We start from the raw sequence: 109,837 nt of genomic DNA on the forward strand, positions 1-109,837 counted from the left end.
TTGTTTGGCCTGATGACTAATACGTCAATCCCGGGTGTCACGCTAGACCCCCATGCGTGTTCGTCCGGGCACGCAGCGAAGTGGCACTCGGTAACTTGATCAAGAAAGCGCAGGTCAAAGCGGTGATAGCCGCGCGAAGCAGGCTTGACAACGATTTCTTCTGTGTACGATCAACCCGCCGGGCGACAGCCTCCGCCGTCCCCGCCGAACAGCCCCGCTCCCCCGAGGAAGACCATGAAGTTCACCAACGGGTTCTGGCGCATCCGCGACGGTGTCCAGGTCGCGTACGCCACCGAGGCGCGCGACGTGCGCGTCGAATCGAAGCGCTTCACCGCCTATGCCTCCGTGCAGAAGGTGACGCGCAGAGGGGACACGCTCAACGCGCCGCTCCTCACCGTCGACTGCTTCTCACCCGCCGAGGGCGTCATCGGCGTGCGGGTCACCCACCACGCCGGCAAGCGCCGTCCCGGGCCGGACTTCGCCCTCGCGGCCGAGCCCGGCGGGGCGGGCGGGGTCCGCCGGGACGGCACCGTCACCGAGCTGACCAGCGGCCCGCTGACCCTGCGCCTGGACCGGGCCGCCCCGTGGTCGCTGACCTTCCACGACGAGCAGGGGCGGGAGCTGACCCGGGCGGGCCGCAAGGGCACCGCCTTCGCCACCACCGACGACGGCGCCCACCACGTCCTCACCCAGCTCGCGCTCGGCGTCGGCGAGCAGGTCTACGGCCTCGGCGAGCGCTTCACCCCGTTCGTCAAGAACGGCCAGGTGGTCGACATCTGGCAGGCCGACGGCGGCACCAGCAGCGAACAGGCCTACAAGAACATCCCCTTCTACCTGTCCTCACGCGGCTACGGCGTCTTCGTCAACCACCCCGGCGCGGTCTCCTTCGAGGTCGGCTCCGAGGCCGTCGGGCAGGTGCAGTTCAGCGTCGAGGACCAGACGCTGGAGTACTACGTCGTCGCCGGCCCCACCCCGAAGGACGTCCTCACCCGCTACACCGCCCTCACCGGCCGCCCGGCCCTGCCGCCCGCCTGGTCCTTCGGCCTGTGGCTGACCACGTCCTTCACCACGGACTACGACGAGCGGACGGTGACGTCGTTCGTGGACGGCATGGCCGAGCGCGGCATCCCGCTGTCCGTCTTCCACTTCGACTGCTTCTGGATGCGCGAGTACCAGTGGTGCGACTTCGAGTGGGACCCCGAGGTCTTCCCCGACCCCGAGGGCATGCTCGCCCGGCTGAAGGCCAAGGGGCTGAAGATCAGCGCCTGGATCAACCCGTACATCGCGCAGAAGTCCCCGCTGTTCGAGGAGGCCGCCGCGCTCGGGCACCTGGTGCGCCGGCCGGACGGTGACGTGTGGCAGTGGGACCTGTGGCAGGCCGGCATGGGACTGGTCGACTTCACCAGCCCCGACGCGCGCGCCTGGTTCCAGTCCAAGCTGAAGCCGCTGCTGGACCAGGGCGTGGACTGCTTCAAGACGGACTTCGGCGAGCGCATCCCCACCGACGTCGTCTGGCACGACGGCTCCGACCCGGAGCGGATGCACAACTACTACACCCACCTGTACAACCAGACCGTGTTCGAGCTCCTCGAAAAGGAGCGGGGACAGGGCGAGGCGGTGCTCTTCGCCCGCTCGGCGACGGCGGGCGGTCAGCAGTACCCCGTGCACTGGGGCGGCGACTGCTGGTCGTCCTTCGAGGCCATGTCCGAGTCGCTCCGGGGCGGCCTGTCCCTGTCGCTGAGCGGCTTCGGGTTCTGGAGCCACGACATCGGGGGCTTCGAGGGCACGCCCGACCCGGCGGTCTTCAAGCGCTGGCTGGCCTTCGGACTGCTCTCCTCCCACAGCCGGCTGCACGGATCGTCGTCCTACCGGGTGCCGTGGGCGTTCGGCGACGAGGCCGTCGACGTCGCCCGGCGGTTCACCCTGCTCAAGCACCGCCTCATGCCGTACCTGTACGGCGCCTCCGTCGAGGCCCACCGCACCGGCGTCCCGGTGATGCGGCCCATGGTCCTGGAGTTCCCGCACGACCCGGCCTGCCGCCCGCTGGACCGCCAGTACATGCTGGGCGCCGACCTCCTGGTCGCCCCGGTGTTCAGTGAGGACGGCGAGGTGGAGTTCTACCTCCCCGAGGGCACCTGGACCCACCTCCTCAGCGGCGAGCAGGTCACCGGCCCGGTGTGGCGCACCGAACGGCACGGCTACGACAGCCTCCCGCTCTACGTCCGCGAGGGCGCCGTACTGCCGCTGGCCACCGACGACCAGCGCCCCGACGGCGACTGGCTCGACGACCTGGTCCTGCTGGTCCACCCGCCGGCCTCGGCGACGTACACCCGTCAGGTCGCCGTCCCCGACCTGACGGGTGCGCCGGCCGCGGCGTTCCACGTCCGCCGTGACGGCGACCTGCTGCGCATCACCGCGGACGGCACCGACCGCCCCTTCACCGTGCGCGTCGCCGGGGGAGCGAGCGCCGGGGGCAGGGGCGAGGTGACGGTCCCGCTGCGCTGACCGACGAGCCGCACGGAGATCGGCGGCGGTGACCGGAGCTCCGGCGACCGCCGCCGACCGGGGGGTCGGTGGCTGCGGCTACAGTCCGGGCATGGTTCAAGAGAGGGTCCTGCGGGGCTACTTACTGGAAGAGGTCGTCGCCTGGCTTCTGCGGTCGAGCGGGTACGAGTTGCTCTCCGCGGCGGACGACACGGAGACGAACCCCGCACACCGCGTCCTCGCACAGCGGCCCAGCGGGCTCGCCGTGCGCGGCAGGGGCGCCTGGCACCAGGCGGACGCGCTCGGGGAGTTCCGGTACGTACCGCCGTTCTCGCTACCGGTCCGGCTCTTCGTGGAGGCCAAGTTCACCGGCAGGAACGTCAAGCTGCCGACGGTGCGCAACGGCCACGGAGTGGTGCACGACGTCAACGAGAACGTGGTCACCTCGGTCCACGGCACCGACCCGAGCCGGCCCCGGCCGCGCTACCACTACAGCTACGCCGTCTTCTCCACCGCCGGCTTCAGCCGGGACGCCCAGGAGTACGCGCTCGCCCACCAGATCTCGCTGGTCGACCTGTCCATGCCCGACTTCGCGGAGCTGCGGGACCTGGTGGCGACGCAGGCCCAGCGCGTCCACCAGGCGCTCGACGCGCTCCCCCCGGCGACCCGGCCACGGGTGCACGGAGTGCGCAGCCACCTGCGCCGACGGCTCCTCGAATTCGTCGGCGACAACGGTTACTTCCGCCACGGCGACGAGACGCCCGCCCTGCCCCCTGACGTCGCCCAGCCACTGGACGAGATCGCCGCGCACTTGACGAGCCGGCGGACGCCGGGGCTGGTGCTCGCCTTTCCCTCGGCTCCCTTCGTCCTCGGCCTGGCCTCCGAGAACCTCCACGCCTTCGTCGATCACGCCCGTCGGCAGCCGACCCACACCGTGCACCTGCGCAGGCTCCCGCGGACCGCGTCCCATCCGGTGTGGCAGATCCGCCCCGCCGGGGACCCCGGTGCCTACGCCATGACGTTCAGCCTGCCCGAGCAGGTCGAAGCCTGGATCCGGGCGCAGGAGGAGACCGTCAACGACCGCGCCCGCTGGATCAAACGCCATGTGCTGTCGACCATGACGGTCTACTGGCTGGACGGCGATCACACCCTCACCTTCCAACTGCGCTACACCCCGGTCGAACTGCGCGGCTGACCGGCGGACGGGCGGGGCGACCGGCTCACTCCCGGCGTCCGGGAATGTTCTGCTCGACCCAGACGGTCTTGCCGTCCTCGGTGTAGCGGGTGCCCCACCGTTCGGAGCACCGGGCGACGAGCAGCAGCCCCCGGCCGCCCTCGTCGGTGGTGCGGGCGTGCCGCAGCCGTGGCGAGGTGCTGCTGCCGTCGGAGACCTCGCAGGTCAGTACGTGGCCGCGGATCAGGCGCAGCCGTACCGGAGGGCTGGCGTAGCGGATGGCGTTGGTGACGAGTTCACTGGCTATCAGCTCGGTGGTGAACGCCGCTTCGTCCATGCCCCACGCCGTGAGCTGCCGGGCGACGAGCGACCGGGCCTCGGAGACCACGGCCGGATCGCTCGGCAGGTCCCACGACACGACCCGGTCCGGCCCCAGCGTGTGCGTGCGGGCGATCTTGACCGCGGCGTCTTCCCGGACGGGCCGCGGGATCAGTGCGTCGGTCACCATGCGGCATGCCTGGCGCGCGGAGCCGGAGAACCCGGCGAGAAGGCCGGCCAGGCGTTCGCGGCCACGGTCCTCGGACTGCTGCTGGAAGAGGCCTGGCGTGAACACGGCGAGCAGCGAACCCTCGGGAAGGTCGATGTCGACCTTCTCGAACGGCTCACCGGAGCGGGCCAGGGCGGCACCGACCGGCGGTTCCAGCGGCGCCGGCGTGCCGTCGGGGCGCACGATCACGGGCCCGGGGTGGCCCGCACAGGAGACGGAGCAGCGCCCCGACACGGGGTCGTGGATCAGGTAGAGGCACGTCGCGCCGGCCTCGCTTCCGCCCGCGGAGCCCAGCACGTCGCGCGCCGGCCCTTGCCGGCGGTCCCCGGCCACCTGCCCGTTGCCGCTGTTGAGCCGGCGCACCAGATCGTCGAGCCGGGCGAGCAGCTCGTCCGGCTCCAGGTCCAGGTCCGACAGGGTGTGCACCGCTGCGCGCAGCCGTCCCGCGGCCGCCGCGGTCTGCACACCGTGGCCGGGGACACGGCCCGCGACGAGGGCCACCCGCGCTCCGGAGAGCGGTATCGCGTCGACCCAGTCGCCGCCGGAGCCCGCGTGCACGTACTCGTGCGCCACATCGAGAGCATGGTCAGGGGGGAGCCGGCCCGGACGCAGGGCGTGCCGCAGAGCGGTCAGGGAATGACGCTCCCGCAGGTACCGGCGGCTGTTGTCGAGGCACGCCGCCGTGCGCAGCGCGAGTTCCCCGGCCAGGGTCAGATCGTCGGGTTCAAAAGCCCTGCGCCGCCCCCAGCGGCAGAACGTGGCGAGCCCGAGGGCGCGGTGCTGGGAGAGCAGCGGGACGAGCATCAGCGAGTGGACCCGCTCCGTGGGCGCCCGCAGGCTGCGCAACGCCCGCTGTCCGAGGGAGCTCAGCGGATCGACCATGCGCGGTTCAAGATCGGCCAGGGCCTCGGCGGCGGCCACCGGCGGCAGGACGCCGTCCTCGTCACAGGCCGTCCAGGGTTCCGCGTCGTCCCGGGACCGGCATGCCGCGCGGCGCAGCACGGTGTCGCCTCGTACGGGTCCGGGTTCGAGTTCCTCTCCCGCCAGTACCGGCTCGACCACCTCCACGGCCATGCCGTCGGCCAGCCCTGGCACGGACACCTCCGCGAGACCCCGGACGGTGTCGAGCACATCGAGGGCGGAACCGATCCGGGTGCCGGCGCGCGCGAGCACCTTCAGCCGCTGCTGCGCCAGGTGGCGGTCGGTGACGTCGACAGTGGCGTCGGCGACGCCCAGGAGCCGTCCCTGGCAGTCCTGCAAGGGGAAGACGGAAGCCGAATAGACGTGCTCGTGTTCGGGATCTCCCGGCGGGCGCAGGTGCTTCTCCACGCCGATGACCGGCTGCCGCGTGGCGACCACCTCTTCCATGACGCGCTCCACCGATTCCGTGGGGAAACCGGGCCACACGTCCGTGGGACGTCTGCCGACGGCCTGCGCGACCGAGACGCCCTGCATGCCTTCGGCGGCGGGGTTGAACCGGACGATCCGCAGATCGGGATCGAGGAGGTACAGACCCGCGGGTGAGACGGTGAAGAGCGTCTCCAGGAGGGCCTGGTCGAGTGCGGCGGTCGGGCTCGCCTGTTCCACGGGGGTGAGGGTCACCGTCCACCCCTCCCCGTCTCGTCCTCGCGCTCGGCGCGGACGGCCAGCCGGCAGGGCAGGAAGGCACCGTCCTGACGGCGCAGTGGTACGGCGATGTCGCCGATGGCGGCGAGCGGGTGCGCGGTGGTGCCGGCGCCGGTGAGCAGGTCGGCCACCGGCCGGCCCACCATGGCACGGGCAGGATGGCCCAGCAGCTCTTCGGCCGCCGGACTCCACTCGACCACCGTGCCCCTCCGGTCTATGACCAGGTGGGCCTGGCTCTCCGCGGGGACGCCGTCGTGGGGGGCGCTGCGGTTGGTGGCATGAGATGCACCCATGGTGATCAGCTCTCACTTGCCTCAGAGCTCGGTACGCCCCTCAGTGTCCTCCAGGACGGGCGTCCGCGACATCGGAGCCGCCCGCCGGTCCGGAAGCGACTGTCAGGCGATCTGCTGCCCGTCGGGGTAGTCGGTGGACCGGGACAGCTCGCTCCAGGCGGCCGTCTCCGCGTCGAAGGCGGAGCGGGCCTCGGCGACCAGCCGGAGCGCGTCGCTGCCGAGGATGAGGTGGGTCGGCGGGTTCTCGGCCTCGACGACCGTGAGCAGGGCACGGCCGGCCTGGGCGGGATCGCCGAGCTGCTGACCGCTCATGTCGAGGCGGCGTTCGCGGACCGGGGCGAAGAACGGTTCGTAGTCGGCGATGGTGCTCTCGACCCGGTTCATGGAGCGGCCGGCCCAGTCGGTGCGGAAGCTGCCGGGCTCGATCGCCGTGACGTGGATGCCCAGCGGTGCGACCTCCTGGGCCAGCGTGGCGGCGATGCCCTCGACGGCGAACTTGGAGCCGTGATAGGCGGCCAGACCGGGGAAGGCACGCAGTCCGCCCATGGAGGTCACGAACAGGATGTGACCGGCACGGCGCTCGCGCATCCGGGGCAGGACGGCCTGGGTGACGGCGACGGCGCCGAAGACGTTGACGTCGAACTGCCGGCGGAAGGTGCTGAGCGGGGTCTCCTCGAAGGTGCCCTCGACACCGTAACCGGCGTTGTTGACGAGCACGTCTATGGGGCCCGTCTCGTTCTCGATCGCGGCGACGGCCGGCTCGACGGCGTCGGTGTCGGTGACGTCGAGCACGCGGGCGTGGGCGCGGTCCGGGGCGAGCTGCTCGAAGGCGGCGACCTGGTCCGGATTGCGGACGGTGCCGACGACGGTGTGGCCCGCGTCGAGGGCGGCGGTGGCGAAGGCGCGGCCGAGACCGCTGCTCACGCCGGTGATGAGGAAGGTGCGGGACATGTGTCTCTCCGTTCGGTTCATGGGGGGCTCATGGGGCGGCCGTACGGCAGCCATGACGGCGGGCACGTCCAGCCGGCGCGACGGATCACCGGCACGCGGACCGGGCCGGCGGCCGTGCCGGGCCCGTCCACGGGGGGCCGGACATCACGGCGCCGCTCGATCGAGCACGGGGCACGGCTCTCGCCGCGGAGCCGGTCTCTCAGAGCATGAGCTGGTCGATGGTGAACGGAAGCGAGCGGAGGCGGCGTCCGGTGGCGTGGAAGACGGCATTGCCGATGGCCGCCGCCAGACCCACCAGGCCGACCTCGCCGACTCCCTTGGTGCCCACGGCGGTTGCCCGGTCGGGGCCGCCGACGAACAGCACCTCCATGTCGGGGATGTCGGCGTTCACCGGCATCAGGTAGTCGCCGAACGTGGCGTTGGCGATCCGCCCGGTGCCCCGGTCGGTGGCGGTCTCCTCGAACATGGCCTGGCTGATGCCGCCCACCGTGCCGCCGACGATCTGGCTGGTGGCCGTCTTCTCGTTGAGGATGCGGCCGCCGTCGATGGCGGAGACCACGCGTGCCACGCGCAGCAGACCCAGTTCCCGGTCGACGCGCACTTCGACGAACTTCGCCCCGAAGGCGCCCGCCATGGCCATCCCCAGCTCCTCGCTGCCAGGGGGCGTGCTTCTGCCGTCGGCGCTGAGTTCCTCCAGGCCGTGACGGGCGAGGATGTCCACGTAGGACTCGCCCTGCCCGGGATCCGCGAGGCGGTGGATACGCCCGTCGGTGACCGTCACCCCGTCCACGGCCGCCGCGCGCAAGGGGGATTCGGGGTCGTCGCGGACCACGTCGAGGAATTCCCGCACCAGGCGCCGGCAGGCGGCGTGGACCGCGTTGCCGAGGGCGCCCGTGAGACCGGAGCCTCCGGCCTGGGGCGAATAGGGCATGTCGGAGTCGCCGAGGTCGAAACGCACCCGGGTGACGTCCAGGCCCAGGAGTTCGGCGGCCAGTTGGGTCATGACCGTGTACGTGCCCGTTCCGATGTCGGTGGCGGCGCTGCGCACATAGGCCGAGCCGTCGCGGCGCACGGAGGCCCGGGCCTGGCACGGCACCTGGTAGAAGGGGTAGGAGACACCGGCCATCCCGTAGCCGACGAGCCAGCGGCCGTCCCGCATGGAGCCCGGCTCCGGTGTGCGCCGCGACCAGCCGAACCGCTCCGCACCCTCCAGACAGCACTCCCGCAGCGCCTTGCTCGACCAGGGAAGGCCCAGCAGCGGGTTCTCCTCCGCGTAGTTGCGCAGACGGAACCGAAGGGGGTCCATGCCCAGGGCGTGGGCGACTTCGTCGATCGCGGACTCCAGAGCGAAGTTGCCCTGCCCCTCGGCCGGCGCGCGCATGGAGCCCGGGCAGGGGATGTTCAGCCGCGCCTGCCGGTCGCGGGTCAGCACGTTGGGGCAGGCGTAGGCGACCGCGGAGCCGAAGGAGACGGGTTCGTAGTCGTCGTCCTCCATCGCGACGGACGAGATGCCGCGGTGCTCGATGGCGACGAGGGCCCCGTCACGGGTGGCGCCGATCCTGATCTGCTGGACGCTGTTGGGCCGGTGTCCGACGGAGGTGAACATCTCGGGCCGGGTGAGGACCAGCTTGACCGGGCGGTTGACCTCGCGGGCCGCCAGCACGGTGAGGATCACGTGGGGCCACACCCGCAGTCCGGCCCCGAAGCCGCCCCCGACGAACGGGGCCAGGACCCTGATCCCGCTCTCGGGGACCTGGAAGACCGCGGCGAGCGAGGTCCGCACGTTGTGCGGCCACTGCGTGGAGTCGTGCACCGTCAGCGCGTCGCCGTGCCACGACGCGACGGTCGTCATCAGGCCGAGCGGGTTGTTGGTGTTGTCGGGGGTGGTGTACGTCCCCTCCACCACCACATCCGCCCGGGCGAATCCGGTGTTCACGTCTCCGCGTTCGGTGTCCAGCCCCCACGGGTTCTCGACGATCTCGGCCCGGGGGTCGTCGACGTCGAGCAGGGCCTCGGTCGTCTCGTACTCGACGCGCACCAGCCGGGCGGCGTACCGGGCCTCCTCCGGGCTCTCGGCCACCACGACCGCGATGTGCTGCCCGTAGTGGAGGACGCGGTCGTCCTGGAGCGGAGCCGGGGGTGATCCGCCCAGCAGGGTCATCGGGCCGCGCTCCAGCTTCGGCGCGTTCAGGTGCGTCAGGACGGTCAGCACCCCCGGTGCCGCCAGGGCACCGGTCACGTCGATGCCGCGGATGCGCCCCGCGGCGATGGTGCTGCCCACCAGGGCCGCGTGTGCCATGCCGGGAAAGGAGAAGTCGTTGGGGTACCGGGCCGCTCCGGCCACCTTCAGCGGGGCGTCCACGCGGTCGATGCCCGCGCCGACGGTCCTGCCCGTTTCGAGAGTCGTCATGACAGCGCTCCTGCGACGGTCTCCAGCGTGCGCACGAGCGTGCGCTTGGCCAGCTCCACCTTGAACGCGGTACCGGGCAGGGGCCTGGCCCCGGCGAGGGCCGCCTCCGCCGCGCCCCGGAAGGAGTCGGTGCCCGCGCGGGCCCCCCGCAGGACGTCCTCCGCGTCCCGGGCGCGCCACGGGACGGTGCCCACCCCGCCCAGCGCCACGCGGGCCTCCCGGACGAGGCCGTCCTCGATGACCAGAGCGACGCCGGCCGAGACCAGGGCGAACTCGTAGGAGACGCGGTCACGGACCTTGAGGTAGTGCGAGCGCGTGCCTTCGGGCGGCAGCGGGACCTCGACCGCGGTGATCAGCTCGCCGTGCCGCAGTACGTTCTCGATGTGGGGTGTGTCGCCCGGTGGCAGGTAGAACCGGGTGAGCGGGACCGACCGGGATCCGTCCGCGCCCTGGATGTGGACGATCGCGTCGAGCGCGGTCAGCGGTACCGCGACGTCCGAGGCGTGCAGGGCGATGCAGTGGTCGCTGGTGCCCAGGATCGCGTGCATCCGCTGGATCCCGGCGATGGCGGCGCACCCTGAACCGGGGGCGCGCTTGTTGCAGGCGGCGACGGTGGGGTCCCTGAAGTAGCGGCACCGGGCTCGCTGGAGCAGGTTGCCGCCGATGGTGGCCATGTTGCGCAGTTGTGTCGAGGCGCCGAGCAGAAGGGCTTCCCGTACGCAGGGCACTCGCTCGCTCACGACGGGATCGGCGGCCAGTTCCTCCATCGTCGTCAGCGCGCCGACCCGGATCGACGAGGTGGTGTGCGTGATGCCGCCGAGCGGGAGACGGGTGATGTCGACGAGCCGGTCGGGGTGCAGGACCCCGTCCTTCATGAGGTCGAGTTGTGTGGTCCCGCCGGCGAGGAACGAGGCGTCGGGATCGGCGGTGACCACGGCCACGGCCTGGTCGGCGTCGGTGGCCCGGTCGTACTCGAAGGGATGCATGGTCAGCCCTCCGCCGTCACGTCGCGGATCGCCGCGCGAATGTTCGGATAGGCGCCGCAGCGGCAGATGTTGCCGCTCATGAACTCGCGGATGTCGTCCTCCGAGTTCGCGCGTCCCTCGGCGATGAGGCAGATCGCGGACATGATCTGCCCCGGCGTGCAGTAACCGCACTGGAAGGCGTCGTGCCGGGCGAAGGCCGCCTGCATGGGATGCAACTCGCCGTCGACCGACAGGGCCTCGACGGTGGTGATCTCGCGCCCCTCGTACTGGGCGGCCAGCGCCAGACACGACACGATGCGCCTGCCGTCGACCATGACCGTGCAGGCCCCGCACGCGCCCTGGTCGCACCCCTTCTTCGCGCCGGTCAGGCCCATGTGATCACGCAGTGCGTCGAGCAGCGTGACCCGCGCGTCGAGGCTGAGCCGGTGGGGTGTGCCGTTGACGTCGAGGGTGACGTCGACCCGGGGCACTGGCGGCGGTGGCTGGGGAGCCGGGAGGGCATCGGATTCCAGATGCTTCATGGTGCCTCAATTCTGATCTTCCCGGTGGGATCGCTGCCGGAAGGGAGGTTCCGTGAGGGGGGAAGACGCGGCTGCACACCTGCGGGAGGTTGTCGCTGGTGCGAAACTAGTCCGGGTCAGTAGATTTGTAAACTTGAAGAAGAATGTCGCTTTATGTCGGAATTGACGAGATGCGGGACGCTCACATCCGGGTCACCGACTCGGTGACTGCTCGTCCTCGGACCGGGCCGCCGCGTCCGCCGCCCCTGCGGGGAGCTCGGTGGCGGCCCATCCCGTCAGGAAGGTCATGGCCTGCGCGGTCGGCGAGTGCGGTTCCGCGGTGTAGACGAGCAGACTCTGGTCCGTGGAGCCCCGCACGTCGAGCACCTGGAAGTCCAGGCTGAGCTCCCCGGCGACCGGGTGGACGAACTCCTTGCGGCCCTGACGCTGGGACCGGACCCTGTGGTCGGACCACCATCGGCGGAAGTCCGGGTCCTTCAGGGAGAGTTCCCCGACGAGCCGGGCGAGTTCGGGATCGTTCGGGTAGCGGCCGGCGTCCATGCGGAGATAGGCCACACACTCCTGGGCGACTCGCTCCCAGTCCGCGTACAGCCCGCGGACCTCGGGGTCGAGGAAGGTGAGCCAGATGTGGTTGCGGCGCTTGGCCGGCAGCCGGGAGTAGTCGGTGAAGAGCGCCGCGCCCAGGCTGTTCCACGCCAGGACGTCCATACGGCGGCCGAGCACGAGCGCCGGGACGTTCACCATGCTGTCCAGGAGGACCTGGGTCGCCCGCGACACCTGCCGGCTTCTCGGTGCGGCCGGCTTCGCCCCACCCGCCATACCGGCTTCGGCGGCGCACCTCAGCAGGTACTCCTCCTCGTCGGGACGGAGCTCCAGTGCCCGGGCCAGGGCCGTGAGGACGGCCGGCGAGGCCGACTTCGCACGGCCCTGTTCCAGCCTCACGATGTAGTCCACGCTGACGCCCGCCAGCGAGGCGAGTTCCTCGCGCCGCAGCCCCGGCACCCGGCGGTGCCCGGACGTGGGCAGCCCCATCTGCTCCGCACTGACCCGGGCGCGGCAAGCGCGCAGGTATACACCGAGCTCTGTCACGGCGGCCTCCTTCTCGTACGAGCCGTGCCGGGTCGTGCGACCGGTCAGACGGCGGCCTTCGCGTCGTCATGGTCGGTGGACAGGGCCAGCTCCCGCCAGGTGTCCGTCTCCTCGCGCAGCTGAGCGATCTTGAGGTCCATGGCCGCCGCGCAGTCGCTTCCGAGCTGGGCGCGCAGCGGTGGGCGGGCGGCGTCGGCGAGGGTGAGGACGGCGGCGGCGCCCTTGACGGGGTCACCGGGCTGGGCGTGGTTGAGCCCGGGCACGGCCCGCCGCACGGCGCCGGCGGTCCCGGCGTAGTCGGAGATGACCTGGCCCTCCGTGAGCAGGCTGGTGGCGTCGAGGAAGTCGGTGCGGAAATATCCCGGCTCGACGATCGTGACCTGGATCCCCAGCGGCGCCAGTTCGGCGCGCATCGCCTCGGACAGGCCCTCCACCGCGAACTTGGTGGAGCAGTAGACGCCGAAACCCGCCACGCTCTCGAAGCCGCCGACGGAACTCAGGTTGAGGATGCGGCCCGACCTCTGCCGGCGCATGACCGGCAGCACGGCACGGGTGACGTTGGCCAGACCGAAGACGTTGGTGTCGTAGACCGAGCGGAACGCGGCGTCGGAGGTCTCCTCCACCGCGCCCAGCACGCCGCGTCCGGCGTTGTTGACCAGGACGTCGATGGTCCCGAACCTCTCGACGGCTGCCCCGACGGCCTCGCGGGCCTGTGCCTCGTCGGTGACGTCCAGGGCGACGGCGAGCAGGCTGTCCCCGTACCGGGAGAGGGCGTCCCGGACGCCCTGGGGCCTGCGGGCCGTCGCCACGACCTTGTCACCCCGCTCAAGTGCCTGACGTGCGATCTCCAGGCCGAAACCGCGGGACGCGCCAGTGATGAACCAAGTGGTCATGCCACTGCCTTTCATTCGTTCGATGGTAGGAAAAACGGTCAGAAGGGGCGACCTGCCGAGGGGGATCCCGGCCGGTCCCTGCGGGCGTCGAGGGCGCCCGCAGGCACGGCGAGCAGGGCCACCAGCAGCCCGGACCAGGCGGGCACGGTGCTGGTGGATCCCACCGGCGAGGAGGAGGGGCAGGACCGCACCGGGGGCGGAGCAGGCGTACACGACCGTCGAGGTGCGAGGTGGTCGTGCCGAAGCCATCGCCGCTGGTACAGCCCGTACAGCGGAGACGGCGCGCTGCCGGCGGCCATGACGGCGAACACCACGCCGACCACGGTGCGGAAGTGCCGGGGACGGTACCTCCGGCTGTGGTGAGCGGTGCGGTGCCGGGCCGCCCGTCCTGGGCTGGAGCAGGGCCGGCTTGTCGGTGGCGTTCATGGGGCTTGCCATCTCCGTGGGACGCGCGGTTCGCCGCCGCGTGGGCAGGTGGGTGGCGGGGCGCCTGCACGTGCCGGAGCCGCCTCGCGGAATCCATCGTCGCGACCGAGGGCCTTCGCATACAGGGAGGCATTTTCCTGGGCACGGCTCCCTGGGAAAGCCAGTACCAGGCACGCGGCGGGGCTTCATGCCGGAGGAACGAGTGCGCCGTAGGCGAAGACCGGCCTGGGCGGGGTCGCGCGCATCGATCCTGGTGAGGACGTGGGCGACGGCGACTCGACGGTGGGATCGGCGGCGTGGAGCTGTGCGGCGATCCCGGCCTGCGTCCAGCCGGCGGCGACACGAGTTCCTCCCGCTGGGCGTCCCTGCGGAGGAAGCCGCCGGCTCCGGCCGCGCAGGGCTTCGTGGGCGTACTCGCCGACGTCGAAGGCGGTCGGGACCAGGACGCAGGGTCGGCCGGCGGACTCGACGACGCGGCGGGCGGCCCCGATACCGGCCACGCCTCCGGACGTCCATCAGGCCGACGTCAGGGAGCAGTTCGCCGATGGCGCGCGTCGCTTCGCCACCGCTCGCCGCCTCGCCGCCTCGCCGACGACGATCCTGTCGGGCTGCGCCTCCGGGAGCATGCTCAAGGCCGTGCGCCGCGGGACCTGGTCGGGGAGCGGGCTTGCACCATCTCCGCACAGGCCTGCCCCGCTGAACGTGGTCGCCGCCATGCCTCGCCGGCAGTCCCACAGCAGCCGGATCACCTCGGCGCACGTACCGCGGAGTGGTGATGCGCCGCAGGCGCCTGCCGATGGGTCCAGCGTTCCACGCCGAACGGATCCCCCGGCGTGTGCGCCGCTGATGGTATGTCAGTGAACTCGCCCAGCGAATTCCGCTGACATAGTTCACGATTCAGTCAACTTTGCGGTCCTCACCCGCATACGTATCGTGCGCGTGCCCCCGCAGCTGTCGCACCGCAGGGCTGTCGGGATGCCGGGGACGGGCGGGCGGAAATAGGATGGCAGTAGCGACGGCGCACGGAGACACGTGCCCGCGGCAGTGGGCTCATGGAGGTGCACGATGAGCCATGCCACCGACCTCGGCGCGGACCGGCTGCCGGGCATGTCGCGGCCCGAGCCCGACCGGTTGTTCCGTCACTCCCCGCACGGGGAGACACCCCCGGGAAAGGGGCCTGGGGACGGTGTTCCTGGGACTCGCCTCGAAGACGAACGCCGGGCCGGCTCGCCGTCTCGTGTGGCAGGGCGACGTCCTCGACCCCGGCGGCCGTGGACTGCGCGAACTCGTCTCGCCGTCGGTGAAGTCCTGAATTCCAGCCCGGCGTTCGGGGACGCGCGGACCTGAGGTCCTGAGCGGAGGCGGAGGTGTTCGAAGATGCCGTACCAGACGGCGGTCACCGTCCAGGCCGCCCTGCCGCCGGACCGGGTCGCCGAGGTGCGGGAGCTGCTGCACGAGGCCGGCCGGAAGAGCACGGCCGGTGAGTTGTTCCCCTTCGCCGAGATACCGGGCATCCACTTCGCACGCGTGGTCCTCGTTCCCGAGGGACCCGGCGGCGTCGCGGCGGACATGCCGCCCAGCGTCGTGTACATGAGCGAGGTGGACGGGTCCGTCGAAGCGCACCTCGCCGATCTCGTCCGCAAGGCGAGAGACGGCCTGGACCGGGTGTTCGGGCACTGCGCCGGATATCCGGCGGGCGGCTCCCCGGACGCCGCGCGGATCGACTGGCTGCGTGCCCATGCGGTGCCCTGCGCCGCCTTCTACGTCAACACCGTCGGCAGGGGGCGGCAGCAGATCGAGGAGGAGGCCCTGCTGCGCGAGGTGATCGAGGAATTCCTCGACCGGAACGGACCGGACCTGGCCGCCAGGAGCCCGGTGGAGATCAGGGCCGCCGTCCAGGAATACGTCGGCGGCCGCGAGGACCTCGCCTGGGCCCGCACCGGCCCCGCGCCACCCCCGCTCGGCCGGCGGATCCGCCGGGCCGCCCACCTGGTCGGGGTTCCGCTGGCCGCCGTAGGGCTGCTGCCGCTTCTCCTGACCGCCCTGCCGGCCTGGGTCGTCCTGCTCCGGCTGCACGAACGCCGCGATGTCCCCGACCGTGCCCGTCCGAGCCACGACCGCATACGCGAACTCGCGGGCTGCGAGGACTTCGTGGCGCAGAACCCGTTCACCGCCGTCGGCCTGGTCAAGGCCGGCCCGTTCCGGCGGATCACGCTCACCACCGTCCTGTTCGTCGTGGACTACGGGGTCCGCCACGTCTTCGACCGCGGGAACCTCGCCGGGGTCAAGACGATCCACTTCGCGCGCTGGCTGTTCATCGACGGGAAACGGCGGGTGATCTTCGCCAGCAACTACGACGGCAGCCTGGAAAGCTACATGGACGACTTCATCGACAAGGTCGCCTGGGGGCTCAACGCCGTGTTCAGCAACGGCCTGGGCTATCCGCGGGTGCGGTGGCTCGTGCTGGACGGTGCCAGGGACGAGCAGGCCTTCAAGAACTACCTGCGGTGCCACCAGGTGCCGACGCAGGTCTGGTACTCCGCGTACGACACCTCGACCGCGCACGACCTCGACATCAACGCCCGCATCCGGGCAGGCCTCTTCGGGCACCTCGGCCCCGCCGAGACGGAGGCCTGGCTCGCCCTGTTCTGAAGGGCCGGAAGGAAGGGTGACACCATGACGACGCCGCTGGAACTCGACGACATCCAGGGCCTGGTCACCCGCGGCTACCGCACCCTGACGTCGGCCTGCTTCCTGCTGCTCGCCACGGCCGGGCCGGCGGCCACCGCCCGTGCCGCGCTGGGGCGACTGGCGCCCCGCGTGACGAACGGCCTCTCCGAGCCCGCGGACACCGCCGTCAACGTGGCCCTCACCTCGGACGGCCTGCGGCACCTGGGACTGGAGACACCCGAACCGGACGGATTCCCGTACGAGTTCGTCGTAGGCATGACCGCCCCGGATCGCAGCCGCTTCCTCGGGGACGTCGGGGAGAACGCCCCGGGGCACTGGCGGTGGGGCGGCCCGGCGGGCCGGCCGGTGCACGTCCTGGTCATGCTCTACGCGCGCGACGGGCAGCGGCTGCGACAACTGGAGGCCGAGACGCGCCGAGCGGTCCTGGTCCCCGGCGCCTTCACCGAGACCGTACGGCTGGCCACCGCCGAGCTGACCGACCGTGAGCCCTTCGGCTTCCGCGACGGCATCTCCCAGCCCCTCGTCGAGGGGCTGCGCAAGGCCGCACTGGTGGCCGGCGACGGGGGCACGGTCGGTGAACAGGTGGTCAGGGCCGGCGAGTTCGTTCTCGGCTACCCCAACGAGTACGGGCTGCTGACGGACCGCCCGCTGCTGCCGCCCAGCGACGACCCCCTCGGCGTGCTGCCCCGCGCCCCCGAGGGCGGCGCGGACTTCGGACGCAACGGCAGCTACCTGGTCCTCCGGCAGCTCCGCCAGGACGTCGAGGCCTTCCGGGACTACCTCGACGCGGAGACACGCCGCCCCGACGGCAGCAGCGACCCCGCCGCACAGGAGGCGCTCGCCGCGCACATGGTGGGACGCTGGCCCGGCGGCGCACCCCTGGTCCGGGCGCCCGAGCACGACGACCCCGCCCTGGCGACGGACAACGGCTTCGGCTACCACGCCACGGATCCGGCCGGTCTGCGCTGCCCGCTCGGCGCCCACGTCCGCCGGGCCAACCCCCGCGACTCCCTGGACCCCCGCCCCGGCTCCGCCGATTCGGTCGCCGTCGGACGCCGCCACCGGCTGCTCCGCCGCGGCCGGCCCTACGGTCCCGACGGCACGGAGGACGGCCCGGACGCACAGGGACTGCACTTCCTCGCACTGAACGCCAACATCTCCCGCCAGTTCGAGTTCATCCAGCACACCTGGCTCGACAACCCGAACTTCAACGGACTCCATGACGGCCCCGACCCCCTCGTCGCGCCGCGCCAGGAACGCCGTATGACCTTCACCGAGCAGGGCAGGCCCTTCCGCACCCGCCACCTCGGCCTTCCGCAGTTCGTCACCGTGCGGGGCGGCGCCTACTTCTTCCTGCCGGGCCTGAAGGCACTGCACTACCTCTGCACGGCCGTACCCGAGGGCGGGCGGCAGTGAACGCCGGGCGGCGACTCAACGACGCGATCCTGGGAGGCGTCCTGCTGGAGCGGCGCATCGACCCCTACGTGCGCCCGCTGTTCGACCGGACCCTGCTGCGTCCCCTCCAGGCCGCCGTGCAGTGGTGCGTCAACGTACGCCGCCGGGACGAGCACCTGGGCCTCGCCGAAGAGCGGGCCGTGCCGGGCGAGGCGGCGGTCGCCGAGGCCATCGCGGAGCAGATGGCCCGCTTCGTCCGGCGCCAGTACCGGCCGGGGGAGGCCCAACGGGCCGGCAACACCAAGACCTACGGGGTCGTCCACGCGGACTTCACCGTCCGCGACGACCTGCCCGCACGGCTGCGGCACGGTGTGTTCCGAACCCCCGCCACCTACCGCGCCTGGGTCCGCTTCGCGGGACCCGGCCCCCTCGCGCCGCCCGACATCAAGGACAACGGCGTCCTCAGCATCGGCGTCAAACTCCTCGGCGTCGGCGGTGAGAAGCTGCTCGACGACGAGCGGTGGACCCAGGACTTCACCGGCATCAGCGCGCCGACCTTCACCACGCCCGACGTCGTGGAGAACCTCAGGCTCCAACGGCACGTCTTCGCCGGGACCCCGGTCCTGTACTTCCTCGACCCCGCTCACCCGCACCTCTGCGACATGATCATGCAGGGGCTGTACGCGAAGACCCAGACCAGCCCGCTGGAGGCCCGCTACTGGAGCTGCGCGCCCTACCTCCTCGGGGCGGGTCAGGCCATGCAGTACTCCCTCGTGCCCCGCGAGGCGACCCGCAGCAAGGTGCCCCTGCACCCGCCCGACGACTACCTGCGGCAGGCCCTGGCCGCCGCACTGCGGGACCGCGACGCCTGCTTCGACTTCCTCGTCCAGGTGCAGACGGACGCCCACCGGATGCCGGTCGAGAACGCGTCGGTGGTGTGGCCCGAACGCCTCTCGCCGTTCGTGCCGGTGGCCACCCTGCGCCTGCTCCGGCAGGAGTGCGATCCGGCGGACCAGTTCGCCCGTGCCGACCGGCTGTCGTTCAACCCTTGGCACGCCCTGCCCGAACACCGGCCGCTGGGCAACCAGAACCGTGCCCGCCGCACGATCTATCTGCGGCTCGCGCGGCTCAGACAGGCCATGAACGGCACGCCGCACCAGGAGCCGGGAGAGGAGGAATGACGGTCGGCGGCCGTCCCGGCCCCGACGCGCGCATCAGGACCGCCTCCCATATCGTAAGAAAGAGGGCGTGAACATCCTCCGGATGCACGCCTGGAAGGGACGCTGGGATGGACGTGCGGACAGCCGCGCGCCGTTCTCTGGCCGTCATCCGACTGGTGAACGGCGCGGCGGCGCTGCTGACCCCGCGAGTGATGGCCCGCCGTCTGGGCGCGGACCCCGGACAGCCCGCCCTGGTCTACGTGCTCCGCATGTTCGGAGTGCGCACCGTGGTCATCGGCGCCCAACTGCTCTGCCCTGCGGACGCGGACGCACGCGACCGGGAGCTGCGCACCGGCACGCTCATCCACACGAGCGACGCCCTCGCCGCCGCCTGCGCCGGCCGCGAGGGCCTGCTTCCGCGCCGCATGGCCGCCGCGGCCACGGCGATCTCGACGGTCAACGTCGCCCTGACACTCGTCGCCCGGGGGTGGCCGTGCCGGCTGCCGGACGTCCGCTGACGCCGCAGCCGCCGCGCCGGGCCTCCCGGGATGGGACGCCGGAAGGAATCCCCTCATGAGCACAGCACCACAAGGCCGGGCCCCGTGGTTCGTGCAGCTGCACGACCGGCTGGCGGTCGCCGTCGACCGGAAGGTCGGCTGGTACCGCCTGCCCAAGCCCCTCGGTCTGCTGACCCTCGTCGGCCTGCGGGACAACCTGCGCCGCAAGAACCTCTTCGACACCGGCTCCTACCCGTCGTGCGACCTGCCGGAGATCGGTGCCCCGAACGTGCAGAACCTCACGGAGCGCACGGCCGACGGGACCTACAACGACCTGGCCGACCCCCGCATGGGCATGGCCCGTTCGCGCTTCGGCCGCAACGTGCCGCCGGACCGGGCCTTCCCCGAACCCGAGCCACGCCTGCTCTCCCCGAGCCCCCGCGAGGTGAGCCGGGCCCTGCTGACCCGGGACGCGTTCGTTCCGGCAGAGTCCGTCAACGCCCTGGTCGCCGCCTGGCTCCAGTTCATGGTCAGGGACTGGGTCAGTCACGGGCAGGGCACCATGGACCGCCCCTGGCACATCGATCTGTCCGACGACGACCCGTGGCCCGCACCACCGATGCTCATCCCGCGGACCATCCCGGACCCCACCCGCCCCGACGGGCACGACGGTCTGCCGCCGACCTTCCTCAACGAGAACTCGCCCTGGTGGGACGCGTCCCAGCTGTACGGGAACAACCTGGAAGAGCAGCGTTCGCTGCGCACCGGCGAAGGCGGCAGGCTCCGGGTTCCCAACGGCCCGCTGTTCCCGGACGATCCGGACAAGGACCCGGCGGCGATTCCCGGCTTCTGGGTGGGACTGGCCATGATGCACCTGGTCTTCCTGCTCGAACACAACGCGATCTGCGACGCGTTGCACGACGCCTGCCCCACGTGGTCCGACGAGGAGCTCTTCCAACGGGCACGGCTGGTCAACGCGGCGCTCATCGCCAAGATCCACACCGTGGAATGGACCCCCGCCGTCATCAGCCACCCGACAACCGTCACCGCCCTGCGCACCAACTGGTACGGCCTGATGGGCGAGCGCCTGCACAGGCTGCTCGGCCGCCTCGGCGACAGCGAGGTGCTCAGCGGCATCGTGGGCGGACGCACGGACCACTTCGGCGTCCCGTACTCGCTCACGGAGGAGTTCGTCGCCGTCTACCGCATGCACCCCCTCATCCCGGACGACTGGAGCTTCCGGTCGGCCGCCGACGACTCGCTCCTCCAGGAGGCCACCTTCCGGGAACTGACGGGGTGGCACGCCTACGACATCCTCGGCAAACACACCCTGAGCGACCTGCTCTACTCCTTCGGCACCTCCCACCCGGGCCTGGTCACCCTGCACAACTACCCGAGGTTCCTCCAGGAGTTCCAACGGCCCGACGGCAAGCTCATGGACCTCGGGGCCGTCGACATCCTGCGGTCGCGCGAGGTGGGTGTGCCCCGCTACAACGAGTTCCGGCGCCAGCTCCACCTCCGCCCCGCCGAGGACTTCGACACCCTCACGGACAACCCCGTCTGGGCCGAGGAACTGCGCCGGGTCTACGACGGCGACATCGAGCGCGTCGACCTCTCGGTGGGCCTGTTCGCCGAACCCCGCCCCAAGGGCTTCGCGTTCAGCGACACGGCCTTCCGTGTCTTCGTCCTGATGGCCTCCCGCCGCCTCAACAGCGACCGGTTCCTCACCAGGGACTACACACCTCAGGTGTACACCCCGACCGGCCTTGACTGGATCGAGAACAACACCATGACCAGCGTGCTGCTACGGCACTTCCCGGGGCTGCGGGCGGCTCTGCGCTCGGTGGACAACGCCTTCGCCCCGTGGGCCGCGGCCGGGGGCCCGCAGTGAGACACGAGGCGGATGACGGAGCGCGCGGCCTGCCGGCCCCGCCGGCAGACGCACGCCCCGCCACGCTGTCCCGCCTGCCCGGCTGCGTCCTGGCCGTCGTGGCCCTCGCCGTCTTCGGCGCGGGGCTCTGGATCCGCCTCCGGGCCCCCGCCGTCGACGACGTGGGGCTGCAACTGGCCGGCGACGCGCGTGCGGCGCAAACCCTCGTCGGCGACCGGACGGCCGACTTCCGTACGGCACTGACGGCCGACTTCGTCCTCATAGGGACGTACACCGTCAGCACGGTGCTCGCGTTCTGGCTGAGCGACCGCACCATAGCGGTGCGCATGAGGCACCGCATCCTGATCGCGTACGGGATCGGCGCGGCCGTCGCGGCGTGCGTGTGCGCCGTGACCGAGAAGCTGCTGCTTCTCCATGGCCTGAGCGGCGCCGACTGGGCGTTCGCGTGGGCGGCGGGCTTCGCGACGGTCAAGTGGCTGCTGCTCGTCCTCACCGTACCGGTCGCCGCGGTCCTCATCGGGATCGTCCTCAAGCGGGCCGCGTTCCACGGCTGCGCCCGGCGCCGGTACGAAAGAGAGCGCGCACGCCACGAGACGTGCGTGTGCGAGAACGGGCACAGGGGCGGCACGACCGACCCCCGGCCCGAGGGGCCCGACGTCGTCGCGCCCTGGCCCGTGATGGCGTGGGGCCGGACACGCTGGCCTGGTACAAGACGCGGTGACCCGCCCCGTACCAGGGAGGCGCGCTGGGAGAACGGCAGCCGGGTGCCACCCGGCCGGGAACAGGGCGGGCTCGGCTTCTGCGTCTCGGGCGGCGGCATCCGCTCGGCCTGCGTCACCCTGGGCGCGCTCCAGGCCCTGCGCCCCCAACTGCTCCGGGCACGCTACCTGGTGTCGGTCTCCGGCGGCGGCTACACCACGGGTGCCCTGCAACTGGCGCTGGCCGCGACGGGCGGCCGCCGTGGGGAAGACCACACCAGGGTTCGTACCCGCGAGGTCTTCATGCCCGGCACGCCGGAAGAGGACCACACCCGCCGGCACTCCAAGTACGTCGCGGAGGGCACCGGCCAGTGGCTGGCCGCCATCGGGGCGGTTCTGCGGGGCCTGCTGGCCTCTCTGGGACTGCTCACCGCGACCGTGCTGGTCCTGGGGCTCGCCCTGAGCTGGGGCTACCACCTCGTTCCGCTGGCGGACCCGACCCGGCTCCCGGGCTTCCGGGGACCCGCGCTGTGGGCCGTTCTCGCCCTGCTGTGCTGCGCGGCCGTCTTCTGGTTCCTCTGGCTGGTGTCCCTGTGCCTCGCCAGGCGGTTCCTGTCGGGCGTGCTGAAGAAGACCTTCCTCACGTTCGTGGTGGCGGGCCTGCTGCTGGCCGTCGTGGTGGTCGTCCTCCCCGCCCTGGAGTGGGTGACGGCACGCCTGTGGACGCTGCACGCCCCGGCGACCGCGTTGAGCGGCGGAGTCGTGGCGCTGCTCACCTATGTGACCGTGCTGGCCGGCACCACGTGGCGACGCATCGAGTCCACCGAGCGCGCCGTCGAGTCCGCCAAGCGCACGCGGCTGGTGCGCGCCATGCCTGTCGTCGGCAAGTACCTGCTGGTGTGGGTGGTTCTCGTCGTGGTGGCGGTGGCCTCCCTGCTCGTTCTGGGCGGGGCGATCCACGTCGGGCGGACATGGCCCGTGGCCGTCCAGATCGGTCTTCCGGTCGTCCTCTGCGCGGTCGCGCTGAGCCTCGACCAGACGTGGACGAGTCTCCACCCCTTCTACCGCGCCCGGCTGGCCACCGCGTTCGCCGTCCGCCGCCGGACCGAGCCGGACGGTGAACAGCTCGCGGTCCCCTACGACTTCGACGAGCCGACACCGCTCTGCTGCTACGCCAGGCGGCACCCCGGCTTCCCCCAGCTCGTCTTCGCGGCGGCGGCCAACCTGTCCGGCGACGACCGCACACCGCCGGGGCGGCACGCGGTGTCGTTCACCCTGTCCTACGACTACGTCGGCGGCCCGGACGTCGGGTACGCCCGGACGGACGTCCTGTGGGAGCGCACCAGGCCGGTCATCCGCAAGGACCTGACCGTCGAGTCGGCCGTCGCCGTCTCCGGCGCGGCGTTCGCCTCGGCCATGGGACGCCAGGCGCGGGCGTTCCAGACGCTGTTCGCGCTCTCCAACGCCCGGCTCGGCACCTGGCTCCCCAACCCCGGCGTCCTCGGACCCCTTTGGCACGAACCCGCCGACTGGGCGCTGCCTCCGATGCCCGGCATCCGCCGCCTGCCCTACCTGCTGCGGGAAGTGTCCGGCCGCTACCCGTTGGACGACCGGATGCTGCTGGTCACGGACGGCGGGCACTACGAGAACCTCGGCCTGGTCGAACTGCTCCGGCACGGCGTCACCACCGCCGTGTGCGTGGACGCCAGCGGGGGCTCCGGGGCCTTCGCCCCCGCTCTGGGCGAGGCCATCGCCCTGGCCCGGGAGGAACTAGGGGTCGAGATCAGGATCGCCCGCGAGGACTGGCAGAAGCTCGTCCCGGGCAGCGCGCCTCCCCTCACGGCACAGCCGACCCAGCCCACCCGGCCGGGCCAGCCGCCCCCGCCCGCCCAGCCGCCGCCGAACCCACTGGCCGCCCTCGACCTCCGGCTCTCGGCCGACTCGGTGGTCGTGGGCGAGATCGTCTACCCGCGGCCACTGGTGGACGACCACGGTCGAAGGCTCGGGACGCGGGGACGTCTGATCGTCGCCCGGGCCACGCTGACCCCCGACATGCCCTACGCGCTCCTCGCGTACGCCCAGGCCAACCCGGCATTTCCCCACGACGGGACCAGCGACCAGTGGTTCGACAGCCGGCGCTTCGACGCCTACCAGGCACTCGGCCACTGGATCGGCGAGCGGGTGGCGAAACTGCTCCCGGCGGAGAGTTGCGCGCCCCGGACCGGATACCGGGGTGACGGAAGTCCGTCCGCCGCACAGCAGCGACCGGTACATGAGGGCAGGGCGGGCGGAAGGGTGCTCTGAGAGCAGAGCGGTTCCTCGATCTCCCGCGAAGCCTGGTGGCTGGCGGGAGGCGGGCGGTGGGGGCTGGCTGCAATGACGTCGCCGTGGTCGTGTTCCTAGCGTGGACGCGTCGGCTGATCCGGCCGGACTTGGGCTCGCCTCGCCGAGCCGAGACCTGGGGAACGCCTCTGAGAACGGGACACGCACGTGAAAGCTGTCTGCACCGTCTTCGTCGGAACCCGGCCCACAGTGGTGAACGTGGCCGGTGAACTGGACATCGCCACCGCCGCCCACACTGACGCCATATTCACCGCCGCGACCAGGGGCAGGCACCCTGACGTCGTCATAGACCTGAGACAGGTGACCTTCCTGGACTGTGCGGGAGTGCGCCCTCTGGCAGCCACCGCGCGCCGAGTCCATGAGGCAGGGGGCTCACTGACGCTGCTGGCCGGTCATCCCATGGTCGTCAAGGTCCTGCGCTTCAACAATCTGATCCCTGACGGAGCGGCGCCGGCCGACAGTGCCGTCCCGGCCCGGCACCTCCCCGCGTACCCGCTCGCGGTGCATCGCTGCGACGACCGCTGCCGTGCGCTGGTGGAGGAACGTTGACGGAGTGCCTCGTTCCCCTGACCCGGCACGAGAGGGGAAGGCGCGGCGTCACGAGAGGGGAAGGCGCGCCTGCACTGTCGTTCCGTGTCCGCTGGGGCTGTGGAGGGTGAGCGTTCCGTCCAGGGCTCCCACACGGTCGGCGAGGCCCACGAGACCCGAGCCCTGCCCCAGAACGGCTCCTCCGACGCCGTCGTCGTGAACGGACAGGCACAGGACGTCGTCGCGGGCATGCACGGAGACGCGGACGTAGGACGCGAGGGCGTGCTTGGCGGTGTTGGCCAGTGCCTCCGAGACCACGTAGTAGGCCGCCACCTCGACCGGCTCGGGCAGTCTCCGGGGGACATGGACGTCGAGTTCGACCGGAACCAGTGAGCGACGGGCCAGGGCACGGAGCGCGGGGGGCAGCCCGCCCTCCGAGAGGACCGCTGGATGGATGCCGCGGGAGAGCTCGCGCAATTCGTCGAGCGCCGCCAGCAGCGTTGTGCTGACCCGGGCCACCCTGGCCCTCAGCTCCGGTTGATCCACGGGTACGGCGCCTTGGGCGGACCGCAGTTCCAGCACCAGGGACACCAGCCGCTGCTGGGTCCCGTCATGCAGGTCGCGTTCGATGCGTCGCCGGGCCTGGTCGGCGGCTGCGAGGATCCTGGACCGCGAGGTGGACAGTTCGGCATGGCTTTCCTCCAGCGAGTCGGCCATCCGGTTGAAGCTGCGCTCCAGCACGCCGATCTCACCGACCCCTGTCTCCGATGTGCGCGCGGTCAGGTCGCCGTCGGCGAGCCGGCCGGCCATGGCGGCGGCTCGTCGCACGGGATGCACGACCGCTCGGGTGACGTAGCCCGCGTATCCGATGACGAGCACGCCCGAACCCGTCAGACCTCCGGTGGTCGCGATGACCGCCTGGTCGGCGACCGAGGCGGCGCGTTCCTCCCGGGCCGCCGCGAGCTTCCGTTCGGTGAGCACGATGCGGTGGCACTCGCCTCGGATCGCCTCGACGCGTCGGTCGTTCTCGATGGCCGAGGCCCGCATCGCCGGGAGGTCCTGCTTCGCGACGTTCATCAGTGGCATGGAGTATTCCTTGACGACGTCCGCGAAACCCGCTCGCTGGACCTGCTCCGTTCTGATCCGCTGGGCGGAGTTGGCCAGGCGTGTCAGCGTTCCGGCCTCCTTGGGCAAGGCGGCCTGAGCAACCTGCCAGCGCTTGATGAACTGCTCGCGGCCGGTGAGTTCGTAGCCGCGCAGGTCCGCCTGGAGACTGACGACGCTGTGCCGCACCTGGTCGGCCGCCAGCAGCAGCTCTTCGGATTGCTGCGCGAGCCGTTGGGAGGCGCGCAGATCGACACTGCAGCGGAACAGGACGGCGAAGGCCGAGCTGATCAGGAGCACGAGGAAGCCACTGGCGACGATCACGCGGCGCACGAGATCACCGTTGGCGCCGGTTCCCCGGGCACGGGAGGCGAGCGGACGCACGTTTCCTCCCTGTTGGTGCAACAGGTTCTGCGCGGGTCCCCGGCAGGTGCCCACCGGACGGGACCCAGGGACAATGGTAGGTATGACGCCAGGACGCCCGACGTCCCGTGCCGGGGACGAGCCGAGCCGGAACGGCCCGGCCAGGACGATCCTGCGGGTCGTCCTGGCCGAGGACGACGTCCTGTTCCGTGAGGGGCTGGCCAGCCTGCTCCAGGGCGCGGATTGTGCGGTGGTGGGGCAGACCGCCGATGCCGTCCAACTGCTCGACGTGGTCAGGGCGGCGAGGCCGGATCTGGTCGTGACCGACATCCGGATGCCGCCCGGGCAGGCCACCGACGGGCTGGATGCGGCCCGCACCATCCGGCAGGAGTTCCCCGGCATCGGAATCCTGGTCCTGTCGGCGTACGCCGAGGTCGACCGGGCGCTGGAACTCCTGGAGAGCGGCCACGGCGTCGGTTACCTGCTCAAGAGCCGGGTGAGTGACGTGCGGGACTTCCTTGAGGCGATGCACCGGATCGCGAGGGGCGGGTCGGTGGTGGATCCCGCACTGGTGCGGGAACTGGTCTCCGCCCGTCGCAGGGAGGATCCACTGGCACTACTCAGCGCGCGGGAGCGCGAAGTGCTGGAACTGATGGCCGAGGGCCGTTCCAATGCCGGCATCGCCCGTCGTCTGTGGGTCACTGAAGGAACGGTGGAGAAACATGTGCGCAGTATCCTCGCGAAGCTGAACCTGCCGGAGACCGACGACGATCACCGTCGCGTCCGGGCCGTCATCACCTTTCTTGAGGCTCGATGACCGAGCCGTCCTGGTGACTGTCCTCGGTGAGCAGCGTCCGAATGGCGTCGCCTGACAGAGCGGACTTCGCCAGGAATCCGACCGCGGTGCTCTCCTCGACCAAATCACCATAGTCCTCCTCCGCATGGTTGGAAACCAGAATGACCGGGGGAGGGGAGGGACCCGTCTCGTCCTGCAGTCGACGGGTCAACTCGAAGCCGCTTTCGGCACCGAGATCAATGTCCACCAGCACCACCTCCGGTCGGAGCCGCTCCACCTGCCGCATCGCTCGCGCGCCGTCGGGTGCCACGCCCACGACTGCGATGCCTTGCCCCTCCAGCAGGCAGCGAGCGGCTTCGAGGAAGTGCGGGCTGTCATCGACCATCAAGCAACGCAGCATCCATCCAGCATCCAGGACGCGTTTTTGTCCGGCATTACCGCTAGCTGTATTTCTCCCGAGGGTGGGGGGCGGGCCTCGGTGGCTGGATGTTCGAATTTCGTACGGCAAGAAATTGACAAGAATGCGGTAAGGGCGGATATGGGTGCCCCCATTCTCGGCCGCAGTCCGCCGGCCCTCTTCCGCCGCCCGGCCCGGGCCCGAAACGCACACCCCCCCGGAACGGGAAGAAGCTGCTCCGGGGGGCGGGGATGCGGAGTGGGCCGCGGGCGTCAGCCCTTCGGCGTGTACGCCTTCGGCAGGCGCATGCCACGCTCGGCCATGATGTCCCGGACGCGGTTCGGGTAGTTGGTGATGATGCCGTCGATGCCCATGTCCATGAGCGCCTCGACGGTGGCGGGGTCGTCACAGGTCCACGGGACGACCTTCAGGCCGCGCTTGTGGGCTTCGGAGACCATCTTGTCGTCGACGTAGAACTCGAAGTCCGGGTCCGAGACGACGCCGTCCTGCGGGAAGCCGTACACCGGTGACAGTGCGGTCACGCCGGGGACGGCGGCTGCGGCCTTGACGAAGTCGCCGTCGTAGTCGTCGGCGTCGATGCCGCCGAGCCACGGTGAGGCGCCGGGCTTGCCGACCTGGAGGAAGTCGTAGTTGGTCAGCGCCACCAGGGGGTACTTCGGCGCGAGCTTGTGCATCTCCTTCAGGGCGCCCCAGTCGAACGACTGGATGGTGACCTGGTCCTCGATGCCGGAGGCGTGGATCTCCTCGTACACACGACGCACGAACAGCTCGCGCGGCGCGGTCTGCTCGGGGGCGCCGGCCTCGACCTTGGTCTCGATGTTGAGCTTGACCTGCCGGGCGTTGTAACTCTTGACCAGGTTCAGGACGTCCTTGAGCTCCACCATGCGGTGGCCCTTGATCTGTTCCTGCTCGGGGAAGCCGGGGAGCTGCTGGTAGCCGCAGTCCATGGTCTTGATCTGCGCCAGCGTCAGGTCCTTGATGTACTTGCCGACGTACGGGTACATCGGGTCGCCCGGGGTGACCGGCGCGGTGTCCTTGCACTTCTGGGCGCTGATCTGGCGGTCGTGGTTGACGACGACCTTCCGGTCCTTGGTGACGTGGGTGTCCAGCTCCAGGGTGGTCACACCGAGGCGCATGGCCTTGCCGAAGCCTTCCAGGGACTCTTCGGTGGTCATGCCGATGCCACCGCGGTGGGCCTGCAGGTCGAAGTGGGTCTTCTGGGGGAGCACCGTGGGCTGGGGGTCGGCGGGGGCCGCCTGGGCGGCGGTCGCCGGGAGGGCGAGCACGGGCACGACGGCCAGTGCTGCGAAAGCATGCCGGAGGGACACTTCAAGCCTCGTATTACGTGGGATTGGCCGGTCAGCCGGTCAGTGGCGGGGGGCCAGGACCTGGGACAGGACGTCGTGGACGTAGGTGTTGGCGTGCTTGCCGGTGAACCGGCTCGCGAGCGGGCCGGCGGCCGTGACGGGAACGTCGACACTGGTGTGGCCGGAAGTCGTCCAGTCGATCGTGAACGTCCGGTCACTGCCGTGGATCGTGAACGGGCCGTCCTCGACGGAGACACCAGTGCCGGACTCGTCCGCGGTGTCGTTCTCCTCGACCGCCAGGCCGCCGGTCTCGTGGTCGCCGGTGATGACCAGGAGGGTGTCCGGGTGGGTCGCCTGGTAGGCGCGGGCGACGGCGACGGCCTTCTCCAGCTGCTGCATCGACTGCAGGACCCGCGTGCCGTTGTTGCTGTGCGCGAACTCGTCGACGCCTTCCTCCTCGACCATGAGGAAGAAGCCCTTCTTGTTCTTGTCCAGCGTCTTCAGCGCCTTGCTGGTCATCGTGGCGAGGTCGACGGCCGGGTCGTACACGTCGCCCTGGCCCTCGGGGCGCTGCTGGAACATCTCCTCGTTGCCGAAGAGGCCGAGCAACTTGCCCGCGGGGGCCTTGTTCAGGTCCTTCGCGCTGGTGACGTACCTGTAGCCGGAGCGCTGGGCCTTGGCGATCAGGTTGCCCTTCGTGCCGCGGCTGCCCTCGCTGGTGTCCTCGGCGGGCTTGTCGGGGAAGGCACCGGGGGTGCCGGCCGGCAGCCACCAGTCCTCGCCGCCGCCCAGGATCACGTCCGGCTTGCTGACGTCGAGGTACTGGCGGGCGATCTCGTCCTGCTTGCCGCGGTCGGCGGTGTTGGCGAAGAAGGCCGCGGGCGAGGCGTCGGTGACCTGTGCGGTCGTCACCAGGCCGGTGGACTTGCCCGCCGCCTTGGCCTGCGCCCCGAGCGTGGGGAGCGGGTTGCCGTCGGTGTCGACGCTGATCGCGCCGTTGTACGTCTTCTCGCCCGTGGCCCACGCGGTGGCGGCCGCCGCGGAGTCCGTGACCACCGCCTTGGGGTCGTCCGGGGTGGTCGTCAGCTGACCGGAGACGGGCAGGCGATCCATCGTCAGCTGGCCCTGCAGGCCCGCGAGATGCAGCCGTGCCGCCTCACGTGCGGCGGCACCCATGCCGTCGCCGTTGATGAAGATGACGTTCTTCGCGGTGGGGGCCTTGGCCTTCGCCGTGCTCTGCGGAGCACTGGCGGAGGCGCCCGGCGTGGGGTTGAGCACCATGGTCGCCACCACGGCCGCCGACGCCGCCGCGACAGGCGCTCCCCATCGCAGACCACGCACGTTTCTGTTCACAAACTCTCCCATGGGCATCGCAAAGTTCTTCCTTTGCAATTGAATGGGGTGGTGATCGATCACGGCCGAACCGCAAGTGACGTCTGTGCCAACACTCCGCGTCCGACCTACCCCGAGTCGAGGAACAGCAACTCCATGAGCCTGGTTACGTCCAGGCACGCTACCCGGCTGCGATCAGCGAGCTGCACCGGCTGACCCGGAACCACGTGATGGTGCGGCCCTTCCAAGGCGACGAGGACGACGTCCTCTACTGGCTGGAGCACCTGCTGGCTTTCGAGGGGTGCCGGTGTGGAGGCACAGTCTGCGCCGCAGGAAGCATCCGCCGACAAGGTACCCGTACTCACCGGGATTCGCCCGGCAGCCCCCGAGGGCCTGCCGTCGCCGGCGTCCCGGCTGCACGGTCTGGCCGTCAGGGCGGGGCAGTCAGCGGCCGCGGATCGCGTGACCCGTCTGTTCGGCCGCACGACATGCCCGGACTGTGCTTCGGAGGTCTCGGTCCCGGATCAGATCGCGTGAAGTGACGGGTCAGCCCACGGAGCGGGCCGCGGTGGTGATGACCTTGGCCACCGCGTCCGGGTGTGAGATGAGGGTGAGGTGTGACCCGCCCCTGAAGACGGTCGTCTTCGCGTGGGCGCGACGAGCCATGCGCTGTTCCGACTGCGGGGTGATGATCCGGTCGCCCGTACTGATGAAGTACCAGGACGGGATCGTCTTCCAGGCGGCGTGCTTCGACGGCGTGTCGAACGCGGCCGTCGAGGCGGCTCGCTGTGTCGCCCACAGGCTCTCGGCCTGGTTGGGGGGCAGGTCACTGGCGAAGTCCTTGACGAATATGTTCTTCTTCAGATAGAGGTTCTTCGCCCCGGACGGAGCCTGAGGGTATGCCACGGTGTCGAACAGTGTGCTGGGTGGCGCGTTCAGCGCCGACGTGGAACCGCTCAGCGATCCGTTGGTCTCACCGACGGCGGGCGCGGCGGCGTCCACGTACACCAACGCCTTGACGTTCTTGGTCTCCGCGGCGGCGTTGGTGATGACACTGCCCCCGTAGGAGTGTCCGACCAGCACCACCGGACCCCGCACCGTCTTGAGGAAGTCGGCAATCGTCTGCGAGTCGGTGGTCAGGTTCTGCAGGGGATTGGCGATGGCGCGTACCTGGTACCCCTCACCACGGAGGATCTTGACCTCGCCGTTCCAGCTGGAGGCGTCGGCCCAGGCGCCGTGAACCAGCACGATGGTGGGTTTGGCGGCGGCCGGGGAGGCCGTTGCCGGCAGGCCCGCGGCGGAGGCGGGCGCCGGGAGGAGCGCGGAGACGGCGAACGAGATGCCGGCCGCGGCGGCCGCGTAACGGAACGAGTGCGTTCGGTGCATACCCATACCCACAGTTCTTCAGCCGGGAGGTGACCGCGACACTGGTTACGGGGGAGCGACGACCTGCTGTGCGGTGTCATCCGAGATCCCCGGGCACCGGCGGCCACGGGCCTGGCACTGCACGGCCCACACGCCCAATGTGCCATGCGCCGCACCGCCTCGCACTCGGAGCGGCAGGCCGTGACGGCCGGGTCTGCCGGAAGACCGGCGCGGACGGTGGCGGCAATCCCAACGCCTCTCTCCGCCAACCGCGTTGAGTGCCGCGGCCGTGTCACCGCGGGGCGGGCTCACGGTTGCCGGGCGCTCGGGGACGGTTCGGGCGTGGACGGGGCCACCGGACTCGGGACGGGGGCCGGCGTGCCGATCGGTGGATGCGGGGAGCGGGCCGGCTCGGCCGGGCGGGCCGGTTCGTGGCGCACCGAGAGGAAGACCAGCGCGGCCACGGCGGCCAGGACCAGCACGCCCGCCACCGCCCGGCGCACCAGCACCCGCCGGAACAACGCCGGGCCGGTCGGCGGGGGCAGGGGCCGCAGGTCGGCCGGGCCGACGGAGAGCGCCCGCGCGGCCAGCGCGGCCCGCAGCCGCTCCTCCACCTGCGTCGCCGTGGTCCCCGTACCGGACTCGTTCATCGCAGCCCCTCCAGACGCCGGCCGAGGGCGTCCAGCGCCCTGCTGGCCGTGGACTTGACGGCACCCCGCGACAGACCGAGCGTCGTCGCGATCTCGGCCTCGGTCAGATGCGACCAGTAGCGCAGCACCAGCACCTCCCGCTGCCGCCGGGTCAGCGTGCCCAGCGCCGCCAGCACCTCCCGGTGGTCCTCGTGCAGCAGCACGTCCTCCTCGGGGGCGGGCGCGTGTCCCTCCGGGACGGGGGTGTGCGCCCGTGCGGTCCTGCGTCGGCGCAGCACCGAGCGGGCCGCGTTGACGACACTGGTCCGCAGATACGCCTCCGGGTCGTCCAGCCGCGCGAGCCGGTGGCCGTGCCGCCGGAACAGCGCGGTGAACGCGTCCTGGACGACGTCCTCGGCCGTGGGCAGGTCGTCCACCAGCAGCACCGCCAGGCGCACCAGGGACAGCCGGCGGTGGTGGTACAGCTCCTCGAAGCCCGGTGGCCGCCCGGCTTCCACGGTGGTCCGGGTGCCGGCACGGGGTCCGGTGCCGGGCGCGGCCGGTGTCGTACCGGCGTGGGTGCGGGCGAGGACGCGGGTCCGCAGCGCCGCTGTCAGGCGCCGCCAGGACGCGGGCCGCTCCCAGGGCACGGCCGTCGCCGGTGGTGTCGCTGTCGTCATGGATCTCCCGGAGCCGGGTGCGGGGGAGCCGCCACGCGACGGCTCCCCCGCACCGGCCCTGCTTCAGTGCTGCTGCGGAACCGGTGCCGGCGTGGCGTGACGGTGGTGCGGTACGGGCGCCGGACGCGGGTGGCCCGGAGCGGGCGCCGGGTGCCCGGGCGCGGGAGCGGCGGTGGACGGCACCGGGCTCGGGGCGGCCGGTCCGGGGGTGGCGGGCACCGGGGAAGGCGTGGCCGTCGCGGGTGCCGGGGCGGGGCTCGTCGTGCGTACGGGGGAGGGGACGGGGGACGGGGTTCCCGTGCGCACCGGCGACGGGACCGGGGACGGGGCCGCCTGGTCACGCGCCGGGGCCGGGGCGGCGGCACTCCGGGAGTGGGCCGCGGGGTGGGCGGCGCCGCTCTCGGCGGTGGCCGGGCTGTCGTCCTGGGCCGCCTGGGCGGTCAGGGTGCCGGCGACGGCCAGGGCCGCGCCTACGGCGGAGACCCCCAGGACGGCGCGCAGCCGGTGGGTGCGGTTCGGGCGCGGGGCACGGTGTACGGACATGTGATCCTTCGGTCGCTCAGGGTCGGACAACTGGACGAGGTGGAGGCCTCCACCCCGACAGACGTCCGACCCCGGGCGAGGTTGCGGGTGAGGCCCGGCGAATTTTCCGGCACCCGCTCCGGCACCCCGTGTTCCGGCACCCGATCCGCCACCTTGCGCTTCGGCACCCCGCGCTCCGGCACCTCGTGTTCCGCCACCCGTTCCCCGTCACCTGCCATGCGCCGAACGACCGCCGGCGCCCGGCCTCCGGCCCCCGGCCCGAGGTGCCTCAGCCCAGCTGCTTCAGCAGTTCCTCGGCGACCGGGGCCGAGGAGGCCGGGTTCTGGCCGGTGATCAGGTTGCGGTCCACCACGACGTGCGGCGCCCACGGCTCACCCGCCCGCACCTCGACGCCCGCCTCGGTCAGCCGGTCCTGGAGCAGCCACTTGGCCTGTCCGGCGAGGCCGCCCTGGGTCTCCTCCTCATTGGTGAAGGCCGCCGCGCGGTATCCGGCGAAGGCGTTGCCGCCGTCGGAGCGGACCGCGGCGAGCAGGGCGGCCGGACCGTGGCAGACCACGGCCAGCGGCTTGCCCGAGTCCAGGGCCGCCACCAGCAGCCGGCCCGACTCGGCGTCCACGGCCAGGTCCTCCATGGGGCCGTGCCCGCCCGGGTAGAACACGGCGGCGAAGTCGGCGAGGTCCACCTCCGCGAGCTTCACCGGCGTCCGCAGCTCCGTCATCTCCTCCAGCGCGCGGGCGATCTCGTCGGCGTTCTCCTGACCGCCGTTGACCTCGGCGGCCAGGCTCGCCCGGTCGACCGGTGGCACCACACCGCCCGGCGTGGCGACGACGACCTCGTGACCGGCGGCCTTGACGGCCCGGTAAGGGACCACGGCCTCCTCGGCCCAGAAGCCGGTCGGGTGCGCGGTGCCGTCGGCGAGCGTCCAGTGATCGGCGCCGGTCATCACGAACAGGATCTTCGACATGGGGTTCTCTCTCCAGAAGGCTTGCGTCCACAGGCGGATCGGGGCCGCGGATGCGGGGGTTCGCGCCTGCGCAAAACAACGTAGGCGAGACGACCCATAGGCAGCCAATGAAGCACCGAATGACTGACATTGGGTTTCCTATGGCTGCCGGGGAATACGCGGCGGCCATACTCGGACCCGTGGAGACCGCATCCCTCGCTTCCCTCGACCTGAACCTGCTGCGCACCTTCCTCGCGGTGTACCGCTCCGGTTCCTTCACCGGCGCCGCCCGGCTGCTCGGACTGTCACAGCCCACGGTGACGACGCAGATGCGCGCACTGGAACGGCAGACCGGCCGGGAGCTGTTCGAACGGCTGCCGCGCGGGGTCAGGCCGACCCCGGTGGCCGACGAGCTCGCGGCGCGGATCGCCGCGCCCCTGGACGAGCTGGCCGCCGTCGCCAGCCCCACCCCGCCGGCCGGGGCCCGGGCCGAGCCCGTCCATCTGGCCGGACCGGCGGAACTCCTGTGCAGCAGGGCGCTGCCGGCCCTGGCGCCGCTGATCGCCGAGGGCGTACGGCTGCGGGTGGCGACCGGGCTGACCGATCCGCTGCTGGACGAACTGCGGGCCGGCCGCCACGACCTGGTGATCGCCACCACCCGCCCACGCGGCCGTACGTTGCACGCCGTCCCCCTCACCGACGAGGAGTTCGTGCTGGTCGCGGCCCCGATCTGGGCAGAGCGACTGACGGGGCGACTGACGGGGCGAGGGCCCGCGCGCGCGGCTGAGGACGAGGTCCACGGACAGGCCCCCGGCGTGCGGGGCGCCGAGCGCCAAGGCTCCATCGGGCAGGGCAGCGAGCCTCAAGGGTCCAACGAGCAGGGCGCCGAGCGTCCAGCGTCCGCCGGCCGGAACGCCGAGAAGCAAGCGCCCGCCGTGCCGGACTCCTTCGACCCCGCCGTCCTGCACGAGGTTCCGCTCATCACCTACGCCGAGGATCTGCCGATCGCCCGCCGTTACTGGCGGCACGTCTTCGGCCGGCGTCTGTCGCGCACCGCCGCCGTGACCGTCCCCGATCTGCGCGGGGTGCTCGCGGCCGTGGCCGCCGGCGCCGGGTTCAGCGTGCTGCCCCGCTATCTGTGCCAGGACCTCCTGGCGTCCGGCGCGCTCGTCGCGCTGCTGGAACCGGAGGACCCGCCGATCAACACCGGCTTCCTCGTCCAGCGCCCCGGTGCCTCCGACAACCCCGACGTGGCCCGAGTCCGCGCCCTCCTGCTGCGGGCGGCGCGCAGTTGGTAGGCGGGTGGGCGGTGTCGTTCAGGACGAGGCGGTGGAGGACACGGCTCGGCACCGTCGGCACCGAGAGAGGGCGCGAACACGGTCACTTCCGGCCGAGAGGGTGGGACATCTGGTACGCCAGCCTGCGGTCCGCGCCCTCCCCGACGGCGGTCAGGGCTTCGTCCAGTTCCATGAACCACTGCCAGGCGGGCCGTCCGTCGGCCTCGGCCAGCCGCGCCACCACCAGGTCCTCCAGCTCCGGGACGCGCTTGTTCTTCCAGATCTTGTCTGCCAGGCTCACCAGCAGGTCCTCCACGCCGGTCCCGGGAGCCGTCCAGGACGCGTGGGTGCCGGCGAACCGGGCGAGGCCGGCCGGCACACCGTGCTCCAGCAGCAACTCCCGTCCCGCCGCCTCGTGCCGGGCGCCGGGACCGGACAGCTCGGCCGGGTGCCGGGTCTTGCCGATGTCGTGCGTGGCGGCACCGAACAGCACCGCGTCCGCGTCCAACTCCAGCCGTGGACAGTGCAGTCGTACCCACGTCAGGAGCTGTGCCGCGACATCGTGCACCGCGCGCAGGTGGGCCACCAGCCGTGGGGGTGCGTCGACTTGCTCCAGCAGTAGGGCGACCCGCCCGGGCAGGGGGCGCAGGGGCGGGTCGTCGAGGTCGTCCGTCGCGATCGACGGTGTGTCGCCGGCTGTCACCGTGCCAGGGTAATGAGGGATGTGCGTCCACGGTCTGCCGGCCGGCGCTCCTGACATCGTTGTCCCGTCCTCCCTGGATGGCGGTGCCTGGTTGCGGGGCCGACGATGGTCCCGTGGGGTACGGCCGCCGCAGCGCCGGTGCCGTCCGAGGCCGCCGGGGGACGCAGGCCGGCCCCGGCCGCGGTGAGCGGCCGGAAGGGAGGACACCGTCATGCTGGAAGTGAAGACGGTCGAGAAGCCGGACGAACGGCGCGACTTCCCCCGCGGCCACCTCGAAGCCCTCCACCTGAGCGGGCTCGACTTCGCCGTGGGCACGTTCGAACCCGGGTGGCGCTGGTCGGAGTCCGTGGCGCCGATCGCGGGCACCGAGAGCTGCATGGTCCACCACAACGGGTACGTGGTGCAGGGCCGGATGCACATCCGTATGGACGACGGCGGCGAGAGCGAGGTCGGCCCCGGCGACGTCTTCGTCTGCTCGCCCGGCCACGACGCCTGGGTGGTCGGCGACGAGCAGGTCGTGCTCCACGACTTCGCCGGGACGATGGCGAACGAGTACGCGAAGGGCTAGTCGGCCACTGGATCCGTCCGCCGGTCCCCTTGCCCCGCCGGGCCGCCCTGGGAGCGGCCCGGCGGAGTCGGTCTACACGCCGAAGACCCGCGCCTCCTCCTCCGCGAAGGCGATCGTGTCCGGGTGGCCGAACAGGCCCGGGAGACCGCCCGTGTGCAGGAAGACCGTCCGCTCGCCCGGGCGGACGGTGCCGTCGCGGACCGCGGCGTACAGGCCGGCCAGGGCGCGGCCGGTGTAGATGGGGTCGAGGACCAGGCCCTCGGTGCGGGCGGCGAGACGGAGTGCTTCCCGTACCGGGGCGGTGAGGGTCGCGTAGCCGGCGCCCACCTGGTCCCGGCGGATCCGCAGCGTGTCCGGCGTGACACCCTCCGCCGTGAGCGGTGCGGTGAACTCCGCGACCGCCGCGGCCGGATCGGCCAGCGCGCCCACGTCGACGCCGAGCACCGAACCGCCGCCCAGGGCCGCGACCAGCCCGGCCATCGTGCCGCCCGAGCCCAGGGCCACGACCGCCGTACGCAGGTCGGGCAGTTGCTCGCGCAGCTCGGTGCCGCAGCGTACGTAGCCCCTGGCTCCCAGCGTGCTGGACCCGCCGAACGGGATCAGTGCCGGGCGGGCGCCCGCGGACCGCAGGCGCGCGCAGACCTCGGCCGCCGCCGCGTCCAGCCCGTTTTGGTCCACCTCGCCGGCCCAGGCGAGCCGCGCCCCGAACAGGCCGTCCAGGGCGAGGTTCCCGGAGCGGGAGGCGCCCGGGGTGCCGCGCAGGACGAGGACGACGTCCAGCCCGAGCCGGGCGCCCGCGGCGGCGGTCAGCCGGGCGTGGTTGCTCTGCGGGGCACCGGTGGTCACGAGCGTGTCCGCGCCCTCGGCGAGGGCCGCGCCCACCGTCCACTCCAGCTTGCGGATCTTGTTGCCGCCGCCGCCCAGGCCGGTCAGGTCGTCCCGCTTCACCCACAGGTCCTCCGGCCCGAGCCCGAGCGCGGCGGCGAGCCGGGGCGCCGGTTCCAGGGGGGTGGGGAAGCTGCCCAGGGGCACGGGCGGGTGGGTCATGGTGACGTCCTTGGGTCGGTGTCGGCGTTGGGGCCAGTCGATCACGGCCGGGCGCCCGGCGTCATACCGGCGGCAAGACCGCTGCTCACCGCGCGGAGCGGATCAGCCGATCCAGGTCACAGGCCCGGCCTCACACCGGGAGCAGGCCCGCGATCAGCGCGCTGAGCTGCGCGGCCGTGCGGCACTCGTGCATCTGCACCAGCTCGGCGTACGCGGGCGCGGCCGAGTCACCGGTGCCCCAGCGGTCGCGTGGCTCGGGGTTGAGCCAGTAGACGCGCCGGGCGCGCCGGGCCAGTTCGCGTACGGCGGGGAGGTTCGGGTCGCTCATGTTCGTGCGGGCGTCACCGAGGACGAACACCGTCGTGCGCGGCCCCACCGCACCGCCGTACCGCTCGGCGAACTCGCCCAGCGCCACGCCGTAGTCACTGCTGCCGTGCCAGCCGGTGAGCGTGGCCTCGGCGCGGATGCGGGCGCCGAGCCCGTCGGGGTCGGCGCGGCCGTGGTCGAGCAGGCCGGTGACCTCGTCGAGCCGGTTGACGAACGCGAACACGCGCACCTTGCTGAACTGGTCGTGCAGGGCCTGCACGAGGAGCATGGTGAAGTCCGAGAAGCCGGACACCGAGCCCGACACATCGCAGAGCAGGACCAGTTCGGGCCGGACCGGACGGCGCCGCCGCAGCACCGGCCGCATCGGCACGCCCCCCGTGGACAGCGAGGAGCGCAGGGTGCGGCGCAGGTCGATCGTGCCGCGTGCGGCCCGGCGGCGGCGCGCGGCGAGCCGGGTGGCCAGCTTCCGCGCCAACGGCTGGACCGCCCGGCGGAGTTCGGTCAGCTGGTCCCGGTTCGCGATCAGGAAGTCGACCCGGTCGGCGGTCGGCCGCACACCCCGCCGCGCGATCTCGTCCCGCCCCCGCCGCTCGGCCACCCGGCGCCGGGCCTCCGCCCCCACCAGCCGCCGGAACTCCTCGATGCGGCGCCGGATCTCGTCGTCCAGCAGCCGGTCCGCGAACCCGGCGCCGCCGTCGCCGTCCCGGCCCCGGACGTCGGCCCGCACCCGGGCCAGCAGGGTCTGGGGGCGCAGCCGGTCCAGGGTCTGGTACGCCGACCAGCCGTCCGAGCCCGGTGAACTCCCGTACCCGCCCAGGCCGTCGACCGCCTCCGCCGCCAACCGGGCCATCATCGCCCGGTCGTCCGCCGCCAGCGCCTCGGCGAGCCGGTCGCGCAGGGTCTCCCGGTCCCGGGGAGCGCCCTTGGGACCGCCGACTCCGCTCGGGAAGTAGAGGTCGAAGACCGAGTCGAACAGGGCACGTTGGCCCGGTCCGTGCAGCAGCGTAGCCGCCAGCCCCTCGCGCAGGCGCTCCCGGTCCGCGAGTCCCAGCACCTCCACCGCCCGGGCCGCGTCCACGGTCTCCCCGGTGCCGATCCGCACCCCGTGCGCGCGCAGCGCCGCGGCCAGGCCGGTGATCCGGTCGGCGACGGCGGTCACAGCGCTTCCAGGTCGAGCTTGGCCGCCGCCTTCTGGATGTCGTCCTGGTGCTTGAGGATCACCCCGAGGGTGTCCCGTACGACGGTCTCGTCCAGTGTGCCGGCGCCCAGGGCGAGCAGGGTGCGGGCCCAGTCGATGGTCTCGGCGACGGACGGCACCTTGCGCAGGTCCATCGCGCGCAGCGCGCCGACCACCCGGACCACCGACTCCGTCAGCGCCGCGCCGAGGCCGGGCACCTTCAGCCGTACGATCCGCCGCTCCAGTTCCTCCTCGGGGAAGCCGATGTGCAGGAACAGGCAGCGGCGGCGCAGCGCCTCGGACAGCTCGCGGCCGGCGTTGGAGGTGAGGACGACGAACGGGCGGCGGGTCGCGGTGACCGTGCCCAGCTCCGGGACCGTGACCTGGAAGTCGCTGAGCACCTCCAGCAGCAGCCCTTCCATCTCGACGTCGGCCTTGTCGGTCTCGTCGATGAGCAGCACGGTCGGCTCGTCACCGCGGATGGCGGTCAGCAGCGGGCGGGGGAGCAGGAACTCCTCGGTGAAGATGTCGGTACGGGTCTCGTCCCAGCTCTCGCCGTGGCCCGCGCTGATGCGCAGCAGCTGCTTGGCGTGGTTCCACTCGTACAGCGCCCGGGACTCGTCCACGCCCTCGTAGCACTGGAGCCGGACCAGCCGGGCCCCGCCGACCTGGGCGACGGCCTTGGCCAGCTCGGTCTTGCCGACCCCGGCGGGGCCCTCCACCAGCAGCGGCTTGCCCAGCCGGGCGGCGAGGAACACGGTCGTGGCGACGGCGGGGGAGGCGAGGTAGCCGGTCTCGGCGAGGCGGGCGGAGACGTCGTCGACGGACGTGAACAACGGGGCCTCCGGCGAGGTCGGGGACAGGGTCCGGGAGGAGCGGTTTCCGATCTCCTATCTAAGCGCTTGTTCAGCTTGGGCGCCATGGTATACACCGATCGGTCTCCTTCGGGCCGGTGTCGCGATAACCTCGCGGTATGACCAGCAGAGAGAAGGTGTCCCCCCGCGACCGGCTGCTCGACGCCGCCGCACGGCTCTCCTACAGCGACGGCGTCTCCATCGGCATCGAGGCGCTGTGCCGGGAGGCGGGCGTTTCCAAGCGGTCGATGTACCAGCTCTTCGACAGCAAGGACGAGATGCTGGCCGCCAGCCTGGAGCGGCGGATGCCGGCGTACCAGGCCCGGCTGACCCACCCCGATCCGGCGGCCGCGACCCCGCGCGAGAGCATCCTGTACGTCTTCGGACAACTGGAGAAGGGCTCCGTGGAACCCGAGTACCACGGCTGCCCCTACCTGGCCGTGCTGGTCGAGGTGAAGGATCCCGAGCATCCGGCGAGCGCGGTCGCCCGCGAGGCCAAGGACATCCTGCTGGGCGTCTTCCGCGAGGAGGCGGAGCGGGGCGGCGCGCGGGATCCCGAGCTGCTCGCCCGCCAGCTCCTGCTCGTCTTCGACGGCGCCAGCGCCCGGGCCGGCGCCCGGGTGGAACACCTGGACGACGGACTCGCCACGACCACGGTGACGGCCCTGCTGGACGCGGCGGGGGTCCGCTAGCCCCCGGCCCGCGGCGCGAGCCGTCACGGCAGGCCCCCGTGCTTGCCGCCACGGCATGCCCCCATGCCTGCGGCCACGACACGTCCCGTGCGAGCCACCACGACACCCGCCCCCCCGTCCGGGCCACCACAACGCGCCACCGTCCTCGGCCGCCCGGTGCAATGGACCCGTGACCGCGCCCCCGGACGACTGCCTCGCGCGTAACGAGTGGATCTGCGGTGCCTATCTCAGCACCCGCCGGCAGATCCTGCTCGACGCGGTCGTCCAGCATCTCCAGCTGACCTTCCTGTCGGTCCTGACCGGCCTGGTGATCGCGCTGCCGCTGGCGGTGCTGGCCCGTCGCTGGGGCTGGGCGGCCGGTCCGGTCCTCGCCCTGACGACGATCCTCTACACCATTCCGTCGCTGGCCATGTTCTCCCTGCTGCTGCCCCTCTACGGCCTCTCGGCCACCCTGGTCGTCGCCGGGCTGGTGCTGTACTCGCTCACCCTCCTCGTCCGGAACATCCTCGCCGGCCTGCGCGCGGTCCCGGAGGAGACCCGGCAGGCCGCACGGGGGCTCGGCTACGGGCCCGTCCGCCTGTTGCTCACCGTGGAGCTGCCCCTGGCCCTGCCCGCCGCGATGGCCGGCCTGCGCATCGCCACCGTCTCAGCGGTCTCCCTGCTCACGGTCGGCGCGATCGTCGGCTTCGGCGGTCTCGGCAACCTCATCTACGCCGGCATGAACACCTACTTCAAGGCCCAGGTGCTCACCGCCTCCGTGCTGTGCGTGCTGATCGCCGTAGCCGCCGACCTGCTCCTGCTGGGCGTGCAGCGGCTGATCACCCCCTGGACGCGGGCGGCCCGTCCATGAGCACCCTCACCGCCGCCTGGGACTGGCTCACCGACCCCGCCCACTGGTCGGGCGACGACGGCATCCGGCACCGGCTGCTCCAGCACCTCTCGCTCACCGTCGTCTGCCTGGCCCTCAGCTGTCTGATCGCGCTGCCCGTCGCACTCGTCCTCGGCCACCTCGGCAAGGGCGGCGCGCTCGCCGTCAACATCTCCAACGTCGGCCGGGCCGTGCCCACCTTCGCCGTGCTGGTCCTGCTCCTGCTGACCCCGGTCGGGAGGTGGGGGGACGGCCCCACGGTGGTCGCCCTCGTGCTGTTCGCCGTACCGCCGCTGCTCACCAACGCCTACGTCGGCATGCGGGAGGTCGACCGGAGTGTCGTCCAGGCTGCCCGAGGCATGGGCATGACCGGCCGACAGCTGTTGTTCCACGTGGAACTGCCCCTTTCGCTCCCCCTCCTGCTGAACGGCGTGCGGATCGCCGCAGTCCAGCTCGTCGCCACCGCCACGATCGCCGCGCTCGCGGGCGGCGGCGGCCTCGGCCGGATCATCACGGCGGGCTTCAACCTGGCCAGCACGCCCCAGGTGGTCGCGGGCGCGCTGCTCGTCGCGGTGTTCGCCCTGCTCGTCGAAGGTGTCTTCGAGATCGCCGAGCGAGTGGCACCCGCCTGGGTCCGGGGCGGCCGATGAGAGGCCGCACGGCACCTGCCGCCTGCACCCTCCTCGGCCGCCGTACGGCACGCGTCAGGGCCGCCCTCCTCAGCCGCCGTACCGCACTCGCCACGGCCGGCCTCCTCGCCCTGGGCGCCTGTGCCACCGGTCCGTCCCTGGAGGACCGCGGCCAGGTCACCGCCCCGCCCGGGGACAGCCGTCATCTGACCATCGGCTCGGCCGGCTTCACCGAGAGCGATCTGCTCGCCCAGATGTACGCCCAGCTGCTCGACCAGGCCGGCTACAAGACGTCCCTGCTCACGGTCGCCAACCGGGAACTGTACGAACCCGCCCTGGAGTCCGGCCAGATCGACGTCGTACCCGAGTACGCGGCGACCCTGGCCGACTGGCTGAGCGCCAAGACCCACGGCGCCGACGCGCCCCCGGTCGGCTCGCCCGACCTCGGCACCACGATGAAGGCCCTGCGCGCCCTCGCCGCACCCCGCGGTCTCACCGTCCTGCCGCCCGGCCGCGCCGTCGACCAGAACGCCTTCGCGGTGACCGCCGCCTACGCCCGCCGACACCACCTCAGGACCCTCAGCGACCTCGGCGCCTCCGGACTGAAGGTACGGCTCGCGGCGGGCGACGAATGCGTGCGACGGCCGTACTGCGCACCCGGACTGAAGAAGGTGTACGGCATCGACATCACCGGCGTCGATCCCAAGGGTGTCGGCACGACCCAGGCCAAACGGGCCGTGCAGGAGGGCCGCGACCAGATGGTGCTGACCACCACGACCGACGCCACCCTCGACTCCTTCGGCCTGGTCCTGCTCGCCGACGACAAGCGACTGCAGAACGCCGACTACGTCGTCCCGGTCGTCAACCGCTCCCGCGCGGGCGGTGCCGGCGTGGCGAAGGCGCTCGGCCGGCTCAACGACGTGCTCACCACCGGGGACCTGGCCGCCATGAACCGGCAGGTCGACAGCTGGCGGCGGCTGCCCGCCGACGTGGCCCGCGCCTACCTCAAGGAGAAGGGCCTGCTCAACTGACCCGGCTCAGGCGTCCGCCACCGAGTCGAACGGCACCTGCCCCCGCGCCACCCCGCGCGCGTCGGCGTCCACCGAGCGGCGCAGCGCCTCGTGCAGCTTCGCCGGGGTCAGCACGCCGAGGAACCGCGCCCCGTCCAGCACGGCGACCCACCCGGCGTCGTGCTGGAGCATCACCCCGAACGCCTGCTTCAGCGGCGCGCCGACCGGCACCCAGGCGGTCATGCGGTGGGCGAGGTCCCCCACCGTGCCGCCCGCCGGCAGTTCCTCCACACCGACCCAGCCGTGCAGGTCACCGCCCGCGTCCAGGACCACCGCCCACCGGGCGCCCGTGGACCGCAGCCGCTCCAGCGCCCGCGCGGCCGGCTCGTCAGGGCGGGCCACGGGCGGCTGCTCCAGGTCGTCCGGCTCGATCGCGGTGACCGACAGCCGCTTCAGCCCGCGGTCGGCGCCCACGAAGGAGGCGACGTATTGGGTCGCGGGCGACCCGAGCACCGCGCCGGGCGTGTCGAACTGCTCGATGCGGCCCTGCCCGTACACGGCGATCCGGTCGCCGAGCCGGACGGCCTCCTCGATGTCGTGCGTGACCAGCAGCACCGTCTTGCGCACCGCCGCCTGCATCCGCAGGAACTCGTCCTGCAACTGCTCGCGCACCACCGGGTCGACCGCGCCGAACGGCTCGTCCATCAGCAGCACCGGCGGATCCGCGGCCAGCGCCCGCGCCACGCCGACCCGCTGCCGCTGCCCGCCGGACAGCTGCTCCGGATAGCGCGGTCCGTAGGTCTTCGGATCGAGCCCCACCAGGTCCAGCAGCTCGGCCGCCCGGGCCCGTGCCTTCGCCCGCTTCCAGCCGAGCAGCGCGGGCACGGTCGCGGTGTTGTCCAGGACGGTGCGGTGCGGGAAGAGGCCCACCTGCTGGATGACGTACCCGATCCGGCGGCGCAGCCGGACCGGGTCGACGGTCGCGATGTCCTCGCCGCCGACGAGGATCCGGCCGGAGGTCGGCTCGATGAGCCGGTTCACCATCATCATGGTCGTCGTCTTGCCGCAGCCCGAGGGCCCGACGAGCGTGACCAGTTCCCCCTCGGCCACCTCGAAGGAGAGGTCGTCCACGGCCGTCGTACCGTCCGGAAACCGCTTGGTGACCTGCTCGAACCGGATCATTCCCTCAACGTACGGCAGGACGCCGCCCGCCTCACTCCGTCGTGCCCCGACCGGCGGACGCCCGGGCAGTGCGGTCAGCCGAGCAGGATCACCTCCAGGGTGCGCGGGCCGTGCACGCCCTCCACCCGGTCCAGCTCGATGTCGCTGGTGGCCGACGGGCCGGAGATCCAGGTCAACGGGCGGGTGGGGTCGAGGCGTTCGAGGGCCTGGGGGACGGAGGAGACGACCTGGTCCGGGACGCGGACGACACAGATGTGGTGGTCCGGGACGAGCGAGATACGGCGGCGGCCCTGGTCGGGGGAGCCGTCGAGCACGATCGTGCCGGTCTCGGCGATCGCCACGGCACACCCCGTCACCACACTGTCCACCCGGTCCAGCCGCTGGGCGGTGTCCGCCACCCGGTCGTGGATCCGCACGGGATCGGCGGCGGACATCCACTCCGGCGGCAGCCCCGGAGGAACGAGCACCTCCTGTGAGCCGCGCTCGGCCAGCAGCCGCATGACGAGCAGCGGCAGCTCCTCCGCGTCGCAGCGGTGCACGACGGCCCGGTAGTCCACCAGGTTCTCCGCCAGCAGCTCCACCGTCTCCCCGGTGGTCCGCCGCCCGTGCTCGCGCAGGTAGTCCCGGGGCACGGCCTCCTCGTACGGCCCCTCGTCCGCGGGCACGTCCGCGAGCGCGCGCCGCACCCGGCCCAGGATCCGCTCCCTGCTGCTCACTTGGCACCGTCCTTCCCGCCGCGCGTGCGCTGCCACCAGTCCCGGAACGGTTCGGGCGGCACGGCCGGCAGGTCCCGGGTGCCGCTCCACGCCCGGCCGGGGCCCGGCAGCGTACGGAGGTGCAGCCGGCGGGTGCGGGAGGCCAGCCGCTGGCCGGTGCGCAGGGCGCCCGGGTGGGTGAAGGCCCAGCGCGCCGCCCGCATCGCCCCCCGTTCGGCCGCGTGGCCCTTCGCCGGCTGGAGGACCACCGTGTTGCCCTGCCGCACCGCCGGACCGCCCTCGACCACCCGCTCCCGCAGGTGCACCAGCACCTCGGGGATGTCGATGGCGACCGGGCACACCTCGTAGCAGGCCCCGCACAGGCTCGACGCGTACGGCAGGGAGGCGTCGATCTCGCCGGCCGTGCCCCTCAGCTGGGGGCTGAGGATGGCGCCGATGGGCCCGGGGTAGACCGAGCCGTACGCGTGCCCGCCCGCCCGCTCGTACACCGGGCACACGTTCAGGCAGGCGGAGCAGCGGATGCAGCGCAGCGCCTGCCGGCCGACCCGGTCGGCGAGGGTGTCGGTGCGGCCGTTGTCGAGCAGGACCAGGTGGAAGGTGCTCGGACCGTCGCCGTCCGTCGTTCCCGTCCACATGCTGGTGTACGGGTTCATGCGCTCGGCGGTGGAGGAGCGGGGGAGGGTCTGCAGGAAGACCTCCAGATCGCGCCAGGTGGGCACCACCTTCTCGATGCCGACGACCGAGATCAGCGTCTCCGGCAGGGTCAGGCACATCCGGCCGTTGCCCTCGGACTCCACGACGACCAGCGTGCCGGTCTCGGCGACCATGAAGTTGGCGCCGGAGATGCCGACCTTGGCGCGCAGGAACTTCTCCCGCAGGTGCAGCCGGGCGGCCTCGGCGAGTTCGGCGGGCGTGTCCGTCAGGCCCTCCGGGGCAGGGCGGCCCCACTCGCCCATCTCGGTGCGGAAGATGTCCCGGATCTCGCCCCGGTTGCGGTGGATGGCCGGGACCAGGATGTGCGAGGGGCGGTCCTTGCCCAACTGCACGATCAGTTCGGCGAGATCGGTCTCGTAGGCGCGGATGCCCTCGGCCTCCAGGGCTTCGTTGAGGCCGATCTCCTGCGTGGCCATCGACTTGACCTTGACGACCTCCGACTCGCCGGTCTCCTTGACCAGCCGGGCGACGATCCGGTTGGCCTCCTCGGCGTCCGCCGCCCAGTGGACCGTACCGCCGGCCGCGGTGACCGACTCCTCCAACTGGAGGAGGTAGCGGTCGAGGTGGCGCAGGGTGTGGTCCTTGATCCGGCTGCCCGCCTCGCGCAGCGCCGCCCAGTCGGACAACTCGCCCACCGCCTTGGCCCGTTTGGCCCGGATGGTGTGGGTGGCGTGGCGCAGGTTGCCCCGCAGGACGGGGTTGTGGACGGCGTCGTGCGCGGCCTTCGGGAAGGCCGGCATGCCGAGATACGTTCCGGTCATACGGCCGGGTCCTCCTCCGTGCTCGCCAGGATCTCCGCGATGTGCACCGGCCGCATCCCCGTGCGCAGCCGGCTCATCGTGCCGCCGAGGTGCATCAGGCACGAGTTGTCGGCCGCGCACAGCACCTCCGCGCCCGTCGACTCCGCGTTGCGCACCTTGTCGGCGCCCATCGCCGCCGACACCTCCGCGTTCTTCAGCGCGAACGTGCCGCCGAACCCGCAGCACTCTTCCGCGCCGGGCAGCTCGACCAGCTCCAGCCCCTTGACGGCCTGCAGCAGCCGGCGCGGCCGGTCGCCGAGCCCGAGGCCGCGCAGCCCGTGACAGGTCGGGTGGTAGGTCACCGTGTGCGGGTAGTAGGCGCCGACGTCGGTCACCCCGAGCACGTCGACCAGGAACTCCGTCAGCTCGTACGTCTTCGGCACCACCGGCGCCAGCGTCCGCGCCAGGGTGTCCCCGCGCCCCTCGGCCCGGGCCCGCTCACCCATGCGCGGATACAGCTCACGCACCATCGCCCCACAGGACCCGGACGGGGTCACGATCGCTTCGTACTCCCCGAAGACATCGGAGAAATGCCGGGCCAGTGGCTCGGCCTCATGCCGGTAGCCGGTGTTGTAGTGGGCCTGCCCGCAGCAGGTCTGCGCCATCGGGAAGTCGACGTCGACACCCAGTCTGGTCAGCAGCTTCACCACGGCCCGGCCGGTGTCCGGATACAGCGTGTCGTTGACACAGGTCAGGAACAGGGCGACACGCATCGCGGCTCCTCGGTGTCGGTCATCGGACGAGTGCAGAGTAATCGGCGGGCGGCGCCGAGGGGAGACCGCGGCTCACCGTGCGGCGAGCCGGGCCTGGGCCGCCCGCCACGGGCCGGTGTCGCCGCGGGGCGTGTACCGGGTGAGCGGCTGGGTCCGGACGAGCAGCCGGCGCTGGGCGGCGAGATCGCCGACGAGCCCGTCCGCGCGGGCCTGCACTAGGACGTTGCCGAGGGCCGCCGCCTCGGTGGCGCCGGCCACCACCGGCAGCCCGCAGGCGTCGGCCGTGAGCTGGCACAGCAGGGCGTTGCGGGTGCCGCCGCCGACCAGGTACACCACGTCCACCGGATGATCGGCCAGCCGCTGCGCGTCCAGCACGGCCCGCCGGTGGGCGAGGGCCAGCGAGTCGAGGATGCAGCGGGTGATCTCGGCCCGGCTCTCCGGCACCGGCTGCCCCGACGCGCGGCACGCCTCGGCGATCCGCCCCGGCATCCGCCCCGGCGCCAGGAACGCCGCGTCCCCGGCGTCCACCACCGAGCGCAGCGCCGGCACGGTGGCCGCCTCCCGCAGCAGCGCCCCGAGATCCGGCTCGCCCCAGGCCCGTACGCACTCCTGGAGCAGCCAGAGCCCCATGATGTTGCGCAGATAGCGGACGGTGCCGTCGAGCCCCAGCTCATTGGTGAAGTTCGCGGCCCGGCTCTCCTCGGTGAGCACCGGAGCGGACAGTTCCAGGCCGGCCAGGGACCAGGTGCCGGTGCAGATGTAGGCGAAGCGTTCCCCGGTCGCCGGGACGGCCGCCACCGCCGACGCGGTGTCGTGCGAGCCGACGGCCGTCACCGGCACCGGACCGGTGAGGCCGGTCTCCGCCAGCACCTCCGGCCGCAGCGCCCCGGCCGGATCGCCGGGCTGTCGCAGCGGCGCGAACAGGCGGAGGTCGATCCCCAGCCGCTCGGCGACCTCGTACGACCAGTCCCGGGTCCGGGGATCGACGAGCTGGGTGGTGGAGGCGTTGGTCAGTTCGGTGCCCTGCTCGCCGGTGAGCCAGTACGCCAGCAGGTCCGGGACCAGCAACAGCCGCCTGGCGTGGGCGAACTGCTCCGAGTTCCGGGCGGCCGTGAGCTGGTAGAGGGTGTTGAACGGCGCGTACTGGATGCCGGTCGCCGCGTACAGCTCCGCCGCCGGCAGGGTCGCCCACACCTTCTTTGCGACGCCCTCGGTGCGGGCGTCTCGGTAGTGCACGGGGTTGCCGAGCAGGGCCCCGTCGGCGTCCAGCAGGCCGTAGTCGACGGCCCAGCTGTCGATGCCCACGGAGGCGAGCCGTCCACCGCAGTGGGCACCGGCCGCCCGCAGCCCGTCGAGGACACCGCCGTAGAGCGCCAGGATGTCCCAGCGCAGCCCCTCGGGGACGCGCACCGGCCGGTTGGGGAACCGGTGCGCCTCGCTCAGCTCCACCGAGTCAGGACTCACCCGTCCCACCATCACCCGCCCGCTGGAGGCGCCGAGATCGACCGCGGCGTACGACTTCACTCCCGCGCTCATCGCAGGAACGCGGCCGCCACACCCGCGTCGACCGGGATGTGCAGCCCGGTGGTGTGCGTGAGCTCCCCGCCCGTGAGCGCGAACACCGCGTTCGCCACGTGCTCGGGCAGCACCTCCCGCTTCAGGATCGTCCGCTGCGCGTAGAACTCGCCCAGCTTCTCCTCCGGCACCCCGTACACCGCGGCCCGCTGCGCCCCCCAGCCCCCGGCGAAGATCCCGGACCCGCGCACCACACCGTCCGGGTTGACCCCGTTCACCCTGATCCCGTGCCCACCCAGCTCGGCGGCCAGCAGCCGCACCTGGTGGGCCTGGTCGGCCTTGCTGGCGGAGTAGGCGATGTTGTTCGGCCCGGCGAACACGGCGTTCTTGGAGGCGATGTAGACGATGTCACCGCCCAGCTCCTGCACGGTCATCACCCGCGCCGCTTCCCGCGACACCAGGAAGGACCCGCGGGCCATGATGTCGTGCTGGAGGTCCCAGTCCCTGACGGACGTCTCCAGCAGCGGCTTGGAGACGGAGATCCCGGCGTTGTTGACGACGAGGTCGACCCCGCCGAAGGCGAGGACGGCCGCCTTGAACGCGGCGGCGATCTGCTCCTCGTCGGTGACGTCCACGGTGACGGCGACGGCCTTGTCCGGCCCGCCCAGTTCCTCGGCGACCCGCGCGGCGCCGTCGCCGTTCAGATCGGCGACGACGACACACGCCCCCTCCGCCGCCAGCCGGTGCGCGATGGCCCTCCCGATCCCGCTGCCGGCCCCCGTGACGAGCGCGACCCGCGTGGCGAGCGGCTTGGGCCTCGGCATCCGCTGGAGCTTGGCCTCCTCCAGCGCCCAGTACTCGATCCGGAACTTCTCGGCTTCCTCGATCGGCGCGTACGACGACACCGCCTCGGCGCCGCGCATGACGTTGACGGCGTTGACGTAGAACTCGCCCGCCACCCGGGCGGTCTGCTTGTCCTTGCCGAAGCTGAACATGCCGACACCCGGGACGAGCACGACGGCCGGGTCGGCGCCGCGCATGGCGGGGGAGTCGGACAGGGCGTGCCGCCGGTAGTAGGCGGCGTACTCCTCGCGGTAGGCGGCGTGCAGCTCCCGCAGCCGCGCGACGGCGTCCTCCAGCGGCGCGGCCGGCGGCAGGTCCAGCACGAGCGGCCGGACCTTGGTGCGCAGGAAGTGGTCCGGGCAGGAGGTGCCGAGGGCGGCCAGCCGGGGGTGCTCGGCGCGGGCGAGGAAGTCGAGCACGACCTCGGAGTCGGTGAAGTGCCCGACCTGCGGCCGGTCCTGTGACGCGAGGCCCCGGACGTACGGCGCGAGCGCGGCGGCCCGCTCCCTCCGCTCGGCCTCGGGCAGGGCCTCGTACCCCTCGATGACCGGTCCGAACGGCTCCGCCTTCCCCCTCTCGGCGAGGAACGCCTCGGCGGTCCGGATGATGTGCAGCGAGTTCCGCTCGCACTCCTCGGACGTCGATCCCCACGCGGTGATCCCGTGCCCGCCGAGAACGCACCCGATGGCCTGCGGGTTGGCCTCCTTGATCGCGGCGATGTCCAGCCCGAGCTGGAACCCGGGCCGCCGCCACGGCACCCACACCACGCTGTCCCCGAAGCACTCGGCGGTCAGCTTCTCCCCGTCGGCCGCACACGCGAGCGCGATCCCCGAGTCCGGGTGCAGATGGTCCACGTGCGGGGCGTCCACCAGTCCGTGCATGGCGGTGTCGATGGAGGGGGCGGCCCCGCCCTTGCCGTGCAGACAGTAGTCGAACGCGCCGACCATCTCGTCCTCGCGCTCCACACCGGGGTACACGTCCACGAGGGCCCGCAGCCGGTCCAGCCGCAGCACGGCCAGCCCGGACTCGGTGAGCGTGCCGAGGTCACCCCCGGACCCCTTCACCCACATCAGCTCCACGTCACCCCCGGTGACGGGATCGGTGGCGGTGCCCTTCGCGGACGCGTTCCCGCCGGCGTAGTTGGTGTTGCGGGGGTCGGAGCCGAGGCGGTGGGAGCGATCGAGTAGAGCGTCGACTTCGGGATGGGTGGTCATGATCATGGGTTCCTTTTCAGAGCAGGGATGGACACAGGGGCGCGGGGCCGTGCCGATATGCGGCTCCGCCGCGTGGGCGCGGGAAACCACAACGGGCCCGCACCCCGCAACGGCGCTCAAGAGGCAGACGCTTCACGCCCCCCAACCGGCCTGCTCCCCGCCCACCCGCTCGGCGACGATCTTCTCGGCCCACCCGGACCGGGCATACGCACCCATCGGATCGGGATCCAGCCCCAGCTCCTCACGGACCTCGCCGAGGAGCCCCCGCACATCCGTGTTGTACGCGTCCATCAGCACGGCATTGGCCCCCAGCACGTCCCCCGAGGCCTGCGCCTCGGCCAGCGCCGCCCGATCGACCAGCAGCGCCTTCGCGGTGGCCTCCTGCACGTTCATGACCGACCGGATGATCGCCGGGATCTTCGCCTCGATGTTGTGGCACTGGTCGAGCATGAAGGCGACGTCGGAGGTGAACCCCCCGCCGCGGATCACCTCGCACATGATCCGGAAGAGCTGGAAGGGGTCGGCCGCCCCCACCATCAGGTCGTCATCGGCGTAGAAGCGCGAGTTGAAGTCGAACCCGCCGAGCTTCCCCTCCCGCAGCAGCGTGGCCACGATGAACTCGATGTTGGTCCCCGGCGCGTGGTGCCCGGTGTCGACGACCACCTGGGCCTTGTCGCCGAGCTTCAGACAGTGCGCGTAGGCGGTGCCCCAGTCCGGCACGTCGGTCGTGTAGAACGCCGGCTCGAAGAACTTGTACTCCAGCAGCATCCGCTGCCCGTCCCCCAGCCGCGCGTACACCTCGGTCAGCCCCTCGGCCAGCCGGTCCTGCCGGGCGCGGATGTCGTCCTGCCCGGGATAGTTCGTCCCGTCGGCGAACCACAGCTTCAGGTCCCGTGACCCGGTGGCGTCCATGATGTCGACGCACCGCAGCAGGTGGTCGACGGCCTTGCGCCGCACCGCCGCGTCCGGATGGCAGATGCTGCCCAGCTTGTAGTCGTCGTCCTGGAAGGTGTTGGAGTTGATCGCACCCAGCCGCACCCCCCGCTCCTCGGCGAACTTCGCGAGCGCCGCGTAGTCCTCCACGGTGTCCCACGGGATGTGCAGGGCGACCGTCGGCGCGACCCCGGTGAAGGCGTGCACCCGGGCCGCGTCCTCCAGCTTCTCCCAGGGTGAGCGCGGCACACCGGCCTGGGCGAACACCTTGAACCGGGTGCCCGAGTTCCCGTACGCCCACGACGGCGTCTCGACGGCCTGGGTCTTGAGCGCGGCCTTCACCGCGGTGAGGTCGGTCACTTGGGGGCTCCTGTGGTGTCGGGGGGACGACTGAGCGGAAGTCGGGCGGAACGACTGAGCATGCGAACGCCGGAATGTGAAACGATTCAGGACGGCAAGCTAGGTGCCGCCCGGAGGGGTGTCAAGGACTCCGGCCGACCCCGTCTTCCGTGACCCCGCTGTGACCTTTGGCTATCAAAAACTTTTCGATACGGACCCATTGACGCGACATGAGTGCGGTGCCTACGGTCCCGGCAATCCATTTGAAACCTTTCACGACACCGTGGCGGCCTCGCGGCCCCTCCGCCGGTGTCGTCGAGGAGCCCCCATGACCCACCCGCCTGACACGGGACCGGCCCCGGTGCTGGCACTGAAGGGCGTCTCGAAGTCCTTCGGCGCCGTACGCGCCCTGAGGGACGTCTCCCTTGAGCTGCTGCCCGGCGAGGTGCACGCCCTCGCCGGAGAGAACGGCGCGGGCAAGTCGACGTTGATCAAGACCCTCGCCGGAGTGCACCGGCCGGACACCGGTCAGGTGCTGCTCGACGGCGAGCCCGTCGTCTTCCACGGGCCCGGCGACGCCCGCGACGCCGGCATCGCCGTGATCTACCAGGAACCCACGCTCTTCCCCGACCTGTCGATCGCCGAGAACATCTTCATGGGCCGCCGGCCCCGCCGCGCTCTCGGCCGGATCGACCACAAGGCCACCCACGCGGCCACGGCGGCCCTGATGCGGCGGCTCGGCGTCGACCTCGACCCCGACCGGCCGGCCCGGGGCCTGTCCATCGCCGACCAGCAGATCGTGGAGATCGCCAAGGCGCTGTCCTTCGACGCCCGGGTCCTGATCATGGACGAGCCGACCGCCGCGCTCACCGGCAGCGAGGTCGCCCGCCTCTTCGGCGTCGTGCGCACCCTGCGCGAACAGGGCGCCGCCGTGCTGTTCATCTCCCACCGGCTGGAGGAGATCTTCGAGATCTGCCAGAAGGTCACCACGCTGCGGGACGGCGCCTGGATCGCCAGTGAGACGCTCGCCGGGATGACCGAGGACGACCTGGTCCGCCGCATGGTCGGCCGCGACCTGGCCGAGCTGTACCCGAAGCAGCAGGTCCGGGCCGGTGACGTCGCGCTCAGCGTGCGCCGGCTGACCCGCGAGGGCGTCTTCACCGACGTCTCCTTCGAGGTCCGGCGCGGTGAGATCGTCGGCCTCGCCGGGCTGGTGGGGGCCGGCCGCACCGAGGTCGCCCGGGCCGTGTTCGGCATCGACCGCTGGGACGCGGGCGAGGTCGAGGTCGGCGGGCGCCGGCTCACGAACGGCGCCCCGTCCGCCGCGATGGCGGCCGGACTGGCCCTCGTGCCGGAGGACCGGCGGGCCCAGGGCCTGGTGATGGACATGTCCATCGAACGGAACATCGGCCTGACCGGACTCCGTACGACCGCCCGGGCCGGGCTGGTGAACCGGACCGCCGAACGCAGCCGGTCCCTGGACTGGGCCGTGAAGCTCCAGGTGAAGTACGCCCGGATCGCCGACGCCGTCTCCACCCTGTCCGGCGGCAACCAGCAGAAGGTCGTCCTCGCCAAGTGGCTCGCCACCGGCCCCCAGGTGCTCATCGTGGACGAGCCGACCCGGGGCATCGACGTCGGCACCAAGGCCGAGGTGCACCGGCTGCTCGGCGAGCTGGCCGCCGACGGGGTCGCCGTCCTGATGATCTCCTCCGACCTGCCCGAGATCCTCGGCATGGCCGACCGGGTCCTGGTGATGCACGAGGGCCGGATCACCGCCGAGATAGCCCGCGCCGACGCCACCGAGGAGACCGTGATGGCCGCAGCCACCGGGAGGGCCGCCGCATGACGGTCACCACCACCGACGAGACCCCCGTCGCCGGGGCGCCCCGCTCCAGCGGCACCCGGCTGGTCGACCGGGTCTTCAAGATGCGCGAACTCGCCATCCTGGCCGTCTTCCTCGTGATGATCGCCGTCACCCAGGCCGGCAACAGCGAGTTCCTGTCCGAGCAGGGCATCAAGGACCTGCTCCTCAACGCGACGATCCTGGTGCTGGTCGCCACCGGCCAGTCACTGGTCGTCCTCAGCCGCAACGTCGACCTGTCCGTCGGCTCCACGCTCGGCATCAGCGCCTTCGCCGCCGGAACCTATCTCCAGGGCGGCGGGAACGCGGTCGTCGCGGTCCTGCTCGCCGTCCTGCTGGGCACCGGCCTCGGACTGCTCAACGGCCTCCTCGTCAGCCTCGGCCAGGTCCCCGCCCTCGTCGTCACGCTCGGCACCCTGTACGTCATCCGGGGCGTCGACTCCATCTGGGTCGGCTCCCGCCAGATCACCGCGGCCGATCTGCCCGGCGGCTTCGTCGACTTCGGCTCCGGCGGAGTCTCGGCGATCCCCTGGCTCGCGGTGATCGCGCTGGTGGTGCTCGTGGCCACCGGCTACTACCTCAAGCACTACGGCAGCGGGCGCGAGCTGTACGCCCTCGGCTCCAATCCGGAGGCGGCCCGGCTGGCCGGCATCCCGGTCCGCAGGCGCATCCTGGCCGCGTACACCTTCTGCGGAGCGCTCGCCGGACTCGCCGGCGCGATGTACCTGGCCCGGTTCGGCAACGTCGACTCCGGCACCGGCAACGGCTACGAACTCACCGTCGTCAGCGCCGTGGTGGTCGGCGGCATCGCCTTCACCGGCGGCTCCGGCAGCGTCTACGGCGCCGCCCTCGGCGCCCTGCTGCTCACCTCGATCAACAGTGTGCTCCCCGCGCTCGGCGTCAGCTCCGTGTGGGTGCTCGCCATCAACGGCGTCCTGCTGCTGCTCGCCATCGCCGTCGACCGGATCGTCGCGCTGCGCGTGGCCGCCGCCCTGAAGAAGAAGTCGGCCCCCAGGAGGTCCGCCATGGCGAAGGAGAAGGCCGGTGCCTGAGTCGCTCACCCGCGCGGTCCGCTGGGACACGGTCGTCGGCGCGCTGCTCATCGTCCTGTTGCTGCTGTCGTTCGGCTTCGTCGACGGCTTCGGCAACGCGCTCAACCTGTCGTTCCTCATCGGCAACACGCTCCCGATCGCGCTGATCGCCCTGCCGATGACCCTGCTGGTCGTCGCCGGCGAGATCGACCTGTCCGTCGCGTCCACCGCCGGGCTGTCCGGCGCGGTGATGGGCAAGCTGTGGAACGAGGGCATGGCCATCGAGACGATCATTCCGCTGTGCCTGCTGCTCGGGGTGGCGTGCGGGCTGGTCAACGGCCTGCTGGTGACCCGGCTCGGGCTGCCGTCGCTGGCGGTCACCATCGGCACGCTGGCGGCCTACCGGGGTATCGCGCAGATCGTGCTCGGCTCCGACGCCGTGACCGATTTCCCCTCGCAGTACCTGGACTTCGCCGCCGGCCGCATCGGTGACTCCTTCCTGCCGCAGGCCTTCCTGCCGTTCCTCGTGCTGCTCGCCATCGCCGTGGTACTGCTGCACGCCACGCCGTTCGGCCGGTCCCTCTTCGCCATCGGAGCGGGGGAGGAGGCGGCGCGGTTCGCGGGGATCCGGGTGAAGCGGACCAAGCTCCTGCTGTTCGTCGCCACGGGGGCCATGTCGGCGCTGACCGGTGTCTTCTGGGCGCTGCACTACGCCAGTGCCCGGTACGACAACGCCACCGGGCTCGAACTGTCCGTCGTCGCCGCCGTGTTGCTGGGCGGGATCGACTTCGACGGGGGCAAGGGCACGATCGGCGGTGCCGTCGCCGGGGTCTTCCTGCTCGGTGCGTTGCAGAACGTGATGAGCCTGCTCAACGTCTCGGCCCAGTCGCAGATCGTCGTCACCGGTGTGCTGCTCGTGGTGTCCGTGCTGGGCCCCCGGGTCGCCCGGCAGATCTCTCTCGCGCGGGCGGCCGGCTCCACCGGCTAGCCCGTCCGCCGGCCGCGTGCCGTCCGCGGCCGGTCGCACCCCCGCGGCGGAGCCGCACATCAGTACAACCCCGCGCCCCTTGAGGGCGCACCACCCACTCCTCTCGACAAGGGGCCCATTCGATGCTCAAGCCGACCCTCCGCCGCACCTGCGCCGCCCTCGCCGCCGGCACCTCCCTCGCCCTCGCGCTCACCGCCTGCGGCGGCACCACCAAGAAGGACGTGAAGGACGACAACGCCGCCGCCGCCTCCGGCGGCAAGGCCGACCCGAACGCCGCCACCAAGAAGGGGCTGACCGTCGGCTTCCTGCCCAAGCAGGTCAACAACCCCTACTTCACCACCGCCGACAAGGGCGGCGAGAAGGCTCTCGCCGAGCTCGGGTCGAAGTACAAGGAGGTGGGGCCCAGCAGCGCCACCGACACCGCGGGGCAGGTGAGTTACGTCAACACGCTCACCCAGCAGCGGGTGAACGCCATGGCGGTGTCCGCGCAGGACCCGGGGGCGCTGTGCACGGCGCTGAAGCAGGCCATGAGCAACGGCATCAAGGTCGTCACCTACGACTCCGACACCAGCCCGGGCTGCCGCAACGCCTTCGTCTCGCAGGCCAGCGCCGAGGACCTGGGCCGTACCGAGGTGCGACTGCTCGCGAAGCAGATCGGGTACAAGGGCGAGATCGCGATCCTGTCGGCCGCGCAGACCGCGACCAACCAGAACACCTGGATCGGCTACATGAAGGACGAGCTGAAGGACCCCAGGTACAAGGACATCAAGCTCGTCAAGATCGCGTACGGCAACGACGACGCCCAGCAGTCCTTCCAGCAGACCCAGGGCCTGCTCCAGGAGCACCCGAACCTGAAGGGGATCATCTCCCCGACCACCGTCGGCATCAAGGCGGCGGCCCAGTACCTGTCGGGCTCCAAGTACAAGGGCAAGGTCAAGCTGACCGGGCTCGGCACCCCCAACGACATGCGCAAGTACGTGAAGAACGGCACCGTCGACGCCTTCGAGCTGTGGGACCCGGCCAAGCTCGGCGACCTGGCCGCCCGGACCGCGGTCGCGCTGGCCTCGGGGCAGATCACCGGCAAGGAGGGCGAGACCTTCAAGGCCGGCGCCACGACGTACACCATCGGCAAGGACGGTGTGATCAACCTGGGCAAGCCGACCGTGTTCGACGCCGAGAACATCGACCAGTTCACCTTCTGACGGACGGGGGCTGTCGATGCAGCGCGTGTGCTTCCTGCTGAAGGTCAGGGCGGACCGGCTCGACGAGTACCGTGAGCGGCACGCGGCCGTCTGGCCGGAGATGCTCGACGCCCTGAAGGCGACCGGCTGGCACGACTACTCGCTGTTCCTGCGCGAGGACGGCCTGCTCGTCGGCTATCTGGTGACCGAGGACTTCGCCGCCGCCCAGGCCGGTATGGCGGCCACCGACGTCAACGCGCGCTGGCAGAAGGAGATGGCACCGTTCTTCGAGTCCCTGGACGGTGCCCGGCCCGACGAGGCCATGCGACCGCTCACCGAAGTGTTCCACCTCGACTGACGCGGGAGCCGCGCGGATGAGACCCTGCGTCACCCGGCAGGGCGTCACACGACTGGACGCCCACGCCGTCCACTTCGTCTCCTACGACGGCCTGGTCCACACCAACCCGTTCCAGGGGAACGACGGTTCCTCGCCACGCGCGAGGCTGGCTCCGCCTCAGCTACCGCGCCGGGGGAGCGGACCACGTTCCGGTCGGTGCACCACGGACGACGTCGCCGACCGGATCGCCCACGGACGCGCCTTCCGCCTGTGCGAGACTGCCTCCGGTGGCCGGCGGAAGACCGGGATGCCCGTCCCGTCCCGCTCCAGTCGGCGCACCGAGCTCGTCCCCGACCGGGACGACGACGCCTGCGCCGTCCCCCCGTTCGGCCGGATCGCTGCGGCCTCTCGGGCCTCCGGGTGCACGGCCGGGGGGCTCCTCCTCGACGCCGGCGGGCTGAACGCCTGCGGCGAGGTGGTGGTCGACGAGACCCGGATCAGGGCGGACACCGTCCTGTCGTTCCCGTACCAGATGAAGTCCCGCCGGCGCGGCGCCCCCGGCGCTGGGCGCGGCCGACTTCGCCCTGCCGGCGTGACGGTAATGTGAAGGTCGTCCCGCCGCATCCCCGTTCCCTGGAGGTCCGAAGCCCGATGGCCCAGTCGGTGGGTATCAAGGATGTCGCCCGCGCCGCCGGAGTGTCGGTGGGCACGGTGTCCAACGTCATCAACCGCCCGGACACGGTCGCAGGCGAGACCCGTGCCCGGGTGCTGTCCGCGATCGACCGGCTCGGCTACGTCCGCAGCGAGTCGGCCCGCCAGCTGCGGGCGGGCCGCAGCCGGATCATGGGGCTGCTCGTGCTCGACATGGGCAACCCCTTCTTCGTGGACGTCGCGCGCGGCGCCGAGCGCGCGGCCCGGGACGCCGGGCTCGGCGTGATGGTGTGCAACAGCGCGCAGGACGCGGCCGAGGAGGCCGAGTACCTGTCGCTCTTCGCCGAACAGCGCGTGCGGGGGGTGCTGCTCACCCCGGCCGACGCCACCGGCCGCAACATCGCGGCCTTCCGCCGGCACGGCATCCCGTTCGTGCTGGTCGACCGGGTGGCCGAGGGCACCACCGAGTGCTCGGTCTCCGTGGACGACGTCGCGGGCGGCGCGCTGGCGGTCCGGCACCTGGTGGACGCCGGACACCGCTCGATCGCCTACGTCAGCGGGCCGCCCGGGCTCAACCAGGTCCGCGACCGGCGCACCGGCGCGCTGAACGCCCTCGCCGAGGCCGGGCTCGGCCCCGAGGCGTTGCGCGAACTGCCCACCGAGCGGCTCGACGTGGCCGCCGGCCGGGACGCGGGTGCCCGGCTGCTCGGCCTCGCCGACCGGCCCACCGCCGTGTTCTGCGCCAACGACCTGCTCGCCCTCGGCGTGCTCCAGGCGATGTACGCGGCGGGCGTCACGGTCCCGGACGACCTGGCGATCGTCGGCTACGACGACATCGAGTTCGCCGCCGCGGCCGCCGTACCCCTCACCTCGGTGCGCCAGCCCGCCGTCACGATGGGTGCCCTCGCGGCCGAACTGCTGCTGGAGGAGACCGAGCAGGACGACGGGGACGGCAAGGGGAAACGGACGCACGAGCACCGGCGGGTGGTGCTCCAGCCGGAGCTGGTGGTGCGCCGGTCCAGCCTCGCCGCACGCTGAGCCGCGCGTGGGGCCGCCGCCCCGAGCCGCGCGCCGACCGGAGATGATGATCGCAGGTGCTGACCGGAAGTTCAGTAACAATCCATGATCCCGGGGCTCGGTGCACGCCGGCTCATGTGCTCAACTGGGAGACGTCCAGCCCGTCCGTCCCAGGAGACCCGTTGAGCCTCAGCTACCGCCAGCCCGGCGTCGTGCTCACCGACCACCACTTCACCGTGCCCCTCGACCACGCCGACCCGGGCGGCGAGACCATCGAGCTGTACGCCCGCGAGGCGGTGGCGAGCGACAAGGCCGGGCAGGACCTGCCCTGGCTGGTGTACCTGCAAGGCGGCCCCGGCTTCGGGGCGAATCGTTTCGTCGGACGTCAGGCCTGGCTCGACCGGGCCTTGCAGGAGTACCGCGTCCTGCTCCTCGACCAGCGCGGCACCGGCCGCTCCACACCCGCCACCCGGCAGACGCTGCCGCTGCGCGGCGGCCCCGCCGCCCAGGCCGACTACCTCACCCACTTCCGCGCCGACTCCATCGTCCGCGACTGCGAGGCCATCCGCCCCCAGATCACCGGCGGCGCCCCGTGGACCGTGCTCGGCCAGAGCTTCGGCGGCTTCTGCACGGTGTCGTACCTCTCCCTCGCCCCCGAGGGCATCGCCACCGCGATCGTCACCGGCGGCCTGCCCTCCCTGCACGCCCACGCCGACGACGTCTACCGGGCCGCCTACCCGCGCATCGAGCGCAAGGTCGCCGCGCACTACGCCCGCTACCCGCAGGACGTGGAGCGGGCCCGCCGGATCGCCGACCACCTCCTCACCCACGACGTGGCGCTGCCGAACGGCTACCGCTTCACCGTGGAGGCGTTCCAGTCCCTGGGCCAGATGCTCGGCACGAGCGACGGCAGCCACCGGCTGCACCACCTCCTGGAGGACGCCTTCGCGGTGACCCCGGCCGGCCTGGAGCTGTCCGACGCCTTCCAGGAGCAGGCCCAGTCCCTCCTGTCGTACGCCTCCCACCCGCTCTACGCCGTCGTCCACGAGTCGATCTACGGCCAGGACGCGCGCCCCACCGCCTGGTCGGCCGAGCGGGTCCGCGCCGAGTTCCCGCAGTTCGACGCGGCGAAGACACTCACCGGCGACGGCCCGGTCCTGTTCACCGGCGAGACCGTCCACCCCTGGATGTTCGACGCCGACCCGGCCCTGCGCCCGCTGCGCGAGACGGCCGACCTGCTCGCCGCCCGCACCGACTGGCGGCCCCTCTACGACCCCGCGCGGCTCGCCGCCAACGAGGTCCCGGTCGCCGCGGCCGTCTACCACGACGACATGTACGTCGACGCCGGCCACTCCCTTCAGACGGCCGGCGCGATCCGCGGCCTGCGCCCCTGGGTCACCAACGAGTACGAGCACGACGGCCTGCGCACGGGCGCGCCCCGGGTGCTGGACCGGCTGCTGGCGCTGGTGCGCGACGAGGTGTGACATGAGCGACATGACGGCCGGGTCGCACCGTGCAGGACGTGGCGCACGGGGCGGGGCGGCATAGGGTGCCGCCCATGAGCGAGCCGAAGATCACCCAGCTCCGGCCCCTGCCCGACGACTGGCAGCGCGCCCTCGCCGTGGTGGCCCACCCGGACGACCTCGAATACGGGTGTTCCGCGGCGGTCGCCGCCTGGACCGACGCCGGCCGTGAGGTCACCTATCTGCTGGCCACCCGCGGCGAGGCGGGCATCGACACCCTGGACCCGGCCACCTGCGGCCCGCTGCGCGAGCGTGAGCAGCGGGCCGGCGCGGCCGTCGTCGGCGTCGGCACCGTGGAGTTCCTCGACCACCGGGACGGCGTGATCGAGTACGGCAGCGCGCTGCGCCGCGACATCGCCGCCGCGATACGCCGCCACCGCCCCGAACTCGTCGTCACGCTCAACCACCGCGACACCTGGGGCGGTGTCGCCTGGAACACCCCCGACCACGTCGCCGTCGGCCGAGCCACCCTGGACGCCGCCGCCGACGCGGGCAACCGCTGGATCTTCCCCGAACTCGCCGAGGAGGGCCTTCAGCCCTGGAACGGCGTCCGCTGGGTGGCCGTCGCCGGTTCCAGCAGCCCCACGCACGCCGTCGACGCCAGGCCGGGCCTGGAGCGTGCGGTGCGCTCACTGCTCGAACACCGCACCTACATCCAGGCGTTGACCGATCAGGACCCGGAAGTCTACGTCCGTGACTTCCTGACCGAGACCACCACGGCCACCGGCGAGCGCTTCGGCGGCACACCGGCGGTCGCCTTCGAGCTGTTCGCCCGCTAGCGGCGCCGCGGGCCGCCGTCGCGGGGGCGCGCGGTGCGGGGGCAAGCTCGCAGGTCAGTAGGCTGGACCCCATGCCGGATCAGATAGCCGACCTCCCCGACCTGCGCGCCGACTGCACCCGGTGCTTCGGGCTGTGCTGTGTCGCCCTGCCCTTCGCCCGGTCCGCCGACTTCGCGCTGGACAAGCCCGCCGGCAGGCCCTGCCCGAACCTGCGGGGCGACCACCGCTGCGGCATCCACGCCGACCTGCGCCAGAAGGGCTTCACCGGCTGCACGGTCTACGACTGCTTCGGCGCCGGCCAGAAGGTCTCGCAGGTCACCTTCGGCGGGCAGGACTGGCGTACGGGGTCCGAGGAGCACGCGCGGCGGATGTTCGACGTCTTCCCGGTCGTTCGGCAGCTGCACGAGCTGCTGTGGTACCTGACCGAGGCGCTGGGCCTGCCCGCCGCCCGGCCCGTCCACCCCGAGCTGCGCCGGGCGCTGGAGAAGACCGAGCGGCTGACCCGGCGGACTGCCGAGGAGCTGGCCGCGCTCGACGTGGCCGCGCACCGGCAGGAGGTCAACGTGCTCCTGCTGCGCACCAGCGAGCTGGCCCGGGCCGGCGTCGGCGGCAAGGGCAGAGGGAAGGGCAAGGGCCGGGGCAGGGACCGCAGGGGCGCGGACCTCATGGGCGCCCGCCTCAGGGGCGCCGACCTGCGCGGGGTGAGCCTGCGCGGTGCCTGTCTCATCGCCGCCGACCTCACCGGTGCCGACCTGCGCGGCGCGGATCTGATCGGTGCCGACCTGCGCGACGCCGACCTGACCGATGCGGACCTGACCGGTGCCTTCTTCCTGACCCAGCCGCAGCTGAACGCCGCGCGGGGCAGCGGGGGCACCCGGCTGCCGGCGTCAGTCAGTCGCCCGGTGCACTGGACAGCGGGCGGGTGAAGCCGGACGCTGTGCCGCCGTAGCCGCGTCGTGCGTGTGCCGTGAGGCGTCGTCCGCCGTCCGGGGGTTCGTCGAGGCCGGTCGCGCCCACGCGGCGCCGGCCGCATGCCGGACACTGCCCCCCGCCTCTTCGGGGCGCCTCTCACCGGCTCCCTTGAGGGCCGGCCGGCGTTCCAGCCGCAGCCGCAGCCCCTCCGGCATCAGGGTCAGGCGTTCGGTGACGCTCAGCCGGTAGCCCGGGTCGGCCGCCAGGTCGTAGCGGCGCAGCAGCAGGCCGAGGACCAGGGTCGCCTCGTGGAGGGCGAACTGGCGGCCGATGCAGGCCCGTGCGCCGGTGCCGAACGGCTTGAAGGTGTGCGGTGGCCGGGCGCGGACGGCCGCCGGGGTGAAGCGGTCGGGGTCGAACCGTTCGGCGTCCTCGCCCCACACCTCCGGCTCGCGGTGCAGCATCGGCGTCAGCACCAGGGCCCACGCGCCCCGGCGCATCGGATGGTCCCCGGCGAGGACGGTGTCCCGCCGGGCCTCGCGGGCGAAGGCGGGCGCGGTCGGCCACAGCCGCAGCGACTCGTCCAGCACTCGGCGGACATGGCGAAGCCTGGCGACCTGGTCGTAGCCGGGCCGCGGGGTGTCGCCCCAGACCTGTTCGACCTCGGCGCGGGCCCGGGCGGCGATCTGAGGGTGCCGGGCGAGGTGGTGGAGGGCGAAGGAGAGCGCGCCCGAGGTGGTCTCGTGGCCCGCGACCAGGAACGTGATCACCTGCTTGCGCACGTTCTCCGGCGACAGCTTCTCCCCGGTCTCCGGGTGCGCCGTCGCCAGCATGCGGTCCAGCAGGTCCCCCTCGCCGCCGCCGGACCGGCGCCGGGCGGCGACCAGGGCGTCGACCGTGCGGTTGAGGTGGGCGATGTCGGCCGCGTTGCGCCGGGCCGCGGCGCGCAGCAGCAGCGGGGCCAGCGGGCCGGGCACGCTGTTCAGCCGCTGCGCGTAGGTGAGCGTGCCGACCATCGCGGTGACGAAGGGGTGCGGCCGGTCCCGCTCGAAGGAGCCGAAGTCGTGCCCGAAACCGGTCCGCGCGATCGTCTCCAGGGTCAGCCGGGTCATGTCGCCGGGGACGTCAACCGTGCGCCCGGCCGCCAGCTGCCGGTCCCAGTGGTCGGTGAGCCGGCCGGCCACCGACAGCATCATCCCGTGGTAACCCTCCATGGCCTCCCGGCTGAACCCGGGCGCCAGGACGTCGTGCGCCAACTGCCAGTTGGACTCGTGGTTGTAGGCGGTGAACAGACCGTCGCCGGCCACGGGCCGCAGATTGGCGACGCCGAGCCCGACGTGCTTGGCGAACCGGGACTCGTCGGCGAGGTCGGCGACCAGCCGCGCCCCCCACACGAACACGAACTCCTTGCCGAACGCCCGGCGGCGGAAGATCGGCCCGAGTTCGCGCGCGTAGCGCATCGAGTCCTGCAACGGCCGGTGCCGGTCGGCGCCGAGGACATCGCCGAGCAGCGGCAGCCGGTGCGGCGGACGGGGGATGCGGCGCAGCTCGGGCCAGCCCTGCTCGGCGCTCCGGAAGCCCTTCGGCAGCCCGGTCCCCATGGTCTCCGTCGTCGCCGCCATGACGCGATCTCCCTTGATCCAGCGGATGGTTGACGCAGTGACGCACTCGTGTTGTACGTGGGTTCAATAGTGCGTCCCAGTGTGGTGCCCTTGTTGAACCGGCGTCAAGTAAAGTGACGCCATGCCCGCGAACCAGGGGGAGCGCGCCCGGCGCAGACTCAGCACCGAGGAACGCCGTGAACAACTGCTGTCGGTCGGTGCCAGGCTGTTCTCGGAGAGCCCCTACGACGACGTGTGGATCGAGCAGGTCGCCGAGATCGCCGGGGTGTCGCGGGGGCTGCTGTACCACTACTTCCCGACCAAGCGGGACTTCTTCGCCGCCGTCGTGGAGCGGGAGAGCGCGCGCATGCTGCGCATGACGGCGGCCGAGCCCGGGGTCCCGGTGCGCGAGCAGCTCGCCGCCGGCCTCGACACCTACCTCGGGTACGTCGAGGCGCACGCCCACGGCTTCCGCGCCTTCCACCGCGCCGACGCGGCCGGCGACCAGGCCGTGCGCCGGGTCTACCAGCGGGCGCTGGCCGCCCAGGAGAAGCAGATCCTGGCCGCGCTCGCCGCCGACCCCGAGTTCGGTCCCGCCGTCGAGACCGCCCCGCAGGTGCGCCTGGCGGTGCGCGGCTGGCTCGCCTTCACCACCGCCGTCTGTCTGGAATGGCTGCGCGGGGAGGGCGAGTCGAGTCGCGAGCAGGTGCGCGACCTGTGCGCCCGCGCTCTGCTGGGCGTCCTCACTTAGTCTTCTCCAGCCGGTGGCGCTGGGCTGCGGTCAGCACCACGGGCACCGCAGGGCAGGCGGGCATGGCGGCAGGCCGACCGGATCTTCCAGGGTGGGTATGGGGGACGGCACTCCTGCGTGTCCGGCGGTCGAGAGCTCAGGCGGGGGGCGGGGCTGTCGCCTGGCGCGTCTGCTGGATCAGGACGGCAGTGGCTCGTTCCAGGAGTTCGCAGAGTGCGGCGTGTTCGGAGGGCGTGAACGCGTCGGTCAGTGCGCGCTCAAGGACGATCACCTCCTGGTAGGCGCGGTCGAGGACCGCCTGCCCTTCGGCGGTCAGGGTGGCGATCTGCACTTTGGCGTGCACCGGGGATGCCTCGCGGCGGATGAGTCCCTTGGACTCCATGTTGGTGAGCACGCTGCTCATGCTCTGCTGAGTCACCCCGCAGGAGCGGGCCAGCTGGGCACCGGACATGCCGCCCTCACGCGAGAGGGCCAGCAACACGGTGTACTGCGTCATGGTCAGGCCGTAGCCGCGCAGCACAGCCTCATGGTGCGCCATCAGCGCCTGCTCGGACCGCCTGATCCGCGTACAGAGGGACTCCTCGACCGGGCCTTCCACCATGCACTCCCACTCAACTAACAGGTTCATGGGTTGACTCAGGAACCTTATACACATAGCGTCTCGGTGTAAGGATACTGACTCAACGCAGGGGGCTGTGACCATGAAAGCTGTCGTGCTCGACGCCGAGGACCACTACCAGGTCGCCGAAATCGACGAGCCCGCCCCCGGCCCCGGGGAGGTGGCGATCCAGGTCGCCTACGCCGGGATCCAGTGGGGGGACGTCATGGTCCGGGACGGCCACTTCCCCTTTCCGCGCCCCTTCGTCCCCGGCTTCGAGGCGTCCGGGCACATCACCGCGGTCGGCGAGGGCGTACCCGCCCACCGCGTCGGTTCGCCCGTCGCCGCGCTGACAACGGCGGGCGCCTGCGCCGAGGTGGTCGTGGCTCCCGCCGTGCTCAGTCTGGACGTCGGCGACCTGCCGCTGCGGACAGCCGCGGGCCTCGGCTGGGCCGCGCCGACCGCCTACGACCTGATCAACACCGCGGCTCAGGTGCGGCCCGGCGAAAGCGTGTTGATCCACGCCGCGGCCGGTTCGGTCGGCACGCTCGCCGCCCAGTTCGCCCGGCACGCAGGCGCCGGCCGGGTCGTCGGCGTCGTCGGCAGCGCGGCCAGGGCCGACTACGCCGCCCGGTTCGGCTACGACCAGGTCGTGCTCCGCGAGGAGTTCCCGGCCAAGCTCGACGACGAACGCTTCGACGTGATCCTCGACCCGGTCGGCGGCTCGACCCGCCGCACCGGCCTGGAGCAGCTCGCGCCGCACGGCCGCCTTGCGGTGTACGGCAACCTCGGCCCCTACGAACCCGTCCTGGCCGACACCAACGACCTGCTCATGCAGGGCAGGTCATTGATCACGTACAACAGCAACCTGCTCAGCCGGACCCACCCGGAACGCCTCGCCGACAGCGCCCGCCGCGCACTCGGTCTCGCCGCAGACGGCACGGTGCGCGTGGACATCACCGCCGAACACGACCTGGCAGACCTGGCCACCGCCGTACAGCGGCTCGCCGAGGGCGCCACCTACGGCAAGAGCATCCTCCGCATCGCCTGACGACACGTCGGAAGCGCCGCCCACGAGGCGGTTCCCCCTGGCTCCCCGTCAGGCGGAAGAGACCGCCCCGACGCGGAGGCCGAGCCCACGGACCGCCTCATCACTGCCGGGCGGCGACCCAGGTCACTGCCCGGCCTGTCTGGCCGCTCGGGCCGGAATGCCCCCTCCTTGATGTGGCCTGGTTGGCGTGCGCCCCGATGTCCTATAGGTTAGGCAAGGCTTACCTAAGGAGGTCTCAGATGGGTGACACGCAGGAGTGGACGGCCGCCCCCGGCGCGGCGGAACGGGTCCGCTCGGTGCTGGCCGCCGCGTGGTCGTGCGCGGTGACCGCGGACGGCGTCCGCGAGGAGTACGTCGGCGCGCACACCGTCACCGACGACGGCGCGGTACGGCTGGCGGTGCCCGACGACAGCGGCCTGTTCGGGGCGGTGCTGTGCGCCCCGCGCCAGGAACCCTCCGCCCTGCTGGAGTTCGCCGACGTGGCACCCGTACCGGTGCGCCACCGCATCCGCGCCCGCCTCTTCCTGTCCGGCTGGTTCGCCCCGTCCGACGGAATCCTCCTCTTCCGGCCCACCCGCGTGGTGCTGCGCCGGTCCGCCGGAGCCGTGGTGGTCGACCTGGACGAGTTCACCGCCGCCCGGCCCGACCCCCTGGCCGGTGCCGAGTCCCGGCTGCTCACCCACCTCGCCGACGCCCACCCGGACGCCGTCGAGCGGCTCACCCGCCTGGTGCGGCCCGAGAGCCTGCACGCCGCGACCCGGGTGGCGCCGCTCGCCGTCGACCGGCATGGACTCACCCTGCGCATCGAGCGCACCCGCGCCCACGGCGACGTACGACTGCCCTTCCACACGCCCGCGGACGACGTCACCCAACTCACCGAGCGCGTGCATGCCCTGCTCGCCCAGGCCAGTGCGGCCGCCTGCCCCCGGGCGCTACAGCGGCAGCGCGCAGACGGCGACGGGTGACGCGAACGGCTCACCGGCCGGGCGGAGTTCACCGCTGTCGGCGTCGACGCGGAAGACGGTGACCGTGCCCGAGCGCTGGTTCGCCGCGAACAGCAGCCGGCCGTCGGGCGAGAACGCGATCTGCCGGGGGAAGTCCCCGCCCACGGGTACCGTGCCGAGCAGCCGCAGCCGGGCCCCGCCGTCCTCGACGGCATACCGCGCGAGGCTGTTGTGGCCCCGGTTGGCGAGGAACGCGTACCGGCCGTTCGCCGTCACCAGGATCTGCGCCGGATAGTTCGTGCCGCCGCCGGACCCCGTCGACTGCGGCTCGCCGATCGTCAGGCGCCCGGTTCCCGGCTCGTACGCGCACACGGCCACGGTGTCGTCCACCTCGTTGGCCAGGTAGGCGTACCGGCCGCCCGGATGGAAGGTCAGATGGCGCGGTCCCGCGCCGGGCCGGGTCCGTGCCCGGGCCACCTCCGTGAGCGTGCCCTTCGCCCGGTCGAGGCGATAGGTGTAGACCGTGTCGGTGCCGAGGTCCACGGCGAGGACGTGTCCGCCGTCCGGACTCGTGAGGAACTGATGGGCGTGCGGCCCCTGTTGACCGGGGCCGGGCGGCGGAGAGTCGTGCGTGACCAGAGCGGTGCGCTCGCCCGGCGCGCCGGAGGCGTCGATCGGGTGCACGGCGACACTGCCCGAACCATAGTTGGCGCTGAGCAGCCAGCGCCCGGAGGGATGCACCGACAGATGGCACGGGCTCGCGCCGCCGGTGCTCCGGGTGCCGAGGACGCGCCGGTCCGCGAGGCGTACGGCCGTCACCCCGCCGTTCTCCCGCTCGTCCACCGCGTACAGCGTGCGCCCGTCCGGGTGCACGGCGAGATACGACGGGTCGGGCACCCCGGTGAGCGTGCCGGACCCGGTGATCCGGCCCGACTCCGGGTCGTACGAGGCCAGGCCGATGCCGGTGCCGCCGCCCTCGACGGAGGTGTAGGTGCCCACGTACAGCGGGCGCGGTCCCGACGGCTTCCGGGGCGGCGGGGCCGCCTCCGGCCTGTCCTGCCCGGCCGGTGTGTCCGTCGGTGGGGCCGCCGGGGACGGCACCATGACGACCGCCGCCGTACCGGCCACCGCACCGACGAACCGGCGTCTGGTCCAGCCGCCGTGCTCCCGCTCCGGGTGCCCGTCCCGCCGGGGGAGGGGAGACCCTTCCCCCGCCGTCTGTGCCTCCGTGCCCATGCCGCTACCCCAGGTCGTCGGTCGCCCCGCTCGTGACAGCCACCTTGGCCCGTGCACGGCGCCGGGGGCAAGCCGGGCCACAGCCGTCGCGGGCCGCGCAACGCCGGCGGTCCCTACCAGTCCCCGTCCTCCACCGGCTTGCCCGGCGCGTCCTTCAGGGGTGTCACCTGGTCGGTGGACGGCGCCTGCCATGGCTCCAGGTCGTCCCCGAGCCACTCGCCGACCGGTTCGACCGCCTCCAGGGTGTCCGTGGGGGCGAGGTCCTCGGCGTCCGCGTCGTAGTAGTCGTACCAGGGCAGGCCCGCCCGGGTGTACGCCGCCCGGTCCACCGGTGACGGGGGCGGCGCCTCGCCGGTGATCCGGCGCCACTCCGGGGGCGTGACCAGGTGCACGAACACCCGCCCGGCGGGTTGCTCGGACCAGTCCTCCAGCGGACGGTCGTCCTGGTACACCTCCTGCCGCATCGAGCCGCCGACGCCGAGCCCCATGGCCGTGGCGCGCCGCGGGGGAGCGGCGGCCGGGGCGGGCGGACCGCCGAAGGCCGCGACGGGCGCGGACGGCGGCGATCCGGGGGGCCCGCCGGGGGCCGGAGCGGCCATGGGCAGGGCCGCGCCGTAACCGCCTGGCGCGTCGGCCGTCCGCCGCTGCCGCTCCTCCTCCCGGCGTCGCCACTCGGCGAGGGCGTCCTCCTTGAGCGGGAACGACCGGAGCTGGACGCCGCCCCACACCTCCTCGCCGGTGACCTGCCCCTCCACGGTCGCGCCCAGCCCCAGTGGTACGGCCACGAACTGGCGGACCGTGCCCTTGCCGGAGTTGATGCCGTCCAGCCAGGGCTGACGGGGCAGCACCACATAGTTCTGCGGACGCCGGGACAGCCGGTCCCGCCAGGGCTCGCCGGACACCGCGCACACCTTGCCCACACCGACCTGGAGCGCGGCCGGCTCCGACGCGGCGAAGCTCAGCCACATGGCCTCGCGCAGATACACCGGCAGCATGACGCCGCCGCGCGCCCGCATCCACGCGGGCACCCGGTCGGCGTGGTCGGCCACCCGCCGGACCGGGAACTCGCCCAGCCCCGGCGGCAGCGGATGCGTACCGCTCTCGGGCAGGCGCAGCGTGCGGATGAACCGCACCGCCACCCCGCCGGGCAACCGCAGCGTGTTCCCGTCGATCCAGACTCCGTCACCCGTCATCCGTACGCTCCTTCGCCCCCGGCGCGGTCAGCGGCCATCCGTACGTCCTGTGTCTTGCGGTGCGGTCAGGGGTCGTCTCCGTGCGTTCCGTGTCTTGCGGTTCCGTCAGCGGTCGTCTCCGTGCGTTCCGCATCCTCCGGTGCCGTCAGCGGCCGTCCGTCGCTTCCTCGTCCGTGTCGCCGGACCGCCCCGGCACCTTCCTCACCGATAACGCTCACCGAACCCCGCGCGGTTCCGCCACAGTTCCTCCTGGATTCCGAGGCGGTCACGCAGCCAGGCGAGCCGGGGCAGCTTGGCCCGGTGCCCGCGCGAGACCCGGTCCAGCTCCTCCAGCAGGCGGCGGGTGCGGTGCTCGGTGTTCAGCTCGTCGATGATCCTGGTGGTCTCGGTCAGGACCGCCCCGAGCAGCTGCCAGTGCGCCCAGTCCTTGCGGATCTCCTCCTGGAGCAGCTCGGCCAGCCGGTCCCGGGTGCCGGCCGCCGTGTGCAGCTCGGCCGACAGCCGTGCCTCCGCCGACTCGGCGTTCTCGCTCAGATGGGTCGTCACCAGCACCGCGAAGCTGACCACCGCGTCGGCGATCTCCGACAGCAGTTGCTCCACGGTCGCCCCCACCCGGGACGGGAACAGTTCCTCCGGCCCACGGGCCTTCGCCAGGTCCGTGAACGAGCGGGCCAGCACCCGCAGCACCACCGTGCAGATCTCCAGCGTGTCCAGACCGGTGCGCAGCACCACCCGGTGCAGCAGTCCCTCCTTCACGCGTGGATTGAGCCGCAGACTGTCCTCCGCCTGCCGCAGGGCCGCGTCCACCTGCACGATGTCGTGGTCCAGCCGGCGCGCCTCGTGCAGCCGCTCGGCCGCCCGCTCCCAGGGGATCCGGCCCCCCGCCTCCTCGCCCATCCGCAGCATGAGCTGGCGTACCCGGCGGGCCAGGTCCTCGATGGACCGGCCGGCCTCGTCCACCCACACCGGGGGTGGCAGCAGCAGGTTGCAGGCGGTGCCGACGACCGCGCCGATCAGCGTCTCGACGATCCGCGCCCAGGCGGTGAACCCGACCGTTGTGACGCCGAGCACCAGCATGGCGCTGATCGCCACCTCGGCGACGTACTCGTCGACGCGGACCAGGTGTCCCACGGCCAGCGCGGCGACGATCAGCAGGGCGAGGCTCCACCAGGTCAGGCCCACCAGCACGCTGAAGGCGATGGCGACCAGGACACCGGCGACCACGGAGTTCACCCGGCGGATGCCGTTGGTGAGCGTGGCGTAGAAGGTCACCTGGACGACCAGCAACGCGGTCAGCGGCGCGGTGAGCGGGGCCGGCTCGGGGCTCAGTCTGAGGGCGATCACGTAGGCGACCGTCGCGGCCGCGGCCGACCGTAGCGTCTGGACGACCACCGGCTCCCGGCGGCGCTTCGCCAGGCGCAGTAGTCCCGTGGTCAACTTTCGTTCGCGCATCCCTTGGCCTGTTCCCGTTCATCGGGTGCGTCGAACGTAGCCGTTTGTGAGCTGGTTCCGCCTGATTCAGGCCAGATGGTTACGCGAAAAGCTTGTCGATAAAAGCGGCCAGGTTGCCCGTCGTGCGCGCGATCTGCTCCTCCAGGGTCAGGCTCTCCTCGAACCGGGTGCCGGACTCGGGGGTCTTCCTGCCGCGCACGTACAGCGAACAGGCCAGGTCGGTGCACATGTACAGCCCGACCGAGTTGCCCTCCCGGCCTGCCGCGCCCGCCTTCCGTGCGGTCATCAGCGACACCCCGCCGCCGGGATGCGTGGTCAGACACAGCGAGCACATGCTCCGGTGCAGGAAGCCGTGGTGAGAGGCGGGGAAGCGCAGGGCCACGCCGACGAGCCGGCCCTCCCGCTCCGTGACCAGATAGCTGCGGTCGGGGGCGCCTGGATCGCGCCAGCCGAGGAAGTCCAGATGGTCCCAGGGGCGGTCACCGAGATCGCGCGGGACGGCCAGGCGCTTCGCCTCGCCTTTGGAGCAGTTGATGAACGAGTTGCGGATGTCCTGCTCGGTGAGCGATCTCATGGGGGAGATCCTTCCGGATTGCCAGTGTCAACGAGCCTAGATGCTCTAGGTTGAGGGCTATCGTATTTAGCTGCACGGGGGTGAGCCAATGGATTTCCGGGGGAGGCTGCCCGGGCTGCCGCCGCGTGCCCGGCGAGCGCTGGACCATGTCAGGGGCACCGTGTCCGGCCCACCGCTCGACCCCGGCCTGCGCATCACGGTCAACTTCCACCCCGACCGGATCTCCGGCGGACTGCCGATCCTGGAGTCCCTGGCCCGGGACGGCGCCTACCACTCGCAGTTCGTCACCGGCACCAGCAACGGCGGCCTCACCGCGCACCCGGGCGGCGACCGGACGCGCTGGGAGAGCCGGATCTTCGGCGGCACCTACGACGACGCCGACCCGGCCGAGCGCCCGGTGTACGGCGCGCTGGACTTCCGGCGCCAGGTGGTCGGCGCGGCCCCCCGCTTCGGCTCCTCGCACCTCAGGCTCTCCGGAGCGGTCCTGGCCCGGGCCACCTTCTGCTACCCGGACAGCTCGGCCGGGCCCGGCGACTTCGGTGTGGCCGGCGCCATGCCGCTGATCGCCCTCGCCGAGGCCGACGAGCAGGACGCCCTCAACGACTACATCGAGGCCCATGTGCACGGAGGTGTGCTGCTCGACCGGGACGTGGAGGCGCTGGTACTGGACGCGAGCTACCGGGGCACACCGGTGGAGACGGCCGCCCGGCGCCTGCCCTTCCCGCTCATCTGGCACCCCGGCTACCGCCTCACCGTCACCGAGCTGCGCCGCCACGCCGACTACCGCGGCCCCGAGTACGCCGACCTCGGCGCCCGCATCGCCGAGCACGGCCTCATCACCCCCCGCGTCATCGGCGACGCGGCACGCACCGCCCGGTACGACCTCCAGGACCTCAAGATGGTCTGGCACACCCTGGCCCGCTTCGGCTCCCCGGAGGGCGCGGGAACGGCGAGACTCCCCCCGCCACCGACCGTCCCTCCTCCCCCGCGCGCCGCGGCCGGTCCCGGGGGCCGCACGTCCACGGCTCCGGCGGGCGCCGCGGCCGATCCCGGAGGTCCCACGTCCATGGCTCCCACGGGGGCCGCCGCCGATCCCGGGGACCTCGCGGGCACGGCTCCCACAGGCACCGCCGCCGACCCTGGGGGCCCCATGTCCACGGCTCCCACGCGCGCCGCCGTCGTGGAGATCCCGCCGGAGCGCAGCGGCTGAGGTTCCCGGTGGCCTGCCGCCGCGGATGCTGTCGCCATGGCTTCGACGGGTGCCGCCACGAAGCGCTGCCGCTGCTTGGACACCCCCACCGCGACACCACCGCCGAACTGCTCTTCCGTCCCGGCCGCCGTCACCGTCCCCCGCACGCGCCGCTCCGCCCTCCCTTCATGCCCCCGGCGTGCCCGCCCGCTGCTCACTGCCCGTCCGTCGCCGTCCCCGGCTCCGGTGGCCACACCCCCGTGGCCAGTACCCCCGTCGCGTAGGCCCGGGCGACCAGTTCCGTGCGGTTCGTCGCGTTCCAGCGTGCCGACAGGCGGCGCAGGTGGTAGGTGACGCCGTCCCTGGTGAGGCCCAGTTCGCGGGCGGCGCGGGCCGTCGTGGCGCCGCCGGCCAGCAGGGCCAGGACCCGTCGCTCCGTATCCGTGACCCGTACCGGCTCCGGTTCCGGTGCGGGGCGTTCGCCCAGGACCCGCAGCATCACCAGCAGCGCCGGTGTCTCCTCCACGCTGTCGCTCACCGGGTCCGCGGTCAGCTCCCCGTGCCGCTCGGCTCCGCCGGGCGCCCGCCAGCACACCGACACCTGGTAACGGGAGCGGTGCCGCAGCCGCAGCGCCTTGGCGATCCGCTCCACCTGGCCGGCCTCCTGCGGGCGGAACAGCTCCAGGACATGCCGGCCGCGCAGCCGCCCAGGGGCCGTACCGCACTCCGCCGCCATGGCGGGGTTCGCCAGGACGACCTGGCCGCACACATCGCACACGGCCACCGGTACCGCCACCCGGTCGAACAGCATCAGCGCACGGTTGCGCCACACCACCGCGTCGGCCCGTCCCGCTTCCATGGCATCTCATCCAAGAGGAAACACCAGGTCAGCGGCAACTCGGCAGGGAGGGCCCGGCCCCTGGCCGCAGGGACCCGGGGCGCGCAAGTCCCCGCGGCCACTTTCCACTGCACGATCGTGTAGTGCCACGGCCCCGGCGCCCTCCGCCCGTCGACCACCCTGGAACGCAGTACGTCCGTTACCGCGAAAGGCAGTTGCCGCGCCATGCCCCCCACCGCACTGCGCCCCGAACCGGCCGGAACCCTGACCGGCGTCCCCGTCGTCGACATCACCGCCACCGGCCCCGGCAGCACCCCCATCCAGCAGACCATGGCGTTGATGCGGGAGCACGGCCCGGTGCTGGTGCGGCGGCTGCACGGGCGGGACGTGATGTTCGTCGCCGACGCGGACCTGGTCGCCGACCTGGCCGACGAGGAGCGGTTCGCCAAGCACGTCGGGCCCGCCCTGAGGAACGTGCGGGAGTTCGCCGCCGACGGCCTGTTCACGGCGTACAACGACGAGCCCAACTGGGCGAAGGCGCACGACATCCTGATGCCCGCCTTCGCGCTGGGTTCGATGCGCACCTACCACCCGGTGATGCTGAGGGTGGCCCGGCGGCTCATCGACGCCTGGGACCGTGCGGCGCGGGCCGGCCGGCCCGTCGACGTGCCCGACGACATGACCCGGATGACCCTCGACACCATCGGACTCGCCGGATTCGACTACGACTTCGGGTCGTTCGAGCGCGCCGAGCCGCACCCCTTCGTGGAGTCGATGGTCCGCTGCCTGGAGTGGAGCATGACCCGGCTGGCCCGCACCCCGGGCACCGGCCACGCGGCGGCCGACGCGGCCTTCCGGGCGGACGCCGACCACCTCGCCCGGGTCGTGGACGACGTCATCGCCGCCCGCACCGGCACCGACCAGAGCGGTGCCGAGGACCTGCTCGGCCTGATGCTCAGCGCCCCGCACCCCGCCGACGGCACCACCCTGGACGCGGCCAACATCCGCAACCAGGTCATCACCTTCCTGATCGCCGGCCACGAGACCACGTCCGGCGCGATGTCCTTCGCCCTCTACTACCTGGCCAAGCACCCGGCCGTACTCCGGCTCGTGCAGCGCGAGGCCGACGCGCTGTGGGGGGACACAGCCGACCCCGAGCCGGCGTACGAGGACATCGGCCGGCTCGCCTACACCCGCCAGGTCCTCAACGAGGCGCTGCGGCTGTGGCCGACGGCCGCCGCGTTCAGCCGACACGCCCGTGAGGACACCCTGCTCGGCGGCCGGATCCCGCTGCGCGCCGGCCAGGCCGTCACCGTGCTCACCCCGATGCTGCACCGCCGGCCCGTCTGGGGCGACAACCCGGAGCTGTTCGACCCGGAGCGGTTCACCCCCGAGGCCGAGGCGGCCCGCCCGGTGCACGCCTTCAAGCCGTTCGGCACCGGTGAACGCGCCTGCATCGGACGGCAGTTCGCGCTGCACGAGGCGACCATGCTGCTCGCCCTGCTGGTCCACCGCTACCGGCTGCACGATCACGCGGACTACCGGCTCACCGTGAAGGAGACGCTCACCCTCAAGCCCGAGGGCTTCACCCTCACGCTCACCCCGCGCACCTCCGCCGACCGCGTGCACGCGTCCCTGCCCGGCGCCGCCGCCGTGCCCGCCGCCGGCACCCCCGCCCCGGACACCCTCCCGGCCCGGGTCCGCCCCGGCACCCGCGCCCTCTTCCTGCACGGCAGCAACTACGGCACCTGCCGGGACTTCGCCGCCCGGCTCGCCGACGAGGCCGCCGCCGTCGGCTGCGCCACCGAGGTCGCCGCCCTGGACGCCTACGCGGACGGTCTGCCCACCGACCGGCCCGTCGTCATCGCCGCCGCCTCCTACAACGGCCGCCCCACCGACGACGCCCGCGCCTTCACCGCCTGGCTCGACGGCACCCCCGACCTGACCGGAGTGACCTACGCCGTCCTCGGCGTCGGCGACCGCAACTGGGCCGCCACCTACCAGCAGGTCCCCACCCGGATCGACGCCCGCCTCGCCGAACTCGGCGCCACCCGGCTCACCGAGCGCGCCGCCGCCGACGCCTCCGGGGATCTCACGGGCGCCGTACGGGAGTTCACGACCCGGCTGCGCACCGCCCTCCTCCAGGAACACGGCGACCCGGACGCCACCCACGCCACCCTGGACGAGCCCGCCCACGCCTACGAGGTGCGCACCCTGACCGGCGGTCCGCTGGACGCCCTCGCCGAGCGGCACGGGCTGGTCCCGATGACGGTCACCGAGGCGTACGACCTCACCGCGCCCGGTCATCCGCGCACCAAGCGGTTCCTGCGCGTCGCCCTGCCCGAGGGCGTCACCTACCGCACCGCCGACCACCTGACCGTGCTGCCCGCCAACGCGCCCGAACTGGTGGACCGCGCCCTCGCAGCCTTCGGCCTCGACGCCGACGCCGTCCTGGACATCCGGCCCACCCGTCCGCGCCCTGACCGCCTCGCCGTCGACCGGCCCCTGACGGTACGGCAACTGCTCACCCATCACGTCGAATTGCAGCAACGGCCGACCGGCCGCCGGCTGTCCCTCCTCGCCCAGGCCAACCCCTGCCCGCCCGAGCGCGCCGCCCTCGCCGCCCTGCCCGGCGACGATCCGCGCACCCTGGTGGAGCTGGCCGAGGACCACCCCGCCCTGCGCGGTGCCCTGGACTGGCCGCTCCTGCTCGACCTGCTGACCCCGCTGCGTCCCCGCCACTACTCCATCTCCTCCGCACCGGCGGCCGACGCCCGCCACGCCGACCTGATGGTGTCCGTGCTCGACGCCCCCGCACGGTCCGGCAAGGGCCGCCACCGCGGCACCGGCTCCGGTCACCTGGCCTCCCTGCGGCCCGGTGACACCGTGTACGCCCGTGTCCAGCCCTGCCGCGAGGCATTCCGGATCGACCACGCGGCACCCGTCGTGATGGTCGCCGCCGGCACCGGCCTCGCCCCGTTCCGGGGTGCCGTCGCCGACCGCCTGGCCGCCCGCCGTACCGGCGTCCAACTCCCCACGGCGCTGCTCTACTTCGGCTGCGACGCCCCGGACGCCGACTATCTGCACGCCGAGGAGCTGCGGGCCGCCGAGCGGGCCGGCGCGGTCTCGCTGCGGCCGGCCTTCAGCGCCGCGCCCGAGAACGGTGCCGCCTTCGTCCAGCACCGCATCGCCGCCGAGGCCGGTGAGGTCTGGGAGCTGCTGAACGCCGGTGGCCGCGTGTACGTCTGCGGCGACGGCGCCCGGATGGCTCCCGGCGTCCGCGCCGCCTTCCGTACCCTGTACCGGGAGCGGACCCCCGGCGCCGACGAGGCCGCGGCCGAACGCTGGCTCGACACGCTGGTGACGGACGGGCGTTACGTGGAGGACGTGTACGCGGCGGGCTGAGCCGCCGGGGGAGGGGTGCGGGGTGCGGGACACGGAGGAACGGGCCCGGCGGATCCTGGCCACTGCGGGTCTGCCGCCCGCCCGGCCCGGCGGGGTGCGCCCGCTCGGCGGCGGCACCTACAACACCGTCGAGGAACTACGGCTCACCGACGGCCGCCGCTATGTGCTGAAGACCGCGCCGGACGGGCCGGGCCTGCGCTACGAGTCCCGGCTGCTGCGCTCGGAGGAGGAGTTCTGCCGCGCCGCCGCCGAGGCCGGTGTCCCCGCACCCCGCACCGTGCACACCGACGGCGGCCCCGCCGCACGGCACATCCTGCAGACCCACTGCCCCGGCACCCCCTGGGACGACTCCCTCACCGCCGCCGAACGGGCCGCGCTGCGCCGGGAGCTGGGCGGCCACGTGGCCCGGCTGCACCGGGTGACCGGCCCCGGCTTCGGCTACCCGTCCGGCGCGCTCGGCCCGCTCGCCCCGGACTGGCGGACGGCGTTCACCGCGATGACCGACGCCGTGCTGGCCGACGCCCGCGACTACGCGGCCGACCTGCCGTGCCCCGTGGACGAGGTGGCCCGCACCCTCCGCTCCGGTCACGACGTGCTGGACGAGGTCACCGTCCCGCGCGTGGTCCACTTCGATCTGTGGCCGGGCAACATCCTGGTCCACCGCACCCCCGCCGGACCCCGCGTCGGCGGACTCGTCGACGGCGAGCGCATGTTCTTCGGCGACCCGGTCGCCGACTTCGTCTCCCTCGCCCTGCTGGACGACATCGAGAAGGACCAGGACTTCCTCGCCGGCTACCGGGACGCCGGCGGCCGCGTCCGCTTCGACCGCTCGGAGCGGCTGCGGCTCGCGCTCTACCGCGCCTATCTCTACCTGATCATGCTGGTCGAGACGGTTCCCCGGGCGGTCGACGCGGAGCGGCGCCGGTGGACCCGGGAGACCGTCGGGCCGGAACTTGTCGCCGCGCTGGACGAGATCAAAGGTCTCCGCCTTAGCTCATAGCGTGAACTAAGGGTTGGCGGAATGTCGCGCCCCGGCTGTCCGAAGGGGTATGTTGCAGGTCGGGCAGGGTTCGTGAAGGGAGCCACATGGCGGCGCGCAACGGGCGCACGGTACGCGACCTGAGACGAGGCAACCGGACGGCGGTGCTCCAGCGGCTGTACTTCGACGGCCCGCTCAGCCGGTTCGAGCTGGGCCCGGCCACCGGACTCAGCTCCGGCTCGGTCAGCAACGTGGTCGCGGACCTGATCGCCGACGGACTGGTCGAGGAGGCCGGCAGCGTCGACTCCGACGGCGGCCGGCCGCGCACGCTGCTGCGCGTCGCCCCGCACAGCGGCCAGATGATCGGCGTGGACGTCGGCGAGACCCGCGTCCGGGTCGAGCTGTTCGACCTGGCCCTCACGGAACTGGCCCGCGTCGAGCGCCCGTTGACCCCGCAGGGCTACGACGTCGACGTCATCGCCGGCCACATCCGCGACGGCGTCGCCGAGGTCCTCACCGCCGAACAGGCCGCCCCCGACCGGCTGCTCGGTGTCGGTGTCGGGGTCCCCGGCATCGTGGAGCACACCCCGGACCGCGGGGCGGTCGTGCACGGGCAGACCATCGGCTGGGACGCGGTCCCGCTGGAGGAGCTGCTCCGCTCGGCCTCCCGGCTCCCCGACGGGGTGCCGTACTTCATCGACAACGGGGCCAAGACGCTCGGCCAGGCCGAGATGTGGTTCGGCGCGGGACGCGGCGCCCGCAACGCCGTCGTCGTGCTCTTCGGCTCCGGCGTCGGCGCCTGCCTGGTCACCCCCGAGGTGGAGCACGGGCGGGCCGTGGAGTGGGGCCATCTGACGGTACGGGTGCGCGGGCGCCGCTGCCGCTGCGGTGCGCCGGGCTGCCTGGAGGCATACGCGGGCGCCGAGTCGCTGCTCGCCCGTTGGCGCGAGGAGGGCGGCCGGCCGCCCGAGGACACCGACGAGGAGACCGCGCTCACCGCGATGCTCGCCGCCGCGTACCCGTCCGAGGGCGGTACGGCGGACCCGGTCGCGCTGGCCGTGCTGGAGGAGACCGCCGAGTACCTGGGCGCCGGCCTGTCCGATCTGATCAACCTCTTCCAGCCCGAGCGGATCCTCATCGGCGGCTGGGCCGGGCTCCAGCTCGGCACGCGGTTCCTGCCCGCCGTACGCCGCCACGCGGCCACGTACGCCCTGCGGCACCCGGCGGACAAGGTCACGATCGACCTCGGCCGGCTGGGCCCGGACGCGGTCACCGTCGGCGCCGCGATCCTGCCGCTCGCCGACTTCTTCGCCAGCGGCGGGCGCCGCCCCGAACCGGTCACCGAGGACCGGCTGCCCGCCTGGCGGACAGCACTCCAGGAACGCGCCCCGCACTGAGGCGGCCGGGGCGGGCCGAGGCGCTCCGGGACCGGGCCGACGTCCGCCGGGTGAGGTCGCGCGCCCTGGGCGACCCGCGCCGTGGGCGAAGCCGCCGTGCCCTGGAACCGGCCGCCCTGTCCGGCCTGAGCCGGGCCCGCCGGGTCCTGGCCGACGTGTCCCGGGGGGAGCCGATGGCTGCCGGACCCTGGGCCGGCAGAGAGCGCTGCCCCGATGCATCGGGCGCGCGGCCCCGCGATCAGTCCGACGGCTCGTCCGGCGTCGGGTGTTCCGACTGTGCCGGGGCCGGCCGGGACGCGCCCCGGGGGCCGGTGCCGGCCTCGTCCGTGTCCGGTGCGACGTCCTCGTCCGGTTCGCCGGCCGCGTGCCTCGGGGACACGTCCCACGGGTCCTCTTCGGGCCGGGCCTGCTGGTCGGGCATGTCCCGGGGTACCGGCCGTTGCTCGGCCCCGGACCCGGAACCAGGTTTCCGCGCTGTCATGGTCCTCTCCGCTCCTCGTCGGCTCGTTGGGTGCTCCGGACGGGCTCAGCCGACCTTCCGCCCGCGCATCGGCTCGGTCTCCATCCCGCCGCCCTTGCGCAGGCCGTCCAGGAACTCCTGGATCACCTCGGTCGCCGTGTGCCGGGGCTCCCAGCCCAGTTCGGCGCGCGCCCGCGCGCAGTCCATCAGCGGCAGCCGCAGCACGGCGTCGAACAGGTGCGGCGACGCGGGCAGCAGGTGCAGCCCCCAGGCGGCGGCGATGGCCGTGCGGGCCGCCGTACGCGGCAGCCGTACCGGCCGGGAGCCGAGCAACTCGGCGAGCACACCGGCGTCCAGCGCGGGATCGGCGGCCAGGTTGAAGGCGCCCCGGGCGCTGTCCGAGCGCACCGCGAGCCGGTAGGCCTCGGCGGCGTCGTCCGTGTGCAGGGCCTGTACCCGCAGACCGGGGATGTCCGGCAGGAACGGCAGCAGGTCCGGCCGGGCCAGCGGACCGGGCAGGAACCGCCCGCCGAAGATCCGCCGCTGCTCGCTCGCCGACTCCCACTTGAACAGGAAGGCCGGGCGCATCCGGACCACCCGCACCTCGGGGTGGTCGCGTTCGAACACGTCCAGCGTGCGCTCCAGGTAGGCCTTCTCCCGGCAGTACGCGGCGTCCGGCCAGCCGTGCGTCGGCCAGGACTCGTCCACCGGGCGGTCCTTCGGGCCCGGCGAGTACGCCCCGACGGAGGAGGCGTGCACCAGCACCGGCACCCGGGCCGCGGCGACCGCCTCGAACACCCGGATGCTGCCGAGCACATTGGTCCGCCAGGTGGTGGCCGGATCGTGCGTCGGCTGGAAGGCCCAGGCCAGATGGATCACGGCGTCGGCACCCTCGAACCGCTCGGCGAGGTTCGCCCGGTCCCCGGCGAGGTCCACGGCGGACCACTCGGTCTTCGGCGGCGACCACTCGGGCGTCCGCCGGGCCAGCCCGCGCACGGACTTGATGTCCGGGTCCTCGGAGAGCAGGCGCACCACACTCGTCCCGACGTTGCCGGTGGCGCCTGTCACGACGACCCTGCTGCCCGCTGAGCTGCTCACCTTCGGCTCCTCTCGTCGGTGCGGCGGAGGCTGCGACGAGCGGCCGGGTACCCGGGCGCCGCGGCGGCACACGCGGCACGGGGGCGGCATGAGGAAGCCCCGACCGTGACGGGGGAATCACGACCGGGGCGGTCAGGTGGTGGGGCGGATGGCGGTCGCCTCTCGGCGAGACGCTCCACAGGGCTTCAGCCGGACGATCGTCCCTGTGGGCAAAAGGTGAGGCCCGGGGACACTGTCCCATCCGCACCCACGGCTTGTTCAACGGGCAACCACACCCAGGTGTTCCGGCCCCCCACGTGACGTGCGTCACCGCCGGAACCGCTCAGGCCAGCGGGCTGTCGGCCAGCCGCGCCAGCAGGTGCGCGGGGTCCGCGTACACCGCCTCCGCCCCCGCCTCCTCCAGATCTGCCCGGGGAATGCCGCCGCACAGCACGCCCACGCAGCGCACCCCGGCCTTGCTGCCGGCCCGCATGTCCCACACGGTGTCCCCGACGAACACGGCCCGCGAGGCCGGCACCCCGGCCAGCTCCAGCGCGTGCTCCACGGGCTCCGGTGCCGGCTTGCCCTCCCGCACGTCGTCCGCGCTCGCCGTGGCCGCGATGGCGTCGTCCGCGTCGATCGCCCGGCGCAGCGCACCCAGCTCGGCGCCGCTCGCCGAGGTGGCGAGGACCACCGTCCAGCCGTCCCCGTGCAGCCGCCGCAGCAGCTCGCCGGCCCCGGGCAGGGCGGGGAGCCGGTCGAAGTACTGGCCGTACAGTGCCGTGTGCGCGGCGCTCAGTTCGGCGTCCTGGTCCCGGTCCCGGTCGTCGCCGAGCAGATGGGCGACGAGGTCGGTGGAGCCGAGGCCGACGGCCCGGTGCACGGCGTGCATGGGCACCTCGTGACCCGCCTGCCGGAACGCCTCCCACCAGGTCACGACGTGCAGGTGATTGGTGTCGACGAGGGTCCCGTCGACGTCGAAGACGGCGGCGCGGTCCATCCCAGGTCCTCTCTGTCAGCCCGGGTCTTCCTGTCAGGCCCAGGTCCTCGCTGTGGGCCTCGGGTCCTTCCCGTCAGGCCCAGGTCGTCGCTGTGGGCGCCGGGTCCTCCTGTCAGCCCAGGTCCTCGCTGTCAGCTCCGGGAGCGGGTACCACGCGCGGAACCCGCCACGCGTGCCGGCAGCCGGGCCTCGCGCGTCCAGCCCAGCAGCTCGTCGGCCGACCAGGTGGTCACCACGCGCTCGGGCGGCACACCGCACTCCTCGGCCCGGGCGCAGCCGAGGATCTGCCAGTCCAGCTGGCCGGGCGCGTGCGCGTCGGTGTCGACCGAGAACAGCACCCCGGCCTCGACCGCCCGGCGCAGCAGCCGCCGGGGCGGGTCCAGCCGTTCCGGACGGCTGTTGATCTCCACGGCGGTCCCCGACTCGGCGCACGCGGCGAACACCTCGTCCGCGTCGAACTGCGACTCGGGCCGCCCCCGGCCCGTCACCAGCCGCCCGGTGCAGTGCCCGAGGACGTCGGCGTGCGGATCGCGCACGGCGGCGACCATCCGCCGGGTCATGGAGCGGGCGTCCATCCGCAGCTTGGAGTGGACCGACACCACGACCACGTCCAGCCGCTCCAGCAGCTCCGGTTCCTGGTCCAGCGAGCCGTCCTCCAGGATGTCGCACTCGATGCCGGTGAGCAGCCGGAACGGCGCCCAGCGCGCGTTCAGCTCCGCGACCACCGCCAGTTGCTCCCGCAGCCGCTCGGGCGACAGCCCACGGGCCACGGTCAGCCGGGGCGAGTGGTCGGTGAGCGCGGTCCACTCGTGCCCCAGCCCGGCCGCCGCCCGCCCCATCTCCTCGATCGGGCTGCCGCCGTCGGACCAGTCCGAGTGCGTGTGACAGTCCCCGCGGATCAGCGCCCGCAGCCCGGCCCCGGCCGCCTCGGCGCCGGCCGGCGCCCCGGCCTCCTCCTCCAGCTTGCGCAGGTACCCGGGCACTTCACCGCCCAGCGCCTCCCGCACCACCTGCGCGGTCTTCGGCCCGACCCCCTTCAGCGACTCCAGCGTCCCGGCGGCGGCCCGCTCGGCCACCTCGCCCTCGGGCAGCGCGGCCAGCGTCCGGGCGGCGGTACGGAAGGCCCGTACCCGGTAGGTGGGCGCGAGCGCCCGCTCCAGAAGGAACGCGATCCGGTCGAGGGCGGCGACGGGGTCCATGAGAACCAAGGGTGCACCAGGCTCCCCCGAGGGGCGCGGGGAACGCGGCCGGCCGCGGATCACCCGCGGCCCGTGACCTTCGTGCCCACCACGGCGGGGCCGTTTGCCGCCACCACCCCCGGGTACTGCGTGACCCGTCCACGTGACCCACCGTGAGGAGGCTCGTCATGTCCGTACCGGATGCGCAGCGAACGGCCGTGGTGACCGGCGCGGACAGCGGCATCGGCCGGGCCACCGCCGTACGGCTGGCCGAGGCGGGCCTGGACGTCGGCATCACCTGGCACACGGACGAGAAGGGCGCCGAGGAGACGGCGGAGGAAGTCCGCGCGCACGGCCGCCGCGCCGCCGTGAGCCGGCTGGATCTGACCCGGCTGCCCGAGGCCGCCGACGCCGTGGACGAGCTGTGTGAGGAGCTCGGCCGGATCGACGTCCTCGTCAACAACGCCGGCACCGGCACGATGACCCCCTACCTCGACCTGACGCTCACCGATGTGCGCCGGGTCCTGGACGTCGATCTGGTGGGACCGTTCCTGCTCGGGCAGCGGGCCGCGCGGCGCATGATCCGGCAGGGCGGCGGCGGCCGGATCGTGAACGTCACCTCCGTGCACGAGCACCAGCCCCGGGTCGGCGCGGCCCCGTACTGCGCGGCCAAGGGCGGGCTCGGCCTGCTCACCCAGGTGATGGCCCTGGAGCTGGCCGAGTACGGCATCACCGTGAACGCGGTCGCGCCGGGCGAGATTGCCACCCCGATGACCGGCCAGGAGGACACCGACGTGCGCGCCGAGCGCCGCCCCGGCGTACCGCTCGGCCGGCCCGGCGACGCCCGCGAGGTCGCCGCCGTGATCGCGTTCCTCGCGAGCCCGGACGCCTCCTACGTCACCGGTGCCTCGTGGAGCGTCGACGGCGGCATGCTGCGCATGGGTCCGCAGGCCGGTTCCCATCTGACCAGCGACGACTGGCGCCGGCCCTGAGGCGGCGGGGAAGGCACGGGGAGGCCGGGGGGAGACCGCGGTGAGGCTGCGTACCAGTTCGCCGGACGGCCCCGGCCACCGGCGCGTCCGCTGCGGCCGGGGCTTCCGCTACCTCGACAGCGCCGGCGAGCCGCTGACCGACCCCGGGCAGCTCGCCCGCATCCGCGCCCTGACCATCCCGCGCGCCTGGCGCGACGTGTGGATATGCCCCTGGCCCAACGGCCACCTCCAGGCCGTCGGCACCGATGACGCCGGGCGCCGGCAGTACCTGTACCACGAGCGGTTCCGGGCGGAGCAGGACAAGGCCAAGCACGAGCACGTACGGCAGGTGGCGCGGGCCCTGCCCGAGCTGCGCGCCAAGGTGGCGCTGGACCTGGCCGGGCGCGGGCTGAGCCGGGACCGGGTCACCGCCTGCGCGGTCCGCCTGCTCGACCTCGGCTTCTTCCGCATCGGCAGCGACCGGCACACCCGCACCAGCGAGACCTACGGCCTGACGACCATGCTCCGCGAGCACGTCAGCTGCGCACGCGGCGAGATCACCTTCGGCTACCCGGCCAAGGGCGGTACCGAGATGGTCCGCGCCCTCGTCGACGACCAGGTGCACGCGGTCGCCCGGTCCCTGCTGCGCCGCCCGCGCGGCGGCGACCGCTTCCTCGCCTACCGGGACCGCGGCGCCTGGCACGACCTGCACGGCGACGACCTCAACGAGGCCCTGCGCCGGCTGTCCGGCACCGACGTGACCGCCAAGGACTTCCGCACCTGGCACGCCACCGTGCTGGCCGCCGTGGCGGTCTCCGTGACCGCGCGGGGCGCGCGGGCGACCGAGGCCGCCCGGCGCCGGCAGATCGCCCGGGCCGTCCGCGAGGTCAGCCACTACCTGGGCAACACGCCCGCGGTGTGCCGGACGTCGTACATCGACCCGAAGGTCTTCGAGCTGTTCGAGCAGGGCGTGACCGTCGCCCCCGTGCTCACCCGTCTGGGCGAACACGGGCAGTTCGGGCGTCCGGCGACACAGGGGGCCGTCGAGGCGGCCGTCCTCGATCTCCTCGACGGCTCCGGTGGATGACCCGCCGGCGCGGGTTGCGTTCTACCCTCGATGGCATGACCGAACAAGGAGCTCCCCACATCTCCCACCCGCGGATCCTGGTCCTCGGTGTATGCCCGGGCCGGCACGGCGAGCCGCCCTTCCGGATCATGGAGATCGACGGTCAGGTGGTCGGTGAGGCCAGGACCATCACGGACGTGCTGGAGACGGCCGCCTCCTACGGCATCCCCATCCACGACCTGGACGACCCGGACGCGGTCCGCTGGGTGGGCGGCGACAAGTACACCTGGACGCTGCACTGACCGGCCGACGGGGCAGGCTCAGCCGACCGTCCACTTCTGGTTGGCGCCGCCCGTGCAGGTCCAGATCTGCAGCCGGGTCCCGTTGGCCGAGTTGTTCCCGGTCACGTCCAGGCACTTGTTCGCCTGCGGGTTGACGATGTCGCGGGCCGCCGGGAGGGCCCACTTCTGGGCGGGGCTGCCGTTGCAGTCCCACAGCTGGACGGGCGTGCCGTCGGCGGTGCCGCCGCCGCTGACGTCCAGGCACTTGCCGAGTGCCCGGAGCGTGCCGTCCGAGCCCACCGTCCACGCCTGCGCGGCCGTGCCGTTGCAGTCGTAGAGCTGGACCGGGGTGCCGTTCGCGGGGTTGGCGCCGGCGACGTCCACGCACTTGCCGGCCAGGCCGCGGATCGGCACGCCGGCGGCGCTGTCGCTCGTCGTCACCGACACCGAGTCCACCACCAGCGTCTGCGGGAACTGCGTCGAGCCGTCGGGGTCGCCCGGCCAGTAGCCGCCGACCGCGAGGTTCAGGATCAGGAAGAACGGCTTGTTGAACACCCAGGTCTTGCCGCCCAGGTCGGCCGGGGTGCGCCGCTGGTAGACGTTGCCGTCCACCGACCAGGTGATCGAGTCCGGTGCCCAGTCGACGGCGAAGGTGTGGAAGGCGTCCGCGAAGGCCTGCCCGTTCGGCAGCGAGTAGGCCGCGCCTATGCCGCCCGAGCCGGAGTAGCCGGGGCCGTGGATGGTGCCGTGCACGGTCGAGGGTTCAAAGCCGACGTTCTCCATCACGTCGATCTCACCGGAGTCCGGCCAGTTCACCGGCGTGCCGAGCATCCAGAACGCGGGCCACATGCCCTGGCCGCGCGGAATCTTCATCCGCGCCTCCACATGGCCGTACTGGGCGTTGAACTTCCCGGCCGTGTTCAGCCGGGCGGAGGTGTACTGGCAGCTTCCGTACCAGCACTGGTAGCCGGCCGGGTTCTCCTTGCGGGCCGTGATCACCAGATGGCCCTGGCCGTCCAGGGCCGCGTTCTTCGTGCCCGAGGTGTAGTACTGCCGCTCGTGGTTGTTGACGTTGTCGCCGGTCTCCAGGGTCCACTTCGAGGAGTCGACCGCGGCGCCCGCGGGCCCGTCGAAGGTGTCGGAGAAGGTGGTGACGGCCGCCGCCGCGGGGGTGGCGGTGTCGGCGCGCGCCGGGCCGACGGCGGCCGAGCCGATCAGCGCCGCGGACAGGGCGGCCAGGAGACATCTGCGAAGCAGGCGTGGGGAGGCCATGGCTCTCCGTTCATGTGGGGGTGTGAGCGGTGCGCTTCTTGATTTAAGGAGTGAGATAAGGGGCCGTCAATACTCTGGTACAGACCTGCTGCTGACGATCAGCCGGCGGACGGCTCGCGCACGCGCCGGTGCACCCCCCGTCCGAGCCGCCGCCCCAGCAGCAGCCAACCCAGCAGCGCCCCGGCCGTGTTGAGGATGACGTCGTCGATGTCGAAGGCCCGCCCGGTGACCAGTGCGCCCTGGACCAGCTCCACCATCAGCATCACGAGGGCCGTCAGCGCGAGCACCTGGAGCACGCCCCGGGCACGCGGCGCCAGGACCGGCACCAGCACCCCGAACGGCACGCCGAGCAACAGGTTGCCGCCGAGCTGCCGGAGCGCGTCCCGCAGCGAGGCCTGCTCCAGATAGGCCCTGAGCGAGCGGCCCGGGTGCAGGTTGCTGTGCGTCAGCGGCACCGACGCGGGCGACGGCTGGAGGGTGATGCGGGCCAGGGCGACGGCGAACGCGACCATGCACGCGAAGGCGACGAGGATCGCCAGCAGCCGGACGGGCAGCGGCCACACGTGCCGGGGGCGACCCTCTCCGGCGGGTCGCCGCTTCCCGGTGTCCTGGTCCGGGCGCCGCTTCCGGGCGAATCGGGGGCGTACCTTCTCGGCCGGCCACCACTTCCCGGTGGACCGGGGGCGGACCTCGTCGGCCGGCTGCCGGGCGGGGCGGACCTCCTCGGGTGGCTGCCGTTTCCCGGCGGAGCGCAGGATCTCCGGCAGGCGCGGCACGGTACGGGCCATGTGCTCCTCCACTCGTCAACTTCCGCGTTCCGAACGTCGGTTACCCGCACCACGGCCCAGGATGCCCGCCGCCCGGCCCCGCACCCGTGGTTTCCGTTCACGCCTGAGGGGCACTCCGGGTGCGGACCCGCGTGCCGCCGCTCCCGCCCGGGCCCCGCGGTGCTTGGATGCCCCCAGCGGCACTGCGGACACATCGCCGCGTATCCGAGCACAGCGGACCGAGGAGGTGCTGCATGACCCGCCGTACGGCACCCCGAGCGGTCCTCCTCGCCGCCGGTGAACTCCTCGCCTGGTGGGTGGTGCTGGCACTGCTCTGGCTGGTGCTGATCAGCACGGTCGACACCCTGGAGCGGATCGTCGGCGCGAGCTGTGCCGCCGTGGGCGCGGTCCTCGCCCGGACCGGCCGGCGGGCGGTGAACTGGCGGTGAACGGCTGGATCCTCGCGGCGACCGTCGAGCTGGGCGGGGCAGGCGCGGCCGCCCTCTGGGGCGTGACCACCGGCCCGCCGGCCCGCCGGGTCATCGCCCAGAACCTCACCACCTCCGCCGTCTGCCCGGCCCTGCTGCTCCTCGCCCAGGGCTACGGCCGTCCCTCCTACGTCGACCTCGCCCTGCTGCTGGCCCTGCTCGGCCCGGTCGGCACGCTCGTCTTCGCCCGGCTGCTCTCCGACGACCTGGCCGGGGAACGCCCGGGCGCGTGGGCGCTGACCTGGACGGCGGCGGGCATGGGGGCGGCGGTGGTGCTCGCCCTCTGCGTGGCCGGCGCGCCGGGCCGGGCCACGGTGAAGCTCCTGGTGATCGGCGCCCTGCTGATCAGCGGCAACCTGATCGCCTCCCGCGCCCTGGCGGGCGGGTTCCGGGGGGTGCGGGGTGGCTGACGGGACGGAAGGCGTGGCCGGTGCCGGGGGAGTCCCGGGCGCCGGGTGCGTGGTGGCCGGCCGGGCGACGGGCGGCGGCGCGGCCGGGTGGGCCGTGGCCGACGGGACGCGGGGCGCGGCCGGTGGCCGGCACGCCCCGCGCGGCGGGCGCGTGCCCGCCGGCATGCCGAAGGCGGGTGCCGTGTGTCCGACGCCCTGATCGTCGTCGTCCTGCTGCTCGTGGCCGCTGCCGCCACCGCGGCCGTGGTCCAGCGCGACCCCGCCCGGCAGGCGCTCGTGCTGTCCTTCCTCGGGGTGCTGCTGGCCGCGCTGTTCACCGTGCTCCAGGCCCCGGACGTCGGCCTGTCCCAGCTCGCCGTCGGCTCCGCCCTCACCCCCCTGCTGATCATGCTGTCGGTGCGCAAGGTCAGACGCCGGGGCCGCTCGAAGGAGGGGGGAGGGTGAACCGGATGCGGCTGTGGCTGCTGGCCGTCGGCGGCGCGGGCCTGGCCGCCCTGCTCGTCGCGGCCTGCCTCGACCTGCCCGGCTTCGGCGGGACCCGCCACCCGTACGGCGACCGCGCCGTCCACGCCTCCCTCTCCCGGCACACCGCGAACACCATCGCCTCCGTCAACTTCGACCTGCGCGCCTACGACACCCTCGGCGAGATGAGCATCCTGTTCGCCGCCGTCCTCGGCTGCGTGGTGCTGCTGCGCGAGGCCCGCGACGAGCACCGGGCACGGCCCGAACCCGCCGACGTGGCCCGCCCGGTCCGCCGCTACGCCCTGCTCGTGCTGCCCGTCGCCCTCGTCACCGGCCTGTACGTCATCGCCCACGGCCAGCTCAGCCCCGGCGGCGGCTTCCAGGGCGGGGTCGTCGCCGCGACCGCCCTGCACCTGCTCTACCTGGGCGCCGACTACCACGCGCTGGAACGCGTCCGCCCGCTCGGCGTCCACGAGACCACCGACGCGCTCGCCGTGGCCTCCTACCTCGTGCTCGGCGCCGCCGGAGTCCTCGCCGGCACCGCGTTCCTGGCCAACACCCTGCTGCCCTACGGCACCTTCAACACGCTGTCGTCCGGCGGCACCGTCCCCCTGCTGAACGCGGCCATCGGCATGGAGGTGGCGAGCGCGGTCGTCGTCCTGCTCGCCCACTTCCTCGACCAGGCCGTCGAGATCGAGGGGGAGCAGACCGAGAGGGAACGCAGGAAGGGAACACCGTGATGCACGTCCTTCCGTACCTGGTCGCCGCCTACATCTTCCTGACGGGCTGCTACGGCCTCGCCACCAGCCGGAACCTGATCCACGCCGTCGGCTGCCTCGCGGTCTGCCAGTCCGCCACCTACGTCCTGCTGCTGGCGGTCGGCTACCGCGACGGCGGCACCGCGCCCGTCTTCTCCGACATCAAGCCCGGCTCCCGGCCGGTGGTCGACCCGGTGGTGCAGGCCCTCACCCTCACCGACGTGGTCGTCGGCGCCACCGTCACCGCGCTGTTGCTCGCCCTCGTCCTGCAGATCGCCAAACGGCACGGCACGGTCGACCCCGACGAACTGCGGGAGCTGCGCGGCTGATGCACCACCTGATCCCGCTGCTCGTCGCGATCCCGCTGCTCGGCGCCGCCCTGCTCGTGGCCACGGGCCGCCATCTCCCCAGGATCGCCGCCGAGATCACCGGGTTCGTCTTCTCCGGCGGTACGGCCGCCCTGGCGCTCGTCCTGCTGCTGAACTCGGCCCCGCCGATGGTCGAGTGGGTCGGCGGCTGGCTGCCCGTCGACGGCGAGAGCGTCGGCATCCTCGTGACCGGGGACGGCCCGGCGCTCGGCATGGCCGCGCTGGCCTCACTGCTCACCCTGGCCGCGCTCGCCTACTCCTGGCGGTACTTCGACGAGCCCCCGCGCGACCGCACCGGCTCCTTCACCGCGCTGATGTTGGTCTTCCAGGGCGCCATGTGCGGCTTCGCCGTCGCGGGCGACCTGTTCAACGCGTTCGTGTTCTTCGAGCTGATGAGCGTGGTCGCCTACGCCCTGACCGGCTACCGCATCGACGAGGCCAAGGCCGTCCAGGGCGCCCTGACCTTCGGGATCGTCAACTCCCTCGGCGCGTACGCGATGCTGATGGGCATCGCCCTGCTGTACGCCCGTACCGGCGAACTGGCCATGGCGAAGATCGGCCGCGGGCTCGACGCCGCCGCCGGGCAGGGCGGGCCGGACGCGCTGGTCCTCGCCTCCTTCGTGCTGGTGCTGACCGGGCTGCTGGTGAAGGCGGCGGCCGTGCCCTTCCACTTCTGGCTCCCGGACGCGCACGCCGTCGCCCCCACCCCGGTCTGCATGCTCCTGTCCGGCGTCATGGTGGAACTCGGCGCCTACGGCGTGTGGCGGGTGTACGGCACGGTCTTCGCCGGGCCCGGCGGCATCCCCGCCGCCGACCTGACCCGCGCCCTGGTGACGCTCGGCGGCCTCACGGCCGTGACCGGCGCCGTCATGTGCTGGCACCAGCGGCACATCAAACGGCTCCTCGCCTACTCCACCGTCTCCCACACCGGCCTGTTCCTCGTCGGCCTGGGCGTCCTCACCCCCGAGGGCGACGACGGGGTCGCCCTGTACCTCCTCGGCCACGCCGGAGTGAAGGCCGCGCTGTTCGCCTGCGCGGGTGTCCTGCTGGACCGGTTCGGCAGCGTCGACGAGCACGCGCTGCACGGCCGGGCCCGGGGGCAGCTGCGCGCCACCGCCGTGATGTTCGCCGTCGGCGCCCTCGGCCTGGCCGGCCTGCCGCCGTTCGGTACGGCGCTGGGCAAGGCGATCACCGAGGAGGCGGTCGGCGGCCCGTTCACCGTGGTGTACGTGGCCGCCTCCGCGATCACCGCCGGCGCGGTCCTGCGGGTCACCGCCCGCGTCTTCCTGGGCCTCGGGCCGCGCCCGGAGGACGCGGAGTACGAGACCAGCGGCTCCGACGAGGAACCCGAGACGTCGGGTCCGCTGCGCCGGATCCCGGACACCATGACGACCGTGCCCGCCGTACTGCTGGCCGCCGCCCTCGCCGTCGGGGTGGCCCCCGGCTTCGGCGCCCTGGTCGCCCGCTCCGTCAACGAGGCCGGCTCGGGCGGCGCCCACGCCTCCGCGCACTGGACCCTTGCCGGCGTCCTGCTCGGCGTGGCCTCCACCGCGCTGGCCACGGCGCTGGCGGGTCTCGCGGTCAGCCGCCCGGGCTGGGTGGCCGCGCCCGACTGGGCCGCACCCCTCAGGCGCCTGCAGTCCGGGCACGTCGGCGACTACGTGGCCTGGCTGCTGGTGGGCGCGACCGTGCTGGGGGCGCTGGCCCTGCCGGGGATCCTGGGCTCCTGATCAGGTGCCGTACGCGATGTGCACCTCCGTGAAACCGAGGGAGCGCAGCAGGCCCTGGAGCATGCCGGTGGTGTTGCGCTCGGCGCGGGCGGTCAGCCCGCTGGTGCGCGCGGCGTCCCCGATGTGCCGCACGGCGAGCTGCTGCACGGCCTGCTCGCTGTTGGGGTTGTCGGAGAACAGGTCACCGAGCCGGTCCAGCAGCCCGCGCTGCTTGGACACGGCGTAGGAGTGGTCGGGGTCGAGGGCCGGCCTGCCGAGCCGCGCGTGCGGCAGCCGGATGGTGGCGGACGTACGGTCGCCGTTGACCGTCACGTCCTTCTCGCCGACCCGGCCCAGGTCGACGTAGGCGTCCACGGTGCCCGCGCCGACGTACAGGGTGCGGCTGCCGCGGATGGCGTCGGGCAGGAACTTCGCGTCCTTGTCCAGGTCCACGACGACCTGGAAGTTGCCCGACGCCGCGTCGTAACGGCTCATGTCCTGGATGGACTTGAGGAGAGCCGGGCCGGAACGGTCATGGGTCTCGGTGCCGAACAGGTCCTTGATGCCGGGCAGTACGGCCAGCCGGATACCGGCGAACAGTACGGCGAGCACCAGCACGAGCGCCGCCACGGCCTTGGCCCACCCCGGCAGGCGCCTCACGGAAGTCGTCATCGCGACGGTCCTCCTTCCTGTTGACCGCATTCCCGTCAACAGCCGGAGCAGTCAGAGCCGGGGCGGGCCGGCGACCGGTCTCACAGTGACCCGGACGCGGCCCCGGAGCGGGCCAGGGCCGCCTCCAGGGTCGGATGCGGGGGCAGCAGCCGGGTCAGACCGGTGACCCGGAACACGCGCAGCGTCAGCGGGTGCGTGCACACGAGGTGCACCTGCCCGCCGCGCTCCAGCGCCCGGACGCGAGCCCGGTACAGCAACCGCAGCCCGGAGCAGTCGAAGAACTCCACGGGCCGCAGGTCGATCACGACCCGGGCCCCGGGCCGGTCGGTGGCCCGGTCGACGAACGGGCCGATCTCCGCCGCCGAGGCGATGTCGATCTCACCCCGGAACTCCAGCACCGTGTGCCCGCGATACGCGTACACGCCCAGTTGCCGGGGGAGGGGTACGGGTTCGTGCCGCACCTCGCCACCACCTCCCACCCGCGCCCGGACGTCGTTTCCCGATCGTCAAGTTACCTTCGATGGAAGGAATTTGAGCATGTTCGATTGACATATGTCTTCGAGTTTGCGGCGTGTCGGCGCGCCGCGCTCAGTCCGCCAGCAGCACCAGCTTGCCCGTCGTCCGCCCGGTGTCGCCCAGCTCGTGCGCCTTCGCCGCGTCGGCCAGCGGGAACGTCCCGGCGATCGTCGCCCTCAGCCGGCCGGACTCCGCGAGCTCCGCGACGGCCCGCATCCCGGCCCGGTCGGCGTCGACCAGCATCCGCACCGCCCGCACCCCGAGCCGCTCGGCCTCCTCGTGGAACTCCGCTGAGCCCACCGGCAGGATCGACACCACGACACCGCCCGGCCGCAGCACCCGCAGCGAGCGCACGGAGGTCTCGCCGCCGAGGGTGTCCAGGACGACATCGACGTCCCGCACCGCCTCCGTGACGTCCGTCGTGCGGTAGTCGACCGGCTCGTCCACACCGATCTCCCGCAGGAAGCCGTGCTTGCCCGCGCTCGCCGTCCCGATCACGTACGCCCCGCGCGCCTTGGCGATCTGCACGGCCACATGGCCGACGCCGCCGGCCGCCGCGTGGATCAGCACCCGCTGCCCCGGCCCGACGTCCGCGTGCTCGGTCAGCGCCTGCCAGGCGGTCAGGGACACCAGCGGCAGCGCGCCCGCCTGCACATGGTCGAGGGAGGCCGGCTTGGGCACCAGGGCCCGGGCCGGGGCGGTGACGTACTCGGCGTGCGAGCCGTGGCCGAAGGGGTAGGGCAGCATGCCGAAGACCTCGTCGCCGGGCCGGAACGCGGCCACGCCGATCCCGGTCTCCGCGACCTCGCCGGAGACGTCCCAGCCGAGGACGAACGGGGGCCGGCCCAGGAACCCGCCGGTGGCCCGGTGCTTCCAGTCGGTGGGGTTCACCCCGGCGGCCCGCACGCGGACCAGCACCTCGTTCGGACGCGGCTTCGGCCGCTCGACCCGCACTTCCCTCAGGACCTCGGGACCGCCGAGGACGTCCTGGCTGATGGCTCGCATCGTGTTCACATCGCTCATGGTCACCCAGCCTGCCCAAGTCCGCCCGGCCGGGAAATGGCATGAATGCCAACCTTCGATAGGATCGTGCCATGCGTGGCACACCGAGTCCCGAACGCGTGGTCGTCCTGGCCCTCGACGGCGTGTACCCCTTCGAGCTGGGCATCCCCAGCCGCATCTTCGGCGCGGCCGACGGTCACTACGAGGTGTTCACCTGCTCGGTCGACGGCCGCCCGGTGCGCACCAACGCCGACTTCACCGTCGGTGTCGTCCACGGCCCCGAGATCCTGGAGACGGCCGACACGGTGGTCGTCGCCTCCATGGCGCCCTCCCACATCCCCACCGAGCTGCCGGCGGAGGTCGCCGCGGCCCTCGACCGGATCCGCCCGGACGCCCGGATCGTCTCCATCTGCACGGCCGCCTTCGTCCTCGCCGAGGCCGGACTGCTAGACGGCCGCCGGGCGACCACCCACTGGCAGGTGGCCGACCTGTTCCGCCGCCGCTACCCCCAGGTCGACCTCGACCCGGACGTCCTCTTCGTCGACGACGGCCGCGTCCTCACCTCCGCCGGCGCGGCCTCCGGCGTCGACGTCTGCCTGCACATCGTCCGCACCGACCACGGCAGCGAACTGGCGAACGCCGTCGCCCGCCGCTGTGTCGTGCCCCCGTTCCGGGACGGCGGCCAGGCCCAGTACATCGAGCAGCCGGTCCCCGAGAGCAGTGCCGCCGGCACGGCCGCGACCCGCGCCTGGGCGCTGGAACGGCTGGACCAGCCGCTCACCCTGGCCGACCTCGCCGGGCACGCGCGGATGAGCCTGCGCACCTTCGTCCGCCGCTTCGGCGACGAGGTCGGCCTCAGCCCCGGCCGCTGGCTGATCCAGCAGCGGGTGGCCCGCGCCCGGCACCTGCTGGAGGCCAGCGACCTGCCGGTGGACCGGATCGCCGCCGAGGTGGGCTTCGCCACCGGCGCCTCGCTGCGCCAGCACCTGCACGCGGCGATCGGGGTGTCCCCGCAGGCCTACCGGAGGACCTTCCAGCGGGCCCGCTGAACGTTCCGTCCGGCTCCGGCGTCGAAGGGCCGCACGGAGCACGGGAGAACAGGGGCGGGAATGCGCAGAGGGCTTGTGGCGACGGCGGTGCTGACGGCCGTGGCGGTGGGGGCGGTGGCGGGGTGCGACGACGGGCCCCGGCCCGGCCTGGTGGTGAAGGGCAGCCCGCCGGCGACCCCCTACAGCGGTCCGCTCGACGTACCCACCGAGGAACTCGACGAGAGCACACCCCGCGCGCTGCGCCTGGCCTCCGGGGCGGCCGGCCGGGCGCTGGAGTGCGACGGGGAGATCTTCGAGGGCTCCGGACCCGACGGGTGGAGCAGGTCCGACGGCGGGGGCACCCCGGAGGAGGGGCTGGCCCTCTACTTCGACATGTTCCAGCCGGAGGAGCCCGACCACGGGTACCGCGTGGAACGCCGGGAGGCGGACCGGGTCCTGTACTCCTACGACGTGGACGGCCGCACCAAGGTGGCGGTCGTGGTGGCCGAGGACCAGAAGGACCGGCCCGGCTGGGGCCCGGAGACGCACGCCTCCTGCGACCCGGCCGAACTCCCGGAGAGCTTCACGGCCACCACGGCCTGGCGGATCTGGACCGACCGCGCCGGCCGGAGGGTGCCGGTGGCCCGGCTGCACAGCTCGTCGGGACCGGAGCACTGCGGCTGGCAGTCCGCCGACTTCCTCGCGGTGGACCACCGGACCTACGCCCGCGACCCCGAGGGCGTGCTGGCCCGGGACGAGTTGCTCCGGGCGCCCTACCGCGCCGAGGTCCGCATGCCCGCGGACGCCCGGGACACCGGGTACCACCGCCGTGACCGGCGGCTGTGGCTGACGGCGGACAGGACGACGGCGTACGTCCGCACGGACCACGGGGTGGAGGCCTGGCCGCTGGTGAAGGAGGGCGTCGGGTGCGACTGACCGGCACGGGCGGGGTGGGTGCCCCGAGGACGCGCGGGGAACCGCCTCTCACTCCGCGGCGTACACGCACTCGCCTCCCACATAGGTCAGCGCCACAGTCGTCCCGGCGATCGACTCCGGCGGCCCGGCGAACGGGTCGCGGTCCAGGACCACCAGGTCGGCGAGTGCGCCCACGGCCACCCGGCCGGCGTCGTCCAGGTGGTTCACGTACGCCGACCCGGCCGTGTACGCCGTCAGCGCGTCGGTGAGGCGCAGCCGTTCGTCCGGCAGGAACACCGGCCCGTTGCCGCCGGGCTCGACCCGGTTGACCGCGACATGGATGCCCTGGAGCGGATCGGGGCTGCTCACCGGCCAGTCGCTGCCCGCGGCGAGCCGTGCCCCGGAGCGCAGCAATGCCCCGAACGGGTACTGCCGGGCGGCCCGTCGGGGCCCGAGGAACGGGATCGTCAGCTCGTCCATCTGCGGCTCGTGCGCGGCCCACAGCGGCTGGACGGTCGCGGTGGCGCCGAGCCGGGCGAAGCGGGGTACGTCGTCGGGGTGCACGACCTGGAGGTGCGCGAGGTGCGGCCGGGTGTCGCTCGGCCCGCCTGCCGCCCGGGCCGCCTCGATCGCGTCCAGGGCGTCCCGTACGGCCCGGTCGCCCAGCGCGTGGAAGTGGCACTGGAAGCCGAGCGCGTCCAGCTCGGTGACGTACTCGGGCAGTCGCGCCGGGTCGATGAAGCTGGTGCCGCGGTTGGCCGTGACGCGGGCCGCACCGGTCCAGATACGGGTCGAGCAGCGCGGCCGTGTGGTTCTCGGCGACGCCGTCCAGCATCAGCTTCACCGTGCCCGCCCGGAACCGTCCCCGGCTCAACGCGGCGCGCTTCTCGACGAGTTCGGGAATCTGTCCGGCACCGCGCTCCCGGTCCCACCACAGGGCACCCACGACCCGGGCGGTGAGCGAGCCGTCCCGCGCGGCGGTGAGATACGCCTGGGACGGATCGTCCATGCCGAGGAAGTCGCCCACCAGCGCGTCCTGCCAGGCGGTGATGCCGAGCGCGTGCAGATGCCGCTGGGCGTGCAGCAGCGCCGCCAGCCGGTCGGCCGCCGTGGCGGGCGGGGCCAGCCGGCCGACGAGCTGCATCGCGCCCTCCTGAAGGGTGCCGGCGGGTACGCCGGAGGCGTCCCGCTCGATGCGCCCGTCGGCCGGGTCGGGCGTGTCCGGGCCGATGCCGGCCAGCTCCAGCGCCCGGCTGTTCACCCAGGCACCGTGGTGGTCCCGGTTGGGCAGGTACACCGGCCGGTCCGGGACGACCGCGTCCAGCAGCTCCTTCGCCGGCGTGCCCCCCGCGAACGCCTCCATCGACCAGCCGCCGCCGAGGATCCACTCCCGCTCCGGATGCGCGTCGGCGTAGGCCCGCACGGCGGCCACGGTCGCCTCCGCCGTCGTCGTGCCGGTCAGATCGCACCGGGACAGTTCGAGCCCGGCCGGCACCGGGTGGACGTGCGCGTCCTGGAAGCCGGGCAGCAGCAGCCGCCCCGCGAGGTCGACCACCTGCGTACGGGGCCCGGCGAGTTCGCGCAGCCTGGCGTCACCGACGGCGGTGATCCGGTCGCCGGTGACGGCCACGGCGGTCGCCGTACGGCCCTCGGGGATGAGGACGGGGCCGCCGGTGAAGAGGAGATCAGCGTGCATGATGCCTTTCCGGATCGGTCGGTGGGAGGTGGTCCAGGACGGGTGCGAACGACCGGCGGTGTTCTCGTGGGGTCCCCCCGCCCCGTCACCCGGACACGCCTTGAGCGACTTCGCGCGCGGACCGGGGGCCCACGGCCACACTGATCGGGACGATCACGCAGAGGAGGCCGTACGCCATGACCCCGCCCCCCGCCCGCACCGCCGAACAGCGCAAGAAGGACACCCTGCACCGATTGGATCACGACGTCGACGCCTGGGTCGCCACCGCCGGCCCCGACGGCGGAGCGCCGTACCTGGTGCCGCTGTCGTTCGTGTGGGACGGCAGCTGCCTGCTGATCGCCACCCCGGCGGACAGCCCCACCGGCCGCAATCTCGTGGCCACCGGCCGCGCCCGCCTCGGCATCGGCCCCACCCGGGACGTCGTCCTGGTCGACGGCACCGTCCGCGCGGTGACGCCCGAGGACCTGCCCGAGGAGGACGCCGAGGTCTTCGCCGGGAAGACCGGCTTCGACCCGCGCCGACTGGCGGCCCGCTACCTGTACTTCAGGGTCTTCCCGGAGCGGATCCAGGCCTGGCGCGAGGAGGACGAGCTGCGCGGGCGGACGCTGATGCGCGACGGCCAGTGGCTGCCCGCCGACTGAATCCGGGGACCGGGGATATCCGCTGGGGAGAGGACACTTCCCGGGAGGACCGATGACACTGGTGAAAGCGGGCGTGGTCGTGCTGGACTGCGCCGAGCCCGAGAAACTGGCTGAGTTCTACAGGGAGTTGCTGGACGGGGAGCGGGTGAGCGCGTCCGCCAACCTCGTGGAGATCAGGGGCGCCGACGGCGTCCGGCTGGCCTTCCGGCGCGATGTCAACGCGACCCCGCCGAGCTGGCCGCGCCCGGAGAACTCCCTCCAGGCCCATCTCGACTTCCTCGTCGAGGACTTGGACGAGGCCGAGCGGCGCGTGGTGGGACTCGGCGGCCGGCCGATCGAGACGAGGGACGCGGCGGGCCCGTACGAGGAACGGGGCTACGCCGACCCCGCCGGACACTCCTTCACCTTGCGCCTGTTGCCGCCGACGGCACCGAAGCAGGGATGACCGACGGCGCGGGGGCCCGGTCGACGGCGGGGGTGCCGGGGCGGCGGAGGTGCCCGGGCAAAGGTGAACCCCGGCGCCGGCGACAGTGGTCGTCCGGGGCGCCGGGGCGGGGGGCGGTCGGTCCGGTCAGTCCCGGCCGCCCTTGTCGGTCGCCGGCCACACGCCCGTCGACCGGGCGATGGCCTTCGCGCCGGTGCGGTCCACGGCGCTGCGCACCACCGCGAAGATCGCGCCCTGGACCGCGGCGGCCAGCAGGATCTCGCCCCAGCCGCGGTCCGGGTCCAGGGCGTCGGGGGCGTCCTCCTCGTGCCGGATCGCCATCCACGCCTTGCGGAAGGCCATACCGGCCAGCGCGCCGCCCGCCCAGCTGAGCACGAATCCCACCGGCTGATAGACGAGAGGGAGCTTCTTCTTCTTGTTCTTGTTCTTGGCCATGTGTGACTACTTCCTCGTCAATCGGCCCTCATGCGGGCCGTCCTTGCGGGGCCACCCGTTCGCCCGGGGGCACCGGGCCCGGCGGTGTACCGTCACCGAACGGCCGACCGCCCAGCTCCGCGCGGCCGTGCGGGCTCAGCCAGCCGCCGAGGTCCGGGCCGAGCGGAACGATGCCGGTCGGGTTGATACCGGTGTGCACCTGGTAGTAGTGCCGCTTGATGTGGTCGAAGTCCACCGTGTCACCGAACCCCGGCGTCTGGAACAGATCCCGGGCGTACGCCCACAGCACCGGGTGCTCCGCCAGCTTCCAGCGGTTGCACTTGAAGTGGCCGTGGTAGACCGCGTCGAACCGGACCAGCGTGGTGAACAGCCGGATGTCCGCTTCCGTGAGGGTGTCACCGACCAGATACCGCTGCCGGGACAACCGCTCGCCGAGCAGTTCCAGCCGCCGGAACACGGCCGCGCACGCCTCCTCGTACTCCTTCTGGTGCGTGGCGAACCCGGCCCGGTACACCCCGTTGTTCACGTCCTGGTAGATCTCGCCCATCACCTCGTCGATCTCGTCGCGCCGGCCGTCCGGGTAGAGGTCCGGGGCGCCGGCGCGGTGCAGGGCCGCCCACTCGGTGGCCAGGTCCAGGGTGATCCGCTGGTAGTCGTTGGTGACCAGCCGCCCACTGGGGACGTCCACGAGCGCAGGCACGCTCACCCCACCCGGGTAGCCGGTCTCGCGCTTGTCGTAGGCCTCGCTGAGGAACCGGATGCCGAGCACCGGGTCCCGGCCGTCCGGGTCCAGGGTGAACCGCCAGCTGCGGTCGTCCTGGACCGGATCGGCGATCGCCATCGAGAGCGCGTCCTCCAGCCCCAGCAGCCGGCGCGAGATCACCGCGCGGCTCGCCCACGGACAGGCGCGCGAGACCACCAGCCGGTAGCGGCCCGCCTCGACCGGCCAGCCGTCCCGGCCGTCGGCGGTGACCCGGTCCTGGAAGTGGCTCCTGGACCGCTTGAAGGCCCGGTGTCCGTAGGCGCGGTTGCCGTCGCCGCTCATGTCTCCTCCTCGCCGCACGGGTGGTTCTGACCACCGCGTTCCCCGTTTCACCCGGCCGGCACGGTGTGAGCGGCCCGGGCGGGGGCAATCGGCGAGAGATGAGTGGGACAGCCTCGGAACGGGAGCCGGCCGCACGGACGGCCGAGGACAACGGAACACGACCGGCACACGCCGCGGACGGAGCGCCGGAACGGGCACGTGCCAGGGACGGTGCACCGGCGCAGGCACAGGCTCTGGACGGCGCACCGGCGCGGGCGCACGCCCCGGACGGCGCATCGCCACCGGCACAAGCTCCGGACGGCGCACCGGCATACTCCAGGGACCACGAGGCCCCACCGCCCCGTGCGCCGCACCCGGAGGCGCCGTCGGCGCACGCCCCGGACGGTCACCCGGACACCGCACGCACCCACGCCGGCGGCGACCCCGGCGGTCGCCCCGGTGCGAAGGGCGACCGGCACACCAGGATCACCGTTCTGGTGGCGCTCGCCGCCAATCTGGTGATCGCCGTCGCCAAGGCGGTCGGCGGGGTCCTCGCGGGCTCGCCCGCGCTGCTGTCGGAGGCCGCGCACTCGGTCGCCGACAGCCTCAACGAGGTCTTCCTGCTCGCCGCCCTGCGCCGCAGCCGCCGCCCGGCCGACGCCCGGCACCCCTTCGGCTACGGCAAGGAGCGCTTCTTCTGGTCCCTGCTCGCCGCCGTGGGCATCTTCGTCATGGGCGGCTGCTTCTCCGTCTTCCAGGGCGTCGAGGCCCTGCGCAACGGCGCCGAGGAGAAGTTCAGCGGCTACGTGGCGGGTCTGATCGTGCTGGGCGTCGCCCTGCTCGCCGAGGGCGTCTCGCTGCTGCGGGCCCTCCAGCAGGTGCGCAGGCAGGGCGGCGGCCTGAGCGCGCTGCGCGACCCGGCGCTGCGCACGGTGGTCGCCGAGGACGGCACGGCGGTGCTCGGCGTGACCCTCGCCCTGATCGGCATGGCCCTGCACATGGTGACGGGGCAGGTCGTCTGGGAGGCGTCCGCCTCGCTGGCGATCGGCCTGCTCCTCGTCTACGTCGCCTACCGGCTCGGCCGCGACGCCCGCGCCCAGCTCATCGGGGAGGCCGCCGACCCGGAGCTGAGCGGCAGGATCCGCGCGCTGCTGCGGGCGCAGCCGGAGATCGACAGTGTGGAGGCGCTGTTCACGATGAAGATGGGCCTCGACTCCACGCTGGTCGCCGCCCGTGTCGACCTGGCGCCGGGCCTGGACAGCGAACGCGTCGAGGAGGTCGCCGTACGCATCAAGCGGTCTCTCGCCCGGACGTTCCCCGAGGCCGACCAGATCTTCCTCGACGTGACCGACCGGCCGGCGGGCGAGGCACGAGAGAGCCCCGCCGCGACGGGGGAACGCGGCGGGGCCTGACGCACGAGTGCCCGCCCGGAGGCCGGTTCACACCTCCCCGGAACAGATTTTTCTGAGATGGGGCGGCACCCCGGCCTGAATCAGCCCTGGTCGAGCGGCTCCAGCACGAAGACCGGGATCTCCCGGGACGTCTTCGTCTGGTAGTCGGCGTACGCCGGGTACGCGGCCACCGCCCGCTCCCACCATTCGGCCTTCTCCGCCCCGGTGACCTCACGGGCCCGCATGTCCCGCTTCACCGGGCCGTCCTGGAGCTCGACGTGCGGGTCGGACTTCACGTTGAAGTACCAGACCGGATGCTTGGGGGCACCGCCGAGGGAAGCGACCGCCGCGTACCGGCCCTCGTGCTCCACCCGCATCAGCGGCGTCTTGCGGATCTTCCCGCTCTTCGCGCCCCGGGTGGTCAGCACGATCACCGGCAGCCCGGTGTCGAGCAGCGTCGTGCCCTTCGTCCCGCCCGAGCTCTCGTACAACTCGACCTGCTCGCGCACCCACTGCGTCGGGCTGGGCTCGTACTCGCCCTCAAGAGGCATGGGATTCCGTTCCCTTCGTCGGTCCAAACGGCTGCCTGCCACCGGCACAACACCGGTGACGCCGCGAATCATCCGTACCGCGCGCCGATTCCGCCGATGGGGTGACCGCCGTGCGTCCGCGGTGATCACTCCGCGGTCGCGATGATGACCTCCGGGGTCATCGCGCCGCCCCGCCGCGCGCGGCACAGTGGTCCGCGTCCCGATCACTGCCCACCCGGGGAGGGAACCACCCATGTCCGCCGACCGCACCGCCGCGACCCGCGCCGCCGTCCAGGAACTGCTCCGCAGGATCGGCCAGGGCGATCCGGAGCGGATCGCCGAGCTGTACGCGGAGGGCTGCGACTGGCGGCTGGACTGGCCCGAGGAGGAGCACGGCCGCGCCGACACGCCGTGGATCCGGCACCGCGCCACCCGCGCCGACGCCGCCGCGCACTACCGGGAGCTGGCCGCCCACCACGTCCCGGAGAAGGCCGGCACCACCGTCGAGCGGGTCCTGGCCGACGGCGAGGACGCGGTCGTGCTCGGTGTCATCCGGCAGACCGCCGCCCCGACCGGCCGCGCCTACTCCGCGCGGTTCGCCCTGCACCTCACCGTCCGGGAGGGCCTGGTCGTACGGCACCACGTGTACGAGGACAGCCTCGCCGTCGCCCGTGCCTTCGCCCCCGGTGAGCAGGGCGCCCGGGTGCCGTGACCGGGTGCGACGAGGGCGGCACCGGGCCGCGGCCCTACGAGCGGCACGCCGCCGTGGCCGGTTTCCGCCCGCCGGACCCCGGGTACTTCGGCCAGATGACGAAGGTCACCGAAGTGGCCGAACTTGGCGTCGACCCATAGGTGCCTGGGGCATCTAATGAAGATCGGCACGACGCACCTCTTCGTCTGCGAGGTCTTTCCATGACGGAACTGACGGACATCTCCGGCCCGGCTGCCCCGCCCGACCCCGTCGCCTTCCCCCAGGACCGCACCTGCCCCTACCACCCGCCCACCGGCTACGACCCGCTGCGCGACGGGCACCCCCTGTCCCGTGTCACCCTCTACGACGGCCGCGAGGTCTGGCTGGTCACCGGGTACTCCGCCGCCCGCGCCCTGCTCGCCGACCCCCGCCTGTCCACCGAGCGCCGCCGCCCCGGCTTCCCGGTGCCCACGCGCCGGTTCGAGGCGGGCCGCGACCGCAGGGTGGCCCTGCTCGGGGTGGACGACCCGGAGCACCACCGGCAGCGGCGGATGCTGATCCCGTCGTTCACCGTCAAACGCGCGGCGGCGCTGCGCCCCTGGATCCAGCGGATCGTGGACGAACTGCTGGACGCGATGATCGCCCAGGGGCCGCCCGCCGAGCTGGTCTCCGCCTTCGCACTGCCCGTGCCGTCGATGGTGATCTGCGGCCTGCTCGGTGTGCCGTACGCCGACCACGAGTTCTTCGAGGAGCAGTCCCGCCGGCTGCTGCGCGGCCCGACCGCCGCCGACACGGTGGAGGCCCGCAACCGGCTGGAGGACTACCTCGGCGGACTGATCGACGCCAAGGCCGGGGAGGCCGAGCCCGGCGACGGCATCCTCGACGAGCTGGTCCACGAACGGCTGCGCACGGGGGAGCTGGATCGCGACGACGCCGTGTCGCTGGCCATCATCCTGCTGGTCGCCGGCCATGAGACCACCGCCAACATGATCTCCCTCGGCACCTACACCCTGCTGCGGCACCCCGCCCGGCTGGCCGAGCTGCGCGCCGACCCCGCGCTGCTGCCCGCCGTCGTGGAGGAGCTGATGCGGATGCTGTCCATCGCCGAGGGACTTCAGCGGGTGGCGCTGGAGGACATCGAGATCGCCGGCACCACGATCCGGGCCGGCGACGGCGTGCTCTTCGGCACGTCCGTGATCAACCGCGACGCGTCCGTGTACGACGACCCCGACGACCTGGACTTCCACCGCGCCGACCGCCACCACGTCGCCTTCGGTTTCGGCATCCACCAGTGCCTGGGCCAGAACCTCGCCCGAGCGGAACTGGAGATCGCCCTCGGCAGCCTGTTCACCCGGCTGCCGGAGCTGCGGCTGGCGGCGCCGGCTCAGGACATTCCCTTCAAACCCGGCGACACGATCCAAGGAATGCTGGAACTCCCCGTGACCTGGTAAGAGGCTCTGCTCATGCACATCGACATCGACAAGGACGTCTGTATCGGCGCCGGGCAGTGCGCGCTGGCCGCGCCGGGCGTCTTCACCCAGGACGACGACGGTTACAGCACACTCGTGCCCGGACACGAGGACGGCGGGGGCGACCCCATGGTCCGGGCGGCGGCCCGCGCCTGCCCGGTCAGCGCGATCACCGTACGGGACAGCACCGGCTGACGACCGTCCGGCGGTACGGCGCCCGGACCGTCGTACCGCCGGACGACCACCCGAGTGCGGTGACCGCCTCAGCGAACCTCGCGGACGTACCCGGCGCTGCCCGGCGTGGACACGTCCCGGTCCCGGCGGACGATGCTCAGCCGGTCGCCCCAGCGTGCTCGGGCCGCGCGCAGGCCGGCGTCGGTGTACTCGATGTCCACCACCCGGTCGTCGAACGCCTTCGCGTACACCTCGCACTCGTCGTACTGCCCGCACTCCTCCGTCACCGCGAAGTCCAGCCCGGCCCGCTCGCGCCGCCCGGCCAGCTCCGCGGTGTTCTTCTGCCCGACGGCCAGGTGCCGGGTGTGCGCGTGCCGGGACAGCAGGCGCATGAACGCGGTCGCGTCGGACGCGGTGAGCAGCCGGTGGGAGCGCGTGTAGCTGTCGTAGTTGTCGGGTTCCACGGCGTCGAAGCCCTTGTCCGCGCAGCCGTCGATCCAGCGGTTCACCCGCCGCGCCACCCGGTCCCGCTTGGCCGGGGTGCCGATGTCGAGCAGCGGCTCGTTCCAGTCCTCGTCGACGACGACCCGGCCCCGCGCGTCGCGCAGCAGCAGGTCGGCCAGCCAGGAGGAGCGCTCGGCGGGCTGGGCCTGGAACGCGTTGACGTAGCAGATGTTGTACAGGCCCGGCGCGGGGGAGTCCGACCGGTCGCGGCTGACGATCCGCACACCCGCGGGCGGGGGATAGGCACCGCCGATCTGGTAGTCGAACCCGGCGTGCCGCGGGGGCAGCCGCAGGGTGGTGCGCGGGGACGCACCGTCCTCGTCCCGCTCGCCGGGGGCGCAGCCGGACAGCGCCGTCACCGCGACGAGCAGGGCCGCTGCCAGGGCGCCCAGGGCCGCGCGCGCCCCCGTGGCGCGGTGAAGTGTCAGGGGCACGTCCGCTCCGTCCTGCCCACGCCGGGCGGCGCGGTACGTGTCAGGATCAGATCGTCCGTGCGCTCCGGACGTCAAGTCGGCCCCGCGTCACGTCGTAGGCTCGGCCGTGACCATCGTCCCGAAGGCAGGAGCAGCAACGATGCAGTACGTGAAGCTCGGTTCCACGGGCCTGGACGTCTCGCGGATCTGTCTGGGCTGCATGACCTACGGACTGCCGGACCGCGGCACGCACGAGTGGACCCTGGACGAGGAGGCGTCCCGCCCGCTGATCCGGCAGGCGCTGGAAGCGGGCATCAACTTCTTCGACACCGCGAACGTGTACTCCGACGGCACCAGCGAGGAGATCGTCGGCAAGGCCCTGCGGGACTTCGCCCACCGCGACGAGATCGTCCTCGCCACCAAGGTGAACGGCCGGATGCGGCCGGGTCCCAACGGGGCCGGCCTTTCCCGCAAGGCCATCATGAGCGAGATCGACCACAGTCTGCGCCGCCTCGGCACCGACTACGTCGACCTCTACCAGATCCACCGCTACGACCACCAGACCCCCGTCGAGGAGACGATGGAGGCGCTGCACGACCTGGTGAAGGCGGGCAAGGTGCGCTACATCGGGGCCAGTTCGATGTACGCGTGGGAGTTCTCCAAGGCGCAGTACACCGCCGAGCGGCACGGCTGGACCAAGTTCGTCTCCATGCAGAACCACTACAACCTGCTCTACCGTGAGGAGGAGCGGGAGATGCTGCCCCTGTGCGCGGACCAGGGCGTCGGTGTGCTGCCGTGGAGCCCGCTCGCCCGTGGCCGGCTCACCCGTGACTGGGGCGCGGTGACCGAGCGCAGCGCGACCGACGACTTCGGCAGCCGGCTCTATCTGGAGGGCGACCACGCGATCGTCGAGGCCGTCACCCGGATCGCCGGCGAGCGGGGCGTGCCGCGCGCCCAGGTGGCCCTCGCGTGGCTGCTGCACCAGGACACCGTGGTCGCACCGATCGTCGGCGCCGCCAAGCCGCACCACATCGAGGACGCGGTGGCCGCCGTCGAACTGAAGCTCAGCGACAAGGAGATCGAGGAACTGGAGCAGCCGTACGCGCCCCACGAGATCAGCGGCCACTGACCGGTCAGTGCGGTCCGTGCGGTGCGAACCCCGTGCCGCACGGACCCGCGCCCTCGCTCTCCGGCAGCGGCACCCGTGCTCCCGACATCGTCAGGGTCCGGTAGTAGGCGCCGATGCGCTCGGCCGAGCGGCCCACGTAGTGGCCGATGAAGGTGCGCCGGAAGCGGTCCGCGCTGCGATTGGGCCCCGAGCCGTGCACCAGGCTGCCGTTGAAGAACAGCACGTCACCCGGGGCCAGATCCACCGGAACCGGTGTCAGTCCGGGCGGCGGCGGGACGTACTCGCGGGCGAACGACAGGCCGGCGTCGGCCACTTCGGGGCAGAACAGGTCCATCCGGTGGGTCCCCGGCACGACTTCGAGGCCGCCGTTGCCCCGGTCTACCGGCTCGCACGCCACCCACGCGGCCACACACGTGCCCGGCTCGACCCGGAGGTAGAAGTTGTCCTGGTGCAGCGCTTGTCCGCGCGCGCCGGGCGGCTTGAAGTAGAACATGCTCTGCGCGGCCAGCACCTCCTCCCCGAACAGCACCTCCAGCACCGCCCGCAGCCGTGCGTCCAGCAGGAACCGCCGGGCCACCGGGCTGATGTCGTGCGGCTGCATCACCCGTGGGTGGCGGCGCAGGGGGTCGGGGTGGTCGGGTTCCGGCGCGAAGTGGCCCGGCACCGGTCCGGCCGCGTGCAGCGCGGCGAACTCCGCGCACAGCCGCGCGATCTCGTCGCGGCCGAACAGGCCGGGTACGACGACGTGTCCGTCGTCCTCGAACGGGTGCCGCAACTGCTCGGGCAGGATGGGGGTGCCGGTGGCACCAGGGTCCGTGGCTGTCATGATCCGCTCCTCGCGTCCGCCGGGAACCGGTCCCACGCTAGGCGGGTGCGTCCGACGGGAGGATGCCTGTGCGTGCTGAGGGTCTGCCTGTGACCGCTGCCGCCGGCGACCCGTCCCCGCCGCCCGGCCTCGTGGTGACCTGCCGCTACGACCAGGGACCGGGCTACGGCGTCAACCGGCCCCGGGGCTCGGCGAGTTGGCTGTTCACCTTCACCACGGGCGGACACGGCCTGCTCCGGCAGGGCACCGCCCGCACCCCGGCCGGCGCCGGGGACCTCGTGGTGCTCGCCCCCGGAGTCGGCCACCGCTACACCGTCGCGCCCGGTGCCGGGCGGTGGCGGTTCTGGTGGGCGCACTGCCGGGCCCGGCCGGCCTGGACGCACTGGCTCGGCCCGCACGCCGTGGCCGACGGCCTGTACGCCGTCCCCTCCGTGCCCGACGCCCGGCTCGCCCGGATCGAGGCCGCCTTCGGCCGGATGCTCGCCGACTCCCGCGCACCGGAAGAGAGTTCGCCGTACGGACCGGAACCGGTGGCCGTGGCGCACGGCAGCCTGCAGCGCGAACTGGCGTTGTGCGCACTGGAGGAGGTCGTGCTGCTCGCCGTCGCCGGGGCCGCCCGCGCTGCGGCGGCCGGTGCGGGCGCCGACGCCCGGGTGCGCCGTGCCGAGGAGCTGATCGCCGCGGATCCGGGCGCCCCGCACACCGTCGGCTCGCTCGCCGCGAGCGTGGCGCTGTCCCCGTCCCGGTTCGCACACCTGTTCAGGCTGAGGACCGGCCGGTCCCCGATGCGGGCCGTGCGCGAGGCCCGGCTGCGGCACGCGGCCCGGCTGCTGGAGGTCACCGACCTGACGGTGGACCGCGTGGCGGCGGCCTCCGGGTTCCCGAGCCCGTTTCACTTCAGCCGGGTGTTCCGCGCGCGGTACGGGGTGCCGCCCGGCGCGTATCGGGCGGGCGAACGGCGGTAAAGCGAGGAAATGACGGCCCTTGACGAAATGTCAACAGAGGAATCCGGGGCGGGAAATCCCGAGAATCGCGAGATCGCTTGTTCCGGTGTCTCCGGCTGTGTAAAAGTGCCGCCTCAGGTGGACGTTCGAGCTGCCATGACCTCGCCGTACCGATTGGTATGGACAATTCCGGTAATGCGTCTGGAGGAATTCGGCCGTGACCGACGCACGCCTGTCGGACGAGCAGCTGAGCGCCGAACTGAAGAAGTGGACGGGAGCGTCGCCCGCCCTGCATCCCGTCGGCGAACTCCTCGACCGGCACTGGGCGGCGGCCTTCGCCTACGCCCGGCTGTGCACCGACGGACCGCGCGCCGCCGGCATGCTCACCACCGCCGCCTTCACCCGGCTCTTCGGCGCGTCCCTCCGGCAATCCGGCCCGACCGCGGCCTGGCGGCCCCATGTCCTGGTCGCCGTCCGCCGGATCGCGGCCGAGTGGGACACCGACGGACGCCAGGAACTCCTCCACCCGGGCCTGCGGTCCGGGGACGGCACCGGCGGGCGGGCCTCGGCCCGGCTGCTGCCACCGCCCGGCCGGCGGCTGCTGTCCCGCGCGTTCCAGCGGGTCCCCGAGACCTCCCGCGCCCTGCTGTGGCACACCGAGGTCGAGGCCGAACCCCTGGCCGTACCCGCCGCGCTGCTCGGCCTCGACGAGGAGGACGCCCGCGTCGAACTGCGCCGGGCCCGCGAGCGGCTGCGCGAGGAATGCCTCCAGGTGCACCGCGAACTCGCCCCGGAGGACGACTGCCAGCGCTATCTGCGCATGCTCGACGTGACCTTCCGGCGCGGCGGCACCGACATCGACCCCGACCTGCGGCAGCACCTGTCCGGCTGCTCCCACTGCGCCGGGACCGCCGACCAGCTCGCCCGCTTCAACGACGGCCTGCCCCTCGCGCTCGCCGAGGCGGTCCTCGGCTGGGGAGCCTCCGGCTACCTGGAATCCCGGGCGGCGGGCACGGAGGAGCCGACCGCGCCCGCGCCGACCGCCGCCACCCTCGCCTTGGCGGGCGAGGACATCACCGCACCTCCAGCCGGGGAAGCCTTCATACCGGCCGGCCCCGCGGCCCCACGCGAAGTGACCCCCCGCCGGCCGGCCGACGGCGGCACGCCGCCCGCCCACGGCGAAGACGCCGCTGACACGGAGCCGGTCGCGTCCGACGGAGGACCCATCCGCGGCCGACGGGCCGCCCGCGGCGCCTCGCCTTCCCGCCGCCGAAAGGGAGCGACCCCCGTTGGTCCCGGAGGGGTCGATGGTGCCGGGTCCGCCGGGTCGGGTGGGTCGGCTGGTGGTGGATGGGCCGGTCGGGGCGCGTGGCTCGCCCGTCGCCGAAGGGGTGCGTCCTCGGTCGGCTCCGGAGGGGTCGATGGTGCCGGGT

The 109,837-nt window shown here is 72.8% G+C and carries 105 protein-coding genes and 2 pseudogenes; 55 read left to right on the forward strand and 52 right to left on the reverse strand.

Annotation, left to right across the window (positions count from 1 at the left end):
• The first annotated feature begins 234 nt into the window (after nt 1–234).
• The gene (gene yicI / locus C3492_RS23675) at nt 235–2,505 is read left to right on the forward strand and encodes an alpha-xylosidase (RefSeq protein ID WP_103813765.1); all 2,271 of its coding nucleotides are present in this window, start codon (nt 235–237) and stop codon (nt 2,503–2,505) included.
• A 91-nt stretch (nt 2,506–2,596) separates the two neighbouring features.
• Nucleotides 2,597–3,679 (forward strand): restriction endonuclease, encoded by a 1,083-nt coding sequence (locus tag C3492_RS23680; RefSeq protein ID WP_258055838.1) that lies wholly within the window; start codon nt 2,597–2,599, stop codon nt 3,677–3,679.
• 25 nt (nt 3,680–3,704) lie between these two features.
• Here C3492_RS23680 and C3492_RS23685 read toward each other — a convergent pair whose 3' ends face one another.
• The 10 genes from C3492_RS23685 to C3492_RS23720 form a co-directional block, all read right to left on the reverse strand.
• A complete protein-coding gene (locus C3492_RS23685; protein ID WP_258055839.1) occupies nt 3,705–5,807 on the reverse strand; it encodes a SpoIIE family protein phosphatase in 2,103 nt (700 codons plus the stop codon).
• Entirely contained in the window at nt 5,804–6,124 is a 321-nt protein-coding gene (locus tag C3492_RS45980; RefSeq protein WP_258055840.1) for a PAS domain-containing protein, read from the reverse strand. Before C3492_RS45980 ends, C3492_RS23685 begins: the two co-directional genes overlap by 4 nt.
• A gap of 102 nt (nt 6,125–6,226) precedes the next feature.
• Nucleotides 6,227–7,075, reverse strand: coding sequence for an oxidoreductase (locus C3492_RS23690; protein WP_258055841.1), 849 nt, complete (start codon nt 7,073–7,075; stop codon nt 6,227–6,229).
• 199 nt (nt 7,076–7,274) lie between these two features.
• Nucleotides 7,275–9,485, reverse strand: coding sequence for a xanthine dehydrogenase family protein molybdopterin-binding subunit (locus C3492_RS23695; protein ID WP_103813767.1), 2,211 nt, complete (start codon nt 9,483–9,485; stop codon nt 7,275–7,277).
• Complete coding sequence (locus C3492_RS23700; RefSeq protein WP_103813768.1) at nt 9,482–10,471, reverse strand: xanthine dehydrogenase family protein subunit M; 990 nt, start codon at nt 10,469–10,471, stop codon at nt 9,482–9,484. Before C3492_RS23700 ends, C3492_RS23695 begins: the two co-directional genes overlap by 4 nt.
• A 2-nt stretch (nt 10,472–10,473) precedes the next feature.
• Nucleotides 10,474–10,992, reverse strand: a complete 519-nt coding sequence (locus tag C3492_RS23705; RefSeq protein ID WP_103813769.1) for a (2Fe-2S)-binding protein — start codon at nt 10,990–10,992, stop codon at nt 10,474–10,476.
• 192 nt (nt 10,993–11,184) lie between these two features.
• Nucleotides 11,185–12,081: a helix-turn-helix domain-containing protein gene (locus tag C3492_RS23710; protein ID WP_103813770.1), complete on the reverse strand. Its 897-nt coding sequence runs from the start codon at nt 12,079–12,081 to the stop codon at nt 11,185–11,187.
• Nucleotides 12,082–12,125: 44 nt separating this feature from the next.
• A complete protein-coding gene (locus tag C3492_RS23715; RefSeq protein WP_103813771.1) occupies nt 12,126–12,974 on the reverse strand; it encodes an oxidoreductase in 849 nt (282 codons plus the stop codon).
• 38 nt (nt 12,975–13,012) lie between these two features.
• Complete coding sequence (locus C3492_RS45985) at nt 13,013–13,138, reverse strand: hypothetical protein (RefSeq protein WP_258055842.1); 126 nt, start codon at nt 13,136–13,138, stop codon at nt 13,013–13,015.
• 447 nt (nt 13,139–13,585) lie between these two features.
• Complete coding sequence (locus tag C3492_RS23720; protein ID WP_103813772.1) at nt 13,586–13,900, reverse strand: hypothetical protein; 315 nt, start codon at nt 13,898–13,900, stop codon at nt 13,586–13,588.
• 686 nt (nt 13,901–14,586) lie between these two features.
• Between C3492_RS23720 and C3492_RS45990 the strand changes: the two genes are divergently transcribed.
• From C3492_RS45990 to C3492_RS23760, 8 genes are all read left to right on the forward strand, one after another.
• A complete protein-coding gene (locus C3492_RS45990; RefSeq protein WP_258055843.1) occupies nt 14,587–14,712 on the forward strand; it encodes a hypothetical protein in 126 nt (41 codons plus the stop codon).
• A gap of 65 nt (nt 14,713–14,777) precedes the next feature.
• Complete coding sequence (locus C3492_RS23730; protein ID WP_103813774.1) at nt 14,778–16,052, forward strand: hypothetical protein; 1,275 nt, start codon at nt 14,778–14,780, stop codon at nt 16,050–16,052.
• 24 nt (nt 16,053–16,076) lie between these two features.
• Nucleotides 16,077–17,507, forward strand: a complete 1,431-nt coding sequence (locus tag C3492_RS23735) for a peroxidase (protein WP_103813775.1) — start codon at nt 16,077–16,079, stop codon at nt 17,505–17,507.
• A complete protein-coding gene (locus C3492_RS23740; protein ID WP_103813776.1) occupies nt 17,504–18,667 on the forward strand; it encodes a catalase family protein in 1,164 nt (387 codons plus the stop codon). The genes C3492_RS23735 and C3492_RS23740 overlap by 4 nt, the downstream gene beginning before the upstream one ends.
• A gap of 107 nt (nt 18,668–18,774) precedes the next feature.
• The gene (locus C3492_RS23745) at nt 18,775–19,164 is read left to right on the forward strand and encodes a hypothetical protein (protein ID WP_103813777.1); all 390 of its coding nucleotides are present in this window, start codon (nt 18,775–18,777) and stop codon (nt 19,162–19,164) included.
• Between the two features lie 55 nt (nt 19,165–19,219).
• A complete protein-coding gene (locus tag C3492_RS23750; protein ID WP_103813778.1) occupies nt 19,220–21,034 on the forward strand; it encodes a peroxidase family protein in 1,815 nt (604 codons plus the stop codon).
• A complete protein-coding gene (locus C3492_RS23755) occupies nt 21,031–24,036 on the forward strand; it encodes a patatin-like phospholipase family protein (RefSeq protein WP_258055844.1) in 3,006 nt (1,001 codons plus the stop codon). Before C3492_RS23750 ends, C3492_RS23755 begins: the two co-directional genes overlap by 4 nt.
• Nucleotides 24,037–24,267: 231 nt before the next feature.
• Entirely contained in the window at nt 24,268–24,624 is a 357-nt protein-coding gene (locus tag C3492_RS23760) for an STAS domain-containing protein (protein ID WP_374938365.1), read from the forward strand.
• 48 nt (nt 24,625–24,672) lie between these two features.
• On the opposite strand, the gene C3492_RS44715 is transcribed toward C3492_RS23760, so the two are convergent.
• Nucleotides 24,673–26,091 carry a HAMP domain-containing protein gene (locus C3492_RS44715; protein ID WP_258055845.1) on the reverse strand — a complete coding sequence of 473 codons (1,419 nt, stop codon included), beginning with the start codon at nt 26,089–26,091 and terminating at the stop codon, nt 24,673–24,675.
• An 82-nt stretch (nt 26,092–26,173) separates the two neighbouring features.
• Here C3492_RS44715 and C3492_RS23770 point away from each other — a divergent pair, with 82 nt between their 5' ends.
• Entirely contained in the window at nt 26,174–26,887 is a 714-nt protein-coding gene (locus tag C3492_RS23770) for a response regulator transcription factor (protein WP_103813945.1), read from the forward strand.
• On the opposite strand, the gene C3492_RS23775 is transcribed toward C3492_RS23770, so the two are convergent.
• The 8 genes from C3492_RS23775 to C3492_RS23810 all read right to left on the reverse strand — a co-directional run bounded on the left by C3492_RS23775 (nt 26,865) and on the right by C3492_RS23810 (nt 34,104).
• On the reverse strand, nt 26,865–27,251 hold the full coding sequence (locus tag C3492_RS23775) for a response regulator (protein ID WP_258055846.1): 387 nt from the start codon (nt 27,249–27,251) through the stop codon (nt 26,865–26,867). The two genes, C3492_RS23770 and C3492_RS23775, sit on opposite strands and share 23 nt — an antisense overlap.
• 284 nt (nt 27,252–27,535) lie before the next feature.
• On the reverse strand, nt 27,536–28,612 hold the full coding sequence (locus C3492_RS23780) for a glycerophosphodiester phosphodiesterase family protein (protein ID WP_103813783.1): 1,077 nt from the start codon (nt 28,610–28,612) through the stop codon (nt 27,536–27,538).
• A 39-nt stretch (nt 28,613–28,651) separates the two neighbouring features.
• Nucleotides 28,652–29,872, reverse strand: coding sequence for an alkaline phosphatase (locus C3492_RS23785; RefSeq protein WP_103813947.1), 1,221 nt, complete (start codon nt 29,870–29,872; stop codon nt 28,652–28,654).
• Nucleotides 29,873–30,469: 597 nt separating this feature from the next.
• Nucleotides 30,470–31,315, reverse strand: coding sequence for an alpha/beta hydrolase (locus C3492_RS23790; protein WP_258055847.1), 846 nt, complete (start codon nt 31,313–31,315; stop codon nt 30,470–30,472).
• A 281-nt stretch (nt 31,316–31,596) separates the two neighbouring features.
• Nucleotides 31,597–31,938, reverse strand: coding sequence for a hypothetical protein (locus C3492_RS23795; protein WP_103813785.1), 342 nt, complete (start codon nt 31,936–31,938; stop codon nt 31,597–31,599).
• The gene (locus C3492_RS23800; RefSeq protein WP_103813787.1) at nt 31,935–32,597 is read right to left on the reverse strand and encodes an RNA polymerase sigma factor; all 663 of its coding nucleotides are present in this window, start codon (nt 32,595–32,597) and stop codon (nt 31,935–31,937) included. The genes C3492_RS23795 and C3492_RS23800 overlap by 4 nt, the downstream gene beginning before the upstream one ends.
• Nucleotides 32,598–32,660: 63 nt before the next feature.
• Nucleotides 32,661–33,140 carry a hypothetical protein gene (locus C3492_RS23805; protein WP_103813789.1) on the reverse strand — a complete coding sequence of 160 codons (480 nt, stop codon included), beginning with the start codon at nt 33,138–33,140 and terminating at the stop codon, nt 32,661–32,663.
• A gap of 268 nt (nt 33,141–33,408) precedes the next feature.
• Complete coding sequence (locus tag C3492_RS23810) at nt 33,409–34,104, reverse strand: type 1 glutamine amidotransferase domain-containing protein (RefSeq protein WP_103813791.1); 696 nt, start codon at nt 34,102–34,104, stop codon at nt 33,409–33,411.
• 140 nt (nt 34,105–34,244) lie between these two features.
• Between C3492_RS23810 and C3492_RS23815 the strand changes: the two genes are divergently transcribed.
• Entirely contained in the window at nt 34,245–35,381 is a 1,137-nt protein-coding gene (locus tag C3492_RS23815) for a LysR substrate-binding domain-containing protein (RefSeq protein WP_103813793.1), read from the forward strand.
• An 82-nt stretch (nt 35,382–35,463) separates the two neighbouring features.
• On the opposite strand, the gene C3492_RS23820 is transcribed toward C3492_RS23815, so the two are convergent.
• On the reverse strand, nt 35,464–36,063 hold the full coding sequence (locus tag C3492_RS23820) for an HD domain-containing protein (RefSeq protein ID WP_103813795.1): 600 nt from the start codon (nt 36,061–36,063) through the stop codon (nt 35,464–35,466).
• 211 nt (nt 36,064–36,274) lie between these two features.
• On the opposite strand from C3492_RS23820, the gene C3492_RS23825 reads away from it, so the two are divergent.
• Nucleotides 36,275–36,631, forward strand: a complete 357-nt coding sequence (locus C3492_RS23825; protein WP_103813797.1) for a cupin domain-containing protein — start codon at nt 36,275–36,277, stop codon at nt 36,629–36,631.
• 72 nt (nt 36,632–36,703) lie between these two features.
• Here the strand turns inward: C3492_RS23825 and C3492_RS23830 are convergent, their stop codons facing one another.
• The 3 genes from C3492_RS23830 to C3492_RS23840 form a co-directional block, all read right to left on the reverse strand.
• Complete coding sequence (locus tag C3492_RS23830; protein WP_103813799.1) at nt 36,704–37,678, reverse strand: D-cysteine desulfhydrase family protein; 975 nt, start codon at nt 37,676–37,678, stop codon at nt 36,704–36,706.
• A gap of 130 nt (nt 37,679–37,808) precedes the next feature.
• On the reverse strand, nt 37,809–39,164 hold the full coding sequence (locus C3492_RS23835) for a VWA domain-containing protein (RefSeq protein ID WP_103813801.1): 1,356 nt from the start codon (nt 39,162–39,164) through the stop codon (nt 37,809–37,811).
• Nucleotides 39,161–40,018 (reverse strand): MoxR family ATPase, encoded by an 858-nt coding sequence (locus tag C3492_RS23840; RefSeq protein ID WP_103813803.1) that lies wholly within the window; start codon nt 40,016–40,018, stop codon nt 39,161–39,163. Before C3492_RS23840 ends, C3492_RS23835 begins: the two co-directional genes overlap by 4 nt.
• Before the next feature lie 137 nt (nt 40,019–40,155).
• Here C3492_RS23840 and C3492_RS23845 point away from each other — a divergent pair, with 137 nt between their 5' ends.
• The 4 genes from C3492_RS23845 to C3492_RS23860 all read left to right on the forward strand — a co-directional run bounded on the left by C3492_RS23845 (nt 40,156) and on the right by C3492_RS23860 (nt 43,256).
• Nucleotides 40,156–40,728, forward strand: a complete 573-nt coding sequence (locus C3492_RS23845; protein ID WP_103813805.1) for a TetR/AcrR family transcriptional regulator — start codon at nt 40,156–40,158, stop codon at nt 40,726–40,728.
• Between the two features lie 169 nt (nt 40,729–40,897).
• Nucleotides 40,898–41,578 carry an ABC transporter permease gene (locus C3492_RS23850; RefSeq protein WP_103813807.1) on the forward strand — a complete coding sequence of 227 codons (681 nt, stop codon included), beginning with the start codon at nt 40,898–40,900 and terminating at the stop codon, nt 41,576–41,578.
• Nucleotides 41,575–42,246, forward strand: a complete 672-nt coding sequence (locus C3492_RS23855; RefSeq protein WP_103813809.1) for an ABC transporter permease — start codon at nt 41,575–41,577, stop codon at nt 42,244–42,246. The genes C3492_RS23850 and C3492_RS23855 overlap by 4 nt, the downstream gene beginning before the upstream one ends.
• Nucleotides 42,243–43,256 carry an ABC transporter substrate-binding protein gene (locus C3492_RS23860; RefSeq protein WP_258055849.1) on the forward strand — a complete coding sequence of 338 codons (1,014 nt, stop codon included), beginning with the start codon at nt 42,243–42,245 and terminating at the stop codon, nt 43,254–43,256. Before C3492_RS23855 ends, C3492_RS23860 begins: the two co-directional genes overlap by 4 nt.
• Nucleotides 43,257–43,262: 6 nt before the next feature.
• On the opposite strand, the gene C3492_RS23865 is transcribed toward C3492_RS23860, so the two are convergent.
• The 7 genes from C3492_RS23865 to rhaI form a co-directional block, all read right to left on the reverse strand.
• Nucleotides 43,263–44,417: an ABC transporter ATP-binding protein gene (locus tag C3492_RS23865; RefSeq protein WP_103813811.1), complete on the reverse strand. Its 1,155-nt coding sequence runs from the start codon at nt 44,415–44,417 to the stop codon at nt 43,263–43,265.
• 74 nt (nt 44,418–44,491) lie between these two features.
• Nucleotides 44,492–45,133, reverse strand: coding sequence for a lactate utilization protein C (locus tag C3492_RS23870; protein ID WP_103813813.1), 642 nt, complete (start codon nt 45,131–45,133; stop codon nt 44,492–44,494).
• A complete protein-coding gene (locus C3492_RS23875; RefSeq protein WP_103813815.1) occupies nt 45,130–46,608 on the reverse strand; it encodes a LutB/LldF family L-lactate oxidation iron-sulfur protein in 1,479 nt (492 codons plus the stop codon). Before C3492_RS23875 ends, C3492_RS23870 begins: the two co-directional genes overlap by 4 nt.
• Nucleotides 46,605–47,360 (reverse strand): (Fe-S)-binding protein, encoded by a 756-nt coding sequence (locus C3492_RS23880; RefSeq protein WP_103813817.1) that lies wholly within the window; start codon nt 47,358–47,360, stop codon nt 46,605–46,607. The genes C3492_RS23875 and C3492_RS23880 overlap by 4 nt, the downstream gene beginning before the upstream one ends.
• A 72-nt stretch (nt 47,361–47,432) precedes the next feature.
• A complete protein-coding gene (locus C3492_RS23885; protein WP_181140516.1) occupies nt 47,433–48,896 on the reverse strand; it encodes a rhamnulokinase family protein in 1,464 nt (487 codons plus the stop codon).
• Complete coding sequence (locus C3492_RS23890) at nt 48,893–50,932, reverse strand: bifunctional aldolase/short-chain dehydrogenase (protein WP_103813953.1); 2,040 nt, start codon at nt 50,930–50,932, stop codon at nt 48,893–48,895. The genes C3492_RS23885 and C3492_RS23890 overlap by 4 nt, the downstream gene beginning before the upstream one ends.
• A 132-nt stretch (nt 50,933–51,064) precedes the next feature.
• Nucleotides 51,065–52,225 (reverse strand): L-rhamnose isomerase, encoded by a 1,161-nt coding sequence (rhaI, locus tag C3492_RS23895; RefSeq protein WP_103813821.1) that lies wholly within the window; start codon nt 52,223–52,225, stop codon nt 51,065–51,067.
• 307 nt (nt 52,226–52,532) lie between these two features.
• Here rhaI and C3492_RS23900 point away from each other — a divergent pair, with 307 nt between their 5' ends.
• The 10 genes from C3492_RS23900 (at nt 52,533) to C3492_RS23945 (ending at nt 62,498) form a co-directional block, all read left to right on the forward strand.
• Nucleotides 52,533–54,050 carry a sugar ABC transporter ATP-binding protein gene (locus tag C3492_RS23900; protein WP_103813823.1) on the forward strand — a complete coding sequence of 506 codons (1,518 nt, stop codon included), beginning with the start codon at nt 52,533–52,535 and terminating at the stop codon, nt 54,048–54,050.
• Complete coding sequence (locus C3492_RS23905; protein ID WP_103813825.1) at nt 54,047–55,117, forward strand: ABC transporter permease; 1,071 nt, start codon at nt 54,047–54,049, stop codon at nt 55,115–55,117. Before C3492_RS23900 ends, C3492_RS23905 begins: the two co-directional genes overlap by 4 nt.
• Nucleotides 55,110–56,084: an ABC transporter permease gene (locus C3492_RS23910; protein WP_103813827.1), complete on the forward strand. Its 975-nt coding sequence runs from the start codon at nt 55,110–55,112 to the stop codon at nt 56,082–56,084. The genes C3492_RS23905 and C3492_RS23910 overlap by 8 nt, the downstream gene beginning before the upstream one ends.
• A gap of 122 nt (nt 56,085–56,206) precedes the next feature.
• Nucleotides 56,207–57,286: a rhamnose ABC transporter substrate-binding protein gene (gene rhaS / locus C3492_RS23915; RefSeq protein ID WP_103813829.1), complete on the forward strand. Its 1,080-nt coding sequence runs from the start codon at nt 56,207–56,209 to the stop codon at nt 57,284–57,286.
• A 16-nt stretch (nt 57,287–57,302) separates the two neighbouring features.
• Nucleotides 57,303–57,623, forward strand: coding sequence for an L-rhamnose mutarotase (locus tag C3492_RS23920; protein ID WP_103813831.1), 321 nt, complete (start codon nt 57,303–57,305; stop codon nt 57,621–57,623).
• A 16-nt stretch (nt 57,624–57,639) separates the two neighbouring features.
• A complete protein-coding gene (locus C3492_RS23925; RefSeq protein WP_103813833.1) occupies nt 57,640–58,209 on the forward strand; it encodes a hypothetical protein in 570 nt (189 codons plus the stop codon).
• Between the two features lie 44 nt (nt 58,210–58,253).
• Complete coding sequence (locus tag C3492_RS23930) at nt 58,254–59,291, forward strand: LacI family DNA-binding transcriptional regulator (protein ID WP_103813835.1); 1,038 nt, start codon at nt 58,254–58,256, stop codon at nt 59,289–59,291.
• Nucleotides 59,292–59,452: 161 nt separating this feature from the next.
• Entirely contained in the window at nt 59,453–60,754 is a 1,302-nt protein-coding gene (locus C3492_RS23935; RefSeq protein ID WP_103813837.1) for an alpha/beta fold hydrolase, read from the forward strand.
• A 74-nt stretch (nt 60,755–60,828) separates the two neighbouring features.
• Nucleotides 60,829–61,572: a PIG-L deacetylase family protein gene (locus C3492_RS23940; RefSeq protein WP_103813839.1), complete on the forward strand. Its 744-nt coding sequence runs from the start codon at nt 60,829–60,831 to the stop codon at nt 61,570–61,572.
• A 71-nt stretch (nt 61,573–61,643) separates the two neighbouring features.
• The gene (locus C3492_RS23945; protein ID WP_103813841.1) at nt 61,644–62,498 is read left to right on the forward strand and encodes a pentapeptide repeat-containing protein; all 855 of its coding nucleotides are present in this window, start codon (nt 61,644–61,646) and stop codon (nt 62,496–62,498) included.
• Here C3492_RS23945 and C3492_RS23950 read toward each other — a convergent pair.
• Complete coding sequence (locus C3492_RS23950; protein WP_103813843.1) at nt 62,460–64,106, reverse strand: cytochrome P450; 1,647 nt, start codon at nt 64,104–64,106, stop codon at nt 62,460–62,462. The genes C3492_RS23945 and C3492_RS23950 overlap by 39 nt on opposite strands.
• Before the next feature lie 121 nt (nt 64,107–64,227).
• Between C3492_RS23950 and C3492_RS23955 the strand changes: the two genes are divergently transcribed.
• Nucleotides 64,228–64,836: a TetR/AcrR family transcriptional regulator gene (locus C3492_RS23955; RefSeq protein ID WP_103813845.1), complete on the forward strand. Its 609-nt coding sequence runs from the start codon at nt 64,228–64,230 to the stop codon at nt 64,834–64,836.
• A gap of 136 nt (nt 64,837–64,972) precedes the next feature.
• Here the strand turns inward: C3492_RS23955 and C3492_RS23960 are convergent, their stop codons facing one another.
• Nucleotides 64,973–65,464 carry a MarR family winged helix-turn-helix transcriptional regulator gene (locus C3492_RS23960; protein ID WP_103813847.1) on the reverse strand — a complete coding sequence of 164 codons (492 nt, stop codon included), beginning with the start codon at nt 65,462–65,464 and terminating at the stop codon, nt 64,973–64,975.
• A 73-nt stretch (nt 65,465–65,537) separates the two neighbouring features.
• On the opposite strand from C3492_RS23960, the gene C3492_RS23965 reads away from it, so the two are divergent.
• Nucleotides 65,538–66,485, forward strand: a complete 948-nt coding sequence (locus tag C3492_RS23965) for a zinc-binding alcohol dehydrogenase family protein (RefSeq protein WP_103813955.1) — start codon at nt 65,538–65,540, stop codon at nt 66,483–66,485.
• Between the two features lie 239 nt (nt 66,486–66,724).
• Entirely contained in the window at nt 66,725–67,450 is a 726-nt protein-coding gene (locus C3492_RS23970; protein ID WP_103813849.1) for a DUF2470 domain-containing protein, read from the forward strand.
• Here C3492_RS23970 and C3492_RS23975 read toward each other — a convergent pair.
• The 4 genes from C3492_RS23975 to C3492_RS23990 all read right to left on the reverse strand — a co-directional run bounded on the left by C3492_RS23975 (nt 67,418) and on the right by C3492_RS23990 (nt 71,884).
• On the reverse strand, nt 67,418–68,533 hold the full coding sequence (locus C3492_RS23975) for a lactonase family protein (protein WP_258055856.1): 1,116 nt from the start codon (nt 68,531–68,533) through the stop codon (nt 67,418–67,420). The two genes, C3492_RS23970 and C3492_RS23975, sit on opposite strands and share 33 nt — an antisense overlap.
• 245 nt (nt 68,534–68,778) lie before the next feature.
• Complete coding sequence (locus C3492_RS23980) at nt 68,779–69,858, reverse strand: hypothetical protein (protein WP_103813851.1); 1,080 nt, start codon at nt 69,856–69,858, stop codon at nt 68,779–68,781.
• A gap of 201 nt (nt 69,859–70,059) precedes the next feature.
• Nucleotides 70,060–71,310 (reverse strand): aromatic acid exporter family protein, encoded by a 1,251-nt coding sequence (locus C3492_RS23985; protein ID WP_181140517.1) that lies wholly within the window; start codon nt 71,308–71,310, stop codon nt 70,060–70,062.
• Between the two features lie 79 nt (nt 71,311–71,389).
• Nucleotides 71,390–71,884 carry an FBP domain-containing protein gene (locus tag C3492_RS23990; RefSeq protein ID WP_103813853.1) on the reverse strand — a complete coding sequence of 165 codons (495 nt, stop codon included), beginning with the start codon at nt 71,882–71,884 and terminating at the stop codon, nt 71,390–71,392.
• An 88-nt stretch (nt 71,885–71,972) separates the two neighbouring features.
• Here C3492_RS23990 and C3492_RS23995 point away from each other — a divergent pair, with 88 nt between their 5' ends.
• Nucleotides 71,973–73,094 (forward strand): DUF3626 domain-containing protein, encoded by a 1,122-nt coding sequence (locus C3492_RS23995; RefSeq protein ID WP_258055850.1) that lies wholly within the window; start codon nt 71,973–71,975, stop codon nt 73,092–73,094.
• A gap of 193 nt (nt 73,095–73,287) precedes the next feature.
• Here C3492_RS23995 and C3492_RS24000 read toward each other — a convergent pair whose 3' ends face one another.
• Nucleotides 73,288–73,932 (reverse strand): PAS domain-containing protein, encoded by a 645-nt coding sequence (locus tag C3492_RS24000; protein WP_103813854.1) that lies wholly within the window; start codon nt 73,930–73,932, stop codon nt 73,288–73,290.
• Nucleotides 73,933–74,136: 204 nt separating this feature from the next.
• Between C3492_RS24000 and C3492_RS24005 the strand changes: the two genes are divergently transcribed.
• From C3492_RS24005 to C3492_RS24015, 3 genes are all read left to right on the forward strand, one after another.
• Entirely contained in the window at nt 74,137–77,316 is a 3,180-nt protein-coding gene (locus C3492_RS24005; protein WP_103813856.1) for a cytochrome P450, read from the forward strand.
• 22 nt (nt 77,317–77,338) lie between these two features.
• Entirely contained in the window at nt 77,339–78,316 is a 978-nt protein-coding gene (locus C3492_RS24010) for a phosphotransferase family protein (protein WP_103813858.1), read from the forward strand.
• An 86-nt stretch (nt 78,317–78,402) separates the two neighbouring features.
• Entirely contained in the window at nt 78,403–79,692 is a 1,290-nt protein-coding gene (locus C3492_RS24015; protein WP_103813860.1) for an ROK family transcriptional regulator, read from the forward strand.
• Nucleotides 79,693–79,930: 238 nt separating this feature from the next.
• On the opposite strand, the gene C3492_RS24020 is transcribed toward C3492_RS24015, so the two are convergent.
• The 4 genes from C3492_RS24020 to C3492_RS24035 form a co-directional block, all read right to left on the reverse strand.
• On the reverse strand, nt 79,931–80,113 hold the full coding sequence (locus C3492_RS24020; RefSeq protein WP_103813862.1) for a hypothetical protein: 183 nt from the start codon (nt 80,111–80,113) through the stop codon (nt 79,931–79,933).
• Nucleotides 80,114–80,218: 105 nt separating this feature from the next.
• On the reverse strand, nt 80,219–81,250 hold the full coding sequence (locus C3492_RS24025; protein ID WP_103813864.1) for an SDR family oxidoreductase: 1,032 nt from the start codon (nt 81,248–81,250) through the stop codon (nt 80,219–80,221).
• A 322-nt stretch (nt 81,251–81,572) separates the two neighbouring features.
• Entirely contained in the window at nt 81,573–82,229 is a 657-nt protein-coding gene (locus tag C3492_RS24030) for an HAD family hydrolase (protein WP_103813866.1), read from the reverse strand.
• Nucleotides 82,230–82,360: 131 nt separating this feature from the next.
• Nucleotides 82,361–83,428 carry a PHP domain-containing protein gene (locus C3492_RS24035; protein WP_103813868.1) on the reverse strand — a complete coding sequence of 356 codons (1,068 nt, stop codon included), beginning with the start codon at nt 83,426–83,428 and terminating at the stop codon, nt 82,361–82,363.
• A 167-nt stretch (nt 83,429–83,595) separates the two neighbouring features.
• Here C3492_RS24035 and C3492_RS24040 point away from each other — a divergent pair, with 167 nt between their 5' ends.
• From C3492_RS24040 to C3492_RS24050, 3 genes are read left to right on the forward strand one after another with little or no spacing between them, the layout of a single operon-like run.
• Nucleotides 83,596–84,399 (forward strand): SDR family oxidoreductase, encoded by an 804-nt coding sequence (locus C3492_RS24040; RefSeq protein WP_103813870.1) that lies wholly within the window; start codon nt 83,596–83,598, stop codon nt 84,397–84,399.
• 40 nt (nt 84,400–84,439) lie between these two features.
• Nucleotides 84,440–85,465 (forward strand): DNA topoisomerase IB, encoded by a 1,026-nt coding sequence (locus tag C3492_RS24045; RefSeq protein WP_103813872.1) that lies wholly within the window; start codon nt 84,440–84,442, stop codon nt 85,463–85,465.
• 35 nt (nt 85,466–85,500) lie between these two features.
• Entirely contained in the window at nt 85,501–85,746 is a 246-nt protein-coding gene (locus C3492_RS24050) for a hypothetical protein (protein ID WP_103813874.1), read from the forward strand.
• Between the two features lie 18 nt (nt 85,747–85,764).
• Here C3492_RS24050 and C3492_RS24055 read toward each other — a convergent pair whose 3' ends face one another.
• Nucleotides 85,765–86,997 carry a glycoside hydrolase family 16 protein gene (locus C3492_RS24055; RefSeq protein WP_103813876.1) on the reverse strand — a complete coding sequence of 411 codons (1,233 nt, stop codon included), beginning with the start codon at nt 86,995–86,997 and terminating at the stop codon, nt 85,765–85,767.
• 98 nt (nt 86,998–87,095) lie between these two features.
• Nucleotides 87,096–87,785: a VanZ family protein gene (locus C3492_RS24060; protein WP_258055852.1), complete on the reverse strand. Its 690-nt coding sequence runs from the start codon at nt 87,783–87,785 to the stop codon at nt 87,096–87,098.
• A 233-nt stretch (nt 87,786–88,018) separates the two neighbouring features.
• Between C3492_RS24060 and C3492_RS24065 the strand changes: the two genes are divergently transcribed.
• From C3492_RS24065 to C3492_RS24095, 6 genes are all read left to right on the forward strand, one after another.
• Nucleotides 88,019–88,213 carry a hypothetical protein gene (locus C3492_RS24065; protein WP_103813880.1) on the forward strand — a complete coding sequence of 65 codons (195 nt, stop codon included), beginning with the start codon at nt 88,019–88,021 and terminating at the stop codon, nt 88,211–88,213.
• Entirely contained in the window at nt 88,210–88,662 is a 453-nt protein-coding gene (locus tag C3492_RS24070) for an MrpF/PhaF family protein (RefSeq protein WP_103813881.1), read from the forward strand. The genes C3492_RS24065 and C3492_RS24070 overlap by 4 nt, the downstream gene beginning before the upstream one ends.
• Nucleotides 88,663–88,845: 183 nt before the next feature.
• On the forward strand, nt 88,846–89,106 hold the full coding sequence (locus C3492_RS24080; RefSeq protein ID WP_103813885.1) for a hydrogenase subunit MbhD domain-containing protein: 261 nt from the start codon (nt 88,846–88,848) through the stop codon (nt 89,104–89,106).
• Between the two features lie 5 nt (nt 89,107–89,111).
• Nucleotides 89,112–89,864 carry an MnhB domain-containing protein gene (locus tag C3492_RS24085; protein ID WP_181140526.1) on the forward strand — a complete coding sequence of 251 codons (753 nt, stop codon included), beginning with the start codon at nt 89,112–89,114 and terminating at the stop codon, nt 89,862–89,864.
• On the forward strand, nt 89,864–90,211 hold the full coding sequence (locus tag C3492_RS24090) for a sodium:proton antiporter (RefSeq protein ID WP_103813889.1): 348 nt from the start codon (nt 89,864–89,866) through the stop codon (nt 90,209–90,211). Before C3492_RS24085 ends, C3492_RS24090 begins: the two co-directional genes overlap by 1 nt.
• Nucleotides 90,211–91,980 carry a complex I subunit 5 family protein gene (locus tag C3492_RS24095; RefSeq protein ID WP_103813891.1) on the forward strand — a complete coding sequence of 590 codons (1,770 nt, stop codon included), beginning with the start codon at nt 90,211–90,213 and terminating at the stop codon, nt 91,978–91,980. Before C3492_RS24090 ends, C3492_RS24095 begins: the two co-directional genes overlap by 1 nt.
• Here the strand turns inward: C3492_RS24095 and C3492_RS24100 are convergent, their stop codons facing one another.
• The 3 genes from C3492_RS24100 to C3492_RS24110 form a co-directional block, all read right to left on the reverse strand.
• The gene (locus tag C3492_RS24100; protein ID WP_181140518.1) at nt 91,981–92,631 is read right to left on the reverse strand and encodes a DUF4230 domain-containing protein; all 651 of its coding nucleotides are present in this window, start codon (nt 92,629–92,631) and stop codon (nt 91,981–91,983) included. It lies immediately after the preceding gene.
• Between the two features lie 80 nt (nt 92,632–92,711).
• Nucleotides 92,712–93,092, reverse strand: a complete 381-nt coding sequence (locus C3492_RS24105; protein WP_103813893.1) for an anti-sigma factor antagonist — start codon at nt 93,090–93,092, stop codon at nt 92,712–92,714.
• Between the two features lie 127 nt (nt 93,093–93,219).
• Entirely contained in the window at nt 93,220–94,170 is a 951-nt protein-coding gene (locus C3492_RS24110) for an NADP-dependent oxidoreductase (protein WP_181140519.1), read from the reverse strand.
• Nucleotides 94,171–94,241: 71 nt separating this feature from the next.
• Between C3492_RS24110 and C3492_RS24115 the strand changes: the two genes are divergently transcribed.
• Nucleotides 94,242–95,198: a GlxA family transcriptional regulator gene (locus C3492_RS24115; protein ID WP_103813897.1), complete on the forward strand. Its 957-nt coding sequence runs from the start codon at nt 94,242–94,244 to the stop codon at nt 95,196–95,198.
• Nucleotides 95,199–95,258: 60 nt separating this feature from the next.
• Nucleotides 95,259–96,113, forward strand: coding sequence for a hypothetical protein (locus C3492_RS24120; RefSeq protein WP_103813899.1), 855 nt, complete (start codon nt 95,259–95,261; stop codon nt 96,111–96,113).
• A gap of 48 nt (nt 96,114–96,161) precedes the next feature.
• On the opposite strand, the pseudogene C3492_RS24125 reads toward C3492_RS24120, so the two are convergent.
• A pseudogene (locus C3492_RS24125) lies at nt 96,162–97,788 on the reverse strand (amidohydrolase).
• Nucleotides 97,789–97,964: 176 nt separating this feature from the next.
• Between C3492_RS24125 and C3492_RS24130 the strand changes: the two are divergent.
• Nucleotides 97,965–98,429, forward strand: coding sequence for a pyridoxamine 5'-phosphate oxidase family protein (locus C3492_RS24130; protein WP_103813901.1), 465 nt, complete (start codon nt 97,965–97,967; stop codon nt 98,427–98,429).
• A 52-nt stretch (nt 98,430–98,481) separates the two neighbouring features.
• Entirely contained in the window at nt 98,482–98,874 is a 393-nt protein-coding gene (locus tag C3492_RS24135; RefSeq protein ID WP_103813903.1) for a VOC family protein, read from the forward strand.
• Between the two features lie 126 nt (nt 98,875–99,000).
• Here C3492_RS24135 and C3492_RS24140 read toward each other — a convergent pair whose 3' ends face one another.
• Both C3492_RS24140 and C3492_RS24145 read right to left on the reverse strand, forming a co-directional pair.
• The gene (locus C3492_RS24140) at nt 99,001–99,309 is read right to left on the reverse strand and encodes a DUF4235 domain-containing protein (RefSeq protein ID WP_103813905.1); all 309 of its coding nucleotides are present in this window, start codon (nt 99,307–99,309) and stop codon (nt 99,001–99,003) included.
• A gap of 28 nt (nt 99,310–99,337) precedes the next feature.
• The gene (locus C3492_RS24145) at nt 99,338–100,354 is read right to left on the reverse strand and encodes a glutathione S-transferase family protein (RefSeq protein WP_103813907.1); all 1,017 of its coding nucleotides are present in this window, start codon (nt 100,352–100,354) and stop codon (nt 99,338–99,340) included.
• 464 nt (nt 100,355–100,818) lie between these two features.
• On the opposite strand from C3492_RS24145, the gene C3492_RS24150 reads away from it, so the two are divergent.
• The gene (locus C3492_RS24150) at nt 100,819–101,745 is read left to right on the forward strand and encodes a cation diffusion facilitator family transporter (RefSeq protein WP_258055857.1); all 927 of its coding nucleotides are present in this window, start codon (nt 100,819–100,821) and stop codon (nt 101,743–101,745) included.
• 80 nt (nt 101,746–101,825) lie between these two features.
• Here C3492_RS24150 and C3492_RS24155 read toward each other — a convergent pair whose 3' ends face one another.
• On the reverse strand, nt 101,826–102,275 hold the full coding sequence (locus C3492_RS24155; protein ID WP_103813911.1) for a nitroreductase family deazaflavin-dependent oxidoreductase: 450 nt from the start codon (nt 102,273–102,275) through the stop codon (nt 101,826–101,828).
• Between the two features lie 232 nt (nt 102,276–102,507).
• On the opposite strand from C3492_RS24155, the gene C3492_RS24160 reads away from it, so the two are divergent.
• Genes C3492_RS24160 through C3492_RS24170 form a run of 4 tightly spaced genes read left to right on the forward strand, consistent with a single transcriptional unit; the run spans nt 102,508 to nt 104,609 of the window.
• Nucleotides 102,508–102,966, forward strand: coding sequence for a nuclear transport factor 2 family protein (locus tag C3492_RS24160; RefSeq protein WP_103813913.1), 459 nt, complete (start codon nt 102,508–102,510; stop codon nt 102,964–102,966).
• Nucleotides 102,963–103,106, forward strand: coding sequence for a hypothetical protein (locus tag C3492_RS44720; protein WP_181140520.1), 144 nt, complete (start codon nt 102,963–102,965; stop codon nt 103,104–103,106). The genes C3492_RS24160 and C3492_RS44720 overlap by 4 nt, the downstream gene beginning before the upstream one ends.
• Nucleotides 103,107–103,166: 60 nt before the next feature.
• Nucleotides 103,167–104,396, forward strand: coding sequence for a cytochrome P450 (locus tag C3492_RS24165; protein WP_103813915.1), 1,230 nt, complete (start codon nt 103,167–103,169; stop codon nt 104,394–104,396).
• Nucleotides 104,397–104,408: 12 nt separating this feature from the next.
• Nucleotides 104,409–104,609 carry a ferredoxin gene (locus tag C3492_RS24170; protein WP_014676634.1) on the forward strand — a complete coding sequence of 67 codons (201 nt, stop codon included), beginning with the start codon at nt 104,409–104,411 and terminating at the stop codon, nt 104,607–104,609.
• A gap of 68 nt (nt 104,610–104,677) precedes the next feature.
• On the opposite strand, the gene C3492_RS24175 is transcribed toward C3492_RS24170, so the two are convergent.
• Nucleotides 104,678–105,526, reverse strand: coding sequence for an endo alpha-1,4 polygalactosaminidase (locus C3492_RS24175; protein WP_103813917.1), 849 nt, complete (start codon nt 105,524–105,526; stop codon nt 104,678–104,680).
• A 139-nt stretch (nt 105,527–105,665) separates the two neighbouring features.
• Between C3492_RS24175 and C3492_RS24180 the strand changes: the two genes are divergently transcribed.
• Entirely contained in the window at nt 105,666–106,634 is a 969-nt protein-coding gene (locus tag C3492_RS24180; RefSeq protein WP_103813919.1) for an aldo/keto reductase, read from the forward strand.
• 4 nt (nt 106,635–106,638) lie between these two features.
• Here C3492_RS24180 and C3492_RS24185 read toward each other — a convergent pair whose 3' ends face one another.
• Nucleotides 106,639–107,460 (reverse strand): phytanoyl-CoA dioxygenase family protein, encoded by an 822-nt coding sequence (locus tag C3492_RS24185; protein WP_103813921.1) that lies wholly within the window; start codon nt 107,458–107,460, stop codon nt 106,639–106,641.
• A gap of 62 nt (nt 107,461–107,522) precedes the next feature.
• On the opposite strand from C3492_RS24185, the gene C3492_RS24190 reads away from it, so the two are divergent.
• Nucleotides 107,523–108,425, forward strand: coding sequence for a helix-turn-helix domain-containing protein (locus C3492_RS24190; protein ID WP_103813923.1), 903 nt, complete (start codon nt 107,523–107,525; stop codon nt 108,423–108,425).
• A 196-nt stretch (nt 108,426–108,621) separates the two neighbouring features.
• Nucleotides 108,622–109,837: pseudogene (locus C3492_RS45995) on the forward strand (hydrolase); the annotation flags it as partial.

The sequence above is a fragment of the Streptomyces sp. Ru62 genome (assembly GCF_002920615.1).
Classification (GTDB): Bacteria; Actinomycetota; Actinomycetes; order Streptomycetales; family Streptomycetaceae; genus Streptomyces.

Excerpts from the sequence above, each read along its gene's own strand:
- C3492_RS24060 (WP_258055852.1), bottom strand. The coding sequence starts at position 87,785 with ATGGCCCGTACCGTGCCGCGCCTGCCGGAGATCCTGCGCTCCGCCGGG.
- C3492_RS23965 (WP_103813955.1), top strand. The coding sequence starts at position 65,538 with ATGAAAGCTGTCGTGCTCGACGCCGAGGACCACTACCAGGTCGCCGAA.
- C3492_RS23795 (WP_103813785.1), bottom strand. The coding sequence starts at position 31,938 with ATGAACGAGTCCGGTACGGGGACCACGGCGACGCAGGTGGAGGAGCGG.
- C3492_RS24130 (WP_103813901.1), top strand. The coding sequence starts at position 97,965 with ATGACCCCGCCCCCCGCCCGCACCGCCGAACAGCGCAAGAAGGACACC.
- C3492_RS24145 (WP_103813907.1), bottom strand. The coding sequence starts at position 100,354 with ATGAGCGGCGACGGCAACCGCGCCTACGGACACCGGGCCTTCAAGCGG.
- C3492_RS23900 (WP_103813823.1), top strand. The coding sequence starts at position 52,533 with ATGACCCACCCGCCTGACACGGGACCGGCCCCGGTGCTGGCACTGAAG.
- C3492_RS24160 (WP_103813913.1), top strand. The coding sequence starts at position 102,508 with ATGTCCGCCGACCGCACCGCCGCGACCCGCGCCGCCGTCCAGGAACTG.
- C3492_RS23985 (WP_181140517.1), bottom strand. The coding sequence starts at position 71,310 with ATGCGCGAACGAAAGTTGACCACGGGACTACTGCGCCTGGCGAAGCGC.
- C3492_RS23750 (WP_103813778.1), top strand. The coding sequence starts at position 19,220 with ATGAGCACAGCACCACAAGGCCGGGCCCCGTGGTTCGTGCAGCTGCAC.
- C3492_RS23690 (WP_258055841.1), bottom strand. The coding sequence starts at position 7,075 with ATGTCCCGCACCTTCCTCATCACCGGCGTGAGCAGCGGTCTCGGCCGC.
- C3492_RS24100 (WP_181140518.1), bottom strand. The coding sequence starts at position 92,631 with ATGACGACTTCCGTGAGGCGCCTGCCGGGGTGGGCCAAGGCCGTGGCG.
- C3492_RS23925 (WP_103813833.1), top strand. The coding sequence starts at position 57,640 with ATGAGACCCTGCGTCACCCGGCAGGGCGTCACACGACTGGACGCCCAC.
- C3492_RS23920 (WP_103813831.1), top strand. The coding sequence starts at position 57,303 with ATGCAGCGCGTGTGCTTCCTGCTGAAGGTCAGGGCGGACCGGCTCGAC.
- C3492_RS24155 (WP_103813911.1), bottom strand. The coding sequence starts at position 102,275 with ATGCCTCTTGAGGGCGAGTACGAGCCCAGCCCGACGCAGTGGGTGCGC.
- C3492_RS23875 (WP_103813815.1), bottom strand. The coding sequence starts at position 46,608 with ATGACCGGAACGTATCTCGGCATGCCGGCCTTCCCGAAGGCCGCGCAC.
- C3492_RS24185 (WP_103813921.1), bottom strand. The coding sequence starts at position 107,460 with ATGACAGCCACGGACCCTGGTGCCACCGGCACCCCCATCCTGCCCGAG.
- C3492_RS24190 (WP_103813923.1), top strand. The coding sequence starts at position 107,523 with ATGCCTGTGCGTGCTGAGGGTCTGCCTGTGACCGCTGCCGCCGGCGAC.
- C3492_RS23730 (WP_103813774.1), top strand. The coding sequence starts at position 14,778 with ATGCCGTACCAGACGGCGGTCACCGTCCAGGCCGCCCTGCCGCCGGAC.
- C3492_RS24000 (WP_103813854.1), bottom strand. The coding sequence starts at position 73,932 with ATGGAAGCGGGACGGGCCGACGCGGTGGTGTGGCGCAACCGTGCGCTG.
- C3492_RS24115 (WP_103813897.1), top strand. The coding sequence starts at position 94,242 with ATGCGTGGCACACCGAGTCCCGAACGCGTGGTCGTCCTGGCCCTCGAC.
- C3492_RS24035 (WP_103813868.1), bottom strand. The coding sequence starts at position 83,428 with ATGGACCCCGTCGCCGCCCTCGACCGGATCGCGTTCCTTCTGGAGCGG.
- C3492_RS24055 (WP_103813876.1), bottom strand. The coding sequence starts at position 86,997 with ATGGCCTCCCCACGCCTGCTTCGCAGATGTCTCCTGGCCGCCCTGTCC.
- C3492_RS23845 (WP_103813805.1), top strand. The coding sequence starts at position 40,156 with ATGACCAGCAGAGAGAAGGTGTCCCCCCGCGACCGGCTGCTCGACGCC.
- C3492_RS23785 (WP_103813947.1), bottom strand. The coding sequence starts at position 29,872 with ATGGTGCTCAACCCCACGCCGGGCGCCTCCGCCAGTGCTCCGCAGAGC.
- C3492_RS24065 (WP_103813880.1), top strand. The coding sequence starts at position 88,019 with ATGACCCGCCGTACGGCACCCCGAGCGGTCCTCCTCGCCGCCGGTGAA.
- C3492_RS23905 (WP_103813825.1), top strand. The coding sequence starts at position 54,047 with ATGACGGTCACCACCACCGACGAGACCCCCGTCGCCGGGGCGCCCCGC.
- C3492_RS23990 (WP_103813853.1), bottom strand. The coding sequence starts at position 71,884 with ATGAGATCGCTCACCGAGCAGGACATCCGCAACTCGTTCATCAACTGC.
- C3492_RS23830 (WP_103813799.1), bottom strand. The coding sequence starts at position 37,678 with ATGACCCACCCGCCCGTGCCCCTGGGCAGCTTCCCCACCCCCCTGGAA.
- C3492_RS23695 (WP_103813767.1), bottom strand. The coding sequence starts at position 9,485 with ATGACGACTCTCGAAACGGGCAGGACCGTCGGCGCGGGCATCGACCGC.
- C3492_RS24085 (WP_181140526.1), top strand. The coding sequence starts at position 89,112 with ATGCGGCTGTGGCTGCTGGCCGTCGGCGGCGCGGGCCTGGCCGCCCTG.
- C3492_RS23930 (WP_103813835.1), top strand. The coding sequence starts at position 58,254 with ATGGCCCAGTCGGTGGGTATCAAGGATGTCGCCCGCGCCGCCGGAGTG.
- C3492_RS23825 (WP_103813797.1), top strand. The coding sequence starts at position 36,275 with ATGCTGGAAGTGAAGACGGTCGAGAAGCCGGACGAACGGCGCGACTTC.
- C3492_RS23995 (WP_258055850.1), top strand. The coding sequence starts at position 71,973 with ATGGATTTCCGGGGGAGGCTGCCCGGGCTGCCGCCGCGTGCCCGGCGA.
- C3492_RS24050 (WP_103813874.1), top strand. The coding sequence starts at position 85,501 with ATGACCGAACAAGGAGCTCCCCACATCTCCCACCCGCGGATCCTGGTC.
- C3492_RS24170 (WP_014676634.1), top strand. The coding sequence starts at position 104,409 with ATGCACATCGACATCGACAAGGACGTCTGTATCGGCGCCGGGCAGTGC.
- C3492_RS24040 (WP_103813870.1), top strand. The coding sequence starts at position 83,596 with ATGTCCGTACCGGATGCGCAGCGAACGGCCGTGGTGACCGGCGCGGAC.
- C3492_RS23770 (WP_103813945.1), top strand. The coding sequence starts at position 26,174 with ATGACGCCAGGACGCCCGACGTCCCGTGCCGGGGACGAGCCGAGCCGG.
- C3492_RS23955 (WP_103813845.1), top strand. The coding sequence starts at position 64,228 with ATGCCCGCGAACCAGGGGGAGCGCGCCCGGCGCAGACTCAGCACCGAG.
- C3492_RS23790 (WP_258055847.1), bottom strand. The coding sequence starts at position 31,315 with ATGGGTATGCACCGAACGCACTCGTTCCGTTACGCGGCCGCCGCGGCC.
- C3492_RS23855 (WP_103813809.1), top strand. The coding sequence starts at position 41,575 with ATGAGCACCCTCACCGCCGCCTGGGACTGGCTCACCGACCCCGCCCAC.
- C3492_RS24005 (WP_103813856.1), top strand. The coding sequence starts at position 74,137 with ATGCCCCCCACCGCACTGCGCCCCGAACCGGCCGGAACCCTGACCGGC.
- C3492_RS23775 (WP_258055846.1), bottom strand. The coding sequence starts at position 27,251 with ATGGTCGATGACAGCCCGCACTTCCTCGAAGCCGCTCGCTGCCTGCTG.
- C3492_RS24140 (WP_103813905.1), bottom strand. The coding sequence starts at position 99,309 with ATGGCCAAGAACAAGAACAAGAAGAAGAAGCTCCCTCTCGTCTATCAG.
- C3492_RS24090 (WP_103813889.1), top strand. The coding sequence starts at position 89,864 with ATGCACGTCCTTCCGTACCTGGTCGCCGCCTACATCTTCCTGACGGGC.
- C3492_RS24015 (WP_103813860.1), top strand. The coding sequence starts at position 78,403 with ATGGCGGCGCGCAACGGGCGCACGGTACGCGACCTGAGACGAGGCAAC.
- C3492_RS23865 (WP_103813811.1), bottom strand. The coding sequence starts at position 44,417 with ATGATCCGGTTCGAGCAGGTCACCAAGCGGTTTCCGGACGGTACGACG.
- C3492_RS24165 (WP_103813915.1), top strand. The coding sequence starts at position 103,167 with ATGACGGAACTGACGGACATCTCCGGCCCGGCTGCCCCGCCCGACCCC.
- C3492_RS23680 (WP_258055838.1), top strand. The coding sequence starts at position 2,597 with ATGGTTCAAGAGAGGGTCCTGCGGGGCTACTTACTGGAAGAGGTCGTC.
- C3492_RS23715 (WP_103813771.1), bottom strand. The coding sequence starts at position 12,974 with ATGACCACTTGGTTCATCACTGGCGCGTCCCGCGGTTTCGGCCTGGAG.
- C3492_RS24180 (WP_103813919.1), top strand. The coding sequence starts at position 105,666 with ATGCAGTACGTGAAGCTCGGTTCCACGGGCCTGGACGTCTCGCGGATC.
- C3492_RS23945 (WP_103813841.1), top strand. The coding sequence starts at position 61,644 with ATGCCGGATCAGATAGCCGACCTCCCCGACCTGCGCGCCGACTGCACC.
- C3492_RS24095 (WP_103813891.1), top strand. The coding sequence starts at position 90,211 with ATGCACCACCTGATCCCGCTGCTCGTCGCGATCCCGCTGCTCGGCGCC.
- C3492_RS24020 (WP_103813862.1), bottom strand. The coding sequence starts at position 80,113 with ATGCCCGACCAGCAGGCCCGGCCCGAAGAGGACCCGTGGGACGTGTCC.
- C3492_RS23745 (WP_103813777.1), top strand. The coding sequence starts at position 18,775 with ATGGACGTGCGGACAGCCGCGCGCCGTTCTCTGGCCGTCATCCGACTG.
- C3492_RS23970 (WP_103813849.1), top strand. The coding sequence starts at position 66,725 with ATGGGTGACACGCAGGAGTGGACGGCCGCCCCCGGCGCGGCGGAACGG.
- C3492_RS23800 (WP_103813787.1), bottom strand. The coding sequence starts at position 32,597 with ATGACGACAGCGACACCACCGGCGACGGCCGTGCCCTGGGAGCGGCCC.
- C3492_RS23940 (WP_103813839.1), top strand. The coding sequence starts at position 60,829 with ATGAGCGAGCCGAAGATCACCCAGCTCCGGCCCCTGCCCGACGACTGG.
- C3492_RS23815 (WP_103813793.1), top strand. The coding sequence starts at position 34,245 with ATGGCTGCCGGGGAATACGCGGCGGCCATACTCGGACCCGTGGAGACC.
- C3492_RS23980 (WP_103813851.1), bottom strand. The coding sequence starts at position 69,858 with ATGACGGGTGACGGAGTCTGGATCGACGGGAACACGCTGCGGTTGCCC.
- C3492_RS23890 (WP_103813953.1), bottom strand. The coding sequence starts at position 50,932 with ATGACCACCCATCCCGAAGTCGACGCTCTACTCGATCGCTCCCACCGC.
- C3492_RS23885 (WP_181140516.1), bottom strand. The coding sequence starts at position 48,896 with ATGAGCGCGGGAGTGAAGTCGTACGCCGCGGTCGATCTCGGCGCCTCC.
- C3492_RS23960 (WP_103813847.1), bottom strand. The coding sequence starts at position 65,464 with ATGAACCTGTTAGTTGAGTGGGAGTGCATGGTGGAAGGCCCGGTCGAG.
- C3492_RS24120 (WP_103813899.1), top strand. The coding sequence starts at position 95,259 with ATGCGCAGAGGGCTTGTGGCGACGGCGGTGCTGACGGCCGTGGCGGTG.
- C3492_RS23975 (WP_258055856.1), bottom strand. The coding sequence starts at position 68,533 with ATGGTGCCGTCCCCGGCGGCCCCACCGACGGACACACCGGCCGGGCAG.
- C3492_RS23705 (WP_103813769.1), bottom strand. The coding sequence starts at position 10,992 with ATGAAGCATCTGGAATCCGATGCCCTCCCGGCTCCCCAGCCACCGCCG.
- C3492_RS23805 (WP_103813789.1), bottom strand. The coding sequence starts at position 33,140 with ATGTCCGTACACCGTGCCCCGCGCCCGAACCGCACCCACCGGCTGCGC.
- C3492_RS24030 (WP_103813866.1), bottom strand. The coding sequence starts at position 82,229 with ATGGACCGCGCCGCCGTCTTCGACGTCGACGGGACCCTCGTCGACACC.
- C3492_RS23810 (WP_103813791.1), bottom strand. The coding sequence starts at position 34,104 with ATGTCGAAGATCCTGTTCGTGATGACCGGCGCCGATCACTGGACGCTC.
- yicI (WP_103813765.1), top strand. The coding sequence starts at position 235 with ATGAAGTTCACCAACGGGTTCTGGCGCATCCGCGACGGTGTCCAGGTC.
- C3492_RS24135 (WP_103813903.1), top strand. The coding sequence starts at position 98,482 with ATGACACTGGTGAAAGCGGGCGTGGTCGTGCTGGACTGCGCCGAGCCC.
- C3492_RS23950 (WP_103813843.1), bottom strand. The coding sequence starts at position 64,106 with ATGGCGGCGACGACGGAGACCATGGGGACCGGGCTGCCGAAGGGCTTC.
- rhaS (WP_103813829.1), top strand. The coding sequence starts at position 56,207 with ATGCTCAAGCCGACCCTCCGCCGCACCTGCGCCGCCCTCGCCGCCGGC.
- C3492_RS45980 (WP_258055840.1), bottom strand. The coding sequence starts at position 6,124 with ATGGGTGCATCTCATGCCACCAACCGCAGCGCCCCCCACGACGGCGTC.
- C3492_RS23735 (WP_103813775.1), top strand. The coding sequence starts at position 16,077 with ATGACGACGCCGCTGGAACTCGACGACATCCAGGGCCTGGTCACCCGC.
- C3492_RS23700 (WP_103813768.1), bottom strand. The coding sequence starts at position 10,471 with ATGCATCCCTTCGAGTACGACCGGGCCACCGACGCCGACCAGGCCGTG.
- C3492_RS23880 (WP_103813817.1), bottom strand. The coding sequence starts at position 47,360 with ATGCGTGTCGCCCTGTTCCTGACCTGTGTCAACGACACGCTGTATCCG.
- C3492_RS24110 (WP_181140519.1), bottom strand. The coding sequence starts at position 94,170 with ATGAGCGATGTGAACACGATGCGAGCCATCAGCCAGGACGTCCTCGGC.
- C3492_RS23860 (WP_258055849.1), top strand. The coding sequence starts at position 42,243 with ATGAGAGGCCGCACGGCACCTGCCGCCTGCACCCTCCTCGGCCGCCGT.